A 113,656-nucleotide genomic window follows, 5' to 3' on the forward strand; every position below is an offset into this window, starting at 1 on the left:
AGGTAAGCAGTCTGCTCCTGTTCACTCAGCTCCTCCTCGAACTGCATCTTGTCAGCGTTCATAGGGATTTCATCAGGAATCCAGTGGTTACCAATCAGTACCTTGTAGAGCTTATACATTTTAGGCATCCGAATGTCATCCCAGTTCAAGATACCTGAGCACTCTCCGTTGACGATGCGGGTAGATTTGTTAGGCGCGGTGATGTCAAAGATGGGCTGTTTTTTCAATTGTTCCAAGTTAATTCCTCCTTAAATTGTCCTTCACATTCTCTATACGACACAGGTACGTCTCAGTTAAGAAAGAAAAACCCGCCTATTTCTAAGCGAGTTTCTTCCTATTATAATGTGTTGCTTATGAAGCGCAGGATTCACATTCTTCAGGCATCTCGTTTGCCATGTTACGTACGTAGTAAGTGGTTTTCACACCGCTTTTCCATGCGTCCAGGTGAAGCTCAAGGAAGTCCATTGCGTCGATGTCAGGCTTCACGTACAAGTTGAACGATTGTCCTTGGTCAATGAACCGTTGACGAGATGCTACGTGCTTAATAGACCAGTGTTGGTCAAGCTCGAAGGCATTCTTACGGTAGTACTGCACGGTAACCATGTTCAGATCAGGTGCAGGGTTGGCAATCTTGTAGGTCGTCTTCTCCTCGTATGTCAAGAGTCCGTACACAGGGTCGATGGAAGCTGTAGAACCTGCAATAACGGATGTCGATCCATTCGGAGCCACCGCGAACAAGTATCCATTACGAATACCGTGCTCCATGACATCCAGGCACAACTGATACCAGTCAAGTCCCTGAGGGCTTTCGATTGGGAATAGTTTACCTTCAGCGTCACGACCGACTAAGCCGCGATCAATGAAGTAGTTACCGTTAGCCCACTCGGAACCTTTGAACAGAGGGTACGCGCCTTTCTCCATCGACAACTTCATGGATGCCTTGATGCCATAGAAGCTGATCTTCTCGTACAGGTTCACGTTGTACTCAACAGCCGCATCCGACTCCCACCGCAGGTGATTCAATGCTAGACGGTGATGGTATCCGAACGTTCCAAGACCAATAGCACGATATTGTTGGTTGGTGTGTACCGCTTGAAGGACTTCAAGCTTATCAGCATTCAGGTCAATGATGTTGTCCAACATGCGAACCTGGATGTCGATGATACGTTCAAGCTCATGATCCTCTGCTTTACCTAGGTTGATAGAGGATAGGTTACACACTACCATCTCACCAGGAATCTTCTCGATGAGGATGCGAGTCTTACCTTCCTTAGTTACCAGTTCCTCCCTCACTACCTTGGTGGCAGATTGGTTCTGTTCGATCTCTGTGCAGAGGTTAGAACAGTAGATGATTCCGTGACCTTTGTTCGGGTTGGCACGGTTTACTGTGTCCTTGTAGAACATGTAAGGTACACCAGTCTCAAGCTGAGAGGTCAGGATACGGATGAAGATGTCGATAGCAGGTACGGTCAATCGCGGCAGAGTTGGGTGATCTACGCATTGTTGGTACAGCTCACGGAATCTTCCCTTACCCTGCTCCTCGTCATACACCTCGTCCAGTTCAAAGCCCATGATGGTATGTACTTCGTGAGGGCAGAACAAGTGCCAGTCGTCTCCGTTGTCCACTGCTTCCATGAACAGGTCAGAAGCAATGAATCCCAGGAAGATGTCGTGTGCTCTCATACGATCATCTCCGTTGTTCAGTCTGAGATCGAGGAAGCTCAGGATGTCACGGTGCCAGTCTTGCAGGTATACTGCAATGGAACCTTTACGAGTACCCAACTGGTCTACGGATACCGCAGTGTTGTTGAGCTGTCGAATCCAAGGCACCACACCCGCCGACTTGTTCTTGTAGCCACGGATGTCGGAGTTACGAGCACGCACCTTGCCCATGTATACGCCGATACCGCCACCCATCTTGCTCAACCGAGCTACGTCCGTGTTGGAATCGTAGATACCGATAAGCGAGTCATCTACTGTGTCAATGAAGCAGGACGAGAGCTGACCGCCCTTTGCCTTACCTGCATTCGACATCGTAGGCGTTGCTGTAGTCATCTTCAGAGTTGACTGTGCCCAGTATGCTTCTTTGACTAATTCCATACGCTTCTCAGGGGCTTCGTTAAGCATCTCAACCATGGAGATAATCATGTAACGCTCCTGAGGAAGCTCGAAAGTGTTCTTCTCGTAGTCCCCTGTCAGGTAACGCTCATCAAGAGTAAGGAGACCAATGAACGTGAACAGGTGGTCGCGGGTATGGTCAATCGTTGCTTCAAGCTCAGCAATGTCACTGTCGGAATATACTTCCAACAATCGAGCATCATAGATACCGATAGACGTGAGGTACTTGAGCAGATCACTGAAGGAACCATACGGTTTATTTGGGTAAGTCTTGTATTCACGGTTGATCGCCGCTTGCTTGTACAGTTTGGTTCCGTAGATGCGGGATGCTACGAACATCCAATCAGGGAACTCTTTGTCGATCAGCTCTACCGCAGTCATGTACAATGCGTTGGTTATATCAACGCTTGCCACCTCTACGCGGTTCAGCTTGGACAATGCACCCTTCAGCAGTACCTCTTGGTCTAGGTTAGGGTGGTTCTCCATGACACGGGAGATGTATACCATCAACCTCTCAAGGTCAAAGCTCATCTCTCTGTTCTCAGGTTTGGTTACGGTCTTGATGCGAGTCTTAATTGCTGTCACGGTTTTCTCTCCCCCACGGTTTATTTTGATAGCCTGTAGTTTGCCATTAGGTGATCCACTACGAAGTCGAGTCCTGGCAATCTCTGCGAAACCATCTCCTCTAGTAACGGAGACAGTGATCGTAATCCCACCGCTATAATTGGCGTTCTATTAGTATAGGCAGTATGGATTATCACTACTTCATCCACTGAGAGGTTTTCGTTGGTCGCATCGAAGACTACGACATCTGATTGAACCACAGCCCTCTCGACCATGAGCATGTATTCACGGTTACTCATCCCGATGGCTGTGGAAGGGTCATGGTGTGCCCATGCAATGTCGGTATAGGTACTCAGGCTCTCTAATGAGAACCCGATAGCTACTGCGCTAATCACTACCGACCACCGCCCATCCATACGCTTTACCCTTTTTGACTTCCTCAAGAGTTAGCGTCCCAAGCTCCTGACCATCCAGGTACTTGAACAGGTCAGACACATATACTTCAAACTGCTCCCCTGTATCCGTGTGCTCAATAGTTAGCCCTGCACTTGATCGGGAGGAGAACCACCCCACGATCTTGAAGGTGCCACCTACTCGTTGCTTGTCCCGAGTCTTGTTCTTAAGCTCAGGACGAACAGGATACTCATGGTTCAAGCAATAGCCGTACTTGTCATCGTCCTTGTACTCCTTATCGCAGGAGGGGCATACCTTGACCATGATCTGACTACTCTTTGCCACTGAACAACCTCCTTCCTTGATCGACGACCTCCCGAAGCTCTTTCAACTCCCTCATCAGCTTGTGGTACTCGTCTCCCGTCATGATCGCCACACTATAATCCAATCGGGTCAACCCCTGCTTGTCATCGCGGGTCTCCTGCACAGTGATGTTCTCAAACAGAGGTTTCCTGAACTTATTTGCCATGTCATTGTCAATGATCTTCTTCAGCTCATCAGGAGGAATTTTACAAGTAGCTACCTCAAGATCAGTTACCAACCGAGTTGCGTGATACAAGTTCATCCCTTAACCTCCTCAGCAAGTCAAGCTCCTCTACCAAGGTGTAGAACTCTCTATCCCGAATAACGAAGTAGTCAGTGTTCTCACCGAAAGAGAATGCAAGGGCAGGTATCTTCTTGTTCTCGAACCCTTCCTGCTCAATCTTGTCCATCCATTCCTTCTTTATGGTCATTGACTTGGAAGGTTTCTCCTTGGTCTTGGCTTCTATTTGAAACAGCTCGGATACGATGTCACTCTTAGCGAACCACAACGCCCCCGAAGCCAATACTCTTTTCGCATCTTGTTTGATCTGTTGAAGACTCCGTGTAATGCGAGTCTCTTGTCGCTTGGAAGCGATCTGACCTCTGCTCTTAGACATTTACCTGACCCATCCTCTCTACAACCTGCTGTTTAATTGAGCTTTCTACAGCTTCAATAATGCGTGGGCTGTTCTCCGATACGATCTGCTGAGTAACGGTGAGGTAAATATCCCTCTTTGCTTGATTCAATCTATATTTGAGACAGTACCCCAGGGACAGGGCGATAGCGTTAGCTACCCCCGCCACTGCGATACCGTAGGCGATTGGCTCCATACGGTTCATCCCTTCTGTTTCATTTCATAAATCTTCAGGCGAAGTGTAGCCCGAAGCATAGGGAAGAACAGCCCTACGATGGATGGTGGAATGTCGAGGATGACACGCACCACATGATACAAGCGAATTACTCGCTCTCTACCGAGGAACACGTTGAGATACCCTTTGACCATCCCTTCATCCCTGGTTTCAGACCAAATGTGGCAAGCTCTGACGATGAAGTAGAGAGCATAAGCCGCCCACAGAATCATCTGCCACCAAGTCAAGCTGACAAACGATGTATACAATCCCACGAACATACGGTTACCCCCTAATTGCGTTTTGGACTAGCTCGTAGATCATGTTGTAAAGCTTGCTATCGTTCTCCTGAACGTCCAATTCTACGGCTTCTTTGACCTTAGCGATACCGTTCCACTTCTGCTCCTTGCCTTCCTCATCGGGAACGATCTCCCCAGTAGTGGTGTCAACGAGCTTGAGCCAAGACGTTCCGCTAAGAACACCCACCTCTTTAGCTACCGTTACAAGCTCCATGATTCTGTCCATACCATAGGCATAGTACAGGTCGATGGAAGCAGTTCGGAACGGCGGCGCGATCTTGTTCTTCGATACCTTCAGCTTGGACTGCTGACCTAGGATTACCTTGGCTGATCCCGATCCTTTAGCGAAGAACTCGCCTTTGCTTACGTCCAATGTCTGAGTGGAGTTATGCTTGAATGCACGCCCACCTGAGGAATCAGTTGGAGTACCGTACATGGAGAAGCCGCCGATCTTGTCACGCAACTGCTGAATGAAGATCAGTGTGGTGCCTGAGTTCTTCAGCTCACCTGAGTTGACGAGCTTACGCATGGCAGAGGAGTTCAGCTTGGACGTACCGCCCACCCGAGTCTCTTTCTCGAAGTCGTCATTCTCCATCTCGCTTTTAAGCATCAGACCGTCCGTGGAATCCAGTACGATATAGGCGAACCGTCTGCTACGAAGCATCGAAAGGATCATGCCGTAGATTTTCTCTGCGTAGGTATCAGGCTGAGAGACGAACAGCTTATCTGTGTTCACTCCGAGAGTCCGTGCCCACTCAAGGTTCAAGGCATTCTCCAAGTCGATGATCGCATTGTCACGTTCAGGCTCAACCTGCTGTGCTTCTGCAATCGCCATGAGTGCCAATGTCGTTTTACCTGCCGCTTCCCCGCCACGAAGGAATACCATCCGTCCCTGGGCAAAGCCGCCGCCAAGTGCCAGGTCGAGCATCAAGGAGCCTGATGACCGCACATTGATGTCGAACAGCTTCTCGGACTTACCGAGCAGGAACATGGACTGCTCACCGAACTCCTTACGGAATTGCTGAAGGAGCTTGACCCGTTCCGCGTCATAGATGTCGATTTCTTTCTCAACCGTTGCTGTTTCCGTCATTGCTCACCCTCCGTGAATTTCTCAATTTCATCCCATGTCTTCTTCATCCTAAGTAGAGGACTGAAGGCACATATAGCGTTGTCATACGACTCCCCATCGAGTTGTTTGATGTCCCGTAAGGTACGGAGCAGTGCGACGAACGCCCCAAGAGAGTTATGAATGAACTCATCGTAGGTTACTTTCGAGGGGAGGATATTTCTCTTGTACGCATCAATTGTCATCCCGTGAGCGATTACAGTTCTCTCAAGACCTTTCGACAAGGTTACGTAACTCTTACCGTCATCAAGTTTCACTTCAAACTGAATCAAGTCTTACATCCTCCTTCGTGGTGATCTTTACGTTGTAGAAGCCGTGCTTATCCCGTTTCACAACAGCGGAGTCTCCCACGGAGGTCTTAAAAGTACCGTCCGTGAGATTGTTCTCCTGCATAAACGGGATGATCTTCTCGTGAACCAGGTCTCGGAAGCTCATCTCCGCACCTCCCTTACTTCTTTTTCTTTTCGAGCTTACGTCTGCGAACAGTCACGAACTCAGACTTGTTCTCGCTGAGGAACTGCCCTACTACACTCGAAGTGACGACCTGCTTCTCAACAAGAGCCGACACTCCTTGGTAGTCAAGCTCATCACGCTCACGACCAGTCTTGGAAGCAAGACCATCCTTGTCGAAGGACTTCGTGTAACGGTAGTTGTTCTTGAATGCCAAGCAGTGAAGCTCATCCACAGGTACCGTCATCTCAGCCACACCCTCCTCGCGGAGAATGTCTGCGATCTCGTCTTTGATGCGGGCTTCTGCCAATTCGATCTCAGACTTCTTCAGACGAAGACTCAACAACTCGCTACCCAACTGAACCAACTTAAACTCTTTACTCATGCGTTATTCCCCCTGTTAATTTGTCTTCTTGTATCAAGATTGTCGTTACCTCTGCGAGTGATCTCCCGAGAGATCGCGTTTGCACGGTGCTCATATCCTTCACGTAAGGCACGGAAGGTGATAAATGTAGCGAGATTCTGAGTGTAGGTCTGCTCCCATTCCACATATACTGGCTCTGTGTGGACTGCGGCATCCCGTAGCTCTCGGCTCCCGTCTTGGATTGTGTACAGTTGTTTCTTGATAGTGTCTCTGATCTCCCGAGCCGTAGCTTGGTCGATGTCAGCGAGTGCTTCACAGTATCTTGCATAGGAGATCATTGTCGTCCATCGGTCAAGAAAGTCACCCAGTTCGGAGAATGGTACATTCGCCACCCCACCGTACCGCCGCTTCATCTGCTCCCACTCCGTGAAAAGGTCAACCCCATTCACAGCATCCTCAGGCTTTGGCGGGACTGGTAGACCCGCCTTAGCAATTTTGGACTTCGTGGCTTCCCTGGACTCGAATGACTTAATCCCCTGCTCGATTTGCTGTCGAGTCATTTCAGGCATTAGTCACACAACCCCTCATATTGCTCACCTAACTCGGCAAGCCGTTTCAATTCGTTGAAGTGGGTGTAATGGATGGTCACCAGTACGTCCTTGTTGTCACCCTTCTCCTTCATGACAAGGATTGGGGTCTTCTTGGATGCCTTAGCTTCCACCGCCAACTTATCCCACCAACGGAAGATTGCTATCTTGGTGTAGCACTTACACTCGATCTCGTAGGTAGAGTGGATAACGTCCCCCGTGCGATCTTCACCTTGGTCGGTTTTGTTAATTGCCCCCGACCCCATGTTACGCTTAGCACCATCAAAGATGTTCTTACCTACCCAACGCTCGAATGCTTTCCACAACTTGTCAGCCATCTTAGAAACCCCCTATATGCCAGTAGATAAATCCATGAGTCAGCCCCAGGATGTAGAACACGAGGAGGACAAGGATAGTAAGTTGCTCAGGGTCAAGTTGTTTTTTGAACAAGGGCTTAACCCCCTAACGCCGAGAACTCCGTGCGATATTCTCTTGCCTTTTCTTGACGTGCTTCAAGAACTCGTGCAGGAGGTGTGATCTCCCGAAGCTCCACCAATTTACGGAACTGACGAGTGATCGTCTCCGCAGGTGTTGCCTTGCGAATCTCTGCCATTTCCTTCACATTGTCATACAGCACCCAGTAGGAAGCTACGAGATCGTTGTAGTTCTCCTTCACCTCAGGGAAGGCTTTCACCATCTCGATGATGTTCTTGCGAATGTTGAAATACTGCGCTACTTTCGGTTGCTCTTGCATCCTTATTCCTCCTCGAAGTTCTTAAATTGTCTTACACTTTCTCTATACGACATGGATTAAGAGCAGTTAAGGGGCTATTTTAAGCAAAGAAAAAGGAGAGCATTAGCTCTCCTTAATTGCTTTCATAACGATCTCCAACTTATCCAACGGCAGTTTCCTGAAGTCGGTACCACTAATCTCATACAGGAGATTCCTCCTACGGTTAGCATCCTTGACTTCTTGTGTAACTGGTTGCAGGTAGTAACGTGTTGTAAACCACCCCTCACCTGAACGATGATCTCCTCGATTATCAAATAGAAGATCATTGTCTAGCCTGATCTTTCCAGTAGGGGTGACACGCTTCACCTTATGGATGGCATAACTCTTATCACCGCCATAGCGAACGGTATTGTACGCCACCTCGTCCCCTTCCTTTAGACCTTTAAGCCACTTTTCGTGTTCTTCTCCTCTTATCATTTCTTCTTCGGCTCCTTTAGGTCTGCGTCACAGAGGTATTTGAACTCGCAGTATCTACAGCTATCGCCTTCTTCCTTCGGCGGCAACTCTCCACGCAGAACGTAGTCTTCGATGGTTGTAATACGGGCTACGACCCAATCCAGTTGTTCCTGACGATACTCCACGAAGTACGCCTTCCACTCCTGGTTCCCCTTATTCAGGTACAGAAACATGACGTACTTAACTCCTGTCCCTAGGCAGTAGATCGCCCCCTGCTTCAGGTGGTCTTTCAGCGGCTCAATGATCTTGTCATAGTCGGTGGGGTTGATCGTCTTGAACTCGAACAGTATGTCCTTGTTAATGAACGAGAACGCCCCGTCCACCATTGCCGAGATCGGGTACTTCTTCGTCCAACGGCTGTCAACGAATTTGACTTCCATTGGAGGAGCGTTGTGCTCTTTAATCCACTCAATACCTTCCGCTCCGTATGTAGGTAGCTCCTCAAGTGGAATGAGCTTAACAGCAGATTTCTCCTCCTCGTTCATCTTCATGAGAACCTGGGTCTGAACCCATTCATGAAGCTGAGTCCCTACGTCCAGGATGCGCTCCGAACGCGGATACTTCTTCTTACGAGGAGGTTGTCCCGTCAGCTTGTAAAACTGAAGCCGCCCGCACTTGTAGTAACTTGACGGGTTGAACGCAAGTCTACCTGATCGTTTGTTGTTACGTGAAGTGAGGAACTTGTCCAATACAGCCGTGAATAGCTCCTCAGGTGTTTTATTCGCTACGTTGGATTCCTTCTTCACCATGTTTGCTAGTTTCTTCAACGACACAGTTAAGTACCTCCCTTGATTTTTCTATTCCGTAGTACCTAACTTGAACGGTGTGTTGGCTATCTGCGGAGAAATTCACAACATCAATCTCCGTAAGTTCTGTATTGTTGGCAGTCAGTATCTCAAGAATTTCCTGTGCCATCTGTGCAGGGCAGTCACAGAAATACAACTGATCATGACACTTAGGACACCTTGTTCGGTCATCAGCAGTATCTTGTTTTCCACAGAGCCACTTCCACTCTTGTAACTTCTCTGTTAACTCAGTCAAAGAACTCACCCACCACTTCAAATAAGAATTTAATCAGCGGCTTGCCGATCAGACCAACGATCACACCAACAATACCGCCGACAATGAACCAACCAGGGTCAAAGGGATTCATCGGAACAGCCCTCCCCAAATGATTCCTGCGGAAACACCTGTAATGCTCAGGGATAACAACAGGAACAATAGCTCGTACTTATTGATGCTTTTGAAGGTGAATTTCCTCACTAGAACCAGTGTGAAGAACGCATAGAATACAAAGAATAACCACGCGATAACTAACATTGAGCCTTCACCCTTTCCTTGGCTTCCTTAGCAAGCTCATCAGCTCGCTCGTTGTATTTGTTACCGTCATGCCCCTTCACCCAATGCCACTTGACATCGAGGTATTCAGACATGCGATAAATTGATTTGATAAGATTAAGATTTGGTCGATCAAGCCATCCATCCATCTTCCACCTATAGCAACGCTCACTGAAGGCATTCACTACATACTGGCTGTCGGAAACAACGTGGATATCCCAGTGTTTTGCTTTGTCAAAGTCCAGGCTTCTTATGGATTCATAAGCCGCCATCATCTCCATCTCTCCAATGGAAGTTCCTTTCTTGCCGCCCGACAGCTCCTTGTAATGGACTACCTCCCTGTCGCCGTTAAGGACGAGGAGCACAGCTCCCCACCCTCCGATACAATCGGGCTTACCATTCTTTGATGTCGAGCCATCTGTGAAGATGGCGATTCGCATTAGAAACCACCCTTACGCCATGTGACATTCACTTTGATGGTCGCGTACCGCTGAACGAAGTGGAACTTGCGGTTACCCAGGCTGTAGGTGTACCCGTTCTCAACGATGCGATCACCCAGGTTAGGGCTAGGGCTATCCTTGTGAGCGTTCAGCTCCTTAACACGACTTTCGGAGTACATCTCGTACAACTCGAAACCATCCCCTTCGATGTCTCCTGTAACAACTACATATTTCTTGAACCATTCATGGAAGTCGCCGTCAAACCAAAAGTACAACCGTAATCCCGTATCCTTCAGGAACACATGGATTGGTGTAAAGGAACGGGACTTGTAGCCGCTCATGAAGTATGTCTTGGCGGTGAACCAGTTGCCTTCAGGTAGCTTACGAGCGTCTTGCACCATGAACTGTTCGCTAATTGCTTTCACTTTGTCATTGATCATTCTCATTTCCCCCTGAGAAGGTGGCACCCAGTTTCATCGAACAGGAGTGCTTCACCTTTATTTATGTTGAAATGCACGTTCTCTTTGTCGTAGATCAGTCGCTCTGACTTCTCGTATTGGCTCACCGCTTCAGGCGGCGGGTTCACAGTCACGTTTGCATGATCTGTGACCACCCACCCCCGAGGGTTTGCTCTCTTGCTCGGCTTGGTCTCAACTGACCAACCGTTCTCCACGAGAATGACAGGAGCCTTGGTACAGCTTTTGTAGGTGTGAGAAGTCCACATCTTCTTAGGCAGACACCAGTGGACGATGTTCTTCACGCCACATCCTCCTCGTCGAACATGGAGAGATCGTCTTCGGACATCTTCTGACCCCACTTCGCTCCAACCTCAATGTCGGATTTAAGACCGCAGTCCAACGGCAATGCGTTACACATGATGTCTGCAATTCTACGAAGGTTGTCCATGCCGATATTCTCAGGTACATCGAAGATGATCTCGTCATGCACCCACATCACGATTCTTGAATCTAACTCCTCAAGAAGCGGCTGAAGCTTGATTGAAGCGATTTTAACCATGTCTGCTGAGGAGCCTTGGATCACAGCGTTAATTCCCATCCGATGACCACGACCGATGAGCCACTTCTTACCTGATTGCATCTCCTCGTAAACTCTCCGCTTACGACCGAGCATGGTCTCAGTGAATTGGTCAGCGTTCATGATCTTGCGTTGCTCAGCCATCCACCGTTTAACGCCTGGGTACGCATCGAAGTAACCTTTGATGTACTCGACAGCTTCGTCCTCGGTAATCTCCAAGGTTTCTGCCAAGCCTTTCTCACTCATGCCGTAAATGATTCCGAAGTTAACGACCTTGGCATCCTTACGGAATTTCTCGTACTGGATACCTAGGAAAACATCCTCACGAAGTGCTTCAGGGTTCTTCGAGTTGATCTTCTCCTCATTGAACAGCTTGCGAACGAGATCATCGCTAAGGAGCCTGTCTTCCACGAGCTTACCGTCAGGATCAAGGAATAAGTCCTTCATGCCGCGACGATACTCAAACTCCTCATATGTGACGTTAGGGTTGTTTCGGTTCCACATCCCCACAGCGGTCATACTGTGGACATCCAATCCATCGCGGTAAATCTTCAACAAGGTCTCGTCTTGCGACACATGAGCAAGTACACGAAGCTCTTGTTGCGAGAAGTCAATGGAAGCCAACAAGCGACCATTATCCGAGATGAAGGCGTTACGAATGAGACCGCCCACCTTCGCGGGAATCTGCTGAAGGTTCGGTGAGTTACAACTCATACGTCCAGTCTTAGTTCCTACAGGGTTGAATGAGGTGTGCACTCGACCATTCACGAGATTCTTAGGAAGCTTGTCTGCAAATGCTGTAGTCAGCTTCACCTTCTCGCTGTATTCGAGCATCAGTCCGATAACCTCGTGAGTCTTCTTCAGCTTCTTGAGCGTCTTCTTGTCGGTGCTCATCGGCTTATCCTTATTGACCCTAGGAAGCCCTAGCTTGACGTATAAGGCTTCTGCTTTCTGTGCAGGGGAGTTAAGATTGATCTCTCCCGTATACGCCCAAATCTTCTGTCTCAGAAGCTCTAGCTCGTTGTGCAAGTCCTTGGCTACTTTCTCAACCAAGTACTCACGATCAAGAAGCACTCCTGCTTGCTCTGCCTTCCACACAATATCTAGGAAGGGCATCTCTATATTGAAGAACAGGTCATACAGCTTCTTGAGGTTCCCACGGTTCAACGCCCGCCCCTGGAACTCTGCCATACGATAAGTAAGCTCGGTATCCTTGATGGCGTAGTATCCTGCCAAGCACCCCGTCCGAGTGTTCGGGTCGAGCTTGATTGGAATTTTGTCGAACGTGATCTTTCCGAACAACGTGGAGAACTTATCTGCTTCGACCTTCAGGTAGTACGGAGCCATATCTTTGAGAGCCTTTGACTGGTTCTCATCGAGTACAGCCTGACCTATCATGGTATCGAACCATGGCACCAGTCGAATCTGCATCCAATTCCAAAGGACGTGCATATCAAACTTAGCGTTGTGGAGCAGGTACTTAGTGCTCCTGTCCTCCAAGATGGGTCGTAGCATGTCTGCCACAATGTCTTTTGGTAAACAAATCTCGTCGATGTGCTTGAGTGGGATATAGTATCCGCGATGAGGTGCGTAGAAGCTGATACCTACGATCTCATCAGCAAACGGGTTAACACCCATGGTCTCGGTATCGACCGCAACCACGCTCTGTGTTCGGAGCCATCTGCACATATCGTCCAGTTCTTCCAAGCTCCAAACCATGTGATAGTAGTCAGGTAAGACGGTGTTATTTGCCATCTCAATGATCTGCTGTTCTTTCTTAGTGATCTTCTTAGCGGCAGACTTCTCGGTGACACCCTTCTTCGCCCGAGTCTTCTTTTTCTCGGTCTTAGCTTCTCGGTCATCCAAGAGTCCTGTCAGTTCAAGTGCTCCCTGGTCTTCCAAGACTTTAGCCTTGCGGGGTGCTCTCTTGCGCTTAGGTAGTTCGACCACTTCAAGAGTCATTCAGTACCACCTCCTACTTCCTCTATACGAAAAGAAAAGCACCCAGTTAAGGGTGCTTCTCGTTAAGTTCTCGCTTTAGAGATTTTGACTTCTATACCATACTTCTCTCCGTCCTCGAATGTCTGCAACAGGTAGTTGAACAGTCCTGAAGCATCCTCTCGCCCGCCTTCAGCTACTAATATCAGCTTGTGGATACCCCCAACAGGTGGAATAATAAGCTCAGCGCAGTAAGCACCCAAAGCGTCAGCAGACGCAATCTCCTGGTACTCCTCCTCACTGATCGGCATGGTGTGCAGACGTTCAGTGTCAACACTCACTTCTTGCTCCAACACCTCTTTAACGCTTCCTGTAGACTCTTTGCCAAGTTTGTACGCCGCAACTTCCATGTCCCATTCCTCGTTCAAGCCTTCAGGAACCTCATACCCCGCCTTGTTCTTCAGGACGCTCACCTTGTACCCGTAGATGGTTTGGTACTTGGCACCGAATATCTCTGCGAGATCGTTAGTGGTGATCTCAGGGTACTTGGTCACAATGTAGGCTACCTTCTGCTTGTCGATCTTCAGGTTTGTTCTCACGGTTTTCTTTCGCCCCTCATAGGATGGTTTGTTAGACAGGTAATCCTCAACAGCCTTATCCACCGCCGCCGAGTCTATCATCTTCCTCAGGTACGTCAATCGACCCGACTGGTGACGGGTTCGGTAGTAGCTAATAACAGTTGAGCTGTAACCAAAAATCTTAGCGAAGTCTTTGTTATCAAGTTGCTCGAACTTTCTGAACGCGTAAACTAGCTTTGCTACATCCACGTTTTCTTCGTTTTTCGTTACTGAGGTAGACATAGGAGTTACCTCCTCCTTCTTCTTCTTTTCTTCGATTGGGTCAGTTCGCAAGACACCATCTTTGCCTATACGGTATACGGTGGTCTTCTCACCTTTTTAAGGTGAACTCCACGCAACAGTCACGGCAAAAGTACGTATTCGTAGCAACTATCCCGAGGTTCGCTGAATCACATGAGGGACATCTAAACCCTAATAGCATCCATAGATCACACCTCTCGTCCTATCTACTTTCTCTATACGAGGTGGTTAGACCAGAGTTAAATAGAAAAAGCACCCACTAGGGGTGCCTTATCTACTTCTATTCAATTAGAACGGGAAGTCGTCGTTGTTCTTGGAGTTGCCGCCTTGGTTCCCGCCGCCGTTATTTCCGCTGTCGCCGCTAGGAGCATCAGTCACCTGACCAATACCACTCATCAGCTTTTGAATAGCTTCACGAGTCAGCGTTTGAGATTCTACGAGAGCTTCCAAGTCCATACGCTCAACCTTCTCAGCGAACGGCTGAGGATCACGAGCGAAGAACTGGTACGTAGTATTCAGTTTCTCACCTTGACGAGCGATCTTGAAGTCGCGCTTTGTAAGATCACCGTACTCCTCGATCAGACCAAGCAACTGTGTTCCCATTGTCTTGGAAGCCTTGAGTACTTTAACCTTCTTGTCAGAGTAGTCGTACACTTCCAAGTAGGACTTGAATCCAGGCTTATTACCACTACCTTGCAACGGGTCTTCATTGCGTGGAAGTGCAGTAATAGTTTGCCATTGACCATTGATCTCCAACGTGTACTCCCAAACGGAGATGATGTCTTCAGCAGGAGTCAAGATACGTACTACAGCCGATTCATTTGGTTTAATTTTCAGCATTGTAGTAGAGTTGTTAGCCGCGTCACGAATTGCACCAAGACCTTTTTGAATCGCCATGTTATTTCACCTTATCCTTTTCGTTTTGTAGTGGTGGGCTTCTTGCCCCCTCACTTTCTCTATACGAAGTGATTAAGGATGAGTTAAGAGGGTGTTTCAAAGATTTTTAATGTGGGTAATACCTATAGGGGATGTACGTAGGGAATAAAAAGCCACCATGACTGATGTCATAGCGGCGGGGTATGCTCTACAGGGCTTCGTACTTTTCGCGGATACCTTTCCATAGTTGGGAGATGCGGGCTTTAGTTACTCCGAGGATACTAGCAATCTCTACGAACTCGTACCCATTGGAGCGAAGCTTGAAGATTTCTTTCTCCCGTTCATTCAGCTTCATGTTCTCCATGATGTCAGTCACGAACTCGAAATTCTCGAATGCGTACCCTTCATGTCCTAGCGTCAACCCCATGCTCGTATCGGCGGTCTCGTCTTCAACGTCAAGATCAGTGGATACAACTTGAACAGCGTTCACTACGTTCAGGTTTTTCTCTGACATGCACTTTCGGTACATATCTTTGATCTTGTTGTCAATCAAGTGGTCTACGAATGTTGACATTTTCGCTTTCTCAGCACTGTATTGATCAAGTGACTTGTACAACTTAATCATGACCTCTTGAGTTACGTCCTCTTTCTCCATCCCCGCAAACGTTTTGCCTTTAAGCTTTTGTCGGCATTTATCTTGAGCCTTATTCAAGAAAGCATCCATATCACCGATTGCAAACAATTCATCGAAACCCATAGTTGTAGTAGACATTTATAATTTCCCCCGTAGTCATTTTAGTTTTTAGTTGGATTTTTAATTTCTTCGATGTCTAGGTATCCTGCATCTCTAACCATCGACTCGTATTCGAGGTATGGGATAGTCTTGATGGAACCTAGCTTGTTATTTCTCAGCAGATCGTTGGAATCCTTGTATTTCTGCTCCTCGATGTCAGTTATTCCATATTGGCGGTTAGGGTACAGTACCACATTTACCCTTATTGCCGAATGCTTGGAGATTAGCTCATATGCCCTTAACGTACAGGCAACCCCTGCTTCATCATTATCGAAAAAAAGATTTACCGTCTTTATCCCTGCCCGCATCAATTCACGCACCTGCTCGACGAATAAAATACGTCCTAGAATTGCTCCCGCAGGTAAGCGTCCTTCGTAGCAAGACATTGTATCAGTTTCGGACTCGTTTAGATAAAGTTCATTGATAGGTTTCGGAGCTTGTAGAATATAGTATAGACCATACACTATATCCTTCTTCTCTATCCCCTTCTCATTAAGGAATCCTTTTCGTGAGACAAACCGCTTCTTTATAAACCTTATCAATCCCTTGCTTGTCCTAACTGGAAAAGTAATTGCTTGAGTAACTTCGTCATAGCCCACTTCATACTTACTGATCGTGTGCTCGGAAAATCCTCGACCATATATGTATGAATGTCGTTTCTTTGTATATCGGAGCACTTCTTCTTCGGGTAAAGACCTCATTCGATCTTTTTTATTTCCACCATTCAGTATACTTTCCATATCAATAGGATTTCGCTCGTTAGAGCTTACCACTAGATAGTTCTTCATAATAAACTGCATACCTAGGAGTTCATTAGGTAGCCCAACAGCGTGAGCCACTAGACTAGCGAGACTTCCATGAGCACCACAACCGAAACAATTGTATCGGTACGGGTACTCTGTCTCGACACCGCAAGCGGGGTTATTACCATCATCGTGGAAGGGACATAAGAACATTATGTTCTCGCCCTTGTTCGTCACTTTTGAGAAAGCTGAGACATTGTAGCGAGAGATACTTCTCGCAAGCCAGTAAGCTCTCAAATCATCAAGTACTTCTTCAATCTCTAGCTGATAAGACGACAGCAGAGAGTTTTGCATGTCCTGCCCTCCTCACAATTAAAAGCCATCTCACTCGAATTTGCAAGACTTTTGTCGAACACACGTATTGCAATATAAATTGTCTAATAAGAATACCAAACGCGAACGGGTGTTCGCAACCCTTATTTTCCACCTCCACTGAATCTTATTTCCTATCAAATCTAAAAACTGCTTACACTTGCTCTATACGCGCTAGTTAATGCTTAGTTAAGGGGGAATATAAATTTTTTTTTTTCTGAATTAATTGCTAGATCAATGAGAGCATAGTAAACAAAAAAGACCAACACAGAACACACCAGTGAGCAAGATACCCATAGTGGTGGTAATGTGTCGGTCTTGGTCAGACTTAATATTCGTTCCAATTACCGATAGTCTTTTGTTGAAAACCATACGGCTTCTTTCAGATCACGAAGGTCTGTCCAATCGCCGTAAGAGAAGTATATAGGAAAGATGTGGTAACTGTCAACCAAAAAATAGACCTGTAGGACTAACTAACGAAAAAAATATGTATAGGTCTACAGTCTATGTACCTATGGAATGCGAACCTCCTCATTTTTCAATAATTGTTCTATGTCTTTGTTGAGTTTCATGATAGTCACTTGCTCTGTGAAGTCTGAGCCAAAGAAGGTGGTTTTTATTTCTTCTATTTTCAGCCCCATATTCATATACGCGAAAACTGGGTTGAAATCTTCTACCATGGCACGACATAGCTTTTGCCTATATTGGTCAAACACATCGCTAGGGTGCGAACTCATGTGTTCAAGCATTAAGGACTCAGGGTGTGAAAACTTGGCAATGTATTTGATAATAATAAAGTTATTCATCAAAGACACTCGCGTATCAACAGGACCCTTCTCCGTAAATTCTTTCCTTAGTCTCGACGCGATCTTAGCAAGTTCCTTCTCGAAATCCTTACTCTCTATTATGCCGTCCCTCCCTTACACACACCTTCCGTGGAAACACCTTAATTAGTCTATTTAATCAAATGGACAAAGCAATGGCAAGTTGGAATAAGTCCCATAATTAAACAAGGAGGTGCCTTAGGTCTAAGGCACCTCTCTAATTTATAAGCCTAACTTATGCTTTTTGTAGTAAGGCATTGCCCATTTACCTGATGGGTCAAGCTCAATCAATCCGCAAGTCTTCTTCTCGGGACACCCTCCCGCCGTATAGCAAGGCATGTTCACATCACCGAAGACAGTAGGGAACACTTTCTTCAGTTGGTTAGTTTCTTGTCTACGGATACGGCGAATTTCATCCTGCGCTCGTAAACACAACCGCTTCTCAGCATGGTGAATCCATGACCAAAGGTTACGTGTATCCATATACATAGTGTTTACTCCAACAGGTAGCCGCGCTCGCATGGTCTCACGAATACGTTCAGGATTAAGACCTAAGGCATCCCAAAAGTCGTTCAGCTCATCGTCGGTGTACTTCGAGTACCGTTCGATTGCCCGTTCGTGATCGTCAATCCATTCCTGGCGCATCACTGCAAGCTGTGCCGCCTTTTCAGGCTCAACCTTGGCTTTCTTCTCAATGAAGGATGTTTCCAGGTAATTAGGGACATAGTAAGTAAGTCCACCGTCTGCCGCTCTACAGTACCGAAGGGATCGCTCGTCGAAGGAAGCGTGTCTTGCCCTCAAGTCCTGCCGCGCTACGAAGATCGGAACCTTCTTAACGAATGTCGCGGCACCATGTTCGATTACAGTGTTGTGGTTACTGTCGCGGCAGTGCAGTGTAATTCGCTGACCTACTTTGTTAGGGGTCAGTGTCTCCTCATCATGAGCTACCTGAACAGTGTCGTAACATAGTGCCCCTGCGTTTGCCAACAGCACCTCAGCTCCATCGTACCACCCCACCATAACTGAAGTCATGATAGGGATGTCACGAGTCAATTCAATTACGTTCTTGTACTTCTTGCCGTTATATTCAAACCGTACTGCCACGATGTCATCTCTCCTCTTTAGTCTTTGTACGGGTCGAACTCGTCAGCTCCCGCCATGCACACACCGATAGGTCTTAGAACGTTCATGACGTTCAATGTACCTACATGAGAGTTCAGTACCTCTCGAAGCTTGCGGTACACAAACGGACTCTCGTCAGTTCCCGCCCCGCGCAGTTCAACGCCATATTCTTGAATTGCTTGTGCCATCATCTCAGGAGAGATCGCACCGCCTGAACGAGTCTTTGTTTTGTAGTTCATCTTCCCTGCCGCCTGTGTTCGGCTCATTACGCGCCCTGCACCATGAACAGTGCTATAGAATGCGTTCGCGCTCTCAGTACTCTCAACACCTTGAACGATCACCGAGATGTCACCCATGGAGCCGCCAATGAATCCAAGCTGACCAGGGGCAAGTGGTGTCGCGCCCTTACGAACAACAACGACCTCTTTACCGTAGTGCTCCTCTTTCCAGGCGTAGTTATGGTGATTATGTACTGCAAGATCGTAATCCGCTCCCAGGATGTCCAACACTTGGTCAATAACATAGTCACGACCTGCGTATGCGTATCGTCCTGCCAGTTTCATAGCACGGTAATACATATCACCAATCTCGCTGTCCAAGTCGAACAGTGTTGGTGGTTGCTCCATCTTCTCCCCAGGAGCCTTACCGAAGAACTCACGCCCCGCCCCGAGATTCAAGAACCCGCTTGCTGTCTTGTGACCAAACCCTCGGCTACCAAAGTGGTTCGCAATCCAAACCAACCCAGTCGTTGGCTCAACCAAGATGTCAACGAAGTGATTCCCTGAACCTACAGTACCCAGTTGATTACGGGCAAGGGACTCCATCTTCTGATTAACACCCAGGTCTTTGAATACCGCCCAGTCAGGATCATCGAACAAGGCATGGTCAACCTTCTCACTGTTCACACGCCCTACTCCGAAAGAGATTCTACGTGCAATCTCATCCATTACCGCAGGGAGCTTGTCCTGCAAGTCTTCGACATGGAGGTCAGTACGAACAGCCTTGTTGCCGCAACCAATGTCGTAACCAACACCTGACGGAGAGATTTGACCGTCATACACAATCACGCCGCCCACAGGTTGGCTGTAACCGAAGTGACCGTCAGCGCAAAGAACGCCGCCAACTACATTCCCTGTGTTCAAGCAGGTATCAAACTGACCGATAGTTTTCTCGTCATGTTTTCCGTAGATTACTCTTTTCATTTTCATTCCCCCTAGTTCGTTTATAAGTTGTTAGATGACGCATTCAGATGAATTTTTGTCATCACGCATACGTGAGAACTGCGGGTGACGATAGAAACCGTCCTTGGTTCTCTGCATGGCTTTTATCTCCATGACTTCACCGATGTAGTTCTGAGGGTTCTCGGACATGTCCTTACGAAGATCGTCCGTAATTCCCGAACACTCCCCAAGCTCGATCAGGTTTCCGTTTGCGTCGAACTTCCCGAACTTCACGGCACCTTTCCAGTCATTGAAGAAGAACTTGGTAACTGGAACCCAACCCTCTTTCGGAACAAAGACTCTCTCACCGTCCACCAAAGTAGCGTCAAGGACGTTGTAAGTGTTAATTACAAACTCCTTCTCGCCGCTAGGATTGATCCAGTAAGACCACGATTCGATCTCCTTGCCCGTGTACTCACGAACAGCATCTTTGAAGCCCATAATGACCACATCGTCATCAATCTCGGTCTTAACCTTGATCCAGTTCTTCGCGGGCTTCTTGCCAGGGACGTACTTACCGTTGATGTTCTTGAGCATGATACCTTCGCCACCCTCAGCAAGGACTTTAGCCAAGAACTCCTTCTTGTTCTCCGTGACATACTCAGGGCACTTCATGAACTCGTTCCGAACAACGGGAAACACTCTCTCAAGAATTGCTCTACGTTCGTGCCATGGCTTATCAACCAACCACTCCCCTTGGAACATGAGAATGTCGTAGACCATGTAGTACAACTTCCCTTGCTCCTCTTGTCGTTCGATAGCCTTTTCAGCCTTCGCCCCCAGGATGGAAGTCACCTCATTGGATGTCTTGCCTGGGAAGTACAACTCACCATCCAGGATGAGTCCTGGGAAGGTTGAGAGATGTTCGGATAGATGAGGAACCCGATCACTCTTTTCAACAGGGATTCCGTCCACGTCACTGATGCGACGAGAGAAGAACCTACCGACGATGGAGAGATAACGAGAACCGTCCCACTTAACCTCAGCAACATAATTCGGATCACTCATGAAGGCTTCCAGTTTCGCGTCGTCCTTGACCGCATTACCTCCCATCGGCAGAACATGTTTATCTAATGGATAATCGCGCATTAAAATGACCTCCTAGGATTGGGTTACTTTCTTAGGGCACGTTCTCAAGTACTGGCGTGTCTTTTTACCATTCAGTTCAAACCAAGATGCACACTTACTTTCGAGGTACCATTTACAGTCACGACAGATGTTTTGAACTACGTTCTGACACCTCATTGGAACTTTGTCTTGGAGCTTAGCAGGGATTTTTTCCCCACCGCTCACCAAGACCTTGTGACATTTATCGAAGTAGTCACACCCATTACAGGCAACATTAATTTTGTTGTACATTCGGAACCTCAATCTTGAGGACGCTGAATGCAACAAGGTTAAGAAGAACCTCAGCCCCATGCTGGTTCTCAATGAGATCGAAAGCTTCTTCAGTAGCACCGACAATCTCTTTATCAGAAGTAAACTCCATAGTTACGATGTCATTTCTCGTCAGTGCGTAAGTCAGTCTGTACAGCATCGTTATCCTCCTCTTGTGCAGTAAGCTCGATGTCTCGAACTTCTGTGAGATCAATGATGTGAGCTACGCCATCCGTGTCTTCCAACGTGATCGCCTTCCCCTCGTGCTTGTGCTTGATGAAAAGCCTGCGGTACTCTTGCTTGACCTCCTCAGCAGTTAGCGGGATTTCACGGACAACCTTGTCAGTGTCCTTTTCCTTTTGCTGAAGTCTCGGGTTTTCTTCAACCCAGGTGACGGTCTTCTTCTTCTTGCCATTTCCTTTGAAGTAGAAATGAGCCGTGAGCTGTGCATTCATCAGGTAGTACCTCCTAGAAATAAATTGGCTCCCTAATTCCTCTATACGAGGTAGGGAGCTGTGAGTTAAGGGCTTAGAACACCATTTCTTCTTTCGTTGTTTCTTCCCATATACCAGTGTCGAGATCAGTACGCATGAAGACATCCTCGTCCTTCTTACCACCACGGTTCTTCTTGAGTGACAGCTTGAAGATGTCGTCGATCTTACGAAGGGTAACTACCTTCGTGGCTTTTTGCGCGGGGTTGTCCGACTCTTGGATTTGGTGAAGCTCAGGAGCCGCGTTCGGGTCTTTCTTCTGATCTTTCGCGGAGTCACGTCCCGCCTGTGCCAACATGATCGTCGGGGTCTTCGTACTAAGGTTCACGTCACGAATCCCATTTGTCACATTGATAATGCGGCGACGAATATCACGCTCACCCGTACCGTCCGAAAGGTCATACAATTGGTCAAGTACGATCAAGCCTGGACGTTCGGACTCGATAATCGCTCGAATATCCATCGGGGTGAACGGCTTACCACGGTTAGCGTCCTGGGACAGGATAATCATGCGCTGATCCTTCTTCATCAGCTCCAAAGTGTATTCACGATACAGCTCAGCATCGGTCAGCCGACCCTCGTTTAGGGCACGGTTACTGAAGTGCGCTCTGAAGGTATCCATACGGTAAGCTACCTCGATTTCAGGCATCTCGGTACTAAGGTAGATAATCGGGTCATTTATGTTAGCTTTTACGAAGGATAGCCATGCGGCATAGGCGAAGAACTCCCCCACCCACGACTTACCTTCGTTTGTCCGACCTGCAAGAAGCACGAGGTCATCCATCTTCCAACCACCCGTGAGATCATCGAGTCCTTTGATGCCTGTCGTGATTCCTGAAAGACCTGTTTGACCGTGCTTCTCCATGTACTTGTTGTAGCGATCCTCCGCATGTTTAGTCCATTCGTACTGTCCGATGTTTCCTGTGAACTTCTTCAGCATCACATCGAGATCGTTCCGCATCTTCCACATGGCTTCGAGCGTTTGACCACTGTTGGTCATGTTCGCGTTCTCTACAAGCACTGGACGGTAATCCATGTATGCCCTCTGTTCCCGCAGGACGTTAACACAATACTCAACAGGATCAAGGTCTTTCAGAACCCTGAAGTCCTCGAACTCCACCGCCACGGTCTCAATCGTAGGCATGTGTCCGTTCATGTCATTGCGGAATCCTTCGATCCAAACAACCACATCCTGAAGGGCGACGAAGTAAGTGTTGTCTATTCCATGCTTCCGCATGAGGTAGGGGTCTTTGCTTTGTAGCCAGTGATTAACATATGAAAGTTCCTCAAGCACGTTTGATTACCCCCTTAACAGACTCAGGTCTTCTATCGCGACCCTCAACCTGAACACCAACACAGTCGGATAGTAATCGGGAAACAGTACGCTTACCAATGACCTTCTCGTGAGACAATGCCTTTGAATCGAAGTTGGATGTGACAATAGTGGAGCGTCCTGCGTTGAATCTTTCATTAACGATCAAGTAGGTTTGCTCAGCCGTAAATTCCGAGGTCGTTCCCGCTCCGATGTCATCTAACAGCAGGAATGGGACTTCTTTAATAGAAGAAACACGTCTTTGCACTGCTTCATCATCTCTGCGATAACGTAAATCATCCATTAGATCGGCGTAGCTGACGAACAACGCTAACGGGTTCTCGAAGTCGAACTTGCTAGTCATGCACGTCTTGTAGATGTATTGGTTCAGAAGCATTGCGGCGTTATATGTCTTACCTGTCCCCGCTCCTCTGTTCCACAGGAAGAAGTTAGTGCCGTTCTCCTCAACTTCCTCGACGATATTTTCAACGTACACGTTAAGTCCTTCGTAAATGTAGCGGTTATCATCATCAATCTTGTAGTTGTAGATGTTAGCCTTCAGGTACTTTTTAGGTACCTCTGAAAGCTTCAGTGCTTTATCTAAACGAAACTTTGGGTTACACCAATCAGGGAAATCAGGTGTTTCCACCTCCCCTGAATACCTCTTGCAGAATGGTGTAGCCAAACACTTCGCGCAGTCTTTGTACGGGGTATTCATCAGATCACTCCTTAGCTAAATATGTTGTAGTCAACTCCACCATCGTCTTCAAGCGAAGGCTTCTCGTCTTTCTTGTTCATGTACCACGGAAGCTTACCTGTACGAGTGAACTCATCCAGTACCGCTTGGGTGTTCGTGGAGCCAAACAACCTAACTGTCTTTGGGGCGAATTGGTCGATGCTGAAGAACTTATCAAGAGCTTCCTTGAGGGAACTGTTGTCTCCCTTGGTCTCTCGCATCTTGTGCATCGTCTTCTGATCTTCTTCCGTCCATGAGTAGGCACTGTGGTACTTATCTTGATAATGCCGCATGAAGTAAGCGCGGAAATGGTTGGTGTTCCAATCCTCTACGGGAGCTTCATCAGGGTTCTTACTTACACCCTTCCTCTTGGCTTTCTCAGGCTTCGTAGGGTCTCCCACCTTCTCTACGCCCTCCTCTCGGATTACCTGCGGCTTACGGCGACCTGAAGGCTGTGGTGGCTTAGGTTGCTCAGACATTGATTGTCCTGGCTCCTCTACGTGAGTCTCGCCTTGCCACTGTACGAACCACTGCCTTACTTTGTCTTTATGAGCGTTAGGGTCAGACTCTTGAGAGACTGTGGTGTACACCTCTGAGTCTTTGTAATCTGCCAGGGAGTTAGCGAACACTTCTCGCTCGTCAGACCCAAACAGTTCCTTACGTATCTCATGCACAATCTCCGAATGCGCGATCACGGGAACCGTGTGAAGCTCCTCAAGAAGGTACATCAACGGTCTCCCTGGATGTCGTATCGTCTTGATGAAGCCCTTCTTCCTAAGCTCCTCTACATACTTGGTAACTGAGTTCTTAGACCACCCCAGTTCAGCGCGTAGCAGGGCTTGGCTTGGGAAGCATTCCTTGCTCCCGTTGTAAGCATACTGATTAAGATTGTGGTAGAGAGCCTTGGCATCACTCGTGAGAAAGTAACATCTGTCTACCTTGCTGTGGATTTGGGTGAAGCCGAAGTTAACTCCAAACTGAGTCAGAAACTCTTTCTCAGATGAAGCAAATCTGGTTGTAAATCTCTCCTCCATGCTGAATACACACCTCCTACTTGCTCTATACGACTTAGGTAGGCGGCTGTTAAATGGTTGACAAGGATAATCGTCATGGATATACTCAGGATTATGAGCGATCATATTATGAGCGATGGAGGAACCTGCATGAAACTACTTGAGGATTTTTGCAATTACATAATGAATGAGAAGAATTTGTCGATGAACACCGTGGACGGTTATGGAAGGGATTTGAGTCAGTTTACTTCCTTTATTGAGAAGCCCGTTACGAAGGTTACCACTGAGGATGTTTCTTCTTTTCTGTCTCACCGCCGCGCTGAAGGTGACGGGGTTTCTACCGTTAGCCGCAAACTGTCAGCAATCAAGTCCTTTTACAATTTTTTGGTTCGCAGAGGTAAGCTCAAGTACAATCCCGCTTCTTCAATAGAAGGAATGAAAAAGCCAAAGCGACTCCCTCGCCCTGTCGATTCAGAGGACATTGACAGCCTACTGAATATGATTGATAACCTGAGAGATCGGACTATATTTGAGGTTCTTTATGCTACTGGAATACGTAGGGAGGAGCTGTGCGCGATAAATATACAAACTGACATAAACTTCAGGAGAGGTGAACTGAGGGTTGTGGGTAAAGGTGATAGCGAAAGAATCATCCCTCTGTTCCCTCGTACCCTTGACTATATTAAGTCCCTCTCTGCTGAGCACGGGAAAGAGTGGTTGTTCCCGAGCATCAAGACAGGAGGGCATATCGGTAAGCGACAGATCAATGAGATCGTTAACAAGTGGACGAGTGCCGCAGGTCTTGAGTGGGTAACGCCACATAAATTCCGACATTCCTTCGCCACCCACCTAATGGATAACGGTGTTGATCTCGGAGACATCCAGGAACTTCTTGGGCATAGCAGTCCCGAGACCACAAAAATATACGCAGGGGTAAGTAAGGGTCGTGCTCGTAGCGCGGTCATGAAGCACCCATTAGCAACAGAAAAAGGACAGCCTTGAGCTGTCCTTTAGTATTTCTTAACGGCGATTCGGTTGCCTTTAGAGTCGTAGAAGTACCTGAAGTTCGTCTGTGTTGGGGTTGCTCCCATCGTAGAGATCATCCTGTACTCAAGCATACCTGCCGCATCATACTGATAGACCACATCCATCAGTGTCGGGAGCATTACAAAGTCTACCCCATTAAAGAGGTAAATCTCCCCGATGGATGTTACCAGGAAAGATTCCCCCTGGGAGAAGCCATCCGTACTGTCAGGCATAGTAAGTACTGGTTCCTTCACGATCTGCTCTACATAGTTGTCAGTAACCACTTGACGAATTACCCGACCTAGGTCATCGAACGCGAAGTAAGTTACCACATCCTTGTACTCCACCAAATCACTGATCGCATCCCAGGGGTCGATGGTATTAAGCTTCCCACGCTCTGCCGCTGTCATGCTTACGTGGTCTACACCGTCCGTAATCATATCAGCACTGTGCGTGTCAGGATGCTCGTACTTATTTGCATCACTCTCAATAGCAGAGAGCTTATCTCTCTCAGCCCTGGTCATAGCTACCTTATTGGTTCCATCAGAGAGGATGTCAGCACTATGGGTACTTGGGTGGGTATATACCACGATCTTGGTACCGTTAAGGGTCAACGCACCATTATCAGTATCGTTTAGAACCCTGTCCCCGCTCACCTTTGCGTAACCCTTGGTGCTGTATGTGTACGCCGTTGGCTCTCCCTGATTGCTCGTGTCCTGACGCACCAAGTAAAGCCGCCCAACCTCTCCTGTAGATGGAAGCTCTGTCTTTAATCTGACCGAGACCACGTTCCCTATCGAGACCGCATCAAGTCTACCATCCAGAGATGAGTATGAATCTCGGGCTTGCTTGACCTCCCTCTCTACCTTTGCCGCCTTACTGAATGAAACAATATCCATAACGCACCCCCTACCTTGTCGTTAATCCTGTGACCTCAATCCAGAAGTCAGCAACGTCAGTCCCCAGGTTCTTGATTGAAAGGTGCAGAGACGAAGTACCGTCTGCATCCTCGTAAGGGAGATCGAGCATATCGTAAATACCTTCCAGGAAGTTACCAGTCGAGTACTGAGCATTGTTGAAGTACAGTATTTCAGGCGTGGTGCCTGAGCTGTCTAATATATTGACCTCTACGTTCGTCTCCCTCGAAGGGATGACTCGCAAGGTCTTAATCAGGAACCTAGGGTGATCCATCGGTATGGACACGATTGCCTTAGACCCACCGCCTACAGATTCAACTTTCCAACCCAGTGCTACAGGCATGAACACCTTTCTCATCTCCTCCATCAGCTTCCATGTTCTGTTCAACTATTGTCCCTCCTTCTCGGGATGTGAGTATCAGGATACCTACGGGGTCGAAGTACGGTGGTTGTTCCCCCACCTACTCCATTGTTCGTCCAGTCTCCCCACGTCTTACCTGTAAGGTCTTCTTGGTGAACTGGAATCCTGACCTTGATAACAGCGTCCAGTCCGTTATAGTTCTCCTTCACTCGTATACCATGTAGGGACTCTCTAACTATCCCTACCCCATTACTACTAGGGACAATCTCAACACGTTGGACTAAGTTTAGCTCGGAGGGCTGTCCTAGGAATGTACGCTCCCCGTACTGGTACTTGTCTGAAATAAACCCGTTCAGTTTATCTTCGTGGTTATCCATCACACGCCATGTTCCCCATCGGTAAATGTCAACCATCTCCGCAGTTGTGCTCAGAAGACCGACCTCATACGACATCTCCCGCCCGTCAAAAACTTCAGGAACCACTTCCTGGTTGTATCCAATACTGAACAGCTTGGCGATCCTCCCTTTAGGGGAAAGGGAGCCGTTAGCGGCGGCTCCCCCAATACTTCCGTTATATACTGCCATCTGTAATCACCGCCCTAGTTCATTAGTACGGCGACCGTTGACCCCGTGAGGAAACTCTGACCTCCGATGGACAAGGAGTACACCTTATACGTCTTCGTACCCACTTTGATCTCGTCCCCATGGGATACACCTGCTGAAGGTACCGCGTAGATGTCGATGAGTTCTCCCCGCGCACCTTCTACCCCGTTGCACATAATCAACGGAGCGAGATGATACAAAGAACCCCATCCTGGGTTTACTGGAAGCATTGCAGAGTAAGCATCATAGATGTTGTTCACCGTAAGCTTATCCTTGTCTCTGAGAGTCCTGATCCCGTTGTCCCCGTTATAACTCAGACCGATCCCGAGAGCCGAGGAGTCATTCTCAGTTGCATACCTGTTAAGGACTCCGAAATACCCAAGGTTAGCTACACCTGAAACAGAGTTCACATCACCTTGTAGGTAGATAATGATGCGGTTAGGTTGAACAGATACTTGGTAGTCGATCAAGAGGTTACTGTCAACCAAAGTGTTATGAACAACGAAGTCCTTCTTAATCTCAGCCCTACTCACGGGAATACTTCCGTCAGCCGACATAACATCTTCAGCAACACCCACAACTAACTTGTTTCCTGTGATGCTTTTGCTATTACCTACCTCAAGTCGAAAGAACAATTTATCTGTTCCAGTCGTACCTACCGATTTTAGTACGAGAGAGCTTGCATTCTCGTAATGGATAGACCAAGGAGAGCTGACAATAGTCTTGAACCCTTGGACGATATTTGCGTACAGCTCATTCAATTTCACTTTACCTGAGAATGTTGCCATGTCTCATGGACACCTCCTATATTGGGAATAACAAAGCTCTCTGCCCGCCACCTAGAACACGAGCACCGTGGAAGAACTTCGGTCGGGAGTAGAGATTGTTCTGACTAGAGATGTAGTAGTATCTGCCATTGTCAGCGTTAGGGTAATCCTGATCTACTACATGGAAGACGTAGTACTTACCGTCAGCTCCTAAGTCTAGGATAGAACCATCAGGGTGTTGAACACCGTTCTTGAATACGATTGATCGCATACCTTTTAACTCTCCGCGAACACCTTCTTGAGGGTGGTACACCATGAAAGGTGTTACGTAATAGCGAGAACCAAGCCCTGGGGAAGCAAGAGATTCAGTTCCGAAGTTGTATAGTTCATACTCTGTACCGTTACGAGAAGTTCTAACTACCCCTCGTGGTGTATCGTACTGATCGGCGGTATTATCGTCATGAAGGTTGAAAGGCATATGAGTAAACACACCGTAGAACTTGTTAGCAATAGCGGGGTCTTCGGTCTCGACAGCCTGACATCTACCTAGGTAAATCCGAACAGGGTACCCAGTAGTGTGATTGTCCAACCTCTCTCCGTGAATGAACATTACGTCTTCATTGGTAATGACCGTCCACTTATAGTTGATATTGTACTGCCCTGAATAGCACATGAACGGAGTCTCCGTGTAAGCACTGCTAGTGAATCCCGCAGGAGGGTTGGTGTACATATCAGGAGTTGCAACGTCGGTACCCAGGTTTTTCATCCCCCACCTGATGCTCACACCTCGCGCATGAGCGAACACGCACATAGTGAAGCGCATTTGACTGTCTTTCCTGTTGGTAGCAACCGCATTACCCCAGTTAGCGTAAGTAGTTTCCGCTGTGTACTTTACAACCCAGTAAGGGTCTACCGCATTGGTTAGTGCGGTAGCTAGTTGATTAGCAAACGTGTTTAGAGTACTTGTGAACTCGTGTCTACGAACCATTGTCAAGGGTTACACCTCCTTCTCAATCTCAAACAAGAGTACCCTCTGTCCCCCGCCTAAGAGGAGGGAAGAATCAAAGAAATAAGGTTGCCCGTTAACATACGACCCACTCGTTGTAAACCACCCTTGGTAGGAAGTGGGGTATGCCTGGGAGGTGGCGTGAAACACGTAGTACCGCTCCTCCCCCAAGTCAAGAATAGAACCATCGGGGTACTTACTTGCGTCCCTTAGAACTGCTGTCCTCACCCCGTGAAACTCCCCTCGAACACCCTCGTTACCGTGCCACACATAGAAAGGAGAAATAAAGAATCTACCGCCCACCCCTGGGGAAGGCACCTGACTACTTGTAGCAAAGTGGTACAAGGCGTTTGGAGTACCATTGCGAGAGCTTCTTACATAACCCGATCCTGAGCTGTATTTTAGCTCATCCTCGGCATCGTCTAGGCTCATAGGAAAGTGGCTAAATACACCAACGAAGTCGTTTGCAATTAACGGGTCTTCATCTTCAAAGGGTTTAAGTCTACCCATATACAAACGTACTGGATAAGCCTGGGCAGGGTAGTTTTGCGGCTCCCCGTATACGAAGATGTAATCCTCAGCCGTAAACACAGTCCACTTGTAGTACGTGTTTACATGGGAGCTTGTAGTTGCACTACTGTTGACGTATGAATCTCCTGTTTGGAAAGGTATCTCTGACCTGCTACCCACATTCGTGGATAGGTCGGGGATGACGGAAGACCCGTTGTTTCTAATCCCTACCTTCATGATGTGGTTCTTGTAGGACATCCTATCACTCCAGGAGTTTACACAAGACAAGGTAACACAGATAGTGAAAAACATACTTGGGTCTTTCACATTCTTCGCGGTAATTGTTCCGTAGTTAACAACGTTATGGTTGGTTCCACTCCACACCTTAGAGTTCGCGTAAGTGTTGTTTGCGCTATAACCCCACTCCCAGTGAATGTCCCCGTAAAGTTCTTGAGACATGGTATTGTAAAGCTCGGACGCGAAGGTCGTTGTGGTAGCATAGAACTCATATCTACGTAATGATCCTAACAGTTGATTTTCAGCCATTCACAGCACCTCCTTTAAGCTCCAAATCTTGTCCGCATGTCTCGCAAGATATGCTCTTTAATTACCGCAAGAAGCACGGCTTTGATGTTGTCGTCACGCTCTTTTACTAACGCAGAGTGCTCCTCGTCCTTGTCCTGTAATTCCCTCTCCGTTTCCTCCCCTGTAAGGATAAGTTCGGATACGTCAGGAATTGCCTGTAACGAGGGTAGGAACTTTTGAGCTACGCTATCAAACAGGATATTACTCTGAAAAGAAAACACCAGAGTCTCGAATTCACCTTTTGTGAAAGACTCCTGGTTATTTCCCGAGAGCTTGTCCAGGATAGTAGGGACTGCAAATTTCACATCCTGTACTGTCTTAGCCATATCAAATCACAACCTTTCTTATTTTAGTACCTGTGATGTTCCCTGTAGCATCATACTCGAAGGTCTTCTTGACTCCTTGACCGTCATAGATCAAAGTCTCGGTAGCCACTGTTCCATCATCATTGTATGTGAACGATGTCTTCTTCAAGAGCTGAGGGGTCACCCCCGTAGTATAGACTTCCTCGGATTCAATGTCCCCGTTAGAGAAGTAGTTGTACTTGATGTCGAGATCAAGACCTGTCCCCTCAAGGAATGTAATCCTTCTCCTTACGTCTGTATCATCGTAAGTGTCCCCGCCTTGCAAGACATAGTACATTGCACCGTTATTGATCTCACGTTCCACCTTGCCCGCCGAGTCGCGCTGATACTCAATACTCTTGAGCTGACCGTTACTCTCTGTGATTGCTTGACGTTCAACGTTACCGTTGACATCGTAGAAATACTCAATCGTGCGGTTGATACCACCAGTAACAGTCTCAGTGTGAACCTTTCCATCAGGGTAGTAAGTATAGTCGGTAATGGAGGTTGTGTTGATGATAGAACCCCTTCCGATCACTGTCACCCGCGCTTCCTTAGGTACGTCGAACGTGAAACGAATTACGGTCTCGCTATACTCGATGTAGTCGTCCAAGACATCCATACGAATACCGTCGAGGAAAACCTCTGCCGAGTTGGAGCCGATCACGTACTTGGGGATTGTGAAGTCCCTCTGAGAACTTAGGCGAGTATCAGGCGGTGAAGTAAAATGGAATACCGATTGGTGCTCCATAGTACCACGGCTCTCTGCCAACTCAAGTCGGCTTTGCATGTTGTCAAGCCTGTCCTTCAGGGCATCGTATACAACGCCGTTCTTGTCCTCACGAGAATCTTTAACCTCTCTAACTACCTTATCTAGGTCGGTCTGCATGGCAGTGATCGCCTTGCCCTGGTTAGTAATAGAAGTCTTGTGACCGTCTACGTCAGTCTCAAGATTTGCTACCTTCTCCTGAAGGTCGGCTACATCTACCTCAACAGAGCCTTTAGTTAGGAAGTATCTGAAGTCGGTTGCCGTGAGAGCTGTCGTTGGAGACAGACCCACGTCAATGCCGCCAATGATAATAGCATTGTCAGGCTCCTGGTTATCCGTGCCATACGAATAAGAGCCATCTTCGTGAAGGAAGATGTAGTAAGAGGTATTCGCCGTTATGTCAGGGATAGATAAGTTCTGAGTGAATTTATCGACGATGGACTTGTTAATACTCGCCCGCCCTGCTTGAATGGTCACCACAACACTATTGGTTGCATCCTCATAGACAGGATTTGTAACGCTTAGGTCAGTAATCGGTTGCTTAGCAACTTCATCAATGTACTGCTCAAGACTTTCGAAGCGATCACCTACGGACGCTTCAGCTCCTCTAGCGTTCTTGATTTCAGTCTCCGCAAGGCTTAACCGTTTCTCGTGATCGTTCTGATTTGTTTGCAGAGTAGCAACGTCTTTAACTAATACAAGTGCATCCCTCTCATAATTATCAAGACGGTTCTCATGCTTGGTAACCGTTTCTTCGAGATTTGTCAGCCTTTCTTCGTGATCTTCGACAGTAATCTTATTGTCGTTAGCCGTTGTCTCGATCTTATTAATACGGTCACCAAGGCTTAACTCTGAACCCCTAGCACCCTCCACTTCAGCGATAGAGAAGTCAATCTCCTCATGCGTATGTGTGCCGATGTCGGTCAGTTCCTTATGGCTCTTGAGTGAGTCTGAATGGGACTGGTTAATCCTTACTGACATTTGACCACCTCCGATCTTGCCCCTAATTTATCTATACGATGTAACTCGGGATATTTTAAGTCACAGGTAAGTGGAATACATCTTCAGAGAGAACTTGACTTGTGAAGCGTACCTATCCTGCGAGTCCTCCCGCGCCATCCTCAGCCAAAACTTATATGACTGCCCTGGCTCAATTTTGAACGCTGTTACCGAGTAACTGAATCCACCTGGGAAGCCGCCGACATCAGGAGCGATCTGAACCTTATCTGTCCCTGTTGTCAACGCAAAAGTGACATCCTTGAAGTCACCCGTCATCATAGGGTTCTTGGCGAACATCTGAACCTCTTGCGTAGCTGAGCCGCCCGCAGTCAAGTAGCCAAGAAAGCGATCAGTATTCGGAGTAAGGAGTACATCAAAGTACCCGCCACTCTCTGTTGATTCCTTGTAATAAAGGTCAGGAATTACCTCGAAGTACATTAAGTCTCCTTTGTAGACCTTAATGTCGTCCATTCCCTGGAACCTGTTACCGTCCAATAGCTCTACACCGAAGTTTCCTTCAAACGGGTAAGGGTACCTATCCAGTTCAAAGATCACGGAGGTCTCCTCACTTCTGCACACCTTGGTTTCAAGAACCACGCCGTTGCTGTCGATTAGATCAACTTTAGTTCCCTTCGTCAGGTTATCTACCGTCACGGACGTTCCCCTGTTCACCCTGATGTATTCAACGGTCAACGGATGATCTCCATCGCCCCGCAGGTACAGCCCAATCTTAGGTGCCCCACTAAGCTCTACGCTACCGAGGATGTTCCAAATGACACCATCATCTGACCAGTAGGCTGTGAAGTAGTTGTGGTCACGCACAAGGCGAATCCATGGGTAGGTCTTCAACAGCGGTGTTGGTAATGATGTATCCAGGAACTCCTCAATTTCCATATAGTTGTGCTCGTCCACAAAAACGACAATCCCACCGAAACAACCTTCTTTGTCAGGGTTGTAGTTGTTCTTCACGTCCATAACGAATTGCTTGGTATCCGTTAAAGGTTTGAGGAACATATAAAGAGTAGGGGCACCATGTTTAAGAACAAGGTTGCCCCCACTTACTTCATATCGGGTGGGGTCGTTAGGGAGCACTTCCCACTTGGGGTCAAGGTTAGAGTTCAGGAAGTCGTCTTCATAAATCCTCCCCGACTCCATAAGCCTTGCAACTCCCATACAGACACCCCTTTCTTTATGTGAATAGCCATATACGCTTACCGATCACGCACATCTTAGGTCGAGATTTCCAAATGTCCAGTAGACACTTGATAAGAGCTTCAACGCACTGGTCGCCCCCGCCGCCTTCGCAGTAAGGGGTAACATACACGTCATCACAAATCCAGTTAGTCAGCTCCATCCAGTCTAGTTGGGCATACTCGTAACTACGAACCCCGACCTCTTGGTATGAAGTGAACACCCACTTGAACTCATGCTTTCCCTTAGGTACTGGGTAAGAGAATGTATAGTAGCCACCCTCAGTGGTGAATGTCTTGATTAGCTCTCCATCAATGAAGAAGTCAAGCTGACTGTCGAACGGCTCAGGAACCCAAACCCATCTCTCATATACCTTGAAGTCGTGCATACGGAATGTAGTCATGTACCTTTTTCCTGTCCAAGAACTTACATAGCCTTTTTGATCTGTAGTGATCTCCACCCTGTATTTAGTATAGGGCGTTGGCTGTAATCCAGTAACGCTGAACTCGTGATAAGCTTCGCCGTAGTAGCGTTGATCGAGGACAACGGAACCGTCCTCTCGAATGACCCGCACCCTCATGTGGCTGTCATCACAACCTCCCATCCAAACAGGCTTGTTGTCCCAAACCTCGAAGTGAGTTACCTCTGCCCATGACTTATCTACAGGAACGCTATCCTCCATGGAGAAGGAGCCACCCCAAATCATTGCACCGTCACCAGGACAGCCTTGCTCGAACTTTATCTCAACGCGGTAATCTTTTATCTCATCAGAGGTGTTATCGACAGTAATCTCTACGAACTCATCATCCGTATTAACAACATACTTGGTGTCGATCAGGTTACTGCCCTCGTAAGTCTTGATAGCAATTCGAGAACCTGGGCAAGCATCAAGCATATTCTCGTAGAGCCGTATAACATCGAGCCACACATGACTCCCACCATCAGGTGCGGTTGTGTCAGGAGGAGGATCAGTCCACCACCCATCGTCAGGGTGAGGGGAGTCACCGCTTGGGTACACGTTCCCTTGAGCATCTACGCAGTAACCATTCCAGTACTCATTGAACTTACCTCCACTCAAAGTGAACCCGCCGCCATTAAGACCCGTTCCTGAACCATTACCTTTTCTCAAGGTATACTGGACTGTGTAGGATTTCCCTGGTTGAGTGTATCCTGAGAAATTAATGTTGTACGTAGCAACGTTTCCGTCATTTCCGTAATATTTTTGGGAGTACACCTTCTGACCTGTCTCCTTGTCGTACAAATCGACAAGAACGTAAGTCTGATCGTCAAGCCTTGGTTTATCAATCAACCTCCAATCGTTTAATCCAGTAGGGTCGGATGTCTTCAGGCTGATGTTATTGATCGTGGCGTGGAAGTAGAAATTGTTTGATTCGTCGTAGTCATAATCGGGATAGGTATCGGTAATACCAAACACGATGGTGTACCAACCTGGGGAAACTGCCTTTGTTACGCTAAATGGCTCTGCTTCAGCCCACATGTTATTGGTGATGTTCTCAAAGTTGGAAATCTTACCATCGTGGTACCCTTGATTATCCTTCTCATCTAAGAGGGTAATCTTCTTGGACGGGTTGCTGTCAGGTATGAGGTACACTCGGAACCGCGCCCGTTGATCTCCTGTCCAAATGTACGTATGGTATAGGAAGCTAAGGCTCAAGCTCCCGTCACAGTAGAACCGCTCAAACACCTTCTTGGTGTGTGGTGTGTCGAATTCTGTCAGAGGATTTCCTGGTCTCAGACCTTTGACCTTCAGTACGTAGTATTTCTGCGTGGAGTGTTGCCACACGATATTGTCGTTCGTATACCAGTCCTGATTAAGGGCACTCATGTTGATAGGGCGAAGACCTGGGGTAGTAACGTTTTGCGCGGGATACACCTTCAGCTTCTCGAAGTAATCAACTTCCCCAAACTCAGGAGCGTAGAAGCTTCGGGTAATTATCTTACCGTCCTGCTCCACCCCGTGGGCAATAGGAACCCCTCCATCGTAGTAAATCCCGCCTTGGTTACCCCAAGCCCATGAGGATGTGCGATCTGCTTCTCCTCGACTCGATGTCTGACCATAGTTGATTCCGTGTACTTCACTTCCGCTTGGGTAGCAGTGTTCTCCGAATGGGTTGTCCGAACCACTCCCACTCCCACTTCCACCGCCGCTACCGCCTGAACCCTCGTTGCCAGGGATGTATACACTGCCATCCCGATAAACCCAACGGAAGGTGTGGTTTCCAGGAGGTAGTGGGTACATGCAGTTTGTACCTGCGTCACCGTTTTCTTCGTTCCCTGTCCAAACGGTAACCCCGTCAATCTGAAGTTCTAGCATCTCTCCGCTGTCGAATTGACCGCCATACTGCCAACAGATGTAACCTGAATTACTGATGCTTGCAGAGAAATCACAGGTGTACTCTCCACCATGTCCTTCAGCCCACATCACCCCGTCACCGACTGGTGGTGGGTCTGACGGATCAACTTCTGCTGACGGGTCAATCCAAGGAGGGCTTAGGTCAACCCAGTCCCAACCACTACTGAAAGTCAAAGCAGGGTCATAGTTGTCTTCCTCATTGAACAGCTCCTCAAACACCATGATGTCGCGGGTATCTCCACTTACTGGGTCGTAGTTCCCGTCCATAGCAGGGTAGATACGCATATGCTCTTTGAATGTGACCTTGGCTCCTGGATTTAGGCGCATGTTGTAATTGATTGTATCCCCGTTATTCTCAGTCTTTGCCCCGCCATCAGTAGAATCCCAATCCCTTTGTATGTCCACGTAGCTTCCTAGTGGAGACTCCGTTCGGTAAGTTTGAGAAGCTGAGCCACCGTAAGAGAATACCTTCTCGAAGTTATACATAAAGGGCTGCTCCGTATAGGAATCACGTATAAGGAATTGAATGTTGTTATTACCTGCACTTAGCGGGATGCGGATACCACTCCCTGAACCCTGCTCTCTTGTGTAGTAAACGGACACCCCATTCACCATCACCTCGAAGGCTTCTGTCGGTCGTAGATCATGTGCGTAGTTGAAGATGAACCACCCATCGTCAGGTATATACACTGTTGTCTGCGCGACCATTACTCCTTCTTGGGGTTCATCAATGCGAAGGTAGTTTAAGTGGTCAACCCAGTTTGGTGATCCTGACATGCTCCATGAGTAGTAACTCAACCCCTGCCCCAAGTGGTATGGCTCCCAGTGGTCAATGATTCGCGGCGGGCATATAACCTCTAAGTTTCCGAAGATGTCAACTGTGGTATCTTCCCCAACCACCACTTCATATGTGATTAGGGCGTTGTCAACTTCAGTCTCGCTGTACTCCCCGTTCTGAATCCACTCCACACCGTGCAATGAATCAGCGTAACTTCCATGAGGAGCGTCACCATGCTGTGTCCTGCTCGTGAACTGGTCATCGAAGAATAGGTTGTAATCAGTGTTCGGGTAAGGTTCCCCATCAATCCCCATCTTGTAAGCAAAGGAGATGGTTCCGTCACACTCGTTATCAAGCTCCATCGTCATTGTCTTACTTCTACGATCATCTGTAATGAACTGACCACTGAAGTGAGCCTGTGCGATACTCTGAGGAGACCTCACAACCCAGTTCCCATCCGTTCTGACTTCCTCCCCGTCGAGGTCGTAGTCAGGGGGTGCAGGGAACTTACGTGTATCAACAATCTCTACGACCTCAATATCCTTGATATAGATGCCGTTGTGTTGCCATACCTCAGGGCGCATCTTCCTTATCAGCCAGTCGAACTTATACATCTGCCCAGGCTGTAAGGTGAATGCCGCTTGTTGCCATCCCGTGTTCTCGCTCCATTCCCCGCCGACCTGCTGACCGTTGATATAGAACAGCATCCCGTTACCCCGCTTCGCGCTTGCAAGGTACTTGAACCTGACTTGACCATATCGCTTAACCCGCCAGTTGAATGTGATCTTTGACGAGTTACCAATCTCAAGGAGTCCAAGATCGAGCTTCAGAATCATGTCTGCGCCTGACTGCTCGTTTTTACCTACGGAATGGACTGTCACCCACTCTTGATCTTCAGTCGATGAAACGTAGCGGAAGAAGTCAGGGAACTTATCTGAGAACGGTACATCCTCTTTCATCGAGAACAAAGGGATCTCATACACCGTAGCGTCGAAGTGGTTAAAGTAGTTTCCACTGAAATGATGGTAGTACGGTGCAGGGCATGTCGGTAAGGACACCCCAAGGTGTGTTCCTCCTGGCTCCTGAGCATTCTCAAGAATCTTATAGATACAGTCCTTGATCATCTGTAATACCCTTTGGTACTGAGTCTTATCAGGTGGCTGTTGTTGCATCACCCACCACTCAATCCTGCGATACATGTTCCACAAAGCTTCGCGGCACCTGACGCTTGCATACCATGATTTATCCCTAAGATACTGCTCAATGATTTGGTCGATTGTGTTTTCCAAAGCATCAAGCTGAACCGTCTGCCACCGACCGATCTGACCGTACCCAGGGTCGCCCAGGATAGGGTTGTTCTCGTCACCATGTCGGTCAGTCTCACTCCTAGGAGCATTGGGACTTTGCGGCAGGTGCTCGGGGTGGTTAGGATTTCCTGTGTCGTAATCCTCTGCGATCTTTGCCCTCATGTTAGCGAACAGAACGCCTTGTTGAGACTTGGTAAATAGCCCAAACGTATGACCCATAAAATCACCTCTTACCCTCTCTATACGAAAAACGGAGCACCGAGTTAATCGGTGCCCGTCAAATCGTATTGAAGTTTGTAGTCAGTGTAGATTTGGATTCGCCCATCCATAACCGATACTGACAATGTGTACCACTTATCCTTTTCCCACTTGAATGGTTGCATTGGGGAGCCTATGGCGGTAGGCGTTCCACCGACGACCTTGAACAACTGCATTGGTCTTCTCATCCCCAGGCTGTTGTCTGCATCTCCTCCGTGTACCATGAACATCCAGTAGTTGTTCTCATCGTAGTACTTGAAGATGATCCCTGCTCCATCAGCATCGCCCTCTGTATCAACCTTGAAGTCGATTGAGAACTTGTACTTGTCGGCAAGGAAGTTATTGCGGTACCAACCACCCACTGTAGGGATGTCACTCTTAGAGTAGAACTTACCGATCAGCTTATCACGCTCCCATTCTCCATCACCAAACTCAATCCAATCATCAGTCTGAGACAGCTCCAAAGCGTCCATGTCCTTGGAGTAAGGGTAGTAAACGTTGAAGGGGTCTTCAGGGTCGTAATCCTCAGGGACTCCGAAGCCGCCCTCCCAATCCTCAGGGTTCATACCTTGGTCGAGAAGGTCGTTGGTGTAGTCGTAGATCAGACCTTGTGCCATTGTGTCCATGATCGGCAGGTATGCTTCGGATGGTTGATCGCGGAAAGCAAGGTGCTCGTCTGTTTGCAGGAAGCTGTCCCGAGGTTCCGTCTTCGCTACATGGTAGATTTCCATGAGGTGAGCTGTTCTCTCAGGAAGGAATGCGTGGAGCTGTTCCAGGTACTCAGCCCTCGCTTCAGGACGTTCTGCAAAGATGAAGCCTGTGATTACCTGAGAGCAACGCTCCTCGAAGGTAGCCATTAATGATTCAAGGTCTTCGATCTCCGATAGCCGTGCATTGGCGGTACCGACTGGGAGCTGACGCTCAACAAAGGATTCACGTTCCTCCTTGTGAGCCAACGAGTAATCATCCTCCGTGTACCCTGCTCTTGACTGGTGTGTTGCCAGGGAATACTCATCACTGGTGTACCCTGCATCCATAAGCTTCCTTCCGATGGTCTCGCCATCTCCGACCACGAACCCTCCATCGACATCCTTACTTCCGTAAGACAGCTCATCGTCCGAATACCCTAGTCGCTGAAGCGAATGCCCGTAGAGGTCTTCCCCAATGTCACCGTGACGCTCTTTGACAACATTGCCTTCGATCTCATGCAGATGAGCACTACGATCACCCTTACCTGCAAAGAATGCTTCCTCGTCAAGGTTCGCGTTCCTTATTTTAACTACGTTGGATTCTCCCTCGTGCATGTAGCCCTCTCGGATGCCTTTATGAGCGAACACTCCTTCAATCATCTCAACCTGCTTATATTGGATACCGACAAGTTCAGTCTCAAGAACTGAATCCCTAAGTCCTTTGCCGCCGAACAGCAAGTCTTCGTCAATTGAAGCGTTTCTCATCTTCAGTACATCGTCAATGGTCTCGTGTAGATGAGCTTCCCTTCCACCCTTTCTAGCGAACAGGCTGTCTTCGAGGTATGAATCCCTCTCTCCCTTGCCCGCAAAGATCGTACCTTCTATCTCCGCGTCCTTGACATCCTTGAATGCGAAGACATTATTATGAAGAAACGCATCTTTTCCATCCTTATATGCAAAGAGGTTGTCGTGAACGAAGGAGTCCTTGGCGTTCTTAAAGCCTACAAGGTTTTCTTCCAGGTGACCGTACTGCGGTTTGTCTGCAAGCAGGTTCTCCTCAAGATTTCCGTACTGCGGCTTATCTGCTGTCAGCTCCTCCTCGATAGTACCGTACTTCAGTTTTGTACCGCCGACGATCTCGATTGGGACATCTCCATATTTCAGGCTAGTACCGCCCACAATTTCAATTGGGATGTCACCGTATTTCAAGCCGGTTCCACCTACAGATTCTACAGGTACGTCTCCATACTTCAGGCTAGTGCCGCCTAGAGGTAATAATGGATCAAGGTAACCGTATTGCGGTTTGTCTGCTACGAGCTGTTCTTCAAGCTCCCCTATCTTCTCCTTGCCACTCTCGGTGGTCTCGTGCAGGTAGGAATCCTTAGGGTTCTTGATCGCAAACAGGTTATCATGCAAGTACGAGTCATTCACGTTCTTGTACCCGACGAGGTCATCAAATGTAACCGAGTCCTTGGTGCCTTTAATGGCGAAGATGGTTTCATCCCCAAAGTTGAAGGAATCCCTCTCACCCTTCAAAGCGAAGATCGTTTCATCACCGAAGTCATATGCCGCTTTAGGGAGAACGTTCCCGAACACAGTGTCCTCGATCTCTGCCAGCTTACCTCCCTTGATACCGTCCAGGAACAGCTCGATCACTGAATCCTTAACATCTTTCACACCGAACAGCGTGCCCTCGTCAAGCTGACTGAACCGTAGCTTGACCACATTACTCTCCGTCTCGTGGACGTGGGCATCTTTTGACAACTTGATCGCTGTCAGCTCCTCGTGCAGGTGAGCGTCCTTAGTGTTTCTCTCAGCAGTCAGGTCAGTGTTGAGGAATGCAGGTTGTGATTCTGTGACTGCAAAGATCGAATCGTCGCTGACTGTTCCTATAAGCCCTTCCCTCACAGCTTCTACTGAGCTGTCGTCCAGGATGGATTGCTGAGCTTCACGAGTACCAATGGTGTACTCATCGTTGATGTGGAGCTGTCTCAGGTTCGAGGTACCCAAGGTATACTCGTCATTCGTGAATCCATCCCGCGCCCGCGCAGTTCCAATGGAATAATCGTCACTCACGAACGTTTGACGGAGCTGAAGGGTAGCCAGGGAGTACTCGATATCAATAGCTCCTTGACGCGGCTTCAACGATCCGATGGAGTACTCATCGTTAGTGAATCCCTCCCTCGACTTAGAAGTACCAATGGAGTATTCATAGCTAATGTCTCCTTCCCTAGACTTGGCTGTTCCCATAGAGTACTCGTCGTTGGTGTAGCCCTCACGGGATTTCGCTTGCCCTGTGGAGTACTCATCATTGAGATACATCTGCCGCAGGAAAGGACTTCCGAGAGTGTACTCCTCATCAACGTACCCGAAGCGATCACGGGGTGCCCCGCCCATTGCGAACTCGGTATGAAGCTGTCCACCAATCTCTTCCCGTGTGCCCAAGGAGTACTCATCTGATGTGTAGCCGCCGCGTTCGTACTTGCTTCCCAAGGAGTATTCATCCGAGGTATAGCCGCCACGTTCATGCTTGCTTCCCAGGGAGTATTCGTCTGAAGTGGTGCCGCCGCGCTCGTGCTTGTCGCCCATGTACTCAGGATCATCAGGGTAAAGACCACCGTCAGGGGTGAGTGTTCCTGTCCAATCAGGGAACTCAATGATGGCAGGTCTCGTTCTGAAGTCGTCCCCGTACAGGACTTCCTCAATCTCACCGTGCAGTGTTTCTTTGATCTTGGTGCCCTCGAACCCAACATCCACCATGTGAGACTCACGTTTGTCCTTATCAGCAATAGTCAGTTCCAAATCAACAATACCTTCTTTGGTAACACTGGACGCTAACGGGTAATCATTAGAAGTGAACCCTTCACTAGCTTCCTTAACACCCTCGAAGTTCAGTGTGATAATGCCTGACTTCGTACCGTCCTTGGAACCCGCAAGGATACCGCTGTCGATAAGGGCATCAATACGCTCCTTCACACCAACGATAAATTCCTCATCAAGGTAAGCAGGTGCGTCAGCATTGTGAACCGCGTCGATCATCAATTCTAAGATCACCGCAGGTCTGTTCTGAAGCAACTCACCTACGATCATGTCCTCGTCAAGATAACCTGGGTATTCCTTGTTTCCGAGCCAACCGCCGCCCGCCAACCTATCCAATAGCTCATCACGGTAGATCGTTGGTCTTCCCAGTTCCTTGATCGACTGCATGACTCTTTCCAACCGCATATTTTTCTGTCCCTTACTGAACTCAAGCGGCTTTTCAGTGAGGTGCATATTCTTCTGCGTATGGTTCTTGCCGAACGATTCCAAGAAGCTCAAATGGGTGTCTCGGGAGATTTCCTTGTCAGCCGAAACGTGTTCGGTCAGCCACATGTCACGCTCACTTTCCCTATCCGAAGCAACCAAGTCGTTTGTATGCAGACCAAAAGAATCGTTCCTCTCAGCACCCTCCTCGATCTTAGGTAGTAACATATTGCGTGGGGCTGTACTTGCTTCATGGAAACGCTCCTCGATGTAAGCTTCAACCTTATCGTCCCTCACACCCAGGTGGTACTTCTGTAGAACGTCCAAGGCTTCAGTGAATACCCTTTTACCCACAGGTCTTTCGTGCTCAATATAACCTAACGTCTTTCTTACCCTGCTTGATTCCTGAAGGTCTCTGAACACAAAACCGTACTCTGTGCTGTCTCGGTAAGCCTGTTGCATTTCCCGATCTACAGTTCCCTGAACCACGAAGATTCTCTTAGCAGTAGGTTTATCCTGCTCAATATACATGCTCTCTACGAACAACCTCTGTGCAGGGGTAAGGTCTTCGATCAGGTGCATCTTCTCGACAATATCACGGGAAGCCCAAGGGAACTCCTTGTCGATAACTGCCACGGTGTCAATGTCACGGTGTGCCAGGATGATACCCGATTCTGTTACCGTGGGATGCTTGTCGATGATACGAGTAGCCATGATAGGGTTCCATAGAATGTCACTTGGACGGAGAACTGGTTCATAGCGGAATCTTACGCGTGTACCTTCAGTCAGCTCATCATGTAGGTGTATTTGACCCTTACCGATCTCTCGCACACCCCGCACCTCTCGATGAAGAAGCGTAGGGTACTGTCTGTCCTTCAGTTTTGCCAGTACGTTCTCATGGATCATTAACCCTTCTTCAATGTCGCGGCGGGCTTGGCCAAGCTCAGCAATAAACGCCTTCTCGCTGAACTCCCTCGATGCTTCAATGATCTTGTCTGTAGTGGAGCCGCTGAAGGTCGTTTCTCTCAGTGCCTTGTCCATAGTTCTCATCAGTGCCAGTTTTGCTTCGTCCACCCGCGTACCTACAGGGCGAGAGTAGTCAATAAACAGGTACTTGACTTCCTGAAAACGTCTGATGAAAGCGGTAGACATGTCATTCGGCACAACCATCTCGTGATTGTCGATAACCCTTGCCCCTAGGATCGTGGCTTCTTGTACCATAGCTTCTCTTTCAATGTCACGAGTACCTAGAAGGTCTTGATACAGCACCTCGACTTCCTGACGGGATACCCGCTCTGCTTTAATCGTCTCGCTAAGCTCAGTATCCCTTAGATGGCTCATGACTGCTTTCAGTAGCGGCTCTGTCTCTGCGGATCGACCAATGATCTTCTCAACAGCATCATACAGCCCCGCCATATCCAGGTCAGGCTGATCGTCCCTTACGGAGTCCACTAGCTCACGGACAACCATCCCGTACTCGCTAACCTTATCTGCACTGTCGGCATAGTCAGCAATCATACCGAACTCGTTGACCCTAAAACTGATCTTACTCGGGTCGATCTTACCGAGGTTCTGTACAAACCTGCGTGTAAGCCCCAGGTTGCGAACGATCTTCAACTCCTTGTCGTTGTCCACCCGCCAACCCTCAGTCATACCATCATCCAGGGAAGCGTCCTTCAGGAAGTTAGGTCTGTGACCCATAGGATGCTCGTCGGACTCAAGTGCTTCGATCAAGGCTGTTCGCTCTGCTTCAAAAGAGAACTCCATCATGTGACCTCTGCCATCCTTTGTTGAGTCGCCTGAAACCTGTTCGTGCAGTAATCCAGTTTTTGATTGCTTCCCGTCACCGAAGACAATGAACCCTTCCTCCGCTTCCATGTCCTTACGGATAGCTTGGATGAGGTCGTGATTAATACCGTAAGAAACAGAACGGGCTACGTAGAAGTCGAGCATTAGGACACTTGGGTACCGACTATAAGGCATATAGATAAACCGATACTCCTCTGGTCTACTTCCTGTGGTGCCAACGGTGAAAAGGTAACCGTACTGCGTGGTTGTATAGTCTATTACAGTAAAATCGTACTGGCTTACAACTTGATTCACGTCACCGCCCCCTTTAAATTAAAAAGGGAACCTCCTGAGTGGAGTCTCAGAAAGTTCCCTCTTACTGAATCTATACGACTCAGCTATCGTGCAGTTTAACTTACAGCGGGTAACGGACTTCCTTCAGGATCGCTACGCCCATTCGTTGGTTCGCAGACAGGTTCATGAAGGTTTGCTCTGTGTCCGTATCGAAGTAGCGGTACACCTCTTGGTTCCAAGGCTTGCCTTCTACGTCAATGATAAGCTCATCCAGGTGAAGGATGTTGTGCTTAGTAACCGCGATGCAGTTGTCGAACTGTCCACGGTAACCCTCGTAAGGGTGAACCACGTAGATCGGAGACAGGTGGTACTTGGAAGTCCACTTGGACGCTTGGAAACCTTGTGGTTCCAGTTCCAAACCAGTGTCGCCCAGTTCAGGGTCAAGGTAGGCTTTGCCCTTAGGTGGAGCCTGTGTGATGAACGATGGGTAGTGACGTTGGAACTCAATACCCGATTTCGTCTTCAGCATTTGCAGGGTGTTGTTACCTGCGGAAGTGTACTGACCGAAGTAGTACGTTCCAGTCGTTGCGATTTGCGTGATGTCGGGTTCTTCGATTACCGCGCCCGCCGTAAGCATCACGTTACCGTCCACATCGTTCAGGTTGTACTTGAACGGCTTCAGGGCACCAACGTATAGGAAGGACTTCTTGTAGTCCAGGAAGTTAACCGCAGGGTCAGCTACGAGAACCATAGCCAGTCGGTTATTCATGACGTTAATGTACATGTACACTGGCTTCTCTTTGTTACGGTCAGTTGGTGTGTAGTCTTCCAGTGCCCATTGATACAGTACTGGGTGACCAGTCAACTTGAACGTAGGGCGAGTGGTTACAGGTAGTGTCGTAGGATCAGTACCTTCCAGTCCTTCAAGCAACTGAACCGTAAGTGTGCTGTGCTCCTCATAACTAGGGGTTGGAGCCACTGTACGTGGAACCAGTGCGTGGTTGATGAAGCTCACGTAGAACTTCTTAGTAAGAGGAGTTGCTTGTGTACCAATCGTAATCGTGCCTTGGAGGATTAGCTCCTGAACGCGACCGTTGGTGTCAAGCTCCTCGTAGAACACTTCCCACAGGCTTTGCTCTTGTACTTCACCCGCCGTAGTCTCGAACGGGTAGGTGTCGAACCCAGTAACTTCTTCCTTGAGCTTTGTCAGCAAGTCCTGGGATGTGGTAATAGTCTCAACGTATCTGAAGTTTGCCATTGAGTAGTAACCCTCCTTATTTGATCTCTTTCAAGAACGCGATTGTGATAACGTCAGGTGATGGTGAGTGCTTGAACAAGTTCAACGGACTCTTGATACTGAAGAACTTGTACACTTCAGTCCAGGTACCCAACGATGGGTTTGCAGTGTCTTTCAGAATCTCCGTGTCAACAATAAGCTCATCTCGGTTCACGAGGTTATGGTCGTGGATTGCAACAACCCCATCCATGTAACCACGGTAACCTTCAGCTTGGTGGACAAGGTAGATCGGACTCGCATGGTACTTGCCCGTCCATAAGGATTTTTGGAATCCGTCTGCGTCAACAATTAGTTTAGACAGACCTGGGGGAAGTGTACCTACTGATGGATAGTTCGGAAGATGTGTAATGAATGCAGGATAGTACCGTTGGAACAATACGTTACTGCGAGTCTTCAGCATCGACATCGAATCCATACCGTTGGATGTATACTCACCGTACTTAGCGTACAGATCAGGGTTAAGCTCAGTAATTACATCGTTCTTGGTGTATCCAGTCATATCGGTTCTCAGGTCTCCCATACCCACCGTCACGCCGAAGTTACCTGCATGGTCGTATTCGTTGAACGGAACGATCTTACCGATGTATCCGAAGCTACGGTAGTAACCGTGGATGTTCGGTGAAGGGTCACCTTCAATAACCAGGACAATGCGGTCGTTGTTGACAGACATTGTGTAGGAGATCAAGTAGTCAGGTCTACGCTTCTTGTTAGGCAACCAAGCAGTTGTTGAATCTCTACCGTGGAAGAAGTGAGCCGCAGGGCTTACGATTTCGGTGACTCCATCGTAGTCCAGTTTCCACTTAACCACAGGAGGAACGAACTCTTTAACTGCATTTGGGTCGTTCCAGGAAAGGTAAACGTAGTGAGCCTTCAACTGGTCGATTACGGTAGGCGCTACCCCGAGTTTAAGCGTATCAGGATCAACAATGCCCTCGTAAGTCAGCTTAGGATCACCCTGAGCCATGGAACCGTCAAACCCTTCCCCGTGATAGACGTTAATGTAATTCCAATCGTCCACGGGTTGCTCGAACATAACGTAGTAATCACGAGAAGGAATCCCTGAAGGGACTGTTGGAGTACCTTTAATCACGACACGAGACGGTAAGCTGTTCAGTAAGTCTGCCTTATAGTTTAGCTCATTGAACTTGTACTGTTGCTTGTTAGGCTCATAGTAGGTTTCAGTGATTGTTCCCCACGTAAATTTACCCCAAGCATCGCTACTAGCGCGACGAGAGTAGTTGTAGTAGAATCGACCATTCTTTATCCCCCGTACCGCGTAAGCCCAGTCAGAAGGCATCTCGACAACGATCTCAAACTGATTCCATTCACTGGATGGTTCAGTAGCACCGTCAAGGGTGTCGATAGTCTGCTGTACCAAGTAAGCCTTATACCCTACAGGAGTTGTATCGTCTACCACAACAGTAATCAGACAACCAGGGACATCTACATACTTAACCTCTTGGGTCTGTCCATCCGTATAGGAGAACTGAACAACCTGGATTTTCCTACCTGTTCGGTAATTACCAAAGTCTTTACCGATGTCAGTATTCACAGGCTCAGGCTTACCTTCTGCATCTTCTTTGAAGTAGGACAGCTCTACTTCGTGCAGATAACCATCTGCATCTACAGCCTTATCGCCGCCGATGATCTTTGCATCTGTCCAGTTAGGTACCTTAAACACTTCGTACTTGTTTCCGTCCGTGTGCTCGTACATACCTACCACATCAAGGTTGTATCCCTTTTGGTAGGTCACCCACTTATAGCCATCAGATTCGTAAACACTCTCCCACCGATTTGCGTCAATACCACCCTCAACCCTAGGGATGTCAGCGTTAACGACCTGATCGGCAAGTGTTTTAATAAGCTTCTGCGCTTCTGTTTCACCGTCAATGTAGGCGGCAAAGTTCGTCAGCGGTTTTTGTAGTGCCATCGGTTACCCTCCTTATCTCAAGAATTTGATGTTGTACCACACCGACTTCGCTTCAGGAACTACGTTTACAAAGTCAAATTTGATCTGAGTTCCCGCCGCGATGGGGTACACAATGCCGAAGCTGTTACCCATGGAGACGGACTCAGGAAGCTCCTTCGTAAAGATCGTCTGGCACACCTTCTCGTTACCGATGGTCAACTCCCAGTAATCACCTACGCAGTACTGACTCGCCGCGAAAGCGATAGACAAGAACTCCGTATCGTATGGAAGTGTGAATGTGTCCGACTTCGTAGTCTGAGCGGCAGGTATATCCAACATCTGCCCCCTAATAAAAGGGATGGTCTTCTTGCTGAAGTGTGGGTATGGCAACTCGCGTACTTTGTCGATAACGCCGCCCGCGACATACACAATGTTAAATGCCATCTTTCCACCCCCTAATTTCTATATACGATTCACGCTCGTTCCAGTTAAGCGTCCTTCATCATCATAGTTTAGACCGATATGATAAGTGAGTACCGACTCGCCGCTTGCATCGAAAGTCCTTGAAGTCACTTGTGTCAAACGAAAGTACTTATAATAGGAATAATCAGGATGCGTGTATCCAACTCCCACAGGAAAACCCGTGTCATCTTCGGAGCCAAACTTCATCCAAATTGAAACCCTCCACGTTGATTCATAAATCATATCCGCGCCCGTTACCCTCTCGGTATCCATCGGATGTTCCCTAAAAAGAGTAACAGAAGGCTCCCCTTCAAGAGGGTTGCCTTCTATGTTGTGGATACTGGTATACTTACGAATCTCGCGGTGGATAAGGTCTAACACGGGAAAGACGATATTGTCGTTAACTATGCCCGCCATTAAGCCATAACCCCCTTCTTCGACCACATAAGGTCAATTACTTGAAGCATTCCCGCGTCAACGGAGAAGCTAGTTCTGATTCCTTTAATAGTATAGACGGAACGAGTCGTGGTGGTCTTATCTGTCACGAGCACACTGTCTAACACATCGAGCGCAGGATTTGCAGGGATCGAGACTTGGAGAGTTCGGCACATTCGCTTCATATCGAAGAACGCCTTTTCTGCTACCGTTCTCTTTGCTTGTTTTGTCTTTGCCCAAGGAACAGAGATAACCATTGTTCTGATCTCGCCCTTTAACTCAAGAAGGATTTCCTTATCAATGAACTGCCCAGGTTTTCCATCAGAGTCAATGACTACAATGTGACTTCTTCCCCGCGACCAGTCGATGGACTTGGTAATCGAGATCAGGTTATCGTTCTCGGAGAACTCAGCTACAACTGGTTTGTCATAGTTAATTCTCTCAAGTCGATATGTCCCGTATCTGTCGCAGAAACTTCGGTATGGAAGTTCTCCAATTACTTCCGAGACAGCTTCAGATACTTTTATGGAATACTGCTCGAAGGTCTTTCCGTACTCCTCAACAAACGGATTGAGCCATCCATTAGGAGTCAGAATAGAATCTGCGTCCTTAACCTCGAACTCTCCTTCCTTATCGGCAATCGGAACAATGACCCTACCTGTTTTCTGATCGACCTCTACAAGGTAGGTCTCGTCGATCACGTAGTCAGGGTATGACAAGTCTTCGCTTGTCGCCCGCCACCCGATCAGACCTGCGTGTTTAATGAGGTCAAGAGCTACCGTGGATTTAACCCAAGCGGGCTTTTCAAATTCCGTAGGCTGTTCTACCGTAGGTGCAGGAGTCGGTGTCGTAGCCGTACTCTCCCAAGCACTTGGATTTGCCAGTATGTCTTGGTAGTAAGACCATACCTTGTCCACCCAGTTGTCTCTATCCCCACTCCAAACCATGGGAGCAATATCGCCGCCATCGTGGAAGTACAGTACGTCAGCCTTAGACGAAACTTTCTTCCCTTTGGATGCTAGAGCCTTGGACATACGTTCAGCACCACGCTTCATCTGCTCCTGGATACCTTTGTATTTAGGGTCACAGTACCCTGCGCTGTAGCATCCATATCCTAGGATGAAGCTCCCGTTTTCTTCCTTACCCATGCCCGCTGTACCCATTACTGTCTCATGCCTACAGATAGCAAGAAGGAACTTGTAATCGGGAATGCTATAAGCCGCCGCCTGTGTCTGTGCCGCTTGAATGATTTCGGTCTTCCTGTCGCCGCCCGTAGGCGCAGGTACAGGGTCGGGAACGTTGTCCACATGATCGACCTCAGGGTACGCCTTCTTCTCCGTGATGACCTTCTCGATTGCCCTCTTGTACATGTCCCTAGCTGTGATCTCTAGGGTGGACTCTCCATTCATGTCAACCTTATCAATCAGCCCCGTGAACACCCTAATCAGGTGTTGCCCGTACCCCATGTAAATGCGGATAGGTGTATTCTCACTAAGGACACCAATATGGAACCCATTGGCGAAGTACGACCATGGTGACACCATACCTGCTGTCTCAGGGAAATAAGCAGGGTTGTAATCAGGCGAGAAAAATCCTCTAGGGTTGGAGACTGAAAGCCTTGCTTCCCTTGCTTCTGCTTCGTACTGGTCATCAACCTCACAGCTAATGATGTTCGGAAGAACCTGGGTATCCATATAGACGAAGGAGCCGACCTGCAAGTACTCCGAGTTAGTAACTGTGTTACTGATGAAGTCCTGGTACTCGATCTCCTCCCAGGTTCCCTTGGAAGGGTCAATCTCAGCTTCAGCTTCGTTCTCTTTAGGTGGTGTTGGTAGGAACTCCTGGATTCGGATGTAGTCGATTGCGAACTTCTTTACAGTAGGTGGTGCAGGAGGTCCGATCCCGCCAGGGACTGGTGGTGTAACCATCTCCCCACCGTATACGACCTGGACTTTGATCTTCTTGGTTCCCTCAGGGATGGCGATGTTCTTCAGCTCGGTTACCTTTGTCAGGTCGTACTTACCTTCAAACTTGCTGACGTAGCCATACGCCTTATCGTCCATGAGGATTGAGACCTCATCACCAGTCATCATTCCAGTGAAGTTAGTCCCGAAACCAATACTGAACAGCCCTGCGGTCGGCATATTCAGTTTAGTTACGTCAATCTCAAACTCTACCGTGGCAGAGCTGACACCAAACGTGTAAACCAACTTACCTCCCGAGTCGTACATCGTCCAACCTGAATCAACAGCGGCAAAGCTTCTGAAATTCCAACCAAGGCTGTAGATGTCCTTCTCATACCAGTTGCGTTTATCGAAGTTCTCACTCAGCTTGACCTCTCCTGGGTAACCAGTCACGAACCCCTCGTCAACTGTTGATTTACCTAAGGTTTCCGCATCAGAGTAGAGCTTGCGCTCCCTCTTTAGGTACGCTCTAGGATCGACTGCCTTTCCTCCTTCACCCGTCCGAGTGTCTTGGTTAACTCCCTCCCAAACCTCAAAGTGTAGGTGACGACCTTTACCTGCGGCTCTCTCCGCTTCTGAAACTCGGTGACCATTCGTGTAGACCGCACCAGTATTCCCAAGCTTACCGATGACCTGTCCCTTAGAAACAATGTCATCCAAGGAGACGTTGATCTCACTCAGGTGGAAGTATTTGGTCATCACTCCACCCGCATGTTTGATGTTAACAGTGTTACCGCCACCTTCAGTTCTGCTTCGGGTAATGTTAACAACCTTCCCTGCCCACGCCGCCAGGATCGGAGTCCCCATGTCGTCCCATAGGTCAATCCCCTTGTGCGTACGACCGCCCGAACGAGCCGCACCGAAGTTATCGGTGACCGTAATGGTTTCAAACGTCTTGCCTTGTACAGGGAAGGTAATGTCGTCTCCATTAGCAGATGTCTCACCGTCATATACGCCATCCGTGGATTCCGCGACCCACACTTTCTTGACGGACGTGATCTCCTCAACCTCTGTGGTGATATAACGGAACTCCTCTGTCCGTCCAGGGATGAACGCAAGTCTATCAACCTCAACTCTTACATTGGGCAAAGCCCTCTCTCCGAGCTTCAGCCGTTGAGAGAGAACTTTTAGAACCTCATCTGAAATTGGAATCATCGTGCATCCCCCTTATTTGAATCTCTCAAGTGTCCACTTTCTGAATCTGCTCAAGAAGGTTACTGCTTCAGCACGGGTCATTGCGGTATCCCCCAAGAACCAGGTAGTAGGCTCTTGATTACCATTCACGGGTCTACCCATATTCGTCAGTACTGCGGCACCGTCTAAGGTCTTGACAATGTTGAAACCTGCAATCAGGGGATCGCCGTTGGAGAAGGTCTCGTCTTCCATCTCCGAAACAGACTGCTTCCACCAGTTGGTCGCTGAGGATTCAACACGCTCATCCTTGTCTTGGTAGTAGTAAGCAGATGCTCTACCAACATCCTGGAAACGTTCGCTTTCCCCCTTCTTGTAGTAAACCTTCACCTCATCTCCCTCGTTTAGAGGGTAGTTAAACACTATGGTGTGGTTGTCGATCTCCGTAACAATAGGTGCATACTTAGCAACACCATTCACCTTAACGGCAAGCTTGTTCTTTCCCGCAGGGAAGTTACCGTTGAGTCGGAATACCCTCTGCCCATTAAAGGCGATAATGGTTTGGTCAATACCTTTAGTAGGGGCTTCCATGTCGGTGAACCTAGCGTACAGAACCTTGCGGAGCTTGTTGATGAGGTGGAATGCTTCTCCCCTCGTAATGATTGAGTTAGGGAAGAAACGGTTGTTGTATGTTGGATTGTCCGTTGTCGCCTTAACGCTCTGACTCATCATCTTGTACACGCCGTTCTCGTAAATCCAGTAATTGAACTTACACGTCACGCCGTTGAGGTTGAACGGTAGGAACAACGAACCGCCTGGGCTGACACAGTAAACATCCGTTCGGTACCCGATAGCCTTTGTCGCAATTTCAGTAACAGCATCTACGTTACCCGCCGACTGTTGCCAAACCTGTTTAGGGATACTAAGCCTACGTAGCGGCTGACCTCCTGCATACAGGTACTCCTGGTGCTTACGGCTGTAAGGGTCATAGAAGTAAACATCGTTCTTTGGAATGACTGTTCTAGGGAGATCACCCAACCAAGACACGGGAGGTCTTTTCCAGTCCTCGTCCAGGAGTGGTACTCCGTAGCTACAGAACGCAACGATCTGACCGTTCTTGCATCCTGTATAAAGCTCGACATCCGTACCGCCCGATAAGTTATCTGCGGCAGACTTGTATATGGTTTGAACTCCGTCAATGAACACGTACAAGGGGTTACCCTCGGACGGTGTAATTTTCTTGGAGAGTTTGAACTTAGACTGACTGGTAACTGCCTTAATCTCCTCGAAGATGAAAGGCTTACCGCTCTCAAATTGGTTGTATGTCATTCCGTCAACGAAGGCATTTCCGTCTTCGAGATACATATTCGTGGCTTCCATTACATCGTTGTAGAACCAGTCACCCTCATTCACGTCAACCCATTTTCGCATTGAAAGCACCTCCTCACTTTAGATTAGACAGAAAAGGAGTAGGTCGCCCTACTCCCTGATGATTCGCTCTATTAACCTTTTGGTTCTCATGAGGAACGTCACGAACTCAGCTCTCGTGATGAAGTCCTCAGGTCTGAAGTACAAGACAGGGGTTCCGTCAAGTTCAGTAACTACGACAATACCGAGGTTAGCCATATCCTCAATCGCCGTTCTAGCCCAGTGGTCTTTACCTTCAGTGGTCTCAAGGTCTTGGAACTGTACAACGCTAGTGGCATCGTACCCGTCCTTTTTGATTAGGGTCATGGTCAGCTCAACCTTGTACCCTTTCTGATCTATGTTTGGGTCTCCTTGATGGTAGAACACAGGATCAGCCTTGATTGACTCAACCACCCCGAAGTAGATGTTGCCGCGCTCATCATAGAACTTATGAGTCCAACCAACATACATAGAGTAGTCGCGGAACGCTTCCTTGTCCTTGAACAGCATGTTGAGGATTGCCTTATAGGACGACACCCCCATCTGATGGAAGTGTGATGGAGCATTGATGATCTTGATTTCCTTGACCTGGGGTTGAGGAGACGGAGTGGAGTAAGGCTCGATGATCCGAGCCTTTACTTCCACGAACTCCATCCCAGTGTCAACGAACAGTTTGCGCTTGTACTTATCATTAGCTGAGCCGAACGGGTCACGTTGGGACATTCAGTTTACCTCCTTACAGTCCTTTATAGTTACTGCCCATGTTCGCCTTAACATCATTAGCGAACTGGTTGACGAGACCGCTGTTGTTCTTCTTGAGTGTTTTCTCAAGAGCAGAGGTCATTTTCTCAACGTCCTTGGTGTCGCCTGTCATGTTGTCGATGTTTACATGGACAGTGACGTTACCCGCCCCCACCATAACGCTCTTGTGGGTGTTGTTCTTAGTCATGTAGTCGAAGTAATCCATGACTTTGAGACCACTTGGCAAGTTGAAGGTCGATTGAGATTGTGAGGTGTTCTTGTTGATCTCAGCAAGGTTCTTGGACTGCTCAACGCCGATGGACTGAAGCTGTTTGAAGATCGTCATGTACTCATCGGAGTTAGGGTTGAACCCACCAGTTTTCAGGAGAGTGTCCCACTCAGTCTTGAACCCTTCCAATTGTGCGTTCACGTCAGCTACTCTTGCCTTCTCAAGTGCCTTGACTTCAGGAGCATCGTCCTTCCCGCCGTTAGCCGCCAGGAGATCGTACATCCTTTTGTCGTAGTCCATTTGAGTAAGGTCGAGCTGATCGGTCATCTTACGTTCGAGTTCGTCGATAGCAGAGTTCTTGACACCATCAATCTCAAGCTCTGTTTGAGCCTTCTGCGACTTCAGGTTATCAAGCTCAGCTCCAACCTTGTCCTTCTCGTCACCGTCAGCCATCAGGTCGTATGTCTCCTGTAGCTTCTTGATCGCTTCATCGAAGAACTTCAGGTTTTCTCTGAGGTACTGCTCCATGAGATCACGCATTTGCTTAGAGTCCTCACGAACACCGCTAATGAGAAGTCGGGAACGGTTGATTTGATAGGTAGACTCGTTATGAGTCATGCCCTTGTTCATCTCACCACTGATCTTAGCCATCAACGTGTCTAGGCTCTCATAATCGAGAGTTTGGTTAGCACCGTCAGTTGCAGGATCAAGCAATCCGTCCTTGTTGGTGTCAAGAGGATGGTACTTGTTCTGCTCCTCCAACTTCTTGTTAAGCTCCATTTGGGCTTCGACCTTGGCTTCAGTGGCTTCCTGCTCGTAGTTGTACTTACTTGCAAGGGTTTCTTCGACGTACTTACCATCACCATCACGTACAGCCTGGAATCCTTCCCAATAGTCGCCCCAAGAAGGTGCATTACCTCCAAGCAGATTACTCACTCCGCTGAAGGCACCATCCCAAACGAGGTTAGCCCCTTTCCACCAAGCACCCAAGCCCGAGGATTCCTCCCAGTCTCGGAAGTTGTTAGCAAGTCCTTCCTTGTTCTCAGCTTGGATACCCTTCTTCTCAGAGTCGGTCATCCCCATTGCAGTCAGTGGGTCGATAGCCGCCATCAGAAGGTCTGCCCCTGCCAACGCCGCTCCGATGTACGGGATTGCTTTCAGCGGTCTTGCAAGCTTCAGTCCTTTAGAGAGCGTATTACCAACGCCACTAATCTTACCGAGGATTCCATTACCTCCCTTAGCCGCATCAGCCACGTTATCAGCCGCTCCTGCCGCCGCTCTACCTCTACGGACATCCCCTTCAGTAAGTGGGTTTCCGTCACGGTCGGTCAGAGGTCTGCCGTTAGCATCACGGGCAGGGATGCTGTCTCTAGCCATGTCGATCTCAGACTGACGGATAACATTTCCGTCAGGGTCACGGAGGATATCACCGTTGTTGTCCCGAGCAGGGGCTTTCTTGTTGAACAGAGAACCCAGACTCTTGGTTTGGAACACGTCCTTGATCTTAGTGAACACACCACGCTTGCCACCGCCACCGTTAGGAAGCAGATCTTTTGCCAGGAGACCCATCATTGCGTACTCAGCAAGACCCATACCAGTCTGACTTGCGGCACCTGCGGCACCTACACCCATTTCGTTGACCCCGAGGGCACCCGTGAGGTGGGCACGTTCAAGCTCCTTCATCTTGTTGACATACTTGGTAGCGTCCAGGGTTCCCTCTCTGAAAGAGTCGTTGAGCTTGTCAACTTCTCTTTTCAGCTTCGAGATGTCATCGTCCGACATTCCTGCTTCCTTACCGATCTTGTTGATCTCCGCATCATATCGGGAAGCATCGACCGCCCCCGACTGGAACTCGCGGTTCAAGAAGTTCAGGTTGTTCTTCAGTTCCGTCGAATCCATACCCATGTCGTCCATTGCCAACGTCAGTGCCTTAGCACGGTTTTGGAGCTGAGTCATTGCCTGACCGTTTTCACCAAGCTCTGTGCTCAAGGCTTCAAGACTGCGTTTCGTCTTAGCGTCCTGCTCATCGAGGGAACCAAGCTCCTTACGAAGCTGTTCAACCTCTTTGCTCTTGGCTTTAGCAGTGTTGTCTGCTTGGTCACGCTCAGCGGCATGGAAAGAAGCGGCTGTGGTATCTCCATCAGCAACAGCCTTCTGATAGAGTTCTTGGTGCTGATCTCGTTTAGCTTGCAGTCCGAGAACTTCACCCTCCTTCTCCACTATCTTGGTGTTCACTTCAGCGCGGCGGGAATTACGGGCTTCCGCACGGCTTTGATGCTGTGCCATCTCCTCTTGAATACCAATACGTCTAAGGTTCTCCATCCGAGCGTTTTCGTTAAGAGCCATACCATAACTCTCAATCTTACTCGCCTGTTTCTTCTTATCTGCATTGTCAATCGCTTCATTCAGCTTGCCCCATGCGATTCTGACACCGACACCCGCCATGATTCGAGCGATAAGACCCATCGTGTCAGCAATACCTCCTGCGTTATCTCCGACGATGCGAAGGAATGCTGTAAGGTATGTCGCTAGGTTGGAGAACTCGCCTTTCAGTTCCTCCCAAGCTTCATAAGTAGCGACCTGCCAGGAGGTTTTAATTTGACTCTGACGGAATTTCCAAGTGTCCATCATACCTGCACGGATGTACATGGCAGTGTTCTCGTCAGCCCCTTGGATTTGAGCAACATAAGCATCAATAGACTCCTTGACACTCAGATTGCCATCTCCGTCCTTGTCACTACCTTCCGCATCTCCTGTTACGTGCATTACCTTCTCCATTGTGTGTTGAAGGTCGGCCGTGAACGCAGATACCGCCGCCGCACTACCCATGTGCCATTGAGGGAATAGCTTCTGCCACATTTGGATGCGGGACTCATCGTTCATGGTGGCACTTGTCTCAAGGATACTAGCGAAGATGTCCGAGAAGTCTTTCTGTGAACCGTCTTCGTTGTACGGGTTGAGGTTTCCGTACACTTCAGGGTTAGTAGCCGCCATTGCCGCCAACTCATCCCGACCCTTTTTGGTGTAAGGCTTGTCGAGAATCGCTTTCCAGAACGTACCTGATTCCGCACCTGAACGTGCAGTTGCCTGAACGAACATGGAGGAGTATGCGATGGAGTGAGCAAGCGCAGTCTCTTTATCCTGATCACCCATGGCGTTACGGAACATAGAACCTGCCTTCTGTTGAGTTGCGATAAGGTCTTCGATCTTAGCCTGGGAGATGTTCGCCGCCATAATCATCATGTTAGTGACTTTATTGAGGGCGTAACCGCTGATACCCCATTGGGAGGAGATAGCTTCAAAACCCGTAGCAGTTTTCTCTACGTCTACTTCCTCAATCGAACGAACCTTAGCTACTTCCTTGGCGAAAGCAGTGGCTTCGTAAGGGTTGTCGTACCTACGGGAAGCGATGTGGTAAGCCAGTCCCACTTCCTCTTGGTCGATACCGTTAAGCAAGGCAATCATCTGAAGGTCTTTAACGGCACCAGTTTTCATGTACTCGTTAACCTGGGCGGTAGCTGTCTCCACCTCAGTAGCCTTTTGTTGCTCAGTGAGTGTGCCGCCGTACTTCTGCTCCAACATATCCATCGCACCTTCGACCAGTACCTCACCTAGTCGGGACATGTTCGGAAGCAACTCGGGAGCAGTCACTTCTTCACCATCGACGCTCGTAGTGTAGGTTCCACCCGTTTGCTCAAGGTACTTGATTTGGAAGTTCTGATTTGCCTTAGCCAGTTGGTAATCCATCTCCTTAGCCGACTGGAAGGATTCATTCAGGAGCATTGTAGGGTAACCCATGACTGCACCCGCCGTGATGTAGCGCATCGTGTTGAGTACCGAAGTACCAAACCCTCCAAACGCACTGTTGGCTTGTTGGTTTCTCTTGTCTTGGACAGGGTTACTCATGTAGTTTCCAAGGATGTCACCCGATCTTCCGAGGTTAGAACCGATGGAACTGGAAGCTCTCAAGGCATTCTGTGTTACCATTTGCAACGCTTCGCTGTGTTTGAACAGCTCACCCGTAGCTTTGTCAATGGAACCAGTCAGTGTTCTGAGGTTACCTTCAGCATCCCGCATCTTAGCTGTCCAGGTGTTCGTAGCGTTGTTCACGTTCAACTGTGTGATCTCGTAGCCTTTGAGAGCATCTACGGTCTTCAGCACAGCGTTCAGTTGCTCCGTGAATACTGCCTTGTCACCTTTCAAGATGTTGGACTCACCGATCTTCTCGCCCCGCTTCTGCTTCTGAGCTTGCAAAGCCTTCAGCTCTCTGTTGGTCTTCATTAGCTCGTCACGGTACAGACGCGCTTGTACGATGTCACCATCCGTGATTGCTTTGTCGATCATTTCACCGAGCTTAGCAATCGAGGACACATCTACAAGGTTGTCAAGCTTCAGAGCTTCCAGGTCTCTACGAAGCTTGATGAGCTTCGTTTGGAAGGACTCGTCTGCCGCCAGTGCGTTGTATCTACGAGCGATCTCTGCCAGTTGGATGTTCAGGGTCTTCATCATAGCCTGTACATTAGCCGCATCCGTGTCGTTATTGATTGGAGCCGCTGTTACCGAACCGATACGGGCTTTGTGTGCATCCAGGTCGGATACCAACTTAGCGTAGTCATCGGAGGATAGCTTACGAAGGTACTTGTCCTTCATCTTATCCATAGCAACCGTTTGGTTGGCATCGTACATTCTGCGATTCAGGTCAACCCCCGCCAACCGATTAGCAACCTTCTCCTCTGCAATGCGTTGAGCTTGCAGTTCGAGAACACGGTTCAGGGCATCCTTAGCAGGGTTCATCCGAGTAGCATCAGTGGCTACCGCATTGATGGCGTTCTGTACTGCTTGAATCTCCGCTTGATCGACCTTACCGATCTGACGAATCTTTTCGAGCTTAGCGTTCAGGACATCCATCTCACGGGACACTCTGTTATCCTTCAGCACGTTATCCCACGATGTAGCGATCTCCTTCACACGGTTCAGGATTGTCGCCATATCTTCCTTGATGACAGACAGGCTTGAGAAGTCCGTGATTGGGCTTCTTACAAGATCGCCTACTCGACCAAGGTGATTGGATACTTGGGACTGAAGGGTAGCGTAGTCTTCATTGGACAACTTGTTACGGTACTTGCCTAGGAGCCTGTCAGCCCCTACCCGTTGATTGTCCTCGAACACTCTCAGGCGTTCCTCCATAGCCATCTTGCTGTTAGCGAGAGACTGCTGACGAACCATTTCCCTCTTAGCTTCGGATTCTGCTTTCGCTTCAGCTCTACGCTGTTCCGCTTGAAGTGCGCGATTATCTCTCACTAGATCGGCGTAGTAGTCCTTGGCTTGGCTGAACTTCGTAGGGTCAGAGTACGATCCGTTGATGAGGTCTCCCAGGTGAGCGATCTTATTGATAGGTAGTTGGCTGTTCATGAGAAGTCGGTTCATCTTCTCACTCAGCTTGTCAATCTGCCCTTCCATTCCGCTGACCTTCGCCATTCTGTCGAACCCTTTGGAGATTACGTCAAGCTCACGGTTCAGCTCACGCATTTCCATCCGAGCGTTGGTGATGTCTTTCTCGTTGATGATGTCGGAGGATGCGAGTCTGTTGACCTTAGCCTGTACCTCGTTCAGGTAGTTCTCAAGCATAGTGAACTGTTCAGGGTTCAGCTTGTTAAGGAACTTGGTCTTCATACTCTCAACGTTTAATTGAGTGTCGTAGCCATATTCCCTCAGCTTACCTTTCATCTCAGTCGCATTCGCTTGAGTCGTGGAACCCATGTTCATCTTGCGGAACTGTTCCACTGTGTATCTCAGAGACAGAGAAGCATCCAGGATTGCATCACGCAGGGTTTGGTACGGAGACTGATCTCCAACGCGATGACCTTGTTGGAATCTGCTGACCGCTTCCTGCACACGAGCCAAGTATTCCTTGTCGAGGAAGTTATGGAGCTGACCTTTTTGCTCATTGGTCAGGTCACTGTTCTCGAAACGGTTCTTGGTGTTCAGCACCTTGATCTGCGCTTCTCTCTCCCAACGGTTCATCATGTCGAACTCGTTGTATCCCTTCGGCAACTTGTCTGCTGTTGGGTAACGAGGGTCTACCAAGGCGGTCGATCTCGGGTTACCTACTAAGGGGTTATTGGCTTCCCCGAATGGGAATGGACGTGGAGCCGCCGCATTCACCGCCGCGCCCGCAGGTGGACGGTACCCGATACTTTGGGTTACTGGAGGAAGGTTCTTAATTCCGTCAATGGCACCCTTGTAGAATGCGTCCAGGTTCTTGGTCAGCGCTTCAACCATTCTGAACTGAACAGTGTCCATCATCTCTCCCACACGCCTAACCATTACGTGAACGCTAGTCAGGTCAGGTTGAATATCTACCCTACCAAGAGCTTCACCGTATGCAGAGATCGCGGAAGTCGTGTTCTTAGCCACAGAGTTATGGAACATGTTCATTACCTGACGAACACCCTCTGTCATTACCTGTCCAGTAGCCTTCTCAAGGGACACTCCCGCCTTGAACGCCTTCTCCCAATCGGATACTCTGTCGAACCCTTCTGCTGTAGCCAAGGCACGTCTTACATCCTTATGGAGTTGTTTAGGGTTCATGAAGATCGCGTTCGCTCCATCAGCGATACCACCAACGCCTTCGACCACTTTGTTGGAAGCCATGTGCATCATAGACTGCATGGCTTTCCGCATGTGTGCCATAGGTGCGTCTGCCGCAACGTTGAGTGGGGTCGCTTCAGGCTTCCAAGCCGCAATGTTTGCCATGACCGCTTCCTCAAGTTTCTTTTGGACGTGAGTGACAGCACCCGTAAGAACCAGTGGCTCTTTAGCGTCCAGGAAGGTTACGTTACTTTGAGCGATCATACGGTTCAGTTCAGTACTCAGCTTTCCGTGCATTGCTTCGGTTGTTGCGGCAGTCATTGCGAATGCCCCGAACGCATTGTCTACGGCTTTAGAGAACTCAGTGACCGTCTTCTGAAGCGTGGACTCCATCTCTTGCTTGATACGAGCCTGATCGTCTTTCGTGAAGGAAGCGAAGCCCTTGGCGTTGATTCCCTCTGCAAGGGAACGGGCATTCTGTGCCGCTTGATTGACGATCAACTTGATAAGCTCCTTGGACTCTTGAGCCATTACAGCATCGAGCTGAGCAGTGTCTTCCGCAGAAGGTTTTGCACCCGCCCCCTGACGCAGTTGAGCAAGAAGATGTTCTGACTGAGTGCTAAGGATCGCTTTCAGTGCTGTATTGATCGCAGTAGTAGTGCCTTCGGGCAGAGTTACAGAACCTACGGTACCTGCTTCTCCGTGAGGTACTGCTTTGAATCCTTGAACCATCTCTTTAATCACATTCTCAATCTCAGCTAGAACGCGAGGACGAAGTTGGTCTACAGGAAGGTCTACTCTAACCTCTCCCAACTTAGAGGAGTCATATCGGAAAGAGGTTACGTTAGTGATAGCACGAGCGAAGGAGTTAAGGACATCCTTGTTGCTTGCTGTCAGTTGAGCTGTCATCTTATCCAAGGACTCCTGGGAATCCACGAGCATCTTAGCTCTCATCTGCTTAGACCACTCGTTGAAGTGGGCGATGATGAGGTTGAAGTCGATGCCCAGGTTTGCTTGGGACAGGTTCTTCACTGCACTCTCAGCAGATGCAATCAGAAGCTCCTGCACTCCCTTGATACTAGCAACCCATTTGTTTGTTTCTGCCGAGCCTTTAGTGGATGCGCCCGAGGATGGGTCGATACCAAGACGAGCCGCTAATCCAGTCACGATACCGTTGATCTCAGCCTGGATGTGGTTGTTAACGATGTGACCTACATTGTCGAGGGTAGCCTTGTAGTTGGCGTACTCCTTAGTTCCCACAGGGATAGTCTTGATCTCCTCACCAACAGAAGTGATAAGAGAACCGACCTTATCGACAACAGTAGTTCTAAGCTCTTGAATCTTACCCATTACAGCAGTAAGCTCTTTGCTTGTACCGTTCAATTTCAGACCTTTCAATTCAGCATCGAGCTGAGTGATCTGAGCCACAGTAGTCTCCATAGCCGCACGGAAGTTCATCATCCCCTTGTCCAGGTTAGGTAGCTTCTTCAGCTCATCCAGGTTAACGTTCAGGAGATGTTTGTCGATGTCTCCAATGGCTTCCTTGATGCGGGACACAGCCATGTTAAGTCGAGCAGAGTCGATCTGTACTGGTTGGATATTACCGATGGTGATGTTCTTAGGATCACTGATGTGTTTCATGAACTCCGTAGACACGGAAGTCATTAGCGTTTTCAGGTGCTCCTCGCCCACCTCGAACTTCATAGGCTTAGGAACCTTTGCAAGCGTACCGTCCTTCATCTCCTTCGTAGCAGTACCCCACGCAAAGGACATGCGGTTGGTGATTGCCGCTTGAAGTTCAGTATTGAATCTGTTTTGCAGTTCACGGAATCCGTACTCGGAGAACACGAAAGGCTTGACGTTCCCTACTTTGATGGAGGACTGGTCAATGGCTTCCTTGATCTTGGTACGTACTTCAGAAGTCATGCTACTCCACTTCTTCTGAGTCAGATTAATAGACAGTGGTGCTAGGTCTCCTTCGATGGTAACCTTACCGCTAGTCAACTTAGAAGCGATAGCAGACTCTACCGCAGATTGAATGTTCTTTGCATTGAGCTTCAGGTTAGAACCGTCTTTGATCTCTCCAACCGCTTTGGCGATCTTGTCACCAATAGCGAGGTTCATACGCTCTGTATCGTTAGCAACTTTGTGAACAGCGTCCGAGAGGGTATTAAAAGATGTCCCGAGCTTTGAAACCTCACCCGCGAACTCTCCCGTCTTAGTAACGGACTGTCCAAAGTCCATTAAAATCTCAGTTGTTAATGAGTGTTTTTGCCCTTGAGTTTCAGCCATTACGATCACCGTCCTCATAAATAAATCCCGTTCCACCTTAGTTTAGGCAGAACGGGACAGAACTCACTTATCCTCCGAGAGCTTGTGCTAAGAGACCAATGTCGTCTTCTCCAATCTCGGTATAATCTTCATCATCGTAGGTTCTCTTACGTCTAATAGTACCGTCAGCTCCGACTGACTCTCCTCCCCCACCGCCGCCACCGAACATGCGGAGAGGTGCTGTCATAAGCTCTACCTCGAATTGAATGTACTTCTCGGCTGACTTACACAGCTCCGCGACCTGAGGGAGTGTGTACTCCCAAATCTCCCACTTGTTCAGTCCACAGTGCTTATGGAGGGTGAAGAAAATCTCTCCCCAGTGTAGTGGCTCCTGTGTCTCCACATCACGGATTTCGGTGCCCTCCATCGGCTCCCCCTCGTCGCGTTCTACTTTTTTAGACCGTTGAGACCGATAAGGATGTCGATGACCTTACGGGTAGAGTTCAGATCAAGGTACTCGTCCAGGTAATCCCGATTGACGATGTACTCCCCGCCCTCACCTCTTGTGACGATATGTGGGTAGTTCTTAAATGCCATAGCGAGAATGTCGAACAGGTCTTGCTGGCGCTTCTCATCCTGCTCCTCGTCATCTGTAGGGATGAAGTTGAGGATGATCGCATCCACATTAACTGTCTTCAAGAGCTTCATAAGGCGACGAGCATCTTTCAAGTTACATGGTGGGATACGATACTTCCGTCTATCTCGCAGTGTAATGACTTCATCATCCTCGAAGAAAGCCCGCTCAGCCGCGTCTGCTTCCTCCTGGGTAACCTGCTTATTGGCAGGGTCATTCTTAAAACGTTCTGCGGCTTCAGCATTAAGCTTCTCAGCCAGTTCTCGTTCTTCGCGCTCTTTATCTGTTTCCATGATGTGAACCTCCCCTGAGTTTATGTACTCCCCCGAATAATAAAAAACCCTGGCAAGGCAAGGGTCTGTGCAGGGGAGGACACAGATTCCGTTCGATACCTTGCCAGGATTATGTGGTTACGTCTTAGACGCGGGATGTCGCGCTGAAGCGTTTGATGCTTCCCAGTTTACCGTCAGCCCGTTCAGGGTCGAGGATTTGCAGGGAGATCGCAGACGCGGAAGCCGAAGCACGTTGAGCGTTAATGCTGAACGTACCTTTAGCACGGCACATGTACAGCTCGGTTTCAACACCCGCATACGTGCCATCCTTTTGTTGGAATGTACCGTGGTGGATCACAGAGATCGGGAACGGTACTTCGTCAACAAGCAGGTCAACCAGGTCAACGACTTCTTCACGCTTGTAGTTCATCACGGTGTCTTTACCAATGTGAGCGTTGTTCAGGACAACCACTCCGTTGGTGTCATCGTAGAAGAACTCATCAGCCGCGATAGTAGCAGGTAGAGTCCCGCCTGGAAGTTTCTTCAGCAACTTGTTCGCGTCTTTCAGTCGAACAGCAAGCTCTCCGTCTGCTCCGTAGATAGTACTTGCGAAGTTTGGAGCAACCTCAGCAAACCCCGAATTGAAGGTTCCCGCAGTCGCTTGATCCTGCTCGTTCAGTACCCATACGAAGGAGTTGACTTGCTCTTGGACTGTGGAACCCATCATCAACTGAATGGCATCCAGGTCGAACTTCGCGTCAGTCGCGGATACCTCAATCGACTTGGACTTAACCAATACGTCGATTGCGAATAGACCGTCACCGCCGAAGATGTCCTCAAGTTCTACGTTGAGGTCGATTTTCAGGTCTTGCAGAGTACCGAGAGTAATTACCTCTACAGCACCCAACGGGTCAGCAGGAAGGCGTTTAGCCATGAAGGTACCTACGCCCTTGATAATCATTTTCTTTGCCATCGACTCGTTCACTCCTTTTGTTAGTAAAAGTCTACTCCTCAAGAGTCACTGAGAACTCAATGACTACTGTGAAGCAATACGTGTTTGTCGCATCAACATCCGTCTCAAACCCTTGAACGAAGTAAGACTCGAAACTCTCGATGTCTTGCATGGGGTGAAGCTCTCCATCAAACAACTTGATGATTCGGTTTGCAAGACGTTGTGCAGTGTCCACATCATCACTGGTGTAGATGTCAAACACGAACGGGCAAACGTACACATAGTGGTTATCAGGGTTGCGTCCTCCGTTAGGAGTGTAAAAGGTCACTAACGGCATGTTATCCTCGACCAAGTTAGTGGGCTTGTTTCGCTTTTGAATGCGTCTCGCCTTAACGAGGTTGTCGGCACTAGCCCCTACTCCTAAGTAGTTTAGAACGTCAAGGTCATTCGCTAACACCTTGTAGATACCGTTGTACAAATCCACGACAGCCATAAATACTCCCCCTTAGTCTTTTCCGAGAGTGAAGGTCTTCTTGGCTACAAGGTATCTTCTCGGGTCTACCTTGCTAATAGCCGATCTATATTGTTCCAACACGAACTTCTTGGTCGAGTACTTAGTAAAGGCTTTTCTAAACCAAAACTCTCCCTTGAAGTCTTGTCCTATTCTCTTGAGTACGGGTCTTCTCTCGCCACCTCTTGGTGAGTTTGTTACACGAGTGTTTCCCCCAAGGTCTCGCCAACGACCCTTCTTGTCCTTCGGCTGAAATACCGAACGGGTTACGGATGGTTGACCTGCGCTTCTCCATGGGTTAGGGTCTGCCATACCTTCGATCCAGTACCCTGAAGGATCTTGCTTTCCACCGATACCGTACTCGTAGTAGAGACCAACATATGATCTCTTGAACGAGGAGTTCTGCTCCATAGCTCCGACACCCATCTTCAGGAGTGTTTGAGCCTTGCCGCCCACCGCGCTTGACATCCACTCGGTCTGTAGCGCGACAATCGAAGCGATCATATCGTTCCTACGATCACGGTCGCTCATTGGAGCTTGCCCTTCAATACGTACTGTCTTCTTCTCCCTCATATCGAGCTTCCTTGCATTGGCGAGTGCTTCAGCAAGAATGCTCTGTCTGATGGTCATGGTAGCCGCTTTGAGTTCTCTCTTGAGATCAGTTAGAAACTCCTGCTCCCTGAAGTAAATGATGTTGTTCTTCTCTGAGGGTCTTCCTCGTCCACCCCGTGCCATCTACATCACTTCCTTGTCTCGGTACAAACGTCGATCATGACGCACCCCTCGAAGCTGACAAAATCAAGAGCATCTACCTTGAACGGGGATTTCTTTCCGTTGATGGTGAGACTGATCTTGTCCAGGAGCTTCACGTCAATTAGCGGGGCGTAGATGCGAAACTCCACCTCAGGGAGTAGACCCATATTCTTCTGCTCAATTACAGCTCGTCCTGACTCCACGTAAACACTAAGCTCATCTGCCACCATGACGAGGGACTTCTTGATGTTCCCGTATTCGTCTGCTGTCTCCTCAATCCGCTCCAGTGTGATGGAACTGTTGCACTCAAGCATCCTGCAAATCGTGGCGATCTTGTCCGACTGCACGATCTCATCCATGGAAGCCAGTACAAGGTAGTGGGTATCCGTAATGGCATTGCGTACTAAGTTTCCGTTATGGATAGTGATCTCAGGTACGAACTGCCCCTGTCGGTGAGCTTCCAAAGAGATTTCAGCGTAAGATACCTTGTTAGCTCTACCTAAAAGGGCTTTGGTCGTTTCAACAACGACTCCCGTGGAGTCAATTACCTCAACGGGAGAGCCTTCATCCAATATGATCTGTCTCTTAACGTCCTTCACTTCTCATCACGCCCCCGTATCCCAGTTTCGATTAGAGGTGATCTTACTAATGAGCGGAGCATCTACTCCGTCACCGTCAACCACTACCGTGCTGATCTGACTTAGGGATGTTTCGTAATCCGCAAGGAACTGCTGTGCCCTTTCATCCCAATCAACTCTCTCCTTCTTCCACTTCACGTCAATGGTCGATACCTCTTGGTTCACCCGCCGCCCCATGCTAGGGGCGATCAGGTAACAGATGTAAGAGACCACAGCATTCTGAATCAGTAGGAGATCGACTGCATCAGTGATCGAGGAGTACTCGGGCACCCGCTTGATGACGATTGCTTCAGCAAGGTCTACGAACAGCGGTTGGTTAATGTCCGTGTCAGGAACCTCTGATTCCTTCGCTCCCAACTTAGATCGAACGACTGTCTCGTACCCAGTTGTCAGAATAAGCATGGTGCCCCCTCCTTTTAGTTAATGAACTGTTCGATGCGAACCGTAGGTCGGCTTGCAGATCGAACGAATACCTTCACCGCACCCTTGAACTCTTTCGACTCCCCAGGGGCAATACGGTCAGCAGGATCAAAGCTAACCATATCCACGTCCGAGTATAGGTCTCCCGCACCCAGGTTCGTGATAACCACACGCTTAGCTTCAGGGTGTACGCCGATGATCTTGTTCTCGTACAGACGGAGCTGATAGTCGTAGGCTACTAGCGGCTCATCGTCGTTAGCCTGGACTGCACCATCATTGCTTGGGGCTTCAGGCTGTTCTTGCCCGACAACTGCTTCGCCAGTTCCTCCTTCTTTCTCTTGAGTTCCTGTGTCTGCTTGTCCATCCTGACCTTCCTCCTTCTCTTTGAGCAGTGCTCTCAGCTCGTTATATTCCAGTTCCTCGATCTGCTCAGCAGGTACACCGAGGTCTTTAAGTGCTTTGATTACGTCAGCCTTCTTCATGGGGATAGCCCTCCTCAATTGGTTTTGATATAAGAAAAGTCGCTACCGCTAGGCGATAGCCTTACAGTAGCGACCTATTGTGGCGTGGATTAGGAGAACGGAGTTACCGCGTCTGCAAAGATGAAGCCCGCAACATCGGAGATCATCTTTTGGTTGTACCAACGCTCAGCTTCTACGATGGTAGCCTTACGACCAACCTCGTACCACTTACGTACTTGTACAGCACCTTGGTTGTCCTTATTCCACATGAAGCTGTATCCGAGGGATACTTGCTTCTTACCAGGGCGCGGTGCGATGTAAGCAAGAACTACAGAGGTTCCCCAAATGTAGTTCAAGTCTTCACGCTGACCTGGGAGGTAAGAACCTGCATTCGTGGCATCAGATACCAGTGCAGAACCTACCAAGAAGTTATCAACGCCGAACACCGCTTTCAGCAACTCTTGCGAGATGATGCCGCGCTCAACGTACTTGATAACGTCCTTGATCTTAGGGTGAAGTTTCAGCACGTTCAGCACTTGCTCGGACATAATCATCGTGTTAGGACGAATACCCGATTTCTTGTGCAGTGCTTCCTTCGCCTTGTGTACATCAAGGATTGGGTCGGAGTTTTCGTAGTCACTCCACTTGTACGTACCCGCCGAACCGAGCGTCAGGCGCAGGTCGTTGTGGTAGTTGTTCGCGTTCATGACTTGGTTAGCCGCGTCAACCTCTTTGTTCAAGAGGATACCTTCGGTAACAAGCTCCGTACCTTCACTTTCCAGGTCGAACTCCTCATCGGCGTTAGCCGTTTCTTCGTCAGCAATAGCGTGACGCAGGGCGTGTCCCTCAGTGAAGTACGTATCATTGGAAAGCGTCCAGTTGATCTCATTCGCTTCCGTACCAGGGGCACGAAGGTCGTTATGAGTACGGAACTTCTCCATACCGTACACGTAGTAGCGGTCAGACTGCTTCTTTACTTCCAACGGTTTGAAGATAGAGTCAGCGATATACGCTTCATTCTTGTAGCCGATGGAGATGTTCGACAGGGTTTTGTCGATATGCACCTTCTGAACTGTTGGCATCTATGTCACTCCTTAATTAGTTGTGGGATGGGGGAAAGGCTCCGTTATCGAAGCCCCTTTACTACTTAGTGAAGACGTGGTATTGCATCCGTACAGGGATTACATCACCTGCAACCCCGCCCTTTTCAGCGAAGCCCAGTACGTTGTAAATTCCCGCAGGAGCGTTGTCCACGGAATCACCCTTACCACCTGCAACCGCGTAGATGCGGTCAGTTACCGACACGGTACCATCGAGGGTAACCAGTGCGATACCTTCCAGTTTGATTGCGATTTGGCGACCTGCTTGAGAACCACCATCACGCAACGGGTCATCTAGTCGCTCGTCGTTGTCGGCTACACCCAATGGGATAGCATTGGCACCTGAAATTTTCGTCAGGTCTTCGCCGCTGTGCTCAACGATGCGGTACAGAGGAATCTCGTTCTTCCCTGTGTCAGGGTTGACGTTGTTCGGGTCGATACGGTAAGACTTTTGAAGTCTTGTGAATTGACCTGCCATTACTCAGCACTCCCATCTGCGTTGGAATATTTCTTGAACATGAGCTTAGTTGCATCCGTAATGGAAACACCTTGCTCTTTTGCGTACTTGGTAGCTTCATCAGCTACGAAGTTACGGAACTCGGTCTCAGTCTCGAAGTCCTCTCGGGATTTCGGTTGACCGTTGTTCAGGCGTTGTTCTCCACCTACACTACCGTCAGTAATCCGTGCTCCTGCAAAGCGAGTGTTGACCTCAGCTTCAAAGCCTTGGATTACCTCTTTGATCTCAGCAACGGACAAGGTTCCAAGGAACTTCTCGTACATTGTCTTGTTGAAGGCATTACCTTGTGCTCGTACACCAAGGTCGAGAGCTTGTTCAGACAAGTCTTGACGATAGGTGTTAGCCAGTTCAGCCTTCTCCGTCAGCTCCTCGTTCGTGCGAGTCAGCTCCTCGATGGTCACGTCTTTAGTAGCAGAGAGTTGTTTCTCAGCTTCCAAGTTCGTAGCCGCAGTTGCTAGTTCTCCGCGAACAGATTCAAGATCAGCAGTCAAAGTACCGACCTGTGCGTCTTTAGCCGCGAATGCTTCTTTCACTTTGGCAGTCAGTTCGTCGGGAGTTTGTGTCTCGGTAATCTCAACACCTACTTGCGAGAACATTGCTTGAAGTTTTGCAAATTCCACTTCGGATTCACTCCTTTGCTTCAGATATTCAGCACCGTTGGTACGATCAGCACTATCCGTGAACAGTACAGAACCATCTCTCGTGTAGTACTGGGTAATAGTCGCGTTCAACGGGATGTTTTTGAAGTTCTCTACTAGATGTAGTTTAGAACCTTTAGATTCTCCGCTAACGCTCTCACCACGAGAAAAGTTATTCTTGATCGTGGCTCTGTTACATGCACCCGCATATACAAGAGAGTTCTCAAGTAATTCACCGTCTCCGTCTTCTCCCGCGATAACATAACAAGTCTCGGTTCTGAATACTCCGTCATCACCTTTGATCTCGTACTGTTCTCCTGGGTAGTGCGAACAGTTCATGTAGTCACGAATGTCGTGATTACAAAGAGAGCAGTTCCACGTTGCGGCATTGAAGCCGATAGACGTATCAAAGATAGTCCCTGCATCAATCCCCTTCACAAGGTCATCTGTACTCATACCGCTCTCGGTCTGTCGCCCAAGGTCGATATAGAACTGTCCGTAAACTGATTGGGTGTACCCGTATTCCTCATCAAACTCCTCACGAATATCCGCACCGAAGGAACGACCTACGGGAAGACTTCTGCTGTTGTGGTTCATCAGAAGCCCTACCCCTCTGTTCGCGTCCTTGACGAATTTCCGAAGAAGGTTCGGGTGCAACTTGGAGGAGTATGAAGTCACTTGGTCGTCGATCATCATGTTGGGGAAGACGTAAACTTCCTCCTCAGTCAGCTCTCGGGCTGTGAACTTATTAATCCGCGCAAGTTGCTCGGGTGTTGGTCTTGGCATTTGAACACCTCCTGGATTCATCAACTCTTAACTTAGAGTAGACACTTCCCCTCAAACATCACTTGGTGGTGTCTGAGGAGTCTGTAGGTGTCTTCTCGTCTGTACTTCCGCTTGTTGCCCCGCCATCCTTGTTCTGAACCGTGCTCTTACCAAGGTGCTCCCAATCAGGTTCAGCAACGGCAGGAGTGCCCACAGCACCGATAGAAGCCGTGTCTTGGTCAACCCAACCTTGGTCACGCTTGTAAGCCCAGTTTTGAAGTGCGATCTGCTCGAATTGTGCTTGCTCAAGCTCGGTACGAATTTCTACAGGCTCGAACTTAAATTCCACAACCCCTTGCTTCCCCATGACGTTGAGGTACAGCGTGAGTGCGCGACTCATGATTCGCTCGACAACCTCTTGCATGGCTTCTACACCTTTCAGGTAGAGCTTGATCTCCATCTTTGCAAAGCTCTCTGTGTTGCCCGTAGAGCGTCTTCCGAGGATGGTGGATAATGTTTTAAGTCCTGCTGTGATAAGCCCGTCAATGGCTCTCATAAGCTTCTCAGGGTCGATCAGGGAGCCCCCTCCACCACCGCCCTTGCCGCCGACCATTCCGATCTCAATGGAGTTGAAATGCACGAACGTGTCGTCCACTTCCAGGTCGTTGTACATGTCGATGATTTCTCTCAGCTTCTCATTGAGCCACTTCTGCTTCTCCTTCTCGTTGTTGCGAATGTTGATAGGCATACGTTGAAGGAGAACGTCCTCAAGGATGGTGATGTCAAAGCGTGGGTAGCCTTGGTTGTGGACTACCGCCTTGATGTCATTCAGAACTTGCATTTGGAACATCACCATGTTGATTGCACCTATTAGCGGAGAACGTCCGTACGGATCGTCGATGCGGGCATCTAGTGTCTCGTATAGGAATGTAGGGATGTCCAAGCTGATTCTGTCTGTATCCTGGTAAGGGATATATCTCTCGTTCTCGTACTTAAAGGTGATCGTCCCTGGGTCTACAGGGGCGAAGAATGCCACGTTCTTCAAATCCTGGGTAAGAACCAACTCAAGTGCGCCCGCCCCACGGGTCACCACGCTCAGCAAGAGTGAGTTCAGTACTTTATGGATTGAGTGAGATGGCTCGAACTGCATAATGTTTGGTGCTTCAAGGCGTTGGAACAACTCTCGAATCAACTTCTCTCCCGCCTTGTCCGTCTTGTCACTCCCGACCTTGTACACGTTGGTGGTGAACTTTCCTCGCCCGAGTCGCAAGAAGTTCCATAGGGCGAACGATACGTCAGGGTGAGCGTCGATCAGAATGTCCAAGAGGTCTTCAATGGAGGAAGACGATAATGAACGGTCATCCAGTCGTAAGTCCCGCTGAGCTACACGGCTCAGGGAACCACCCGCACCGCCGCCGCCCGTTGCGAACTTAGGGATCGTCGTTCGGGTTCCACCAAACTCAGAAGTGCTTTCTCCCGACCATAGCGGGTCACTACTTGTGGTGATTTCCCCTGCTAAGTTCTGCCCGCGCTTTCTGCCGCCGCCGAGAAAACTCTTGAAGAAACCTTCTTTAGCTTCAGGTGATCTCTGCGTAGACTGTTGCTGTCGCCCTGTATTGGCGGGCTTGTTCCTGCGAAACAGGCTTGTAAATCTATCGAGTAAACCCACTCGTTACACCTCCTCTTAGATCAAATCATCAATCTTGTGGAACACTTTGCGGTGCTCCTCCGCGAATAACTGAACGACTCCGTATCCTGGAAGACTTGCAGGGAATCCCTTCTGTTCTCCGTAGCCGCCGTGTACGAGGGATGCTCCCGTGTTCACGAACATTTGCTTCAAAGTAACTGGCTCGTCCTTTCCAGGTGCAGGCAAGAATACTTCTCTCTCGAACTTCAAGAGCTTGTGTGTATGCCCCATGAAGTACATATGAGCAACCGCTGTCTCGCGCATCTTCAACATAGCGTTGATTACAGACGCTTCCGTAGTACCGCCAGTGGCTCCGTGCCATGCGTATGCGGAATAGGTCTGTCCACTGCCTAGGTTGTAGTTCACGATTCCCGAGAACTTTCCGTATGCATCAGGTCTACCGATACGGTGGCAGAACTCTTGCATGATCTCGAAGGACGTGTCTCGGATAATACGTTCCTCGTGGTTACCTTCAATTACGATGTCGATCAGGTCTGCTACAGGCTTGAACGTCTCCACCGCCACCTCAAACTGTCTTTGAGTCGGGTACGTTTCTTCGTAAACAGATCGACCTACAGATGTTTTAGTCGCAACCTCCATGAGGTCTCCCATCAGAACGATACGAGTTCTATTGCGATTCTTTACTGCAAACTGCAAGGCTTTATCCAGGTACTTGGGGTTGTATTGTTTACTACCGAAGTGAATGTCTCCAATAGGCAGGACATACATCGACTGGTGTGAACCGCTATAGCCTGATAAGAACTGCTTCATCTCTTACTCCTCCCCACATTTGGTCTTTACATAGATTAGACCGAAACGGGTAGGCGGCAACGCGGATCGCGGCGGCGGGTGGGGCGGCGAGGATATAAGAAAAAGAGCCTACCGAAGATAGGCAGACTCTTTAAAAAAGGGTTCCGAGCACAGCGAGGATATTAGTACTGGTTATGCTCATAACGGTTGTTATTAACTTTATATTCTTTGTGCTCAAAATTTGGGATTTCATGTCCCAAAAAATAGGATTTCATGTCCCAAAAAACAGGATTTCATGTCCCAAAAAATAGGATTTTATCCCACTAAAGTCTCCTATGCTTTCCGTCTTGCTCCTTGGATCACAGGCATAGCAAAGTGCTCGATAGACTCTACTTCATCGGTTGAGCAAATCCACGAAGCACCTGCACGAGCATCAGAGAAGTCTTTCGTCTTGTCCTTGTCGTGGTCGATCTTGTTCCCGTTGATGAGCTTCATGTGGCGTAGCTCCTCGTTAGCATTCATGTGAGTCTCGTCGGGAATGATGTGGTCAAGAAGCTCGATCATACCTGTATAGATCAAACCCTTCAGGTTCGTGTAGATTTGCAACTGGAATGGGTTAGACCAGTTTTTATCCTCCGCTTCAACACCGTACTGCATGAGCCGCTGAACAACATCTGCCGAGTTAAACTTATCGAACAGTGCCTTCTTAACGTGAACCTGCTGACAGATCATCTCAAGGATTTCTGCTACATTCAGGAGGTCTACTGGAAGACGTTCCTTCTTAGAAGGCTTCCATTCGAGAATCAAGTCTTCTACAGGTTTGTTCACCCACTTCTCCACGATCTCCCCATTCTCGTTCACTTGGATAACTGTAGGCTCCGCATGGAATAACGAGATACAGTAGGAGTCCGTTTCGACACCACCGTCACCGCCCAGGTAGTAAGTAAAGGATGGATCAAGGTTCAGGTTGTGTACCTCAAGTCCGAGGAAATGTCGCTCCACACCGTTCTGAAGGGTGCGTGTAGAGATTTTAGTCTGCACCACTAGGTTAGAGCACTGCGACTGCTTACCGACTTGGATAACCTCGTCAATGCGCTCAGGGAACTGGAATAGACCTTCCTTGTACTTTGGTGGAATACACTCATACTTCATCATTGAGCCTTCAGGGTCACGGTCATAGTCCTTCTTAAAGGATGCCTGACTCTTAGATGTGTTTACCTCCCACGTCTTTCCAATCATCCCGTAAACCTCGGGGTCTCCTTGTAGAAACTCCTCGTACTTCTTGAACATGAAGTCATCCTGGGAACGAGGGAAGGAGATGAAGATCATGAAAGACTTGCTCTCGTAACGAGACAACGCAGAGGAACGGAATGTAGCATAAGCGTCTTCAGCCTTATCATACTCAAAGCCCGCAATCTCATCGAAGATGATTACAAGAGGGTTGTATCCCTCGAAGGAGTCAGCTTCGGAGTGAGCGGAGTGAGCCGTGATATTCTTGTAGAAGCGGATTTGGTTCTTAGTTAACTGGAACTCGTTCGGAGATTTAGGTTCCTGAGAAACCCTCTTGAACCAAGGGCAGTTGTTCAGACGAGCCTTCAACTTCTTGAAGTATACGTTGTTCGCTTGGTACGCATTGATCGCCACGTTAACCAAGTCAATGTTCTCGTCCTGACCGAACCCGAAGTAGTCCTGTGGGTCGTTCATACACGCCAGGAGATAGCCTACATAAGCCAGTATGCCGCTTGCTAGGAAGTCCTTGCCACTACCCTTCCCGAACATTACAACAAGCTCTGTGACCTGTCTGAGGTCTTCAGCGCACAACTTATCGTCGCCAGTCATCTTATACCACAAGATGTCGTTACATTTCTCCAACAGCTCAGTCTGTTTCCCTGGGTATGGTCTCTCGTTACAGAAATCCTTGGACGAGAAGAATGTCACGAGATCGACAGGCTCCTCTCGCCAAATCCCCGTCTTCTGTACGTTACCCTCGGCTAGGTTGATGAAGTCATCCATCAGACTTCCCAAGAGATCATCTGCCATATATGTCACCCTCCTTAACTTTCAATAGGTTCTTTCGTATAGAGAAGGTATAAGCAAGCCGATACCCCTCCTAAGCGAAGCCATCCTGTTAAAGGGATGGCTCCTGCTTTGCAAAGCAAGTTCTACAAAGAGGTTCATACATATCATCACGAGCCACGAAGGTCGTACCGTCTCCCTTGTAGTAGTTAAGGGAAGCGAATTCCCCGCACGAGCACCGCGTTCTCAGTTTGAAGCAGTTGTCGGCAATAGCCGCGATCATAGGCATTTGGAAGAACGGAACACCGTGTCTGTCCATATCCAATCCAGTAACGAATACACTAATGCCGATCTCCCTCAGATTTTGAAGGGTCGGGATGAGAGTCGGGTCATCGAAGAACAGGGATGCTTCTTCAATCCCTACCATAGTGAGTCCTGGCTTCACATGAAGAAGAATCTCGCTTGCCTTCTCTACCCGAGTAACAGGATAGATGAGACCATCATGCGTCTTGATGATATTAGGCTCGTCCCTGTCGTCGGAGTAGGGCTTGAAGCATACAGCACTCTCCCCTGCTTCCTTCAAGTTAGCAATCAGATTGGTTGACTTGCCAGTGAACATCGTTCCCCAAAAGACCGTAATCTCCCCGTGCTTAGTCATTCGCTTTCCCCCTCATCATGTCTGCGAACCACGTAGTCCCTTTTGCCATCTTCAGCTTCTCAGCGATAACAGGAATCTTCTCGGGACATTCTTCTTTCAATGTAGATAGCACAATGTCCATGAACTTCCTGATGTTGTTGTAATCGTTGATTTCCTTTTGAATCTCGGTCATCTGCTTCAGGAACTCACGCATTTCAGAGATAACAGCCTTGTACTGGTAAGGGTTAACGAACTTACCTTTCTCGTAGGCATCCTCCTCCATTGCTTCCAGGAGCATCTTCGTCTTGTTGTATAGTGAAGTCACCTCGTGGATAATGTCCAAGTGATTGTTGACTACCTGAACCAATCTACGCTTGTCCTCTTTTACAATCTGCTTGCTGATCTCAGGCAACTTCTCGAAGAAACGCATGACCACGTACTTGTCGAGGAGATCACCGTCAGGAACCTTACCACTCGCGTTCATCTCATCAGCGATTTGCTGATAGGACAGACCGCTCATACGGAGGTTCACCACGTCCTCCTCAAGTTTGTACTTGACGATCTTGCTCTGCTTCGAGGTAAGCGAGAGTTCTTCATTTCTTTCCTCTGCCACTAACCTCACCTCTTTCGTTTTCTTATCTTTAGGTTAGGCTGAACGCACCAAAACGCACCAAAGAAAAACCCCTCTACATGAGAGGGGTCGGTCTGTTTGGAAGCTCGTCTATGATTTTCGCAACCTGTTCGGCGCGTTCCTTAATCTCGAACTCATCAGCGGTGATGATGTGGATATGAGAGCAGTAGTTTCCGTGTTCGTAGATACGTTCGGGGGTAATGAGCACGACATCAGCAACAGCTTCCATCTTATGCTTACCCTTCTCGAACTTCTCGGGGTCGGTTAAGGAGTCGAACACTACAAGGTTAGGGTAAGCGGTCTCTACTGAGCTTGCCATACGGCTGTCGTTTACCCAGTAGACCACCCTTCCACCCTGCATCAGTGATCGGACATTAGTACCCGCCCGCGCCACCACGAAGTTTGGAAGTTCGGGGAACGGGTACTCTAGCTCATCAACCTGATAGAACTCCTCACTCGAATTGATGTAGACCACGTTGTACCCAAGTTCCGCTAATTCCTTCAGGAGCCGCTGTGGTCGTCGCCCGAAGCTTTCGCTGTGGAAGTCGATGGCGGGCAGGTAGACGATGGTCGTATTAACCTTCGGTGAGTAACGAGAGAAGTTGAACTCCTCCATATCGAACTCCAATACCTCAACTGGATCAACCTGCGGTTCAACCGCGTGGCTACCGAAAAGCCGTTTGAACAGTTTTCTCATCGACCTCTCCACCTCCCATCACTTTGTTTATCATCTTAACCGCATCCATCGCTCTACTGTCCCAGGAGTTAGCTTGAGCAACCGCTGTTCGTGCCGCGATCTTGGCGGGACTGTTCTCTTTAAGTGCCTTGTCAACCATCTTGCCGCAGTTAACCCTATCCATGAAGTAGGTAACGTCACTGTATTTGTTGACGATCTCCTCCATGCGGGTCGTTACAACTGGCTTGCCCGCTGACAAGTACTCGTAGTACTTGATCGGATCACAGCCGCGAATCATCTCAGTTAACTTGAACGGAACCATACAGACATCGAACTGAGCGATATATGCAGGAAGAACTTTGTAGTCCTTGTGCGGAAGACAAGTCACGTTCGGATGCACTACGTTCTTTTGATACAGGGCATTGTTCCCGATCAGTACGACACGATGACCTTTATTGGCAATGTCAGTAATCAACCAGTAATCCACCCAGGATGCCATCGCCCCGTGGAAGCCCACCACCTTCTGACCCTCGTTTACCGCAGGGAAGTCGGGAGGTTTCGGAAGGGAGACCTGCGCTTTCTTGAAGTGTTCGTAGTCAGCTCCGTTAGGGCACATGAAGATCGGCTTGCCATCGTCCTTATGAGCTTCGTACATAACTTTCGCCGTGGTAGCTACGAGATCGGCTCGGGCGAAGCATTTTGGGATGTAGTTCTTCCAAATAGCAAATTCGTCAGCGGAGTTGTCCAGGTAATCGAATACAGTGAAGTCGAATCTGCGTCCGTCACGGTAGTTGTACTGACCTGGGTTGGAGAACCATAGAACCTTCTTCCCTTTGACAAGGTGGTCGTAGCTCACACCCTTGCGTACAAGGAATAGGTCTTCGTTGATCTTTTCGATTGGACGGGACATCTTTTGATACGATTCTTCATTAATGAAGATCGCCCGCACACCTGGAATCTTTGAGAACGCAGTCATCAATTGCTGAGGACGTTGGAATAACAGATTCCAGTCCAAGGCAGGTGGGTAAACAATCGTCATTTCAATGCTATCGAACACCGCGCTCTCCTCCTTCCTTCTATTAAGTAGCCACTTTAGCAATCAACTCAGCCCCTTCCGCATAAGCGTGGATCGGGCGAAGCCGCGTATCTACGAATAATTTGTAACCTAGTCGGCGGGCTTGTTCGCAGAATGGCGCATCTTCCCCAATGGGATGCAGTCCGTATCTTACTCCTGCTTCTACAACCTCCCTCTTTATCAAGTACACCGCCCCTGTGAGATCAACAGGAATGACTCCCTCCTGGAACTCAGGGACATGCCGCCCACCGATCATGGCATTATGCGCTTTGATTTTCGGGTGGTTTTGGATAAGCATGGAGCAGACATCCAAGTCGTTGTCGATCAACTGCTGAAGGCTTCCTTCAGGAATGATAATATCCGTATCAATGGATAGTAGATAGTCGCAGTCGGACTGCAAAAACTCGTGAAGCAGGATGTTCCTAAGTAAAGCTAGATTGCCGTATGAGTATTGACCGCGAACATGACCGTACTTCTTCCCTAGATTATGAGTAGCATACGGGATGCCTTGGTCGATAAGGATTTGTTCAGTCTCGTCATCGCTGTCATTCAGGATGTACATGAACTCTTTGTCCACATCCTGAGACATCAGCGAATCCAGATGCCGCCCCAGTATCCACGCTCTGTTTCTTACAGGAGCACCTATAAATACTTTCGCCATTGCCATTTCCCCCTTTTCCTCTTTATCTAGTTTAGACCGATAGACATTAGCCTTTTGCCGCGCCCGCCAAAAAAACACCAATTCCATTTTATATAGGTAACACCGGCTTTTTTTGAAACGCCCTTAACTCTACAGGAATGACCTCGTATAGAGAAAGTGTGAGGGGGATGAAACGATGGACAGATTCAAGGCTCCCGATCACAGGGACGAGCCTTCTCCTATCGGAAAGACCTGCCCTTACTGCAAAGAGGACATCCTCGAAGGCGACGAGATTGACGAACTGCATGACGGTGAACGTGTTCACTCGGACTGCACGGATGAATATCTCCGCGATCAGCATGTCCTCACTCGACGCACCGCAGTGAGAGGGGAGTGATTCTGATAGGGACATTAATTGCACTACTCGCAACAATCGTGTTCGTAGCCATTTTGTTATGGTTCTTGGCGGCTGTCGTCTTCGTTAAGGTGGCGAAATTCGCTTTGAAACTCGCAAGACCGTTCATTGACAACTTAAAAAAGAACAAGGGGGAATAACGGTATGAAGAACAACCGTGGATTATTCATTGGAGGAGCAACAGTAGTAGGATTGGCGGTCATCGGTACCTTGATCTATCTGTTGCTGTGCTTGACGACTATCGCACCAGGGTATGTAGGTGTGGTTTATGACCGCTCGGGCGGCTTGGAGAAGGAGACACTTCCTCCTGGTTGGCACTTGGTAAGTCCTACGAAGAAGGTAACTGAGTATCCGATCAGTACGGAGACTGTCCACTACGAAGGTGACAAAGCGTTCAGCATTGCTACTAAGGACGGTAAGGTTGTCAAAGCCGAGCTGATGTACTCCTACCATATGGATGAGAAGCGTATCCCTGATGTGTTCGCTAAGTTCCGTGGGCGTACTGACAGTGAGATCGAATCGACTTATATGAAAGATCGCCTGTCAGCAATGATTCAAGAGATCACTTCCAACTACGGAGTGCTTGAGGTTTACGGTGACAAGCGTGGGGAGATCAACAACAAGGTGTTCGAGTCCTTCAGAAAAGACTTGGACGCTGTAGGTATTGAAATCGAGACTTTCAACTTCAGTAAGATCGAACCTGACGCTGAATCTCTGAAGGCTATCCAGTCTTTGGTTGACTCTCAGCTCAAGCTTGAACAACTGAGAATTGAGAAAGACCAGGCTCAAGTCACTGCCGAGAAGCAGTTGGTAGTAGCTAACGGTAACGCAAACGCTAAGATTGCGGAAGCACAAGGTGAAGCGAAAGCTAACGCCGCACTCCAACAGTCGATCACTCCTGAACTTCTGAAGAAGATGGAGATGGAAGCCCGCTTGAAGTGGGGTTGGGTAACTATTCAAGGTGCCCAGGCTGTTGTGACCGAGAACAAGTAATGGACGAGGGAGGAGAAATCCTCCCTTTTTCCTATTCTATTAAAGAAAGGAGTTGTTAACGATGTACGATTGCCCTGATTGTATGAGCTTCCTAGTGGTTTGTCCTTGCTGTCAGCACTCATTCTGCCCTGACTGCGGAGCTTCTGAGGATGAGATTGAGGAGAAGAAAGAACAGGAAGGTGATGAGGAATGCTAGGAACCTGGGACTTGATTAAGAACTGGTTCCAAATGGCGGCTAACGGTGAACGCCATGCTTCAGTTCGGTTCGGGGATGCTTCCAATACCATCCTTGCTCATGATACCGTGCTTACCATGGACTTCATCAAGTCGCATTACGGTTGGATCAGCGACCCGACTTACTGTGGCATTACCCTTCCTAACGCGAATGCAAGGGACATCATCGTTCACTGCTTGCGGAACGCTGACTACGTAGGTCACCTGACACAGACTGATCACTGGTACTTCAAGCCACTGTTCGATATGTGCTTGCGATACTACCGAGTGGAGCCGAAGGAGACCTTCTATGCGTTCGAGAACAATTACATTGCTCGGTTCAAGCCGTTCTATGACACCTTCAGGACTTTACCAATTTTGCTCTGTGGAGCCAAAGCTGTCCAGTACAAGGAAGTACTAGAACGCCGCTACGGTTTCACTGGAATCGTTGGTACCGTCGATTGTCCCAACTGGGAAGGGTTACAGAAGGCTACTAAGGACATGGAAGCCCTATATAAGACCAATCCATGGCGACTTGCCCTCGTTTGTGCAGGTGCTCCTGGCAAAGTACTGGCTGTGAAGGCGAAACTGCTCGGAACAGTGGGTGTAGACTTCGGATCGGGTGCAGATGTAGCCATTCAAGCTGATAAAGAGGGCTTAGATGCCTGGGATTACAAAGGATTCCCCGATTATTGGGCAGGAAGACCACGAAAATAGCCCATTTTGACCCCTTTTGGGGTCTTTTTTGTGTTCTATGTGCAAAAAATAGCCGTTTTTTGCACATAATTAAGCGTTTTTCGTCACTTTTTCATCGTTTTTGAGCTTTATTTTGCACTATTTTGACCCCCTTTTTAGCCCTAAATTATAAAAAGACCGCCCTATTTAGGACAGTCTTTGGGAACCTGGGTGCTCGTAAGCAGTCCAGGAGGGTCACTTAATTGGCAGGGGATGCAGGAATCGAACCTACGAATCGACATTCAAAGTGTCGTGTCTTGCCACTAAACGAATCCCCGATGGAGCGAAATGAGGGAGTCGAACCCTCACCGTCTGCTTGGAAGGCAGAAGTTCTACCATTAAACTAATATCGCATTGGCACAGGCTGATGGAATCGAACCACCGTTAACGGGTTTGGAAGCCGTAGTTCTGCCACTGAACTAAACCTGCATATTAAGATGGACTGAGATGGAATCGAACCACCGTCTGCGGGATTTCACTCCACCGCTAAGCCACTCAGCTACCAGTCCATATGGGGTGACGGACGGAATCGAACCGTGGACTCCTGATTCACAGTCAGGCATGTTACCACTACACTATCGTCACCATGGTTGGAACAGATGGATTTGAACCATCAACCTCCCGCTTATCAGACGGGTGCGCTAACCAGTTGCGCCATGTTCCATTAGGCTCCTCCGTCAGGACTTGCACCTGAAACCGTCTTTGCGCGAGACAGCTCTACTAACTTGAGCATTACGTGAGGAATATTGGCAGGGAAGCCAGGACTCGAACCTGGAACATCCGCATTAACAGTGCGGCGTTCTACCATTGAACTACAACCCTATAGGAAACCGTAGGTGGACTCGAACCACCGATAAAGCCACTCATTCTCGTCGTGAGCAGGAATCAAACCTGCGTAGCAGTACCCCGTAACGGTCATATGAATAGGAGATGTTGGATTTGAACCAACGACCCTGTGCGTCCAAGGCACGTACTCTAACCATCTGAGCTAATCCCCTGTATTGGCGGCTCTAAGGGGAATCGAACCCCTCCCTCTCCGCTGACAACGGAATGTCCTAACCGATAAACGATAGAGCCAAGGCATCACCCTGTCGGACTCGAACCGACTCTGGCGGCTAGTTTCCCCTTAGGTACTCGTAGCCACAGTGCATCCCACACTGAGGGCTAATAGTGCTCCCAACCCGAAGGTCAGGAGCGTATTTGTTACTTACCAGTCGCGGCTGTTTGAACAGTAACCTTGGAGTTACCTGCGGCAACGACAGCATTCGTAGCAATGGATTCAACACGGCTGTTAGCGGATTTTAGTTCTTCACGCAGTGTAGCGATCAGAGCTTCTTGGGATTCCACAGTTTCCTCAAGGGAAGTAATGCGGTTCTCAAGAACCCGTTTGTCAGCTTTATTCTCAGCATCCTGCAAGCGCAGTTCACCGTCGAACTCCTTCTTGGCTTCGGTTTTACCTTTGTTGAAGGCAACCGCTTCAGCTTTCGCCACAACCTCAGGAATCGCAGTAACCTTGGCTTGAAGTTCAGCAACCACGGACTCGGAATGATCGGCAGACTGCTCACGAGCTTCAACAGCTACTTCGCGGTCAGCGACTTCTTTAACACGATCTGCAAGTTCAGAATCCAGTGCGTCCTGACGATCACGCTTTTCCTTGTTGAACTGGTATGTATCTTCTTCCTTCTGACGAGCCAGTTCTTTCTTCCAAGCCGCCGCTTGTTCTGCTTTCTCCGCTTCAAACTCCTGACGAGCTTCCTCAATCACAAGTGCGTAAGCGTCCAGTACGTTCTGCTTCGTTTCAACCGTTGTTTTCTTCGCCACGTTTTCGTTCCCCCTGGTAAGTGTTTTAGTTGTTTTGGTTTGGGTAGCGGGATTCGAACCCGCGTCTACTGGTTATGAGCCAGTCAAGGAACCGCTCCTCTATACCCAGTCATTAATAGACAATCGCTTCGATACCATCACTCGTAGTGACAAGCTTCAGGCGACCCTTGAACTGCAACGAACCCTGCGTATGAGGATTGTCGGGAGTGTTCTTCGTCGTGAAAGGAACTTCAGAAGTGAGGTTCATCACGTAGTATGTCTCGCCTTTACACTTGATCGTCCATGGAGCAATGCCAGGATTACCGATGCTTTTCTTATTGAAATGAAAGACTACTCTCGTTGGTTTATCGCTGATAACTTCTTCGATCATAGCTCTCACCTCTCTAAGGATTGTTTTAAGCGGAAGGATGGATTCGAACCACCGATCTTTGGGTTTGCGACCCAACGCCTTAAACCTCTTGGCTACTTCCGCATGGTAGCGTGTACGGGAATCGAACCCGTGATCTCCGATAGAAAGTCGGATGTCTTAGCCGCTTGACCAACACGCCATGGTGGATGAGGTAGGAGTCGAACCTACACAGCAGTTAAGCCACGGGTTTACAGCCCGCTATTCTCGCCAGTGATTGGTGCCCATCCAAGTGGTTGTTCCTCTATGAAACATAGATTAGTGCAGTTAACTTAGGAAATAACACTCCAACACGAAAAACCTGAGAAAAACTTCCTCAAGTTGAGTTTCTTCTATATAAGGGAGCAAAAAATTAAGCTCTTACTTCCTCTATACGAAATGACTTACAAGATGTTAAACTGGAAGAATACAACAAAAGGGGGAACATACTTGATCTATGTCGTAGCCGTAATTGCATTCTTAATCCTGGGAGCGTTGACTCGTGGTGCTCCTGTCTTGGGACTCTTTCTTATATTAGGGGGATTCGTACTTGCCTTCTTCTTAGGAGTTACTACAGAGCAGATCGAGACATTTTCACCTGTGATCGGAGGAGCAGTCCTCGGGTTCCTATTGGGACTCATAAGCAGGTTCATAGATTAAAATTTCCCACCTCACCTATAGGTGGGATTTTACATTTCTTGGCGTTTACGAGAGTCCAAGCGTATGCTAATATATGGGAACTGCCACCATTAAACAAAAAAGGAAGGTATCATCATGAAGAAAATTGCACTGGTCATCACACTGGCATCAACCCTTGTTTTCGGTTCCACTGCCGCGAACGTACAGGCATCGTCATTTAATGACGTAAGCGAGACAAAACACTCTTGGGCTGTTAAAGCCATCGACTTTATGAGTGAGCAAGGAGTGATCAAGGGATACTCAGACGGAACGTTCAAACCCGACAATGGAGTGACTAAGGCAGAGTTCGTAAGTATGTTCTCCCGCCTTTTTGATAAGTACACTACCAACGACTCCACCACCCGCGAGTTCAAAGACGTTCCATCTACTAATTGGGCATATGAACCAGTATCTAAGATAATGTCGAACTATACATACTTTACATACAGCAAAGACGGTAGCGGGATGAACTTCCATCCAAACACTAAATTGACTCGCCTGGGTGCCGCGAACTTGTTACCCGCACTATACGAAGAAATTGACGACGAAAAGGAAGTCTACAACATCCTACGAAGCATGAAAGACATCAAGGTTTATGAGAACGTTAACGGCTATGATCAAGATGGTAGGTTTGATGAATCAGTAGATCGCACTAACTCACAATTTCCAATCATCTTCAAAAACGGAGCACTAGATGACGACTATTCAGCTATCGTAGGAATAAAGATTGCAAGCCTTCAAAACGAAGGACTAATGACCGCTTATGAGGGTAATTTCAGCCCTAACAAGACACTCACTAGAGCTGAAGCCGCTACTACCCTATACCGCCTTTATACTCAATTAAAGGGTGATGGCGATCTCTCGAATTACTCAAGTATTAAGTAGAACGAAAATAAGAGCGCGGGGCTTAACTCCCTTCGCTCTTTTTCTATTATATAAGACACACCGCACCAACCTTACGAGAAAAATTTCCCCGCGCCCGTAGGAGTCCCATTAACTCGCGGAGCGAAAAATGTATTACCCCTAGATTTACCCCGATTATGCAGGAAAAACCATACCTCCTTGACTTAGACAACAGCCGCCCCACTCCCATGCCCAATGCCCTTTACCCGCGCCCAACACCCATGCCCCCTTACCCTTTGCCCAAGACACGAGACCCCGCCGCCCGTGCCCCGAGACATTGCCCCAAGACCCTAACTCTCGCGCATCAAGGTTCACCAAAAATTTCCCGTAGGAGTCATGACGCTCCTGCGCCGTGTGAAGGATGATAGAAAAACCCGCGACACTGGGGGGGTTAATCTCTTGACCCTTGTTTGTTTTTATTTTTTATAAAAAAACATTGCTCAAAGGGGTTGCAATCCAATCCTATTGCGTTCTTAGATATGGTCATCGAGTTGGTCGCCGCCACCGACTCGATAGGGAAACATCCCGAATGTACGACAGGCGGCAAAGACGCGAAATGCGCCTAGATCATTGACAAACACATACACGAAACATGCACGGCTTGTGCATGGGACGAAGCTTCTCTTGTGAAGGGTGAAGTCTGCCCACATGAAGGATTGTACTATGGCAACAGCCTACGCTTTACGGTTCATGCCCAACATGTAACGAGATGTCACGAATTGCCCACGTTACGGGACGGTGTAGTACAAGGTGCGGTATCCGTAAGTTAATCGGAGGTTCAGATGCCTTGCTATGCTAGAGGTCTGTTCACTCATGGGCTAATCAGGGCTACCAAAGGTAGTCACTATTAGTGCCCATCAAGGGCAAAGGAGACTAAAAACCATGATGAACAAAGCCATTACTATGCCTAAATTTGAGAAAGAAGCAAAGAAACGCGCTGATTCCAAGAAGGTACCCGAGAACATTAAGATGAGCGTAAACGATAAGAACAAGCTTGTAATAGAAATCGACTTGAATGTAATCGACAAAGAACCGCTTGTACTTGGGGAGAAGTCTGCCCGTGTAGCGTCCACTCTTGGCGGTATTCGCTTGAAAAAGGACGGTTTTCAGAACGTTGTACTTAACCTGAACGCCTATATACCAGTGGATGAGTATGTATCCCCTGTACAGGCACCTGCCGCACCTGCGACACCTGCTATCAAGGCACCTACAGGACAGCAGATTGATATGGATACCTGGGAACAGTTTCAGCAATTCCTCAAGTTTCAAGAGATGATGGTACAAGCCGCTAAAGCTTAAGACAAGGATACCCGAGCTATGCTTGGGTAGTCCTGACTAGCCCATGAGCGAACAGACCAAGAGCCGATTGCACATAATCCGTATTATGTGATGTGATGGGCAGACCCGAGTGCCCAAGGCACTACTTTGTCCAAAAACAGGTGATTATTATGTTATTCGCAAGATTCGTGCTAGTGTGTGACCGCATAGAACGTACAAGAGAGAAGATGCAGGTATACCGTGACAAGGGGTTTGAGAACCTTACAGTCGATGAACTACTAGAGTATGAGCATCTAATGGATGTAATGGACGGTCTTGATTCACAACTAGCAACACATATAAGAGAGACATACGCTTGATCCGTAACCTAGCCCTTAGTCTTGGGTGCTAGGGTATGCCCATCACAACGCACCACGCACCACTTCCGAGCATGACGAGAGATAGCGAAGCCTAGCACTACACGTAATCTAAGGGTACTCCTAAGGACTACGAGAGTGTATCTAGTAGGCTCATGTAGAGCGGGTATGAGTGTATACCAAGGCATTGTTCAATGTGTCCGAGGGATATACTCTCTAGTCTTCCTCTCTCTATAGTCATGCTCTCTTATATGGTGGGAGTCTTATATAGGATTGTAGACAGCCAACAGGTTGCTCTGCCCCGCCCCACCTGGGGTAGGTGTGCCCTAGCCATCCAACAGGATACCGAAGGCTTATATGGACTACCTTTACCTAGCGAAGTCACATAATACGGTCACCTATATTCTCATGCTTTCCCTAGCTGTGGTGGAGGTATCCTGAGGTACCCACTCCCTACCCTTTCGGTATACCCGAGTGCCCAAGAAGGATACCCATACCCATGGCTAGGTATGCTCAGTCACTTAACTCTTATATATCTGTGTCGTATAGCTAAATTGAGTGACTGACCATGCCTAGCCCACCCCGCCCACACCCCGATTTGGGGTACGTTGGTGCAGTATAGAGCGTCCTATCGAGTGCTGATAGCACCTAAGCGGAACAGCTCTGTATCACGGGTTCTAGCTTGGCATAGATGTGTCAAATTCAAGGAGGAATACCCATGCGTAACAAGATGATGGTTGCATACGTTGGCAAGGTCGGTGGACTCAAGGAATACCTCAAAAAGCTCATAGCAGAATACGAGAAAGTAGGTGCCTAAACATGACAAGATCACAGGCTGTAGTAGCCGCAAGCAAGCTTAAACGTAGATGGGCACTAAGAGATATGTATATATACGGTCAGCTCACTATCAAGTAATAGCTTGGACACTGCTCCCCGCCCATCTCCCCGAGGTGGTCGGCATGGAGTGCCTAAGAGCACTACTACATACCAACTAGGAGGATTCACAAATGAAAGACGTACAAGTGCAAGTAAAGGTTATCGAGGGTATCGAGGTAAGAGCGCATGAGAAAGGCGAGTTCATGATTGGTGCCTTGATTACGAATAACGGTAAAGAAGTCGGAGCAAGCGGTATCGTAGCTGGTGTACCTGAGGACATCACAAACTTCTATGCGGCTATTGAAGCTATGGCAGGATCGGTAACGAAAACACTGCTTGATGCTGAAGTACCACCACAGGTCATCGAAGGCATGATGATCGAAGCGATTCGGGACGGTATCAAAGAAGGAGTGACCCGTCACGTAGCTGAAGAAATGCCGCATGTACATGCCATGGCTGAACGGGCTATGCAAGGTGACATCGGTGCCTTGCTTGGTATGCTCTCCAAAGTATTGGCTTAGAAACTGCTAAGGCACCAAACCTTCGGGTTGGGTGTTCTGATGGAGTGCCTAAGAGCACTATCTAAACTAGGAGTTGGTTATCATCGAACACGAAGTGATTCTATCCAAAATCAGATCCAAACGTGAGAACAGTCAGACCACCATGGCAGACATTAAGCGCATTGTTGCGGCTTATGAGTCAGGTGACTGGTCGGAAGTAATTGACAGCAAGCTTTACAGAGAGCATAGCGGTGAATATTGTGAACTGCTTGAGTACATTAACATGCCTGAATGGTTGGTGGGTGTTGTAATGCCTACCTTTGTTGACCAACGGTACATACGAGATCGGGATTTGGAGATCGCCGCCCCCACCGCCGAGGATGCCAAGAGAAAGTGGTTCGAGCATATGAAAAACTGGATACGTGAAGACGAGAAACATCTCGTTAAGGTAGTTCGGAAGGGAGAGGAACTGAAATGAACGACCTTCTCTCCCTTTTGATTGCTGAAGGGTTGAAGGCAACCATCAACCATACCTTCGGTAACCTGATCGAGGTTGACCTTGAGGATGAGGTTATCCAAGTATGGCAGACCAACGCTCCACATGAGAAGCCTAAATATGAAATCACCGACACGAGGGACACAATCAAGATGGTGTGCCGCTCTGTTGATTCAGTACTGACCCATATGGTTCTATGGCTCGAAGCGGTTGTTAGTTAGACACTGCTCCCCGCCCATCGCTTTGGCGGTGGTCGGCATGGAGTGCCTAAGAGCACCCAAAATAATAGCCCCTAGAGGGCAAGAGGAGAATATAAACATGGAAAACGTAAACGTGAAATCGGTAGCAAACAACAAGGCGGTACTGGAAGTTGACCTGACTCAAGACCTGGGTGCAAGTGGTAGCGGTAAGAACCTGCTGATCGCCAAGACTGGTAGCAACATGCCAATCGCATCAGGTGTGAAGATCAACCTGAACGTATATAGAGCACTCCCTAAAGAGAATGAACCTGAAATCGACTTCAAGGGTGCCAAGGCTGAGATCGGATTCGCAGGTGGTGTTGCTAAGGTAGCAGGTAGCAAGCTTACCATCGAAGTTGACCTCACCTCTGACCTTGGTGAATCGGGTAGCGGCAAGAACATCCTGATCGCTAAAACAGGAAGCAACCTGCCACTGTTCAAGACGATAAAGATGAACCTGAACGTGTACAAACCAGTACCTAAGACACCTACTAAGGTACCTGTAACTGGGGAGCCTGAGCAATTGACATTGGTCTAATAGATGCTGATCGGGTACCTCAACCATGGTTGGGGTATCCCATTGAGCACCTATGAGTGCTACTAATTCTTTGAGGTGACAGCACATGACAACGTACAAACGTGCATCAAACGACAAGGCTACTCTGAAGATTGAACACGACAATCACCCTTCTGACCCACGCCAAGAGATGGATGGTTGGGTAGGCGAGATGATTTGTTGGCACAACCGATACAACCTAGGTGATACACATGACTACTCGGAGCCGCGTGACTTCCTTGAGCACCTTGCCAAGGACTACTACAAGGGTGACGAGGACATGGATGACCTGACGATGGCTGAGCTGATGGGTATCATCGCTCCTCATGTTATCATCCTCCCCCTCTACTTGTACGATCACGGTGGTATCACAATGAGGACTAAATCATTTGGGGATCGTTGGGATAGTGGTCAGGTCGGTTGGATATACGCTACCAAAGACAAGTTCCGTGAGGAGACTGGTTACAACGAAGATGAGCTGTTCAGCACTGATACCAAACGAGCTGTAAAGGTAGGCGACCAAGTGAAGGTCAAGGGTTACGAGAATGATGGTCTTGACGGTTGGGTGGAGGTAGTTTCCTTCTCCCGAGGTATGGTTCAGGTAGACCGCGACCACCACATGATCGAAGGGTTCAAGCGTCCTGACAGTTGGGTGATCGTGAATGAGAAAAGCATCACTGAGGTCATGAGCAACAAGGCGGTGCAGATGCTTGAAGCTGAGGTTGAGATGTACGACCAGTACCTAACTGGGAGTGTGTATGGGTTCATCCTTGAAATCAAAAATCCGTGCCACTGTGGTAACCCTGAGTGTACTCGACATGAGGTTGAGGTAGATAGCTGTTGGGGTTTCTACGGGGACGACTTTATCAAGAATGGTATAGCTGAGCACATCGCCCCTGAGTATAGAGAATTACTAGAAGCATTGAGCTGAGACAGAGCCTAGGTAAGCCAAGTTGAGACGAGCTGAGGAGACTAGATAAACAGATGAGCTGAGGAGAGATAGAGATGAGAAAGTTAGGGATGCGAGTGAGATTTAACCTGGGTGAGCGTGTACGTATAGAACTGGGTGACCACACAGGCATGACTGGTGAGGTCGCCACCGCCCCCGAGGGTACTACATACAACTGGAAGAAGGAAGTATTCGTTCAGTTGGATGACGGTGACATCATACGAAAATACAAAAACGAGGTGTGCAAACTATGAATCTTGAGAACTGTCCCGATTGCAAAGGAACTGGTGAGTATGTAGCCAAGAACGGTGACTCGTGGACATGTGAGTTTTGCTATGGTGAAAAGTTAGTCCCTGCTGAAGTAGCAGAGGAACAAAAGCAGAAGTGGCAAGGGTACAAGTCCATGATGGAAGGTTACGTTGACGTAGAGGATTGAACAATAGACACTGCTCCCCACCCATCACCCATGTGGTGGTGGTTGGTATGGAGTGCCTATGAGTGCCACTGAGCACATGCACTAACCGACAATATGAGGAGTTGTTCACATGAACACAAAGAAAACAGCTAACTTTGAACCTGCAATCACCTTGTCGAAAGATACCTTCACCCATGAGGGTGTCCAGTACCATACTGAAAGCCGTAGAGCTAAGCGCGGCGAGATGATCCTCACGACTAAGACCATCGGACACTATAAGAAAGGTCAGGTGTACGAAGTATCCGACTACACTGGCAAGGAAGCGTGGTGCAAGAACGATGAAGGATTCCCTATCCCAATCCGTCACGCTGAGTATGTGGTGCTTGTGCCTATGGTTGAAGCACAACCCCTCCCCACCACCGTGTACTCCCCTTCCATGCTGAATCAGCTTGAAGCAAGTGGGACACCGATCTTCAACGAGTACCACCATACGGTGCTTGACTTCAGTGAGGTGGATCGTGGGCACACACTGGTCATGAAGCTTCCCGCAGGTGACCACATCACGGTATGCGGCATGATCATGAGCGATAAGGTCAACGCCATCGTTGACATTGAGTACCACGGTGACAACGGTCAGCAGATGATCGGGTTCACTGGTAATGAGACACCTCAGGTACGGGACAGCCGAAGCAAGCACAAGCTATACAGCTTGGACATCCGACCTGACCATAAGGATAAGCCATACGGCGATACCCTGACATTAGCGTTCCGCAGGGTTGATGAGGTCATCATCGACATCTCCATGAACGTAGGTTCTTGGATGTCTAAGAACACTGACAGCCTACCTGATGGATACGACTCCCGTGTTCTCAACCGAGCCATCCATGAATGGGCGGTAGAGTTTGAGAAAGAGTTTGGTAGAGAAGCACGGGACGACTACTACGACAGGGTTGACATCTTCTCTGAGAAGAAGATCAGCCAATGGGCACAGGAATACACCGAATAATCGGACACCGTTACCATACCTCACCCCGCCGTGGGGTATGGGATAGGGTGCCTGATTGCCTTTGAGCAACGCACCACTAAATTACGAGGTGATAGCATGAGTGAAAGAGTAGTGTTACAGAGCAGAATCAACGTGGGTACATACGAAGGCAAGCGGTTATCGGTGGAAGCAGTCATCAAGCTGAAGACTTCCTCCCGTGAGACCACGACTCATAAGCACATCAAAGAGTACTACACGCTGTCCATCACGGGTAGCTACAACGGCGGTGGCGGTCAGTGCATTGATGCCCTGAAGAAGTTGGATTCGGTAGAAATACCTGAACAGGACTTGAAAGACCTAATCGAGATTTGGGAACGGTACCACCTGAACGATCTGACAGCCCGATGTGAACATCATACACCAATCCCCGTCAGACATGACGACCCTGAGTACGATCACTACGTATGGTTGAGTGGTAAGCAGTGCCCTAACGGGTACAGGTACGGATCATCTTGGTTGATCACTGAGCTTCCACAAGAGGTTATCGACCGAGTGGAAGAAATCTTCACATCCCAACCAAAAGCCCCGTCGATCACCGAGGAATGGGAGTTGACCATGAACGGTAACCGTGGTGAGCTGACTGTTGGCGACATCCAAGTGACCGTGGATTATGTAGGTAAGACCAACCCTATCAAGGTATGGGGCGCATCTCACAAGGACATTGACTACAAGACGATTTACCAGTACCTCGTGACCTGCATCCACAAAGGGACGCACAAGACTATGAGCTTTGACTTCTTCGACAGCATCGACAACTCCAAGAAGCCGCCGTTCGCTCCTAGCCTGGGCTATTCGGTTATGTGCTGTATCCGCAGTGATTCATTCACAACGTCAGCCAACTATCCTACCCTTGAGAGCTTCTGCTCCGAATTTGGGTACGATGCTGATAGCCGCAAAGCCGAGAAAACTTACACGGCTTGCATTGAGCAAGGTGACAAAATAAGCAAGGTATTCGATGCAGAACTGATCGAAACCCTCCCGCAGTAAAGGGAGGATTGACCGATATGGATTCAGCAGCCTATGATAAAGTTGTGATCGAAGGTCGGTACGCTGACGAGTTATGTCAGCGTTTCGACATGATGGATAATGCCACTGGAAGCATGTTAGCACTGATGGGGTTTGTAAGTGACTTCAGGTTCCCCTTGATGAGGGGCATCCTACTTCTTGAGTACGGCGGTACAGGTGATGTGGTCATCACATTCAACCTTGACGATGACCGAACAGGTAGCGGTCATTACAAGATGAATAGCGGGATTGAATGGAGAGTTCAGGGTACCAAGATAACCCTCCTCTCCGATCCCCCTAACCCCGCTGATCGGAAGAAGGTTACTGAGATCGCTCAGTACTTCACCAACGTGTTCAAGGCAGTCATGCAACGTATGACAAGACGTAAGGATGAAGTTGTGAAGGAGGAACGCCGCATACCCAAGGTCAAGAAGGGTAAGGTCAAGCACGGTAAGAAACAGAAGAACCGAACGGTATACGTTAGGCAGACCGTCTACAAGGTATCCTCCCCTACCCCATCCCCTACTATAGAAGAAGGAGAACGTGAGAAGCGTGACTATGAGCGGCAAACGTTCAGATGGACAAGGGCAGGACATCACCGCCGACTACGCAACGGCGAGGTTAGATGGTTCCCTGAGAAGGAGATTGTTCTTGATCCTAACGCAGTGAAGGAAAGTAAGACCTACAAAATACAGAAAGGTGAAGGTGAACAGAATGACGGTTAAACGTAACGAACTGGCAGAAAAGTATGAGAAGGTTGAGGGTACCATCATGGTACCTATCAAGTACACCCTGGATGACTTGGAAGGTCTCCTTATTAGTGCATGGGAAGGTGGAAGTACATATTGGGTCGGCAAGGTTGAGGTGAATCACCCTAAAGTAGCTAAGCAGGTTGCTTATGACGCTGACTGGGCTACCTCTGAGTGGGCTTTCAACGCACTTGTTGAGGGTGGTAGCATCTATGTCGAAGACAACGAGGGTGGAGAATACAAGGGCACCATCACCTTGGAAAGCTTTAAGAAAGGCTTTGAGAAGTTCGTCGCTCACCGTGCTAACCAAAGCGCACTGAACTTTATCTACAACGGCAGTATTGACGGTGGTCAACTCGATGCAGGTGATGCTGATGGAGTATTCCAGTACGCGGCATTCGGAGAGTGGGTGTTCGGATGATTAAAGGTATTCACCTGGGTAAGAATGTTGGGCTAGAGGGTATTAAAGAGGTCTACCATGTAGAGGTCGCTGTCACTGATAACGGGACGGTTAACTTCTTCCTGTTCAAGGACGGTCATCCCCTCTCCCCCGCCGAGATGTCCCCTGAGGAAAAAGAGTTCTTGAAGGGTGAACTGAAGTCTGTCGTAGACGATATGCTTAACTAAATAGATGCTGATAGAGAGACCCATCCTAGCATACCTGGATGGGTCTTTCGCTTGAGCACCTATAGAGTGCTACTTAACATACCCTCCCCTATACCGTATAGAGAGGGTAAAGGAGATGACTTTATGCAACACACAAAAGAAAGCATCAAGGAAATGATTATTGGAACTGGTATTCTTCAGGTTACCACCCGTGACGGTGAGGATTTTGCCATCGTGGACGGTTACCCTGATATTGACCGCTGTTTGTATATGATCGCTGAAGCACTGGCACCTGAATCCATTCAGGAATACCGTGACTTCCACGACCCAATCAACAATCACCAACTGATCCAAGGTGACCGACTGGTGACATACGGTAGCCTAGCCTATGCAGGGTGCGCTGTACCTGAGGTTCTTGAGGTAGCCCTTGAGAAGGCAGGGATTGAGGACATATGGTTCGAGAATATCGTTATGGAATACGGGTTCTCAGATCAGTATTGCCTATGTGGGGGTTGTAGTAAACCCATCTGCCACTTCCCTTCTTCAGGCTCCCCCGACACCCACTACCACAACAACGGCGAGGTGGTGTGCGTCGATTGCTTCAAGAGTAACGGTCTGAAGGATGAGTACCTAGAAACCTGCATCAACAACCCTCGGAACGCAGTACAGTTCGGTCTTGTATCCTTTGATGAGCTGTACGCCGAGGGCTTTGAGAAGCATCACCAATCGCCCTACCACAATGGTCTCCATAAGGGTATGAATGACGTACCTGAGGAGGTACTGAAGAAACTGAACGAAGAAGGTTTCGATGAGGTGCTGTTCACCTTGGACGAGAACACCTCATTCCACATGACCTTTAGTGCCTGGGTACGCCGAAAGGAAAGCATCGAAGGAAAGGCAGTGATCAGTCCAGAGCTTAGGGATGAGATTATAGAAACAGCAAGTAGAGAACTAATCCTCTACGATGTTTATGAGGGCGTTTTAAACGACAGCTTTATTCTGTATGGTGCTAAAAAGATTGCAATCGAAGGTATAAACCCCACTGAGTATATTGTACTGCACAATAAGTACGTCAATGTATGGACAAGCGAAACAGAATTAATTGCAACGAACGATATTCAAATCGTTAACAGCTATAAAGAGCTGTTCGGAGAGGGTGAGGAACAATGATCGGACGGTTTGAACGGGTCGTAGTTATCTTTGGTGGTAGGGACGAGAACTTCAGAACCTTTGAAGGTGGTAAGTTTGAAGCACGTACCTATGAGGAGATGGAGGAGATCGAGCGTAAGTTTGATGCACTCGACCACCGCTCCACCTACTGGCAGATGTTTAAGGACAAGTACGTTAAGTGCTCATGCGGTGAGGAAGTACCTTGTGGTCGCTTCACCAACACATGCGAATGTGGTAGAGACTACGGCTTCGACGGTAGCCTGTTGGCTGATCGCTCCCAATGGGGCGAGGAAACTGGCGAACACTGGACGGAGGGTTACTGATGCAACGTCAAAGCCTTAATACGTGGAAGACCATATTCAAGAACCTTGCTGAAGACGATCAGGAAGTCGAAGTAACATGGCTAGACCCTGGGGATGCAAGTGCGGGTGAGTGGTGCTTACACTGGGAGAACGAGCTGTTCGAGGATGGCTTCGCTACCGAGAAGGAAGCAAATGAGCGGTTGAAACACCTACAAAAACAATTACTGGTGATGGAGGGGTAAACATGTTCAACGTAGTTATCAAAGCATGGAAGAACGACGAGGTGATCGAGACGATTACCAAAGAGCCTGTATCGGAGCGTTCCGCTGAACGTATCGAGAGAGGGGTTAACATCAATCTGAACCACGATGAGTATTACACAGAAGTGGTACCTGCATAGACCCTGCTAGGACAGCTCACCTTCGGGTGGGCTTTTCAATGGAGCGGTCTATAAGGGCTGTAGAAGGGACACCCCACCTTCGGGGTGGACACCCTCCCTTCAAAGGGGGTGACCTGGAAATGGACATCTTCTTCGCTACAGCCTTAGCGGTGTTGGGATTCGTTCTTGCTAGTTTAGGAATTATCAATCGCATTCTTAAAAAGCTTAACGAGTCCGTTCGCCTGTTGAGTAAGCTGAGGACTTCCCTTCGCTTGTTCAACAAAAAGAAAAAGGACAAAGCCGATTCCCTCCCCCGCCAAGGTTCGTGAGTCGATTAAGTCCCTTTCAGGGAGGAACAAGTTCGCCGCTTGTTCCTTCCCTTCTACGGTCTATTATAGCCGCTCTGCTTTACAACATCAAGTGCCGACGAGCACTAATCAGGAGGAACTAACATGGAAGAGAATATCAACTTTGAACTGAAAGTAATTAACCCTATCGAGGAGATCATTACCGTATCCGCATCCGTTGACTCAGGGTGGTCGGGTGGTCGCTATCAGGTATCACTGTCTTACAACCCTGCACGTAAGGTTTTCATTGTATCCGCTCCAAACTACTGGGTGTCCATGGAAACTACCAAACCACATAAATGTGCCAACAAGATCAGTGAGCATGGTATCAGTAGAAATGACGCATTGACGATTGAAGCTATCGTCAATCAGCTCCTCCTCCCTGCCCTTCGCAAGAAGATGGATGCGGCTGAGGAGTTTGAGAACCATGTGTACTCCCATTCGGTCATGGGGTACGTCCGTCAGAACCTTGACCTTGAAGCTAATGATGACTCTAAGGACATGGAGATCGCTCAGATGTCCCGTAACGAGGTGTTCGACCGTGTGCTTGAATGGAATGGATTCATAGGGTACGGAAGCACGGTTCGTGACTGGGTTGAAGGTGTATACGGTGTGAAGCTCAGCAAGATTCGTATGTAATTTGTCCCCTGCTCCCGCCTATCACCTTCGGGTGGTGGACGGCATGGAGGGTACAACGCCCTACCCTATAGTGCCATCGAGCACAGAAAGAGGTTACATCATGAGTTTTTCCAAAATTGATACTGCACAAAACGAACTTATCAACCTGATCCCTAAGGAAGCTAAGGAGACCCGAGAGAACCTGCTTGCAGTGATTAGCAACATTCGGGTCATTCAAAAGGACAACATCCTTGCCTGGATTCCCATAAGTCACATCAACGAGGAATCCGTTGACCTGAGTGAGTTTCGTTACATTGATGACTATGAGATCGTTACGGGTTCGCATACTGCACTCGACAATACCATGTGGCGTTCTGAGGAAGCGTACCGTGAACACCTTGAGAAGATTTCTGAAAGGAAATTTGTTGTAGGTTCCTACTGGAAAGTAGCTGACGTGAATAACGAGTATGACTCATTAGAGTTCGGTTCTATGGGTGACGCTGAAGACCACCTCGAAACCCTTGTAAACGGTGGGGTGGATCGGGAGCTTCTATTCGTAGAGGAGAAGTGGTGTATACTTACAATGTCAGGTGACAATTACGACCAGGAAGAAGATCGTAACGGCGAGTATACCTACGAGTCGGAAGCTGAGAGTGACATCGAAGACTGCCGCGTCGAGTGGATTGACGAACAGGTTAGAGACCTTGGAGATTTCGAGTACGATGAGGTCATGGAGAATACAGTCTTCCGTTACGGTCACAAGAGATCGGTTAACCACGATCTAGCTCAAGACCTGGGAATGGCTGTCGTAAGGTTCGATAGAGGTGAGCACGAAGGTTATGAGTACATCGTAGTTAAAGGAACGGGAACGGATTCGACCCCTGCCTACGTATGCTACCAAGCCATTGAGTTCGGTCACGTCAGTGAGAACGATGCTCGTTGGTTCACAGAACATAAAAAGGAGTTCTTCATCGACGTTGTAGGACAGGAATTGTATGAGATGGCTATGAAAGCACTGAACCTTGAGCGATTCATAGAGGGGGCTACCGATACGCCATGAACATGAAGAAGTGTGATGGTTGTTTCAAGGAATCCTTTAGCTCCTGCGGCAATGGACAACAATGGACTTGCCCACACTGCAACAAGGACATTACACACGTAAAGGTGCAACTCCCACCACAGGTTAAATCCTCTGAGAGGATGCGGTTAGATGCAAAATACAAGTACGAGCCTTATACAGACAAATGACAAAGAAATTAACAAGCGGCTTAACTATCAGGAGGTTGTTTCGTATGAATAAAGTAGGCGTTATGGATGCGATCATGGAGCAGTTCGGGGTTGAATACGGAGACATCTTTATGGATGATGACGGTACGTTCGAGCTGAACGACGATGAACAGCGTTATCGGTACATAGAGTTACCTGGGGAGACACAGAACGAGTTCCAATACGCGTTCCATAAGGTAGATTAGGACACTCCCACCCTGCCACTGGACATCAGACGGTGGCAGTAGGGAGTGCCCTAGTGTACCCTGGTGGCACAACCCATCCACGCCACAAAAACAATGGAGAGGAGTTTTAATCGTGATTGAGAATGTGGCAGTGTCACTAAAAGAGTATTATGAGGAAAGATATGGAAAACCTAACGGGGATAGGGAAACATTAGACGTGCTTTATGACATATTCAAAGACCTAATGCACTATAATTTCGTCACTGCTGAAGTTAAGGAGGGAATCAGCGAGTACTACAGACTGATTCAAAACAGGGGATTACCTGCTTACGAGTGGATTCTTGAAGCCTTCCACGTAGTATCCAAGAAAAGTGTCGAAAAGAGAAACTTTCCATATGTCATCGGAATGTTAAGAGGTTGGTTAAAATTCGGGTTTGGTCACATCCCCTCCCAAGAGGAGGAGGAAATCGTAGACTACTTCCAAGAGGTTACTTGCACAGAAGTCTCTAGCGATACGAGACAGTTGTTGCAGAACTTGATGGGCAGGTACGGAGTCCTTAGAATGACTAGAATGATCTCCTCCCTCCCGAAAGAAAAAGACAACCTAGACCTTTCCAAGGTCATGGCTGTAAAGTTGTCAGAACTTCTTGAGAGCAAGTATTTAGATAAGTGAATCAGTAACCACCAACCCCTCTCCTATCCGAGGGGTTTCTTGTGGTGTGAGATCAAGGGGGAGTTTTACGAATGAAAAGCTCACGAAGACCTTCTAATGAACTAACCGACTTCGAGTTGTTGCAAGAGGTCGATCAGTTTATACTAGACGCTAAGGCATTAATTGGGAAGGGGGTGAGCGCGAGTGCGGATATTAAAGGCACTCAAGCGACTCGTAAGGTCGAACTCAAAAGAAAAGATTTGGAATCAGCATAGGTGTCCTCATTGTAATCATCTGCTGTTCGAGAAAACAAATGATTTTGTGATTGGCTCAGTGAGGGTCAAGTGTCGGAAGTGTAAGAACATTGTGCATGAGTAGTTTTGACTCTTAGACTTTTGGGGGGAAGAAATAACGGAAATACTTAGAGAAGTCTTCTTGATAATTTCCCCCACTTGTCTTATTATTGTGAGATAACTCCTCAGCTTACACATTCAGACCGCCGTTGGAGAGGAGCCAAATTTAGAGATCATTTAACAGTCGGAGGTTATTTTTATGACGTATTCAAAAAGCCAAATGGACGCTATTGCTCAACACCTTAGAGATAGGTTTGTGGCAGGTGAAGTCGAGGGTCATGAGATCGTGGTAGCTCTAATAAGTATGGTTAAAGCTGATCGAATTTTATTAGATGATGTTGCACCTATTTTGTATACAGTATATTTTGGTAACCCACAAGGCGTTATGGTTGCTCTTGAAAAAGCTCACACTTTAATTGATGAAGAAATGATTGATTCAATAATAAAGGAAGTTAATGATAAATAAAAACCTACTAATATAACAATTAAAATAACATATTAATACTACTGTCTCTTTATTGAATTGAATTTCTACATAGAGAGAGGAGACAAAATGAGAGAGTTTTACAGTAAGTTCTTCTTAGTCAGTCTAGCTTGTTTCCTTATTTTAGGTATCATAATTTTCTTTGATAATTCATTTATGCAAATGCTCCGCGTTATTTTCCACCTCTCCCTGGTTATCCTAGTAATAGGAATTATCGGTTGGCACGAGAATAGGAGAAAGCGGAAGGAGCAAAATATATGGAAAACGTAAATAAGGCAGTTATGTTCTTGGCTGTAATTGAAACAATGCTTGAAGCTTTGAAAGGTTTGCCTGTTGACCAAACTGAATTGGTCGATTCTTTAGCTATGTTAGGCTTTAACCCTACTGAAATCATGTATGAAACACAGACGCTCGTGGCTTTTCAGAAAGTTTGTAGAGGTTTCGCTGAGATTGAACTTACTGAGGATGACTTATCAGCACTAGAGCAGGGGTAACGTCATGCAGTCATTGAAGCTTCTATCCACTTATGCACGAAACGGGGTAGTCATCCTTAGTAAGCTCAAATCGCGGAATTATCCACTCTACTTGTATCTGAAGTCCAATCTCGGGCAACTTACTCCCGCCCTAACCGCTCAAGGTGTGGGGGTACTCGATGACTTAAAAACACTTAAGGAGCCTGAAAAGATCAGGCTGTTTTTGCAATATCACTATGGCGAGACCGTTGACCTTTCAGAAGTTAGGCAGATTCACAGGACGGTCTATAACTACCTCTTAGGATATGGAAAGCCCCGAGAGGTAGTCGAGGGTTTGGGCTTTAATGTAGAGTACCAATCCCATACCCCCAACTTAGAAAAAGACCTGGGTAATTTAAGAGATTCTGATGGGAACTTCCCTCCTCTCCCCCAGTCCACATACAATAAAGTCTATTACCGAGCTAAGAAGCAAGGTATTGACGTAAAACACTACCTCAAGTCTTTAGGGACTTGAGGTTATTTTTTTAGGAGGTGGTTACTTAACAGCCTTACTCTCAAATCGTATAGATCAACTAGGAGGTGTTTGACGTGATTAACGCAGAAAAGATCAAAGGCAATGACGGGAAATGGTGGATTAAGGCTTCTTTTCGCAACGTCAAGACGCTTAGTGACGCGATGAGCGAGGTCAAAGGCGCGATCTATAGTCCTATTCAAAAGGTTTGGGCAGTTCCGCTGATCTACCGCGAAGATTTTGAGCAAAAGATGGGAAGCTTCCTGATCAACTGGACAGACGAGGAGAAAGGAAGCAACGGTGGTATCAGTGAGGACGACATTCCAAGTGAACCAGTTGTCCCTGGATACTCGGTTACCTACAATGCAGACGGTGACATTATCGACCACCGTGGATTCAAAACCCGCCCATGGGGAGAGTTCCAGGTCAAAGGATTTAACCTACTGGTCAGCAAAGACTTTCTGATCTTGGCTGATGACGCGGGTCTTGGTAAGTCTTGGCAGGTTGCTAACGCCATTGAAGCTAAGAAGAAGCTCGGGCATCTGAAACGGGGTATTGTCCTGGCGAAAGCGAGTCTGCTGTTTAACTGGCGTGACGAGATTCACATGCACACCAACCTAAAGTCGGTAGTAATGGCAGGTACCGTTAACCAACGTGCCAAGCTGTACAGCCAACTAACAAATGAGGAAGATTGGGATGTCCTCATTATGTCCTACGAGACTTTCAGATGTGACATCCACAACCTTGAGCTTTTGGATAATTACAAAGAGCTTCAGTTCTGTGTTATGGATGAAGCCCACAAGATCAAGAACCCTTTAAGTAAGATCGGTTCCCTTGTGCATAGGTTGAACTTCCGTAGCCGTTATGTTCTGACAGCTACCCCACTCCCCAACTCACCGCTTGAAGCGTACAACTACCTTCACTTTGGTAAACGTGTACTGAAGAACTGGTATGAGTTCCGTGGCCACCATGCGATCATGGGAGGGTTCGGCGGCAAAGAGATCGTCGGCTACAAGAACATTCCCGAGCTGAAGAACCTGATTCAGGTGAACATGCTCAGAAGACGCAAGAAGGACAAGCTGAAGGAGCTTCCTGAGGTTGCATTCAAGACAGTCAACCTCTCCATGACCCCTACTCAGTCCAAGATGTATCAGGCTGTTAAGATGGGGATTTTGGAGGAGCTGAAGGATACTTCCTTAGATAGGATTCCATCGGCACTTACTAAGCTCCTTCGACTCCAACAGGTTACAGACTCCATCGAACTGATCGGAGCTTCCCCAGGGAAGAATACAAGCTCTAAGCTCCTAGCCCTTGACGAGATGATCGAGGAACTGGTGGAAAGCGGTAATGAAAAAGTAATCATATTCTCCCGTTTCCGCACCGTGGTGGAGCTGATTGAGAAGCGATATGCAAAACATAAACCTGCGGTCATCCATGGTGACGTTGATGCCAACGGTAAGACTGAAAACTCTGCTGTCCGACTGCTGAAGAAGAAGTACGGTCAGAAATGGTATGACATGCCTGAGGAGGAAAGACGTAAGCTCCTAGATGAAACTATGACTTCGGAACGTCAACGTGAAGTGTATAGATTCCAAAACGACGAAGATTGCAGAATCTTCATTGGCTGTACACCTGCTTGCCGTGAAGGTCTTACACTCACTCAAGCAACTCACGTTATCTTCCTTGATTGTGAATGGTCACCTGCTTATGTTGAGCAAGCCTTCTCCCGCGCCCACCGTATCGGTCAGCGAAACGCCGTTACCGTCTATTACCTTGTATGTGAAGGTACTATTGATGAGCACGTACAGGAAACTCTGCAACGTAAGGAAGCCATGGCACAGACCATGCTCGATGAGGGCATAGACAACCTCGATCTTGGAGTAGCGAAGCAACTGATTGCTTCCCTCGCAGGTATTGATGAAAGGATGGTGGCATGAAAGAACTAGAGATATTGCTTCTAAAGATGTGGGAAGATTTCGGTATTGAGTATATCTATAAATACAAGAACCGAATAAAAGTATACAGAAGGGAAGGCTTAGTTAGCTATGAGCTGTTCTGTGACCTAACCTGCGGTACTATGTTTACTGACGTGGAGGATACAGCAAACGGCGATGATCTGTACGCCGAGGACTGCAAGGTAAGCGTCAAAGTATTAATAGAAAGAAGATATGTATCATAATGTACAGTTCGACGCTAAAGTGAGCCACAATATCTGGCTAAAGAACCGTCCTCAAAAGGGCGGTTTCTTTATTTGGAGGACGCTAATGAAGAAGCATATCGAGGTGGTAAAGATTACACAGCAATTAGGTATAACAATATACATGCAGGAGGGTGATCTAATGCCTAAGGCAGGGGAATTAGGATTCTGTCAGCGTTATGGATTTGGGGTGGTATCTGAAATTAGTGAATGTGGTTGGTGGTACTACTTCGAGGGTGGAGATGTAGCAGTAAATAAACCCTCAGTCAGAAAAGCCACTGAGTCTGAGATAAATACATGGAGGGATAAACAATGCCAAGACCTATAAGCAAAGTAATTCTACCTGACGTTCCTCCTATCCCTGAAGGGTATAAACGGAACTGGCTATGGTGCCGCAAGTGTGACGAGATTTCCTATTACGATTATGTTCCATACGATACAGAAATGCCAAGCTTCCATACTACATGTGGTCACGACTTCTTCAGCGACCTAGAGTATCTGAAGGATTCTGAAGTGGAAGGCGGTCTTCCCGTCTCCCCTCCACCTGTAAAGAAGCGTTCTAAAAAGACTGCTTGAATTATTTTGATTCAGGTCTTAACTGCTCTCAATCGACTTCGTATAGAGAAAGTGAAGGGAGATGAGAGCAAATGAATAAACTAGCTCAGCAAGTTTTAGGGATTGAGCCTTCCGAGAAGAAGGACGTATTCGCTCAAGAAACATCGGTTGGGGAGGACACACTCCGAGAGTACCACTTCCGTAATGAACGTAAGAAGCAGGACGAGAAGTGGCTCAAGGAGAACAAGGGTGCCATCCTTAAAGGCTTATCCGAGTTGGGCAAGCGCAAGGCAGACTGGGGCGGCTTCCGAGCTTCGTACTCCACGCCTGATAAGTCACACTTCGACAAAGAAAAGGTGATCGAGTTCCTTGAAAGTAAATACAGTCACCGAATCTACGAGGATATCATCCAAGCGGTCAAAGTCGTGGATGAAGATGTTCTTGCAGAGTACGTTGAGAGTGGAGAGATCGACCTGGAAGCTCTCAAAGCTTACGCATGGGTTGAGAAGTACGATGCACCCCGTCTGACTGTATCGGTGGTCAAGGAATGATTAAGGTCGGTGACCCTGTATTCATCCTCCCCGCCCACTCCCTGCGCTTTGCAGGTCGGTGGGGAGAAGTTATGGAGATCACCGAGGAGGAGTTGATGCCCTTGTTGTTACGCTTCAAGGGCATGGACATCCAGTACCGATTCGACTCCCACAGTGTCCTATCGACTGAGGATTACTACTCCTGGTTCTCGATCAGCCGTCCCTGCCTTAACAAGCTAACGGGTGAGATCATTGAGATTCAGGTGAAACAATACCCTAAGATCAGAGACATTGACGGTGAGATACATCACTTCGGTAACCTTCTCCCTGTCACCTACTGCGAACGCTGTGGAACCAACACCACAGGCGAGTTCGCCGCGCTGTGCCAAGACTGCGCCTACCCATTACCGATTGAGCGAGGAGATGAAAGTAACCGTGACTAGAACAACAGCTAACCTATACCACAAAGGAATCCAGTACCAAGCGGAGGATGTATACCGTAGCACCACTACGTTCGTACACTACGAGGTCATCTCGTTTATGAAGATCAGCGGAGCCGACTTCGTTGTACTGAAGATCAGTAACCATGATCAACCTTCTATGCACCCTATTGAGGAGTTCCACCGCTTGGTTGATCTTCACGATCTCGTTAAGGTTTCCCGCCCACGATATGAAATTGGTGATCGCTTTGAACACCCGATGTCCAACCGCACTATGAAGGTACTGAGCGTATCCCCTGACAAGTGCAATGCTAACGGCAGTTATGCCTACTTCATGGAGGTCATCAAGGCGAACGGTAAGCCCTTCTACAACGTAATGAGTGAGACATTCCTTGATAAGTGTGTTCGGGACAAGTTCTGATGGGAGATATAGCTGATTACTACGCCGACCAAGCAATGTTCGACGAGCCGCGTTTCAGAGTCACAGAAGATGACCCGTTAGACGAGCTGACAGCCCTTGTAGACGACGAACTCATCCGTAGGGTACGAATACTCTACCGAGCGGCTAAAGAGCTGTCAGGGGCTATGAACGAGCAGGACAGTCGGGTACAGAGTATCTGCAATCACCACCAACTGGTCGGGTATATGACCGAAAAGCAAAAGCGTTCGCTTTGTCTGTACATTCTGAACTTCGGTAAGAGGGTTGTCAGTATCTAATGTAAGGAGCAACACCGTTTCAATGAACTATGACTGTGAGAAGTGTGGTAAGCACAACAAGGATATCTTAGAGCAGGTCAACCACATCATAAATGGGTGTGAGACCGCTAAAACCAAGGAGGATACTACCAATGCCAAAAGTAACTGAAGTATACGTTGAAGCTACGTTCACCAAGTCCCTGCCGAACTACCAAAACTACAAACCAACAGCAGGAGTTCGTATGACACCCAGTAAAGATGAATCCACTGATGAAGTGTTCGCCTACGGTTGGGGAGTTGTCCACGATCAGATCGCTGAGCAACTGAAAGCGTTCGATGATAAGCCGCAGTCGGGTACCACTAAAGGTCTCGGTAAGTAACCAACAAGAAAGAAAGGGTGACCCAACATGATTAAACTTAATGGCGCAACCCTCAACTTCAAGGTCTTCCCTAATGGGGAGACTTTGGTTGACGGGGATCAAATTTTAGACCTCTTAGCAGACAGAAACTATGACGCTGAAGTCATCTTCAAATATGAAAACGACAGTGACCTCGTGAAGCTCCTGTTCGTCAAGTCCCACCTGGATAGGTACTTCTGTAAGAGAAGCATTCTGAAGATCGCATACATGCCATACAGCCGCATGGACAGGTCTGAAGGGTCATCGGTCTTTACACTGAAGTACGTCGCCAAGATGATTAACGACATGAACTTCGACTACGTTAATGTGATCGAGCCGCACTCTGATGTCACGTTGGCACTACTTGATCGTTGTGAAGCTACTTACCCAACCACCGCCCTCCTGCATGAGGTCATGATGGAAGTAGACTTCGACATCGAAAAGGATTATCTGTTCTTCCCCGACCAAGGTGCTCAAAAGCGTTACGGAAAGAACTTCACTAAGTTCAAGCAACTGGTTGGGTTTAAGGAACGCAACTTTGCTACTGGGGAGATCGACAAGCTTCAACTGGTCGGCTCTGTCGAGAGTAAAGGGTTCAAAGCGGTCATTGTGGATGACCTCTGCTCTTACGGAAACACATTCATCAGAAGCTCCAATGCTCTGCGTGAAGTAGGCGCGGCTGAGGTTCATCTCGTAGTGACTCATGCTGAGGACTCTATCTTCAAAGGAAATGTGTTCACCTCTGAGCTGATTGACCATGTATACACCACGAACACTCTGCTCACCGAAGTACTTGAAGCATGGGAGAGCAAGATTAGCGTGAAGGAGCTGATCTAATGGAGAAGCTACCCCTGATTGACACAAACGGAACTGACCCCTTCCTCCACCCCACCAACGCCATAAACAGGCTTGTGAATGAGTGGAGAGAGCACGGGAAGATCATCATTGCCTACGACTTCGATGACACCGTGTACGACTACCACAAGCGGGGCAGTAGCTACGACCAAGTAATCAGTCTTCTGCAACGCTGTGAAGCCTACGGTGCATATTTCATCGTCTCCACTTGTTGTAGTGAGGACAAGTACGACTTCATTAAGGACTACTTGGAGAGTAACGGCATCCCTTATGACGCGATCAACGAGAACGCACCGTTTGTACCCTTCACTGGTCGGAAGATTTACTGCAACATACTACTTGATGACCGCGCAGGACTTCTTACTTCTTACGTAACTCTTGACAGTGCCTTAAAAATACTTGAATCGGAGCGTGTAATCCTATGACAACTACTATTACTACTAACTTTCCTCCTGAACTTATGTGTGATTTCTATAAACTGTCCCACCCTGAGCAGTATCCTGAAGGTACAGAGTACGTATCCTCCACATGGACTCCTCGCGGTAGCCGCCTGGAAGGTGTGAATGAGGTAATGGTGTTCGGTGTGCAAGGCTTCGTGAAGGATTTCTTGATCGACTACTTCAACACATACTTCTTCAATCTTCCTAAGGACGTAGTGATCGCTCAATACAAACGATTCATCCGTCACACGATGGGAATTGCTGAACCTAACGCATCCCGTATTGCGGCTCTACATGACCTGGGCTACCTACCACTGAAGATCAAGGCTCTGAAAGAAGGTACTCTTGCCCCTACCCGCGTCCCAGTAGTTACTGTGGAGAACACACTTCCTGCATTCTATTGGCTGACCAACTCCATTGAGACGGTTATGTCCTGTGAGGTATGGATGCCTTCCACAAGCGCAACAATCGCGTTCCAGTACCTTGAGATTCTGACTCGGTATGCCGAGATGACAGGCAGTGACGAGGGAGCTATCCAGTTCCAGGGACACGACTTCTCCATGAGAGGTATGGCAGGTCGTCACGCGGCGGCTTCGAGTGGTGCAGGTCACCTGCTCTCCTTCAGCGGAACGGACACATGCCCTGCTATTGGATACCTTGAGAAGTATTACAATGCAGACATCGAGAATGAACTGGTTGGTACCTCCATCCCCGCCACTGAACACGCTGTAATGTGTGCCAACGGTCAGGACGAGAGAGAAGTACTATTGCGACTGATGACTGAAGTCTACCCTACTGGATTCTTCTCGGCTGTAATGGACACATGGGACTTCTGGCACGTAATCGAAAAAGTGCTCCCTTCCTTGAAGAAAGAGATTATGGGACGAGACGGTAGAGTAGTTTGTCGTCCTGACTCGGGAGACCCTGTTCTGATTCTCTGCGGTGATCCTAATGCTGAGGAGGAGATCGTTCGCAAGGGATTGATCGAAGCACTGTGGGATACCTTCGGTGGTACTGTAACTGATCGTGGTTACAAGCAACTCGATACACACATCGGTGCTATCTATGGCGACTCCATCACTCTTGATCGTTGCGAGGAGATTTGCAAGCGACTGATGGACAAGGGATTCGCTTCGACAAATGTGGTGTTCGGTATCGGATCGTTCACGTACCAATACAACACCCGAGACACATTCATGTTCGCGATGAAAGCGACTCATGCAGTAATCAACGGTGAGGAAAGACTTCTCTACAAAGACCCTAAGACAGACAGTGGTATGAAGAAGTCGCAGAGAGGGTTGGTTGCTGTTGTCGAAGACATTAATGGTCGTCTGACTTATAAGGACGGTATGTACAGAGCTGACTACGAGGAGATCGCTCACCTCGACCAGTTAGAAGTACTGTTCCTTGACGGAAAGTTGGTTCGTGACGAGACCCTAGGCGAGATTCGCGCAAGAGTTCGTAAACAACTGAAGTAGGTAAATCCTGTAGGAAGTGGGACACCCCACTTCCTTTTTCTATTGGACAAGTGTATACTGTCTTTGAATAAACTCCCTAAGGGGGTAAGAGCAGTGTTATCTGAGGAGCCAATAGATAAGATTTTTTAAGATGATGTCTACGAGAAAAGACTCGCGGGGAGAACAGCAAATGTCTCACGCGGGGCACGGGCAAAAAGGTACCCTCATGAAATGATGACAGGCAAGGAAAAGCGAGACTATACTAAATCAGGAAAGGTTCAGGTGACTAACATGTACGAAAACATTCTGCCTTACGAGGAGTTTAAGAAGATCGAACCTGCGGAGAAGCGTGCAGAAGTTCTTCAGAGTTGGAGAGACAAATTTAACAACGCTCAGATCGAACGTACTTGGGGGATGAAAACTCATCAGTACTATAAGGTTGTCAAAGAACACGGACTGAAGACAGCTACCCCAGGCAACGCAAAAGCTAAACAACAATCCATAGGTGCAGGAAGCAATGCTAACCAACGCACCAATAAAAATAATGCAGTCGTACTTAACAGTGAAGGTTTGGGGATTAGTTATGCGGGAGTCTTCAACATTGCTGATCTCGAAACCAAGTTCACTAAGATCGTGGGCTTCCTGAAGGATGAGGGCGGTGCGTTCTCGGTAAGCATCTCAGTCTTTGAGGACATTGCCCCTGAGCAAGCGAATGAAGGAATCAAGATCAACTACAACGGAACGTTTAGCGGTGAGGAGCTGTTAGCTCGTTTCGACAAGATCAGCGGCTTCCTGAAGGACGAGACAGGCAAGTTCAATGTCCGCATCCTGGTTCAAGAAGAAGCGGCTTAAAACAAAAGGAGAGGTGGCACAGTGTGCCCCTCTCCTTTTTTTATTTCTCATCCATGTAACTATGTCCCTCGGTGGTTGGGTTATTCAGTACGCCCAACAGGACAAGTACCTCTAACCCTCGCTGAATGTAGGTCTCGATCTCAGCCCTTACAGGTAGGTCTACAACCCCCGCAAAGATCAGGATGTCCAACACAAAGGCGGCGATAGCCAACAGCGTAGGAACGTCCTTCAAACGCTTCCTGATGTCCATGGTCTCACCTCCCTTCGTTCCTTAGGCTGATTTATTACGTCTGCGTTCGTCGATCAGAACCTTCAGCAGGATCAGCTCACCGTAAGTCAGCTTCTTCTTACGAACCTTCTCGACCCAAGACCATTCAGAGATGATCTTATCGTTGTAAGCATCTCCTACGTACTTATCAAGCTCGTCCCACGCCCAGTTAGCGTACTCAAGTACTTTGTTCACTTCGTCTTCCTCCTCCTTTACAGGTTTTGGCGGGTTCAGTTTGTCATTGACCGCCTTCTTGAATCTCTCGAACTCACTAGGGTTCTTGATCCACGGCAGAGGACATTCCTTCCACCCTACAACGCCCTTGTGTGTCCAAATGGAGTTAGGGAACCCTCTCACCTTAATCAGGTACACAACGAGGTCTACAGCGTTGTTGAACGTGTCCTCATGGATGCTACCATCTTTCTCAATACACATCTCAATTCCAACAGTGCTGTTGTTGGGGTATGTACCAAGTTGTGAAAGAGCTTCCTTGGTGTAAGTCGTGCTACCGCAGTGGTAAGCCATCTCGTCGTCAGGGATATTATTGTAAATCGAGGTGCGGTCTACAGAGTACTGAGCACCCGCGTATGTGTCCTTGATATTATCGTTGGGATTTTGTTGAGCTAGTCCTGCAAAGTACTTACCGATGTTCTTGGCAGGTGCGCCAGGAGATGCGGTGTAGTGCATGACAATACCCTTCTTGGATTTAAGCTTGATACCAACACGACTGAACTTATTGATCGGCAGATAGTCCTTAGTGATCGGAAGCATTACTATCCCTCCTTCTTGTTGTCTGTTTTGCTCTCGTCCTCCTCGTCGCCGCGAAGCTTAATGAGAGCCGCTGTGATGAACTTTGGAACTGGAAGTCCCATCTTACCCATGTTCTCGAAAATACTAATTCCTTCGGTACCGATGATGAACAACAGCATTGCGTTCCTCATAAAGTTGTTCTCGTTACCTGCCACTAGATCAAGCTGATGAGCTACGATCACGAAGACCAGTGTCATGGACTTCCTTGCGAGACCCCACCATCCTGTTCGACTTGACAATTCCTTTCTATACCACGCGCTAACTACACCTGTTAGGTAGTCAAGCACCACGAAAATCGTTACTGCAATAAACAGGTGGTCGATACCTCCTACCAAGTAGACCAAAGACGACACCACCCATCCGAACATAACTGTTAGAGCTGTATCTTTGCTCACTCCCCTACCCCCTCTCCCTAAAAAGTCCTCTTAATGTAGAGTAGACGAAACAGGGATGAACCTCTCGAATTAAATGGAAAAAGAGACCAGGATTGACCTGATCTCTTTTTGTGGTAAGCATTACTATTTTGTTGAGACCTATCTTCGGTGCGGCACTATACTTGTACCTCCTCAGGATGTTCAAGATCGTACTGCTTTAACTTTTCAAGTCTCTTGAGTCGATTTGTCTCCCTTGTCTTTTCCCCCGCACAGAATTTACAACGAACTCCATTTCTAAAGTCCTTGATTCTGCCGTAGGCTAACGTACCACATACACACTTGTATTTGAACCTCTTATTAGAGCCGTTATATTCTCCGATCAGTTCACACCCTTCAGCCGCTAACTCAGCCGCGATGTCTTCAGTGGACTTTCTTACACGCTTCTCAAAACACTCACGACATCTCTGTCCACTCTGCCATCTATTCCAAGTGGTGGGGTAAGTGTGATCCTCGGGACAAGTCACATCGAACTTAGTCTGATTGTTTACATATTCGCCTGGATGGAGCACATAGCCCTCTGCTTCCACGGCTGTCTCGAAAACCTCGTACTTCTGTTCTTGCGACATCTTCTTCCGTGTCTGTTTCTCTTGCTTCCTGATCACTACTGGTGTCTGCACCTTAGTCAAGTAACACTCTCTGCACAGCTTACCTTGCCGTAGGTTATCCCATGTGGCGGGGTAGATGTGATTGTTGTTGCATTCAACGCTCATAGGCGTTCTATTGTTAACGTACTCTGTTTCATGGAGCTTATATCCAATCTCTGCTAAGAACTGCTGAATCTCGATAAATTTGTTTTTTCTAAAGCTTTCACCATACTTACCGTTCATATTTGGCATTCGCATCTCAGTCCTCCCTACATCCCAGTTATTCACGTATATCTACTTTCTCTATACGTACCAAGGGTTTAGGGGTTTAGCACCGCTTTGTTGGCGTGGTATCTTTCAGCCACTACACACCCATCCGGCGTTTCCACTGCATCACCTACTATGGTGTTGACATCGACCATCGCTTTGATGTTTTCCATGGCCGTTTTCATTAATCCTTGAATTGGATGATCCGACATAATAAATTGCCTCCTTCTAACAATGGTTTGACATTGATAGGTTTCCCAAGGTACAGGATCAGTATGTGCAAAAAGCGGACTGGAAAAAAATTAATTTCTATGACTAAGCATCCTCCTCCAAATCTCTGCGCCAGGCCATAATGCCTCCATGGGCTTCAGCTAATCGCTTGGTAAGCATATTGCTGAGCCGCATCGCTTTGACAAAGCGAATACAGGCTCTTATTTCAAAATCCGTCTTTAGATCCCACTGTTCAGTCCAATTCGGTGTGACATCAAGCTGTGGCATCTCCAGAAGCCTCACCTTATGGGACAACCAGCCAAGAATCGAGTTCTTAATTCCCCACAAAATGCCTGTGGCTATAGAAGTAAATACAACATCCTCTGTCCCTATACGAGAATTCCATCTGAGATCCAAAATCCGAATCGAAGCAAAAGGAGCTGTATCCCATATTTTCAGTGCATATGCACTCTTGAGCAAAGCATAGGACTGATGCAATATCCCTTTCTTCCCATGCTTCTCATCAGGCATTACCGAATCTTTTTGCCTATCTTCTCCATTCAGCTGATCTGACATAGCAACCTCAAGCTTATTAAGCAGCTTGGCTTTGAGCTCTTGAATCTTCTGTTCGGGGATTTCCTTGGTGATTCGGAGAATTCCGTACAGCATTTTGAGCTGAACATGAACTTCCTGCTTATTATTTGCAGACTTCACAACCAGATGGATATGTATTCTTGATACAAGTACGAGCACAATAAGTAGAATGATAACAAACAGTATGCCTGCGCCAATCCAGATCCACACGAGTCTTCCCCCTGGTATATGTAAAATTAAAACTCCCCTTTAGTATGTTCTTAATTATGGAAACCATGCGAAACTTTTGGGCATAAAAAAATCGATGCCCTCTAAAGGACATCGATTAAACGATTACTCCGCTTTATTAATCTCATTGTCAACCAGAGCTTCACCCGAAGACTCTTCTTCAAACATATTCTGACCCAGCATGCTGAACAAGAGCTGCGTCTCTTCTTCGAGCGGGTCAGCATATTCGAATACAGACGGCTCAGGCAAATCTTTAATTGTGCCAAGACCAAAATAATCAAGGAAGGCTTTCGTTGTGCCATATAAAATAGGGCGGCCGATGGCATCTGCTCGTCCAACCTCTTCAATCAGATCCTTGCTTGTTAAAGTATGAAGCGCCCGTTCTGCCTTAACTCCGCGGATCTCTTCAATCTCCACTCTCGTTATCGGCTGCCGGTAAGCAATAATGGATAACGTTTCAAGTGCGGCTTGAGAGAGTGAGGATCTGGAAGGGGAATAAGCAAGCTTCTCAAAATAAACAGCATGCTCAGGCAAGGTTCCCATTTGGTAGTTTCCTGCAATTTTTAATATCTGCAGTCCTCTTCCCTGCTTGGTATATTCCCTTTTCAGTTCCTCAAGCGCATCAGTTACGACTTCTGGACGCTGATCGACAATTTCGGAGAGCTGCTTGACACCTAGTCCTTCTTCACCCGATAAGAATAACAAGCCCTCAATAATCGACTTCAATGCCGGAAAGTCCATCGCTTTCTTTTTCTCCTCTCCACTCCATCACGATATCTTCGAATAATCGTTCCTGGTAACATACAATTTGTTTCATTTTCATTAATTCCAGAATAGCCAAAAAAGTAACAACAATCTCTTGGCGATACATGTCCTCATTCAGCAGCTTGGAGAACAGCATTTTACTGCCATACCCTTTACGTCCAAGCGTCCCCGCTACATCCCGGATCCGATCCTTTACCGATATTTCATCACGATGAATCCTAGCCACCGTCGTATT

Annotated in this window: 128 protein-coding genes, 13 tRNA genes and 2 pseudogenes (2 of these 143 only partly in view); 44 read left to right on the forward strand and 99 right to left on the reverse strand. The window is 48.2% G+C overall.

The window, feature by feature from the left end:
- The 37 genes and pseudogenes from BK126_RS12275 to BK126_RS30235 form a co-directional block, all read right to left on the reverse strand.
- Nucleotides 1-227, reverse strand: the start of a protein-coding gene (locus BK126_RS12275; protein ID WP_076313520.1) for a ribonucleotide-diphosphate reductase subunit beta. Its footprint begins 826 nt before the window's first position; the window shows 227 of its 1,053 coding nt (coding positions 1-227); it begins with the start codon at nt 225-227; its stop codon lies beyond the left edge, outside the window.
- A gap of 124 nt (nt 228-351) precedes the next feature.
- Nucleotides 352-2,703: a ribonucleoside-diphosphate reductase subunit alpha gene (locus BK126_RS12280; RefSeq protein WP_256209653.1), complete on the reverse strand. Its 2,352-nt coding sequence runs from the start codon at nt 2,701-2,703 to the stop codon at nt 352-354.
- Nucleotides 2,704-2,723: 20 nt separating this feature from the next.
- Nucleotides 2,724-3,077 carry a hypothetical protein gene (locus BK126_RS12285; RefSeq protein WP_076312935.1) on the reverse strand — a complete coding sequence of 118 codons (354 nt, stop codon included), beginning with the start codon at nt 3,075-3,077 and terminating at the stop codon, nt 2,724-2,726.
- Nucleotides 3,070-3,420: a hypothetical protein gene (locus BK126_RS12290; protein WP_076312936.1), complete on the reverse strand. Its 351-nt coding sequence runs from the start codon at nt 3,418-3,420 to the stop codon at nt 3,070-3,072. The genes BK126_RS12285 and BK126_RS12290 overlap by 8 nt, the downstream gene beginning before the upstream one ends.
- On the reverse strand, nt 3,407-3,700 hold the full coding sequence (locus tag BK126_RS12295) for a hypothetical protein (RefSeq protein ID WP_076312937.1): 294 nt from the start codon (nt 3,698-3,700) through the stop codon (nt 3,407-3,409). Before BK126_RS12295 ends, BK126_RS12290 begins: the two co-directional genes overlap by 14 nt.
- Nucleotides 3,666-4,055, reverse strand: a complete 390-nt coding sequence (locus BK126_RS12300) for a hypothetical protein (protein ID WP_076312938.1) — start codon at nt 4,053-4,055, stop codon at nt 3,666-3,668. Before BK126_RS12300 ends, BK126_RS12295 begins: the two co-directional genes overlap by 35 nt.
- A complete protein-coding gene (locus BK126_RS12305; RefSeq protein WP_076312939.1) occupies nt 4,048-4,269 on the reverse strand; it encodes a hypothetical protein in 222 nt (73 codons plus the stop codon). The genes BK126_RS12300 and BK126_RS12305 overlap by 8 nt, the downstream gene beginning before the upstream one ends.
- A 5-nt stretch (nt 4,270-4,274) precedes the next feature.
- Nucleotides 4,275-4,568, reverse strand: coding sequence for a hypothetical protein (locus BK126_RS12310; protein ID WP_076312940.1), 294 nt, complete (start codon nt 4,566-4,568; stop codon nt 4,275-4,277).
- A 4-nt stretch (nt 4,569-4,572) separates the two neighbouring features.
- Nucleotides 4,573-5,676 (reverse strand): recombinase RecA, encoded by a 1,104-nt coding sequence (locus BK126_RS12315; protein ID WP_076312941.1) that lies wholly within the window; start codon nt 5,674-5,676, stop codon nt 4,573-4,575.
- Nucleotides 5,673-5,984, reverse strand: a complete 312-nt coding sequence (locus BK126_RS12320) for a hypothetical protein (protein WP_076312942.1) — start codon at nt 5,982-5,984, stop codon at nt 5,673-5,675. The genes BK126_RS12315 and BK126_RS12320 overlap by 4 nt, the downstream gene beginning before the upstream one ends.
- Nucleotides 5,971-6,147, reverse strand: coding sequence for a hypothetical protein (locus tag BK126_RS29400; RefSeq protein WP_177178675.1), 177 nt, complete (start codon nt 6,145-6,147; stop codon nt 5,971-5,973). Before BK126_RS29400 ends, BK126_RS12320 begins: the two co-directional genes overlap by 14 nt.
- Before the next feature lie 13 nt (nt 6,148-6,160).
- The gene (locus BK126_RS12325; protein ID WP_076312943.1) at nt 6,161-6,547 is read right to left on the reverse strand and encodes a hypothetical protein; all 387 of its coding nucleotides are present in this window, start codon (nt 6,545-6,547) and stop codon (nt 6,161-6,163) included.
- Nucleotides 6,544-7,095 (reverse strand): hypothetical protein, encoded by a 552-nt coding sequence (locus tag BK126_RS12330; RefSeq protein WP_076312944.1) that lies wholly within the window; start codon nt 7,093-7,095, stop codon nt 6,544-6,546. Before BK126_RS12330 ends, BK126_RS12325 begins: the two co-directional genes overlap by 4 nt.
- A complete protein-coding gene (locus BK126_RS12335) occupies nt 7,095-7,451 on the reverse strand; it encodes a putative PDDEXK endonuclease (protein WP_076312945.1) in 357 nt (118 codons plus the stop codon). Before BK126_RS12335 ends, BK126_RS12330 begins: the two co-directional genes overlap by 1 nt.
- A gap of 116 nt (nt 7,452-7,567) precedes the next feature.
- Nucleotides 7,568-7,867, reverse strand: coding sequence for a hypothetical protein (locus BK126_RS12340; protein WP_076312946.1), 300 nt, complete (start codon nt 7,865-7,867; stop codon nt 7,568-7,570).
- Between the two features lie 102 nt (nt 7,868-7,969).
- A complete protein-coding gene (locus tag BK126_RS12345; RefSeq protein WP_076312947.1) occupies nt 7,970-8,323 on the reverse strand; it encodes a hypothetical protein in 354 nt (117 codons plus the stop codon).
- Nucleotides 8,320-9,135 carry a PD-(D/E)XK nuclease family protein gene (locus BK126_RS12350; protein ID WP_143042092.1) on the reverse strand — a complete coding sequence of 272 codons (816 nt, stop codon included), beginning with the start codon at nt 9,133-9,135 and terminating at the stop codon, nt 8,320-8,322. The genes BK126_RS12345 and BK126_RS12350 overlap by 4 nt, the downstream gene beginning before the upstream one ends.
- A complete protein-coding gene (locus BK126_RS29405; protein ID WP_076312949.1) occupies nt 9,080-9,403 on the reverse strand; it encodes a hypothetical protein in 324 nt (107 codons plus the stop codon). Before BK126_RS29405 ends, BK126_RS12350 begins: the two co-directional genes overlap by 56 nt.
- Nucleotides 9,404-9,511: 108 nt before the next feature.
- Nucleotides 9,512-9,682 carry a hypothetical protein gene (locus BK126_RS29410; RefSeq protein ID WP_177178674.1) on the reverse strand — a complete coding sequence of 57 codons (171 nt, stop codon included), beginning with the start codon at nt 9,680-9,682 and terminating at the stop codon, nt 9,512-9,514.
- Complete coding sequence (locus BK126_RS12360; RefSeq protein WP_076312950.1) at nt 9,676-10,140, reverse strand: ribonuclease H family protein; 465 nt, start codon at nt 10,138-10,140, stop codon at nt 9,676-9,678. The genes BK126_RS29410 and BK126_RS12360 overlap by 7 nt, the downstream gene beginning before the upstream one ends.
- Entirely contained in the window at nt 10,140-10,580 is a 441-nt protein-coding gene (locus BK126_RS12365; protein WP_076312951.1) for a hypothetical protein, read from the reverse strand. The genes BK126_RS12360 and BK126_RS12365 overlap by 1 nt, the downstream gene beginning before the upstream one ends.
- 2 nt (nt 10,581-10,582) lie before the next feature.
- Entirely contained in the window at nt 10,583-10,900 is a 318-nt protein-coding gene (locus BK126_RS12370) for a hypothetical protein (protein WP_076312952.1), read from the reverse strand.
- Nucleotides 10,897-13,137 carry a DNA polymerase gene (locus BK126_RS12375; protein WP_076312953.1) on the reverse strand — a complete coding sequence of 747 codons (2,241 nt, stop codon included), beginning with the start codon at nt 13,135-13,137 and terminating at the stop codon, nt 10,897-10,899. The genes BK126_RS12370 and BK126_RS12375 overlap by 4 nt, the downstream gene beginning before the upstream one ends.
- 62 nt (nt 13,138-13,199) lie before the next feature.
- Nucleotides 13,200-13,973 carry a hypothetical protein gene (locus BK126_RS12380; protein WP_076312954.1) on the reverse strand — a complete coding sequence of 258 codons (774 nt, stop codon included), beginning with the start codon at nt 13,971-13,973 and terminating at the stop codon, nt 13,200-13,202.
- 306 nt (nt 13,974-14,279) lie between these two features.
- Nucleotides 14,280-14,888 carry a hypothetical protein gene (locus BK126_RS12385; protein ID WP_076312955.1) on the reverse strand — a complete coding sequence of 203 codons (609 nt, stop codon included), beginning with the start codon at nt 14,886-14,888 and terminating at the stop codon, nt 14,280-14,282.
- Nucleotides 14,889-15,075: 187 nt separating this feature from the next.
- The gene (locus BK126_RS12390; RefSeq protein ID WP_076312956.1) at nt 15,076-15,639 is read right to left on the reverse strand and encodes a sigma-70 family RNA polymerase sigma factor; all 564 of its coding nucleotides are present in this window, start codon (nt 15,637-15,639) and stop codon (nt 15,076-15,078) included.
- Between the two features lie 23 nt (nt 15,640-15,662).
- A complete protein-coding gene (locus BK126_RS12395) occupies nt 15,663-16,757 on the reverse strand; it encodes a toprim domain-containing protein (protein ID WP_076312957.1) in 1,095 nt (364 codons plus the stop codon).
- 530 nt (nt 16,758-17,287) lie between these two features.
- Complete coding sequence (locus BK126_RS12400; protein ID WP_083655872.1) at nt 17,288-17,683, reverse strand: Na-translocating system protein MpsC family protein; 396 nt, start codon at nt 17,681-17,683, stop codon at nt 17,288-17,290.
- A 138-nt stretch (nt 17,684-17,821) separates the two neighbouring features.
- Nucleotides 17,822-18,703, reverse strand: coding sequence for an FAD-dependent thymidylate synthase (gene thyX / locus BK126_RS12405; protein ID WP_076312959.1), 882 nt, complete (start codon nt 18,701-18,703; stop codon nt 17,822-17,824).
- 17 nt (nt 18,704-18,720) lie between these two features.
- Nucleotides 18,721-19,923 (reverse strand): RtcB family protein, encoded by a 1,203-nt coding sequence (locus tag BK126_RS12410; RefSeq protein WP_090723948.1) that lies wholly within the window; start codon nt 19,921-19,923, stop codon nt 18,721-18,723.
- Between the two features lie 30 nt (nt 19,924-19,953).
- On the reverse strand, nt 19,954-21,030 hold the full coding sequence (locus BK126_RS12415; protein ID WP_076312961.1) for an ATP-dependent DNA ligase: 1,077 nt from the start codon (nt 21,028-21,030) through the stop codon (nt 19,954-19,956).
- 253 nt (nt 21,031-21,283) lie between these two features.
- Nucleotides 21,284-21,478, reverse strand: coding sequence for a hypothetical protein (locus tag BK126_RS12425; RefSeq protein ID WP_076312963.1), 195 nt, complete (start codon nt 21,476-21,478; stop codon nt 21,284-21,286).
- Nucleotides 21,441-21,773, reverse strand: a complete 333-nt coding sequence (locus BK126_RS12430) for a hypothetical protein (protein WP_076312964.1) — start codon at nt 21,771-21,773, stop codon at nt 21,441-21,443. The genes BK126_RS12425 and BK126_RS12430 overlap by 38 nt, the downstream gene beginning before the upstream one ends.
- A gap of 73 nt (nt 21,774-21,846) precedes the next feature.
- A complete protein-coding gene (locus BK126_RS12435) occupies nt 21,847-23,103 on the reverse strand; it encodes a DnaB-like helicase C-terminal domain-containing protein (protein WP_076312965.1) in 1,257 nt (418 codons plus the stop codon).
- A complete protein-coding gene (locus BK126_RS12440) occupies nt 23,096-23,839 on the reverse strand; it encodes an ATP-binding protein (RefSeq protein WP_076312966.1) in 744 nt (247 codons plus the stop codon). The genes BK126_RS12435 and BK126_RS12440 overlap by 8 nt, the downstream gene beginning before the upstream one ends.
- A gap of 11 nt (nt 23,840-23,850) precedes the next feature.
- Entirely contained in the window at nt 23,851-24,585 is a 735-nt protein-coding gene (locus tag BK126_RS12445; RefSeq protein ID WP_256702817.1) for a hypothetical protein, read from the reverse strand.
- A gap of 42 nt (nt 24,586-24,627) precedes the next feature.
- A pseudogene (locus BK126_RS30235) lies at nt 24,628-24,996 on the reverse strand (helix-turn-helix domain-containing protein); the annotation flags it as partial.
- 24 nt (nt 24,997-25,020) lie between these two features.
- On the opposite strand from BK126_RS30235, the gene BK126_RS29085 reads away from it, so the two are divergent.
- Nucleotides 25,021-25,872, forward strand: a complete 852-nt coding sequence (locus BK126_RS29085) for a tyrosine-type recombinase/integrase (protein WP_076312968.1) — start codon at nt 25,021-25,023, stop codon at nt 25,870-25,872.
- Between the two features lie 8 nt (nt 25,873-25,880).
- Here the strand turns inward: BK126_RS29085 and BK126_RS12455 are convergent, their stop codons facing one another.
- The 39 genes from BK126_RS12455 to BK126_RS29090 form a co-directional block, all read right to left on the reverse strand.
- On the reverse strand, nt 25,881-26,795 hold the full coding sequence (locus BK126_RS12455; RefSeq protein ID WP_076312969.1) for a hypothetical protein: 915 nt from the start codon (nt 26,793-26,795) through the stop codon (nt 25,881-25,883).
- Between the two features lie 10 nt (nt 26,796-26,805).
- Nucleotides 26,806-27,201 carry a hypothetical protein gene (locus tag BK126_RS12460; protein WP_076312970.1) on the reverse strand — a complete coding sequence of 132 codons (396 nt, stop codon included), beginning with the start codon at nt 27,199-27,201 and terminating at the stop codon, nt 26,806-26,808.
- Nucleotides 27,198-27,758 carry a hypothetical protein gene (locus BK126_RS12465; protein WP_076312971.1) on the reverse strand — a complete coding sequence of 187 codons (561 nt, stop codon included), beginning with the start codon at nt 27,756-27,758 and terminating at the stop codon, nt 27,198-27,200. Before BK126_RS12465 ends, BK126_RS12460 begins: the two co-directional genes overlap by 4 nt.
- A 14-nt stretch (nt 27,759-27,772) precedes the next feature.
- Nucleotides 27,773-28,564, reverse strand: coding sequence for a hypothetical protein (locus BK126_RS12470; protein ID WP_076312972.1), 792 nt, complete (start codon nt 28,562-28,564; stop codon nt 27,773-27,775).
- 16 nt (nt 28,565-28,580) lie between these two features.
- A complete protein-coding gene (locus BK126_RS12475) occupies nt 28,581-29,537 on the reverse strand; it encodes a hypothetical protein (protein ID WP_076312973.1) in 957 nt (318 codons plus the stop codon).
- A 3-nt stretch (nt 29,538-29,540) separates the two neighbouring features.
- The gene (locus BK126_RS12480; protein ID WP_076312974.1) at nt 29,541-30,605 is read right to left on the reverse strand and encodes a hypothetical protein; all 1,065 of its coding nucleotides are present in this window, start codon (nt 30,603-30,605) and stop codon (nt 29,541-29,543) included.
- A gap of 14 nt (nt 30,606-30,619) precedes the next feature.
- Nucleotides 30,620-30,970, reverse strand: coding sequence for a hypothetical protein (locus tag BK126_RS12485; protein WP_076312975.1), 351 nt, complete (start codon nt 30,968-30,970; stop codon nt 30,620-30,622).
- Nucleotide 30,971: 1 nt separating this feature from the next.
- Nucleotides 30,972-32,738: a hypothetical protein gene (locus tag BK126_RS12490; protein WP_076312976.1), complete on the reverse strand. Its 1,767-nt coding sequence runs from the start codon at nt 32,736-32,738 to the stop codon at nt 30,972-30,974.
- Nucleotides 32,739-32,798: 60 nt separating this feature from the next.
- The gene (locus BK126_RS12495) at nt 32,799-33,929 is read right to left on the reverse strand and encodes a hypothetical protein (RefSeq protein WP_076312977.1); all 1,131 of its coding nucleotides are present in this window, start codon (nt 33,927-33,929) and stop codon (nt 32,799-32,801) included.
- Between the two features lie 16 nt (nt 33,930-33,945).
- Nucleotides 33,946-38,625 carry a hypothetical protein gene (locus BK126_RS12500; RefSeq protein ID WP_076312978.1) on the reverse strand — a complete coding sequence of 1,560 codons (4,680 nt, stop codon included), beginning with the start codon at nt 38,623-38,625 and terminating at the stop codon, nt 33,946-33,948.
- A 44-nt stretch (nt 38,626-38,669) separates the two neighbouring features.
- The gene (locus tag BK126_RS12505) at nt 38,670-44,699 is read right to left on the reverse strand and encodes a hypothetical protein (protein ID WP_076312979.1); all 6,030 of its coding nucleotides are present in this window, start codon (nt 44,697-44,699) and stop codon (nt 38,670-38,672) included.
- A 100-nt stretch (nt 44,700-44,799) separates the two neighbouring features.
- Nucleotides 44,800-45,936 (reverse strand): hypothetical protein, encoded by a 1,137-nt coding sequence (locus BK126_RS12510; protein ID WP_076312980.1) that lies wholly within the window; start codon nt 45,934-45,936, stop codon nt 44,800-44,802.
- A 16-nt stretch (nt 45,937-45,952) separates the two neighbouring features.
- Nucleotides 45,953-47,905, reverse strand: a complete 1,953-nt coding sequence (locus BK126_RS12515) for a hypothetical protein (RefSeq protein ID WP_076312981.1) — start codon at nt 47,903-47,905, stop codon at nt 45,953-45,955.
- A gap of 12 nt (nt 47,906-47,917) precedes the next feature.
- Complete coding sequence (locus tag BK126_RS12520) at nt 47,918-48,328, reverse strand: hypothetical protein (RefSeq protein WP_076312982.1); 411 nt, start codon at nt 48,326-48,328, stop codon at nt 47,918-47,920.
- Between the two features lie 18 nt (nt 48,329-48,346).
- Nucleotides 48,347-48,763, reverse strand: coding sequence for a hypothetical protein (locus BK126_RS12525; protein ID WP_076312983.1), 417 nt, complete (start codon nt 48,761-48,763; stop codon nt 48,347-48,349).
- The gene (locus BK126_RS12530) at nt 48,763-51,900 is read right to left on the reverse strand and encodes a M23 family metallopeptidase (protein WP_076312984.1); all 3,138 of its coding nucleotides are present in this window, start codon (nt 51,898-51,900) and stop codon (nt 48,763-48,765) included. Before BK126_RS12530 ends, BK126_RS12525 begins: the two co-directional genes overlap by 1 nt.
- 12 nt (nt 51,901-51,912) lie before the next feature.
- Nucleotides 51,913-53,307, reverse strand: a complete 1,395-nt coding sequence (locus BK126_RS12535) for a hypothetical protein (protein WP_076312985.1) — start codon at nt 53,305-53,307, stop codon at nt 51,913-51,915.
- A 48-nt stretch (nt 53,308-53,355) separates the two neighbouring features.
- Nucleotides 53,356-54,006, reverse strand: coding sequence for an S-layer homology domain-containing protein (locus BK126_RS12540; protein WP_076312986.1), 651 nt, complete (start codon nt 54,004-54,006; stop codon nt 53,356-53,358).
- 13 nt (nt 54,007-54,019) lie between these two features.
- A complete protein-coding gene (locus BK126_RS12545; RefSeq protein ID WP_177178671.1) occupies nt 54,020-63,136 on the reverse strand; it encodes a phage tail tape measure protein in 9,117 nt (3,038 codons plus the stop codon).
- Nucleotides 63,137-63,203: 67 nt separating this feature from the next.
- Nucleotides 63,204-63,542, reverse strand: a complete 339-nt coding sequence (locus tag BK126_RS12550; protein ID WP_256209651.1) for a hypothetical protein — start codon at nt 63,540-63,542, stop codon at nt 63,204-63,206.
- Between the two features lie 20 nt (nt 63,543-63,562).
- Nucleotides 63,563-64,042 carry a hypothetical protein gene (locus tag BK126_RS12555; RefSeq protein WP_076312988.1) on the reverse strand — a complete coding sequence of 160 codons (480 nt, stop codon included), beginning with the start codon at nt 64,040-64,042 and terminating at the stop codon, nt 63,563-63,565.
- A gap of 124 nt (nt 64,043-64,166) precedes the next feature.
- Complete coding sequence (locus tag BK126_RS12560; RefSeq protein WP_256702818.1) at nt 64,167-65,036, reverse strand: hypothetical protein; 870 nt, start codon at nt 65,034-65,036, stop codon at nt 64,167-64,169.
- Nucleotides 65,026-65,451 carry a hypothetical protein gene (locus tag BK126_RS12565; protein ID WP_143042087.1) on the reverse strand — a complete coding sequence of 142 codons (426 nt, stop codon included), beginning with the start codon at nt 65,449-65,451 and terminating at the stop codon, nt 65,026-65,028. Before BK126_RS12565 ends, BK126_RS12560 begins: the two co-directional genes overlap by 11 nt.
- 27 nt (nt 65,452-65,478) lie before the next feature.
- Nucleotides 65,479-66,219 carry a hypothetical protein gene (locus tag BK126_RS12570; RefSeq protein ID WP_076312991.1) on the reverse strand — a complete coding sequence of 247 codons (741 nt, stop codon included), beginning with the start codon at nt 66,217-66,219 and terminating at the stop codon, nt 65,479-65,481.
- 5 nt (nt 66,220-66,224) lie between these two features.
- A complete protein-coding gene (locus tag BK126_RS12575) occupies nt 66,225-66,836 on the reverse strand; it encodes a hypothetical protein (protein WP_076312992.1) in 612 nt (203 codons plus the stop codon).
- 6 nt (nt 66,837-66,842) lie between these two features.
- Complete coding sequence (locus BK126_RS12580) at nt 66,843-67,277, reverse strand: hypothetical protein (RefSeq protein WP_076312993.1); 435 nt, start codon at nt 67,275-67,277, stop codon at nt 66,843-66,845.
- 14 nt (nt 67,278-67,291) lie between these two features.
- Nucleotides 67,292-67,777, reverse strand: a complete 486-nt coding sequence (locus BK126_RS12585) for a MerR family transcriptional regulator (RefSeq protein WP_076312994.1) — start codon at nt 67,775-67,777, stop codon at nt 67,292-67,294.
- 89 nt (nt 67,778-67,866) lie between these two features.
- Nucleotides 67,867-68,838: a major capsid protein gene (locus tag BK126_RS12590; RefSeq protein WP_076312995.1), complete on the reverse strand. Its 972-nt coding sequence runs from the start codon at nt 68,836-68,838 to the stop codon at nt 67,867-67,869.
- Between the two features lie 61 nt (nt 68,839-68,899).
- Nucleotides 68,900-69,334 (reverse strand): hypothetical protein, encoded by a 435-nt coding sequence (locus BK126_RS12595; RefSeq protein WP_076312996.1) that lies wholly within the window; start codon nt 69,332-69,334, stop codon nt 68,900-68,902.
- Complete coding sequence (locus BK126_RS12600; RefSeq protein WP_076312997.1) at nt 69,334-70,797, reverse strand: hypothetical protein; 1,464 nt, start codon at nt 70,795-70,797, stop codon at nt 69,334-69,336. Before BK126_RS12600 ends, BK126_RS12595 begins: the two co-directional genes overlap by 1 nt.
- A 58-nt stretch (nt 70,798-70,855) precedes the next feature.
- Nucleotides 70,856-72,445 carry a hypothetical protein gene (locus BK126_RS12605; RefSeq protein WP_076312998.1) on the reverse strand — a complete coding sequence of 530 codons (1,590 nt, stop codon included), beginning with the start codon at nt 72,443-72,445 and terminating at the stop codon, nt 70,856-70,858.
- A gap of 15 nt (nt 72,446-72,460) precedes the next feature.
- Complete coding sequence (locus BK126_RS12610; RefSeq protein WP_076312999.1) at nt 72,461-73,234, reverse strand: metallophosphoesterase family protein; 774 nt, start codon at nt 73,232-73,234, stop codon at nt 72,461-72,463.
- A 312-nt stretch (nt 73,235-73,546) separates the two neighbouring features.
- Nucleotides 73,547-75,253, reverse strand: a complete 1,707-nt coding sequence (locus BK126_RS12615; protein WP_076313000.1) for a hypothetical protein — start codon at nt 75,251-75,253, stop codon at nt 73,547-73,549.
- An 88-nt stretch (nt 75,254-75,341) separates the two neighbouring features.
- The gene (locus BK126_RS12620) at nt 75,342-75,887 is read right to left on the reverse strand and encodes a thymidine kinase (RefSeq protein WP_076313001.1); all 546 of its coding nucleotides are present in this window, start codon (nt 75,885-75,887) and stop codon (nt 75,342-75,344) included.
- Entirely contained in the window at nt 75,880-76,479 is a 600-nt protein-coding gene (locus BK126_RS12625) for a hypothetical protein (RefSeq protein ID WP_076313002.1), read from the reverse strand. Before BK126_RS12625 ends, BK126_RS12620 begins: the two co-directional genes overlap by 8 nt.
- A 73-nt stretch (nt 76,480-76,552) precedes the next feature.
- Nucleotides 76,553-77,194, reverse strand: coding sequence for a hypothetical protein (locus tag BK126_RS12630; RefSeq protein ID WP_076313003.1), 642 nt, complete (start codon nt 77,192-77,194; stop codon nt 76,553-76,555).
- Nucleotides 77,163-78,230, reverse strand: coding sequence for a glycosyltransferase (locus BK126_RS12635; RefSeq protein WP_076313004.1), 1,068 nt, complete (start codon nt 78,228-78,230; stop codon nt 77,163-77,165). The genes BK126_RS12630 and BK126_RS12635 overlap by 32 nt, the downstream gene beginning before the upstream one ends.
- A gap of 22 nt (nt 78,231-78,252) precedes the next feature.
- Complete coding sequence (locus tag BK126_RS12640) at nt 78,253-78,909, reverse strand: glycosyltransferase family 2 protein (RefSeq protein ID WP_143042086.1); 657 nt, start codon at nt 78,907-78,909, stop codon at nt 78,253-78,255.
- An 88-nt stretch (nt 78,910-78,997) separates the two neighbouring features.
- Nucleotides 78,998-79,300 carry a hypothetical protein gene (locus BK126_RS29090; RefSeq protein ID WP_143757722.1) on the reverse strand — a complete coding sequence of 101 codons (303 nt, stop codon included), beginning with the start codon at nt 79,298-79,300 and terminating at the stop codon, nt 78,998-79,000.
- Nucleotides 79,301-79,447: 147 nt separating this feature from the next.
- On the opposite strand from BK126_RS29090, the gene BK126_RS12650 reads away from it, so the two are divergent.
- Together BK126_RS12650 and BK126_RS12655 are read left to right on the forward strand one after the other, a co-directional pair.
- Nucleotides 79,448-80,296 (forward strand): prohibitin family protein, encoded by an 849-nt coding sequence (locus BK126_RS12650; protein ID WP_076313007.1) that lies wholly within the window; start codon nt 79,448-79,450, stop codon nt 80,294-80,296.
- 189 nt (nt 80,297-80,485) lie between these two features.
- Nucleotides 80,486-81,226, forward strand: a complete 741-nt coding sequence (locus BK126_RS12655) for a GT-D fold domain-containing protein (RefSeq protein ID WP_076313008.1) — start codon at nt 80,486-80,488, stop codon at nt 81,224-81,226.
- Between the two features lie 222 nt (nt 81,227-81,448).
- Here the strand turns inward: BK126_RS12655 and BK126_RS12660 are convergent.
- The 15 genes from BK126_RS12660 to BK126_RS12730 all read right to left on the reverse strand — a co-directional run bounded on the left by BK126_RS12660 (nt 81,449) and on the right by BK126_RS12730 (nt 83,701).
- A tRNA-Gln gene (locus BK126_RS12660) sits at nt 81,449-81,522 on the reverse strand.
- A gap of 1 nt (nt 81,523) precedes the next feature.
- Nucleotides 81,524-81,597, reverse strand: a tRNA-Gly gene (locus tag BK126_RS12665).
- Nucleotides 81,598-81,599: 2 nt separating this feature from the next.
- Nucleotides 81,600-81,673: transfer RNA gene (locus BK126_RS12670), tRNA-Trp, on the reverse strand.
- A 9-nt stretch (nt 81,674-81,682) separates the two neighbouring features.
- A tRNA-Phe gene (locus tag BK126_RS12675) sits at nt 81,683-81,753 on the reverse strand.
- Nucleotides 81,754-81,756: 3 nt separating this feature from the next.
- Nucleotides 81,757-81,829 (reverse strand) — tRNA-His (locus tag BK126_RS12680).
- Nucleotides 81,830-81,831: 2 nt separating this feature from the next.
- Nucleotides 81,832-81,908: transfer RNA gene (locus tag BK126_RS12685), tRNA-Ile, on the reverse strand.
- Between the two features lie 83 nt (nt 81,909-81,991).
- Nucleotides 81,992-82,066, reverse strand: a tRNA-Asn gene (locus BK126_RS12690).
- A gap of 102 nt (nt 82,067-82,168) precedes the next feature.
- Nucleotides 82,169-82,242: transfer RNA gene (locus BK126_RS12695), tRNA-Pro, on the reverse strand.
- Nucleotides 82,243-82,246: 4 nt separating this feature from the next.
- Nucleotides 82,247-82,321 (reverse strand) — tRNA-Asp (locus BK126_RS12700).
- Between the two features lie 126 nt (nt 82,322-82,447).
- Nucleotides 82,448-83,065 (reverse strand): hypothetical protein, encoded by a 618-nt coding sequence (locus BK126_RS12705; protein WP_076313009.1) that lies wholly within the window; start codon nt 83,063-83,065, stop codon nt 82,448-82,450.
- Nucleotides 83,066-83,100: 35 nt separating this feature from the next.
- Nucleotides 83,101-83,174: transfer RNA gene (locus BK126_RS12710), tRNA-Met, on the reverse strand.
- Between the two features lie 3 nt (nt 83,175-83,177).
- A complete protein-coding gene (locus BK126_RS12715) occupies nt 83,178-83,435 on the reverse strand; it encodes a hypothetical protein (RefSeq protein ID WP_076313010.1) in 258 nt (85 codons plus the stop codon).
- 28 nt (nt 83,436-83,463) lie between these two features.
- Nucleotides 83,464-83,537 (reverse strand) — tRNA-Cys (locus BK126_RS12720).
- Between the two features lies 1 nt (nt 83,538).
- Nucleotides 83,539-83,613: transfer RNA gene (locus BK126_RS12725), tRNA-Glu, on the reverse strand.
- 1 nt (nt 83,614) lies between these two features.
- Nucleotides 83,615-83,701, reverse strand: a tRNA-Tyr gene (locus tag BK126_RS12730).
- Between the two features lie 199 nt (nt 83,702-83,900).
- Here BK126_RS12730 and BK126_RS12735 point away from each other — a divergent pair.
- From BK126_RS12735 to BK126_RS12945, 41 genes are all read left to right on the forward strand, one after another.
- Nucleotides 83,901-84,110 (forward strand): hypothetical protein, encoded by a 210-nt coding sequence (locus BK126_RS12735; protein WP_076313011.1) that lies wholly within the window; start codon nt 83,901-83,903, stop codon nt 84,108-84,110.
- A 114-nt stretch (nt 84,111-84,224) separates the two neighbouring features.
- On the forward strand, nt 84,225-85,013 hold the full coding sequence (locus tag BK126_RS12740) for an S-layer homology domain-containing protein (RefSeq protein WP_076313012.1): 789 nt from the start codon (nt 84,225-84,227) through the stop codon (nt 85,011-85,013).
- 900 nt (nt 85,014-85,913) lie between these two features.
- Entirely contained in the window at nt 85,914-86,330 is a 417-nt protein-coding gene (locus BK126_RS12745) for a hypothetical protein (protein ID WP_076313013.1), read from the forward strand.
- A 149-nt stretch (nt 86,331-86,479) separates the two neighbouring features.
- Nucleotides 86,480-86,668: a hypothetical protein gene (locus BK126_RS12750; RefSeq protein WP_076313014.1), complete on the forward strand. Its 189-nt coding sequence runs from the start codon at nt 86,480-86,482 to the stop codon at nt 86,666-86,668.
- 1,004 nt (nt 86,669-87,672) lie between these two features.
- Entirely contained in the window at nt 87,673-88,062 is a 390-nt protein-coding gene (locus BK126_RS12755) for a hypothetical protein (RefSeq protein ID WP_076313015.1), read from the forward strand.
- 142 nt (nt 88,063-88,204) lie between these two features.
- The gene (locus BK126_RS12760) at nt 88,205-88,519 is read left to right on the forward strand and encodes a hypothetical protein (RefSeq protein ID WP_143042084.1); all 315 of its coding nucleotides are present in this window, start codon (nt 88,205-88,207) and stop codon (nt 88,517-88,519) included.
- Nucleotides 88,516-88,758 (forward strand): hypothetical protein, encoded by a 243-nt coding sequence (locus tag BK126_RS12765; protein WP_076313017.1) that lies wholly within the window; start codon nt 88,516-88,518, stop codon nt 88,756-88,758. The genes BK126_RS12760 and BK126_RS12765 overlap by 4 nt, the downstream gene beginning before the upstream one ends.
- Nucleotides 88,759-88,855: 97 nt before the next feature.
- Nucleotides 88,856-89,314 (forward strand): hypothetical protein, encoded by a 459-nt coding sequence (locus BK126_RS12770; protein ID WP_076313018.1) that lies wholly within the window; start codon nt 88,856-88,858, stop codon nt 89,312-89,314.
- 85 nt (nt 89,315-89,399) lie between these two features.
- Nucleotides 89,400-90,263 carry a hypothetical protein gene (locus tag BK126_RS12775; RefSeq protein WP_076313019.1) on the forward strand — a complete coding sequence of 288 codons (864 nt, stop codon included), beginning with the start codon at nt 89,400-89,402 and terminating at the stop codon, nt 90,261-90,263.
- Nucleotides 90,264-90,337: 74 nt separating this feature from the next.
- Complete coding sequence (locus BK126_RS12780) at nt 90,338-90,535, forward strand: hypothetical protein (protein ID WP_076313020.1); 198 nt, start codon at nt 90,338-90,340, stop codon at nt 90,533-90,535.
- Nucleotides 90,532-90,717 carry a hypothetical protein gene (locus BK126_RS12785; protein WP_076313021.1) on the forward strand — a complete coding sequence of 62 codons (186 nt, stop codon included), beginning with the start codon at nt 90,532-90,534 and terminating at the stop codon, nt 90,715-90,717. Before BK126_RS12780 ends, BK126_RS12785 begins: the two co-directional genes overlap by 4 nt.
- A 109-nt stretch (nt 90,718-90,826) precedes the next feature.
- Nucleotides 90,827-91,702: a hypothetical protein gene (locus BK126_RS12790; protein WP_076313022.1), complete on the forward strand. Its 876-nt coding sequence runs from the start codon at nt 90,827-90,829 to the stop codon at nt 91,700-91,702.
- 96 nt (nt 91,703-91,798) lie between these two features.
- Complete coding sequence (locus BK126_RS12795; protein ID WP_076313023.1) at nt 91,799-92,728, forward strand: hypothetical protein; 930 nt, start codon at nt 91,799-91,801, stop codon at nt 92,726-92,728.
- A gap of 17 nt (nt 92,729-92,745) precedes the next feature.
- Nucleotides 92,746-93,471 carry a hypothetical protein gene (locus BK126_RS12800; protein ID WP_076313024.1) on the forward strand — a complete coding sequence of 242 codons (726 nt, stop codon included), beginning with the start codon at nt 92,746-92,748 and terminating at the stop codon, nt 93,469-93,471.
- Nucleotides 93,461-93,916 (forward strand): hypothetical protein, encoded by a 456-nt coding sequence (locus BK126_RS12805; RefSeq protein WP_076313025.1) that lies wholly within the window; start codon nt 93,461-93,463, stop codon nt 93,914-93,916. The genes BK126_RS12800 and BK126_RS12805 overlap by 11 nt, the downstream gene beginning before the upstream one ends.
- Nucleotides 93,913-94,122, forward strand: coding sequence for a hypothetical protein (locus BK126_RS12810; RefSeq protein ID WP_076313026.1), 210 nt, complete (start codon nt 93,913-93,915; stop codon nt 94,120-94,122). The genes BK126_RS12805 and BK126_RS12810 overlap by 4 nt, the downstream gene beginning before the upstream one ends.
- A 123-nt stretch (nt 94,123-94,245) precedes the next feature.
- Nucleotides 94,246-95,271 carry a hypothetical protein gene (locus BK126_RS12815; protein ID WP_076313027.1) on the forward strand — a complete coding sequence of 342 codons (1,026 nt, stop codon included), beginning with the start codon at nt 94,246-94,248 and terminating at the stop codon, nt 95,269-95,271.
- On the forward strand, nt 95,268-95,594 hold the full coding sequence (locus BK126_RS12820) for a hypothetical protein (protein ID WP_076313028.1): 327 nt from the start codon (nt 95,268-95,270) through the stop codon (nt 95,592-95,594). Before BK126_RS12815 ends, BK126_RS12820 begins: the two co-directional genes overlap by 4 nt.
- On the forward strand, nt 95,594-95,815 hold the full coding sequence (locus BK126_RS12825; RefSeq protein ID WP_076313029.1) for a hypothetical protein: 222 nt from the start codon (nt 95,594-95,596) through the stop codon (nt 95,813-95,815). The genes BK126_RS12820 and BK126_RS12825 overlap by 1 nt, the downstream gene beginning before the upstream one ends.
- Before the next feature lie 2 nt (nt 95,816-95,817).
- Complete coding sequence (locus BK126_RS29415; protein ID WP_177178669.1) at nt 95,818-95,973, forward strand: hypothetical protein; 156 nt, start codon at nt 95,818-95,820, stop codon at nt 95,971-95,973.
- Nucleotides 95,974-96,092: 119 nt separating this feature from the next.
- Nucleotides 96,093-96,281: a hypothetical protein gene (locus BK126_RS12830; RefSeq protein WP_143042083.1), complete on the forward strand. Its 189-nt coding sequence runs from the start codon at nt 96,093-96,095 to the stop codon at nt 96,279-96,281.
- A gap of 123 nt (nt 96,282-96,404) precedes the next feature.
- Complete coding sequence (locus tag BK126_RS28800; protein ID WP_083655874.1) at nt 96,405-96,938, forward strand: hypothetical protein; 534 nt, start codon at nt 96,405-96,407, stop codon at nt 96,936-96,938.
- 100 nt (nt 96,939-97,038) lie between these two features.
- Entirely contained in the window at nt 97,039-97,977 is a 939-nt protein-coding gene (locus BK126_RS12840) for a hypothetical protein (protein ID WP_076313031.1), read from the forward strand.
- Nucleotides 97,978-98,209: 232 nt separating this feature from the next.
- Entirely contained in the window at nt 98,210-98,389 is a 180-nt protein-coding gene (locus BK126_RS12850) for a hypothetical protein (RefSeq protein ID WP_076313033.1), read from the forward strand.
- A gap of 112 nt (nt 98,390-98,501) precedes the next feature.
- Nucleotides 98,502-99,041: a hypothetical protein gene (locus BK126_RS12855; RefSeq protein ID WP_076313034.1), complete on the forward strand. Its 540-nt coding sequence runs from the start codon at nt 98,502-98,504 to the stop codon at nt 99,039-99,041.
- Between the two features lie 71 nt (nt 99,042-99,112).
- The gene (locus BK126_RS12860; RefSeq protein ID WP_076313035.1) at nt 99,113-99,295 is read left to right on the forward strand and encodes a hypothetical protein; all 183 of its coding nucleotides are present in this window, start codon (nt 99,113-99,115) and stop codon (nt 99,293-99,295) included.
- A gap of 277 nt (nt 99,296-99,572) precedes the next feature.
- Nucleotides 99,573-99,839, forward strand: coding sequence for a hypothetical protein (locus BK126_RS12865; RefSeq protein WP_076313036.1), 267 nt, complete (start codon nt 99,573-99,575; stop codon nt 99,837-99,839).
- Nucleotides 99,840-100,114: 275 nt separating this feature from the next.
- Nucleotides 100,115-100,351 (forward strand): hypothetical protein, encoded by a 237-nt coding sequence (locus BK126_RS12875; RefSeq protein ID WP_076313038.1) that lies wholly within the window; start codon nt 100,115-100,117, stop codon nt 100,349-100,351.
- A gap of 4 nt (nt 100,352-100,355) precedes the next feature.
- Complete coding sequence (locus BK126_RS12880) at nt 100,356-100,844, forward strand: hypothetical protein (protein WP_076313039.1); 489 nt, start codon at nt 100,356-100,358, stop codon at nt 100,842-100,844.
- Between the two features lie 74 nt (nt 100,845-100,918).
- Nucleotides 100,919-102,778: a DEAD/DEAH box helicase gene (locus tag BK126_RS12885; RefSeq protein ID WP_076313040.1), complete on the forward strand. Its 1,860-nt coding sequence runs from the start codon at nt 100,919-100,921 to the stop codon at nt 102,776-102,778.
- A complete protein-coding gene (locus BK126_RS12890) occupies nt 102,775-103,020 on the forward strand; it encodes a hypothetical protein (RefSeq protein ID WP_076313041.1) in 246 nt (81 codons plus the stop codon). Before BK126_RS12885 ends, BK126_RS12890 begins: the two co-directional genes overlap by 4 nt.
- 85 nt (nt 103,021-103,105) lie before the next feature.
- The gene (locus tag BK126_RS12895; protein ID WP_143042081.1) at nt 103,106-103,366 is read left to right on the forward strand and encodes a hypothetical protein; all 261 of its coding nucleotides are present in this window, start codon (nt 103,106-103,108) and stop codon (nt 103,364-103,366) included.
- Entirely contained in the window at nt 103,351-103,614 is a 264-nt protein-coding gene (locus tag BK126_RS12900) for a hypothetical protein (protein WP_076313043.1), read from the forward strand. The genes BK126_RS12895 and BK126_RS12900 overlap by 16 nt, the downstream gene beginning before the upstream one ends.
- Nucleotides 103,615-103,685: 71 nt before the next feature.
- Entirely contained in the window at nt 103,686-104,144 is a 459-nt protein-coding gene (locus BK126_RS12905; RefSeq protein WP_076313044.1) for a hypothetical protein, read from the forward strand.
- Between the two features lie 95 nt (nt 104,145-104,239).
- Complete coding sequence (locus BK126_RS12910; RefSeq protein ID WP_143042080.1) at nt 104,240-104,566, forward strand: hypothetical protein; 327 nt, start codon at nt 104,240-104,242, stop codon at nt 104,564-104,566.
- A complete protein-coding gene (locus BK126_RS12915) occupies nt 104,559-104,984 on the forward strand; it encodes a hypothetical protein (RefSeq protein ID WP_076313046.1) in 426 nt (141 codons plus the stop codon). The genes BK126_RS12910 and BK126_RS12915 overlap by 8 nt, the downstream gene beginning before the upstream one ends.
- Nucleotides 104,985-105,411: 427 nt before the next feature.
- The gene (locus BK126_RS12925; protein ID WP_076313048.1) at nt 105,412-105,639 is read left to right on the forward strand and encodes a hypothetical protein; all 228 of its coding nucleotides are present in this window, start codon (nt 105,412-105,414) and stop codon (nt 105,637-105,639) included.
- 246 nt (nt 105,640-105,885) lie between these two features.
- Nucleotides 105,886-106,494, forward strand: coding sequence for a phosphoribosyltransferase family protein (locus tag BK126_RS12930; protein ID WP_256702821.1), 609 nt, complete (start codon nt 105,886-105,888; stop codon nt 106,492-106,494).
- The gene (locus BK126_RS12935; RefSeq protein WP_076313050.1) at nt 106,494-106,937 is read left to right on the forward strand and encodes an MDR/zinc-dependent alcohol dehydrogenase-like family protein; all 444 of its coding nucleotides are present in this window, start codon (nt 106,494-106,496) and stop codon (nt 106,935-106,937) included. The genes BK126_RS12930 and BK126_RS12935 overlap by 1 nt, the downstream gene beginning before the upstream one ends.
- A complete protein-coding gene (locus tag BK126_RS12940) occupies nt 106,934-108,430 on the forward strand; it encodes a nicotinate phosphoribosyltransferase (protein ID WP_076313051.1) in 1,497 nt (498 codons plus the stop codon). Before BK126_RS12935 ends, BK126_RS12940 begins: the two co-directional genes overlap by 4 nt.
- Before the next feature lie 270 nt (nt 108,431-108,700).
- Entirely contained in the window at nt 108,701-109,261 is a 561-nt protein-coding gene (locus tag BK126_RS12945; RefSeq protein WP_143042079.1) for a hypothetical protein, read from the forward strand.
- Between the two features lie 40 nt (nt 109,262-109,301).
- Here the strand turns inward: BK126_RS12945 and BK126_RS12950 are convergent, their stop codons facing one another.
- The 8 genes and pseudogenes from BK126_RS12950 to BK126_RS12985 form a co-directional block, all read right to left on the reverse strand.
- Entirely contained in the window at nt 109,302-109,511 is a 210-nt protein-coding gene (locus BK126_RS12950) for a hypothetical protein (protein ID WP_076313053.1), read from the reverse strand.
- Nucleotides 109,512-109,532: 21 nt separating this feature from the next.
- Nucleotides 109,533-110,300: a peptidoglycan recognition protein family protein gene (locus tag BK126_RS12955; protein WP_076313054.1), complete on the reverse strand. Its 768-nt coding sequence runs from the start codon at nt 110,298-110,300 to the stop codon at nt 109,533-109,535.
- Nucleotides 110,301-110,302: 2 nt separating this feature from the next.
- Nucleotides 110,303-110,707, reverse strand: a complete 405-nt coding sequence (locus tag BK126_RS12960; RefSeq protein ID WP_076313523.1) for a phage holin family protein — start codon at nt 110,705-110,707, stop codon at nt 110,303-110,305.
- 182 nt (nt 110,708-110,889) lie between these two features.
- The gene (locus tag BK126_RS12965) at nt 110,890-111,609 is read right to left on the reverse strand and encodes a hypothetical protein (protein ID WP_143042078.1); all 720 of its coding nucleotides are present in this window, start codon (nt 111,607-111,609) and stop codon (nt 110,890-110,892) included.
- Nucleotides 111,610-111,719: 110 nt separating this feature from the next.
- Nucleotides 111,720-111,836: pseudogene (locus BK126_RS12970) on the reverse strand (GerW family sporulation protein); the annotation flags it as partial.
- A 103-nt stretch (nt 111,837-111,939) separates the two neighbouring features.
- Complete coding sequence (locus BK126_RS12975) at nt 111,940-112,638, reverse strand: DUF2953 domain-containing protein (RefSeq protein ID WP_076313056.1); 699 nt, start codon at nt 112,636-112,638, stop codon at nt 111,940-111,942.
- 123 nt (nt 112,639-112,761) lie between these two features.
- Nucleotides 112,762-113,397 (reverse strand): SMC-Scp complex subunit ScpB, encoded by a 636-nt coding sequence (gene scpB, locus BK126_RS12980; RefSeq protein WP_076313057.1) that lies wholly within the window; start codon nt 113,395-113,397, stop codon nt 112,762-112,764.
- Nucleotides 113,366-113,656: the end of a segregation and condensation protein A gene (locus BK126_RS12985; protein ID WP_256702822.1), read on the reverse strand. It continues 507 nt past the right edge of the window; 291 of the gene's 798 nt are visible here — the last part of the coding sequence; its start codon lies off the right edge, out of view; the stop codon is at nt 113,366-113,368. The genes scpB and BK126_RS12985 overlap by 32 nt, the downstream gene beginning before the upstream one ends.

This window comes from Paenibacillus sp. FSL H7-0326, from assembly GCF_001955535.1.
In the GTDB taxonomy this organism is placed as follows: domain Bacteria; phylum Bacillota; class Bacilli; order Paenibacillales; family Paenibacillaceae; genus Paenibacillus; species Paenibacillus shunpengii.

Excerpts from the sequence above, each read along its gene's own strand:
- BK126_RS12410 (WP_090723948.1), bottom strand. The coding sequence starts at position 19,923 with ATGAAAAGAGTAATCTACGGAAAACATGACGAGAAAACTATCGGTCAG.
- BK126_RS12490 (WP_076312976.1), bottom strand. The coding sequence starts at position 32,738 with ATGTCAGTAAGGATTAACCAGTCCCATTCAGACTCACTCAAGAGCCAT.
- BK126_RS12945 (WP_143042079.1), top strand. The coding sequence starts at position 108,701 with ATGTACGAAAACATTCTGCCTTACGAGGAGTTTAAGAAGATCGAACCT.
- BK126_RS12315 (WP_076312941.1), bottom strand. The coding sequence starts at position 5,676 with ATGACGGAAACAGCAACGGTTGAGAAAGAAATCGACATCTATGACGCG.
- BK126_RS12950 (WP_076313053.1), bottom strand. The coding sequence starts at position 109,511 with ATGGACATCAGGAAGCGTTTGAAGGACGTTCCTACGCTGTTGGCTATC.
- BK126_RS12485 (WP_076312975.1), bottom strand. The coding sequence starts at position 30,970 with ATGGCTAAGACAGTACAGGATGTGAAATTTGCAGTCCCTACTATCCTG.
- BK126_RS12790 (WP_076313022.1), top strand. The coding sequence starts at position 90,827 with ATGAACACAAAGAAAACAGCTAACTTTGAACCTGCAATCACCTTGTCG.
- BK126_RS12390 (WP_076312956.1), bottom strand. The coding sequence starts at position 15,639 with ATGTCTACTACAACTATGGGTTTCGATGAATTGTTTGCAATCGGTGAT.
- BK126_RS28800 (WP_083655874.1), top strand. The coding sequence starts at position 96,405 with ATGGAAGAGAATATCAACTTTGAACTGAAAGTAATTAACCCTATCGAG.
- BK126_RS12785 (WP_076313021.1), top strand. The coding sequence starts at position 90,532 with ATGAATCTTGAGAACTGTCCCGATTGCAAAGGAACTGGTGAGTATGTA.
- BK126_RS12940 (WP_076313051.1), top strand. The coding sequence starts at position 106,934 with ATGACAACTACTATTACTACTAACTTTCCTCCTGAACTTATGTGTGAT.
- BK126_RS12910 (WP_143042080.1), top strand. The coding sequence starts at position 104,240 with ATGCCCTTGTTGTTACGCTTCAAGGGCATGGACATCCAGTACCGATTC.
- BK126_RS12480 (WP_076312974.1), bottom strand. The coding sequence starts at position 30,605 with ATGGCTGAAAATCAACTGTTAGGATCATTACGTAGATATGAGTTCTAT.
- BK126_RS12385 (WP_076312955.1), bottom strand. The coding sequence starts at position 14,888 with ATGGCGATTCAAAAAGGTCTTGGTGCAATTCGTGACGCGGCTAACAAC.
- BK126_RS12960 (WP_076313523.1), bottom strand. The coding sequence starts at position 110,707 with ATGTTCGGATGGGTGGTGTCGTCTTTGGTCTACTTGGTAGGAGGTATC.
- BK126_RS12430 (WP_076312964.1), bottom strand. The coding sequence starts at position 21,773 with ATGAATGCACAGCTCACGGCTCATTTCTACTTCAAAGGAAATGGCAAG.
- BK126_RS12455 (WP_076312969.1), bottom strand. The coding sequence starts at position 26,795 with ATGGATATTGTTTCATTCAGTAAGGCGGCAAAGGTAGAGAGGGAGGTC.
- BK126_RS12630 (WP_076313003.1), bottom strand. The coding sequence starts at position 77,194 with ATGAGAAAACTGTTCAAACGGCTTTTCGGTAGCCACGCGGTTGAACCG.
- BK126_RS12955 (WP_076313054.1), bottom strand. The coding sequence starts at position 110,300 with ATGCTTCCGATCACTAAGGACTATCTGCCGATCAATAAGTTCAGTCGT.
- BK126_RS12615 (WP_076313000.1), bottom strand. The coding sequence starts at position 75,253 with ATGGCAGATGATCTCTTGGGAAGTCTGATGGATGACTTCATCAACCTA.
- BK126_RS12380 (WP_076312954.1), bottom strand. The coding sequence starts at position 13,973 with ATGTCTACCTCAGTAACGAAAAACGAAGAAAACGTGGATGTAGCAAAG.
- BK126_RS12745 (WP_076313013.1), top strand. The coding sequence starts at position 85,914 with ATGATGAACAAAGCCATTACTATGCCTAAATTTGAGAAAGAAGCAAAG.
- BK126_RS12890 (WP_076313041.1), top strand. The coding sequence starts at position 102,775 with ATGAAAGAACTAGAGATATTGCTTCTAAAGATGTGGGAAGATTTCGGT.
- BK126_RS12525 (WP_076312983.1), bottom strand. The coding sequence starts at position 48,763 with ATGGCGGGCATAGTTAACGACAATATCGTCTTTCCCGTGTTAGACCTT.
- BK126_RS12655 (WP_076313008.1), top strand. The coding sequence starts at position 80,486 with ATGCTAGGAACCTGGGACTTGATTAAGAACTGGTTCCAAATGGCGGCT.
- BK126_RS12515 (WP_076312981.1), bottom strand. The coding sequence starts at position 47,905 with ATGGCACTACAAAAACCGCTGACGAACTTTGCCGCCTACATTGACGGT.
- BK126_RS12925 (WP_076313048.1), top strand. The coding sequence starts at position 105,412 with ATGCCAAAAGTAACTGAAGTATACGTTGAAGCTACGTTCACCAAGTCC.
- BK126_RS12800 (WP_076313024.1), top strand. The coding sequence starts at position 92,746 with ATGGATTCAGCAGCCTATGATAAAGTTGTGATCGAAGGTCGGTACGCT.
- BK126_RS12395 (WP_076312957.1), bottom strand. The coding sequence starts at position 16,757 with ATGCAAAACTCTCTGCTGTCGTCTTATCAGCTAGAGATTGAAGAAGTA.
- BK126_RS12540 (WP_076312986.1), bottom strand. The coding sequence starts at position 54,006 with ATGTCCCAACGTGACCCGTTCGGCTCAGCTAATGATAAGTACAAGCGC.
- BK126_RS12620 (WP_076313001.1), bottom strand. The coding sequence starts at position 75,887 with ATGACTAAGCACGGGGAGATTACGGTCTTTTGGGGAACGATGTTCACT.
- BK126_RS12470 (WP_076312972.1), bottom strand. The coding sequence starts at position 28,564 with ATGGCAACATTCTCAGGTAAAGTGAAATTGAATGAGCTGTACGCAAAT.
- BK126_RS12830 (WP_143042083.1), top strand. The coding sequence starts at position 96,093 with ATGGACATCTTCTTCGCTACAGCCTTAGCGGTGTTGGGATTCGTTCTT.
- BK126_RS12500 (WP_076312978.1), bottom strand. The coding sequence starts at position 38,625 with ATGGGTCATACGTTTGGGCTATTTACCAAGTCTCAACAAGGCGTTCTG.
- BK126_RS12305 (WP_076312939.1), bottom strand. The coding sequence starts at position 4,269 with ATGGAGCCAATCGCCTACGGTATCGCAGTGGCGGGGGTAGCTAACGCT.
- BK126_RS29415 (WP_177178669.1), top strand. The coding sequence starts at position 95,818 with ATGTTCAACGTAGTTATCAAAGCATGGAAGAACGACGAGGTGATCGAG.
- BK126_RS12330 (WP_076312944.1), bottom strand. The coding sequence starts at position 7,095 with ATGCCTGAAATGACTCGACAGCAAATCGAGCAGGGGATTAAGTCATTC.
- BK126_RS12535 (WP_076312985.1), bottom strand. The coding sequence starts at position 53,307 with ATGCGAAAATGGGTTGACGTGAATGAGGGTGACTGGTTCTACAACGAT.
- BK126_RS12610 (WP_076312999.1), bottom strand. The coding sequence starts at position 73,234 with ATGAAGCAGTTCTTATCAGGCTATAGCGGTTCACACCAGTCGATGTAT.
- BK126_RS12825 (WP_076313029.1), top strand. The coding sequence starts at position 95,594 with ATGCAACGTCAAAGCCTTAATACGTGGAAGACCATATTCAAGAACCTT.
- BK126_RS12815 (WP_076313027.1), top strand. The coding sequence starts at position 94,246 with ATGCAACACACAAAAGAAAGCATCAAGGAAATGATTATTGGAACTGGT.
- BK126_RS12930 (WP_256702821.1), top strand. The coding sequence starts at position 105,886 with ATGCCATACAGCCGCATGGACAGGTCTGAAGGGTCATCGGTCTTTACA.
- BK126_RS12805 (WP_076313025.1), top strand. The coding sequence starts at position 93,461 with ATGACGGTTAAACGTAACGAACTGGCAGAAAAGTATGAGAAGGTTGAG.
- BK126_RS12335 (WP_076312945.1), bottom strand. The coding sequence starts at position 7,451 with ATGGCTGACAAGTTGTGGAAAGCATTCGAGCGTTGGGTAGGTAAGAAC.
- BK126_RS12905 (WP_076313044.1), top strand. The coding sequence starts at position 103,686 with ATGAATAAACTAGCTCAGCAAGTTTTAGGGATTGAGCCTTCCGAGAAG.
- BK126_RS12780 (WP_076313020.1), top strand. The coding sequence starts at position 90,338 with ATGAGAAAGTTAGGGATGCGAGTGAGATTTAACCTGGGTGAGCGTGTA.
- BK126_RS12640 (WP_143042086.1), bottom strand. The coding sequence starts at position 78,909 with ATGGCGAAAGTATTTATAGGTGCTCCTGTAAGAAACAGAGCGTGGATA.
- scpB (WP_076313057.1), bottom strand. The coding sequence starts at position 113,397 with ATGGACTTTCCGGCATTGAAGTCGATTATTGAGGGCTTGTTATTCTTA.
- BK126_RS12595 (WP_076312996.1), bottom strand. The coding sequence starts at position 69,334 with ATGGCAGGTCAATTCACAAGACTTCAAAAGTCTTACCGTATCGACCCG.
- BK126_RS12375 (WP_076312953.1), bottom strand. The coding sequence starts at position 13,137 with ATGACTCTTGAAGTGGTCGAACTACCTAAGCGCAAGAGAGCACCCCGC.
- BK126_RS12715 (WP_076313010.1), bottom strand. The coding sequence starts at position 83,435 with ATGATCGAAGAAGTTATCAGCGATAAACCAACGAGAGTAGTCTTTCAT.
- BK126_RS12585 (WP_076312994.1), bottom strand. The coding sequence starts at position 67,777 with ATGAAGAAGGCTGACGTAATCAAAGCACTTAAAGACCTCGGTGTACCT.
- BK126_RS12820 (WP_076313028.1), top strand. The coding sequence starts at position 95,268 with ATGATCGGACGGTTTGAACGGGTCGTAGTTATCTTTGGTGGTAGGGAC.
- BK126_RS29090 (WP_143757722.1), bottom strand. The coding sequence starts at position 79,300 with ATGTCCCTATCAGAATCACTCCCCTCTCACTGCGGTGCGTCGAGTGAG.
- BK126_RS12650 (WP_076313007.1), top strand. The coding sequence starts at position 79,448 with ATGAAGAACAACCGTGGATTATTCATTGGAGGAGCAACAGTAGTAGGA.
- BK126_RS12895 (WP_143042081.1), top strand. The coding sequence starts at position 103,106 with ATGAAGAAGCATATCGAGGTGGTAAAGATTACACAGCAATTAGGTATA.
- BK126_RS12860 (WP_076313035.1), top strand. The coding sequence starts at position 99,113 with ATGAAAAGCTCACGAAGACCTTCTAATGAACTAACCGACTTCGAGTTG.
- BK126_RS12520 (WP_076312982.1), bottom strand. The coding sequence starts at position 48,328 with ATGGCATTTAACATTGTGTATGTCGCGGGCGGCGTTATCGACAAAGTA.
- BK126_RS12765 (WP_076313017.1), top strand. The coding sequence starts at position 88,516 with ATGAACGACCTTCTCTCCCTTTTGATTGCTGAAGGGTTGAAGGCAACC.
- BK126_RS12965 (WP_143042078.1), bottom strand. The coding sequence starts at position 111,609 with ATGCCAAATATGAACGGTAAGTATGGTGAAAGCTTTAGAAAAAACAAA.
- BK126_RS12550 (WP_256209651.1), bottom strand. The coding sequence starts at position 63,542 with ATGGAGGGCACCGAAATCCGTGATGTGGAGACACAGGAGCCACTACAC.
- BK126_RS12365 (WP_076312951.1), bottom strand. The coding sequence starts at position 10,580 with ATGATCAATGACAAAGTGAAAGCAATTAGCGAACAGTTCATGGTGCAA.
- BK126_RS12770 (WP_076313018.1), top strand. The coding sequence starts at position 88,856 with ATGGAAAACGTAAACGTGAAATCGGTAGCAAACAACAAGGCGGTACTG.
- BK126_RS12570 (WP_076312991.1), bottom strand. The coding sequence starts at position 66,219 with ATGGCACGGGGTGGACGAGGAAGACCCTCAGAGAAGAACAACATCATT.
- BK126_RS12810 (WP_076313026.1), top strand. The coding sequence starts at position 93,913 with ATGATTAAAGGTATTCACCTGGGTAAGAATGTTGGGCTAGAGGGTATT.
- BK126_RS12740 (WP_076313012.1), top strand. The coding sequence starts at position 84,225 with ATGAAGAAAATTGCACTGGTCATCACACTGGCATCAACCCTTGTTTTC.
- BK126_RS12600 (WP_076312997.1), bottom strand. The coding sequence starts at position 70,797 with ATGCCAAGACCAACACCCGAGCAACTTGCGCGGATTAATAAGTTCACA.
- BK126_RS12415 (WP_076312961.1), bottom strand. The coding sequence starts at position 21,030 with ATGCGCGATTATCCATTAGATAAACATGTTCTGCCGATGGGAGGTAAT.
- BK126_RS12850 (WP_076313033.1), top strand. The coding sequence starts at position 98,210 with ATGAATAAAGTAGGCGTTATGGATGCGATCATGGAGCAGTTCGGGGTT.
- BK126_RS12530 (WP_076312984.1), bottom strand. The coding sequence starts at position 51,900 with ATGATTCCAATTTCAGATGAGGTTCTAAAAGTTCTCTCTCAACGGCTG.
- BK126_RS12310 (WP_076312940.1), bottom strand. The coding sequence starts at position 4,568 with ATGTTCGTGGGATTGTATACATCGTTTGTCAGCTTGACTTGGTGGCAG.
- BK126_RS12325 (WP_076312943.1), bottom strand. The coding sequence starts at position 6,547 with ATGAGTAAAGAGTTTAAGTTGGTTCAGTTGGGTAGCGAGTTGTTGAGT.
- BK126_RS12865 (WP_076313036.1), top strand. The coding sequence starts at position 99,573 with ATGACGTATTCAAAAAGCCAAATGGACGCTATTGCTCAACACCTTAGA.
- BK126_RS12840 (WP_076313031.1), top strand. The coding sequence starts at position 97,039 with ATGAGTTTTTCCAAAATTGATACTGCACAAAACGAACTTATCAACCTG.
- BK126_RS12440 (WP_076312966.1), bottom strand. The coding sequence starts at position 23,839 with ATGAATACCCCGTACAAAGACTGCGCGAAGTGTTTGGCTACACCATTC.
- BK126_RS12880 (WP_076313039.1), top strand. The coding sequence starts at position 100,356 with ATGCAGTCATTGAAGCTTCTATCCACTTATGCACGAAACGGGGTAGTC.
- BK126_RS12555 (WP_076312988.1), bottom strand. The coding sequence starts at position 64,042 with ATGGAAACAGATAAAGAGCGCGAAGAACGAGAACTGGCTGAGAAGCTT.
- BK126_RS12935 (WP_076313050.1), top strand. The coding sequence starts at position 106,494 with ATGGAGAAGCTACCCCTGATTGACACAAACGGAACTGACCCCTTCCTC.
- BK126_RS12445 (WP_256702817.1), bottom strand. The coding sequence starts at position 24,585 with ATGTACCTTCTTGAGGAGCTTCACACGGTTCCCGTGATCGCGCATTCG.
- BK126_RS12760 (WP_143042084.1), top strand. The coding sequence starts at position 88,205 with ATGGCAGACATTAAGCGCATTGTTGCGGCTTATGAGTCAGGTGACTGG.
- BK126_RS12875 (WP_076313038.1), top strand. The coding sequence starts at position 100,115 with ATGGAAAACGTAAATAAGGCAGTTATGTTCTTGGCTGTAATTGAAACA.
- BK126_RS12510 (WP_076312980.1), bottom strand. The coding sequence starts at position 45,936 with ATGGCAAACTTCAGATACGTTGAGACTATTACCACATCCCAGGACTTG.
- BK126_RS12900 (WP_076313043.1), top strand. The coding sequence starts at position 103,351 with ATGCCAAGACCTATAAGCAAAGTAATTCTACCTGACGTTCCTCCTATC.
- BK126_RS12360 (WP_076312950.1), bottom strand. The coding sequence starts at position 10,140 with ATGCGAATCGCCATCTTCACAGATGGCTCGACATCAAAGAATGGTAAG.
- BK126_RS12345 (WP_076312947.1), bottom strand. The coding sequence starts at position 8,323 with ATGATAAGAGGAGAAGAACACGAAAAGTGGCTTAAAGGTCTAAAGGAA.
- BK126_RS12295 (WP_076312937.1), bottom strand. The coding sequence starts at position 3,700 with ATGAACTTGTATCACGCAACTCGGTTGGTAACTGATCTTGAGGTAGCT.
- BK126_RS12340 (WP_076312946.1), bottom strand. The coding sequence starts at position 7,867 with ATGCAAGAGCAACCGAAAGTAGCGCAGTATTTCAACATTCGCAAGAAC.
- BK126_RS12750 (WP_076313014.1), top strand. The coding sequence starts at position 86,480 with ATGTTATTCGCAAGATTCGTGCTAGTGTGTGACCGCATAGAACGTACA.
- BK126_RS12590 (WP_076312995.1), bottom strand. The coding sequence starts at position 68,838 with ATGCCAACAGTTCAGAAGGTGCATATCGACAAAACCCTGTCGAACATC.
- BK126_RS12425 (WP_076312963.1), bottom strand. The coding sequence starts at position 21,478 with ATGCTGTACAGACTGACTTACGCACTGACGAGAAATGACATCGTAACT.
- BK126_RS12755 (WP_076313015.1), top strand. The coding sequence starts at position 87,673 with ATGAAAGACGTACAAGTGCAAGTAAAGGTTATCGAGGGTATCGAGGTA.
- BK126_RS12795 (WP_076313023.1), top strand. The coding sequence starts at position 91,799 with ATGAGTGAAAGAGTAGTGTTACAGAGCAGAATCAACGTGGGTACATAC.
- BK126_RS29085 (WP_076312968.1), top strand. The coding sequence starts at position 25,021 with ATGAAACTACTTGAGGATTTTTGCAATTACATAATGAATGAGAAGAAT.
- BK126_RS12545 (WP_177178671.1), bottom strand. The coding sequence starts at position 63,136 with ATGGCTGAAACTCAAGGGCAAAAACACTCATTAACAACTGAGATTTTA.
- BK126_RS12300 (WP_076312938.1), bottom strand. The coding sequence starts at position 4,055 with ATGTCTAAGAGCAGAGGTCAGATCGCTTCCAAGCGACAAGAGACTCGC.
- BK126_RS29400 (WP_177178675.1), bottom strand. The coding sequence starts at position 6,147 with ATGAGCTTCCGAGACCTGGTTCACGAGAAGATCATCCCGTTTATGCAG.
- BK126_RS12580 (WP_076312993.1), bottom strand. The coding sequence starts at position 67,277 with ATGCTTATTCTGACAACTGGGTACGAGACAGTCGTTCGATCTAAGTTG.
- BK126_RS29410 (WP_177178674.1), bottom strand. The coding sequence starts at position 9,682 with ATGTTAGTTATCGCGTGGTTATTCTTTGTATTCTATGCGTTCTTCACA.
- BK126_RS12495 (WP_076312977.1), bottom strand. The coding sequence starts at position 33,929 with ATGGGAGTTGCAAGGCTTATGGAGTCGGGGAGGATTTATGAAGACGAC.
- BK126_RS12775 (WP_076313019.1), top strand. The coding sequence starts at position 89,400 with ATGACAACGTACAAACGTGCATCAAACGACAAGGCTACTCTGAAGATT.
- BK126_RS12465 (WP_076312971.1), bottom strand. The coding sequence starts at position 27,758 with ATGGCAGTATATAACGGAAGTATTGGGGGAGCCGCCGCTAACGGCTCC.